Raw genomic sequence first — 115,343 nt, 5'->3', positions numbered from 1 at the left:
CCGATCTGTGAAATAATTTCCTGGGATACATTCTCTCCCAATAAAAACTGTAATATATAGTTTATAATTTCAGACATGCTTATTTTAATTTCTTTTTCTTCTCGTGCGATAAAGTTACTATCACAGCAACAACGACTCCCATCAGAAGATCTTTATTCGTGAGTATGCCAAAATAATCTGCGTCCGTTGATTGGTGTTTTGTTACTATTTTCAATATTACTGATAATGTAGCAAATATCACAAACACGACTACGCCATATATTATAGGTTGTAATTTTGGAGGTATAGACATTATATACAAGCTTGATTTATTTCTTTAGGTAGATCGTAAGTTCGATGAAAAAAGGAATTAATACTCATTTATTAACTGCAATTTTATTGCGTTCAATTTCAATCTCTCTTTTTATCACAACATTTGCCTGATTTCTATTGAATTATAAATTTGGGGCATTTGTTTTACTCAGATACGAATGCCAAAAGTACTCAATAAATTCAAATTGGGAGTTCATTAAACTAAAAAATATATCTATTGTGTATAAAAATTGAGATTTCAGTTTGGCAACGAGTCTTTACTCTTCCTTTTGTCTTTTTTCGGATACTAAATGAGTTTGTAGAGTTCTATCATTCTACTATTATCCTGCTTTTTCACTGTCATTCGTGAGGTTCTATGGGATTTTCCGCCCAATTTGGGACTGCAATCAGACCTTATTTTGAGAAAACAATAAATTATTTTGCGACAGGAACGAGTTTTTTATCAGGCGTTTAAGGTGATTAGTATGTTTTACAGCAGAAATAAAAGGTAAAATGATTTGGATTGTATGTATAAAGTGACTACTTTTGCACCCGCTTTGAGAGAGAAGCACGGTAGTTAGGTAATGAAAAGAGGTGTCAAATAAATAAAGAAATTATTTTTCTCAAAAAGTTTGGTAGTTTAAAAATAAGCATTACCTTTGCAGCCGCTTTGAGAGAGAAGCTTTGGGTTTAAAAATGGTTTAATAACTGACTGATTAAAAAACAGTTAAGTTGGATAAAATTAAGTTTTCCCGACAAATTTTCTTGAAAATAAAAATCAAAACTTTTCTAATAAAGTTTGGTATATTGAGAAAAAGCAGTATCTTTGCAGCCCGTTTGTCTCACAAAATTTGAGGGTAGAACGAAAGCAAAACAAGTTATAAAATAGGGAGCTATTTTGTAGTAACATTAGAAGTCTTGATAAACAACTGCACTGCGAAGTGCAACTTCCAAATTCCCCTTTAGGGGTTAGGGGTATCAAGCATCGATCTTTGAGAATACATGAACAACAAATAATGTAGTATAAGGAAAGGGAACATTTTTTATAAATGGGAGTATCTGTCAAAGGATACAAAGATTTTTTATACCACGTCAATTTTCTACAATAAATTTAGGAATAGATAGCATCCGAGCAAATAAAAAAAGATACAACGAAGAGTTTGATCCTGGCTCAGGATGAACGCTAGCGACAGGCCTAACACATGCAAGTCGAGGGGCAGCATAAAGGTAGCAATACTTTGGTGGCGACCGGCGCACGGGTGAGTAACACGTATGCAACCTACCTGTAAGAGGGGAATAACCCGGAGAAATTCGGACTAATACCGCATAATACCACTGAACTGCATGGTTTAGTGGTTAAACATTTATGGCTTACAGATGGGCATGCGTATGATTAGCTAGTTGGTGAGGTAACGGCTCACCAAGGCAACGATCATTAGGGGTTCTGAGAGGAAGGTCCCCCACACTGGTACTGAGACACGGACCAGACTCCTACGGGAGGCAGCAGTGAGGAATATTGGTCAATGGGCGAGAGCCTGAACCAGCCAAGTCGCGTGAAGGAAGAAGGTTCTATGGATTGTAAACTTCTTTTGTAAGGGAATAAAAAAGAGTACGTGTACTCTATTGTATGTACTTTACGAATAAGGATCGGCTAACTCCGTGCCAGCAGCCGCGGTAATACGGAGGATCCGAGCGTTATCCGGATTTATTGGGTTTAAAGGGTGCGTAGGCGGACCCTTAAGTCAGTGGTGAAAGTTTGCGGCTCAACCGTAAAATTGCCATTGAAACTGAGGGTCTTGAGTGTAAATGAGGTAGGCGGAATGTGTTGTGTAGCGGTGAAATGCTTAGATATAACACAGAACACCAATTGCGAAGGCAGCTTACTGGGATACAACTGACGCTGAGGCACGAAAGCGTGGGGATCAAACAGGATTAGATACCCTGGTAGTCCACGCAGTAAACGATGAATACTAGCTGTATGCGATATACTGTATGTGGCAAAGCGAAAGCGTTAAGTATTCCACCTGGGGAGTACGTTCGCAAGAATGAAACTCAAAGGAATTGACGGGGGCCCGCACAAGCGGAGGAACATGTGGTTTAATTCGATGATACGCGAGGAACCTTACCCGGGCTTGAAATGCATCTGACCGACTTGGAAACAGGTCTTCTAGCAATAGCAGATGTGTAGGTGCTGCATGGTTGTCGTCAGCTCGTGCCGTGAGGTGTCGGCTTAAGTGCCATAACGAGCGCAACCCCTATTGATAGTTACTAACAGGTTAAGCTGAGGACTCTATTGAGACTGCCACCGTAAGGTGTGAGGAAGGTGGGGATGACGTCAAATCAGCACGGCCCTTACGTCCGGGGCGACACACGTGTTACAATGGGGGGTACAGAGGGTTGCTACTTGGTGACAAGATGCTAATCTCTTAAAGCCTCTCTCAGTTCGGATCGGAGTCTGCAACTCGACTCCGTGAAGCTGGATTCGCTAGTAATCGCGCATCAGCCATGGCGCGGTGAATACGTTCCCGGGCCTTGTACACACCGCCCGTCAAGCCATGGAAGCTGGGGGGACCTGAAGTACGTAACCGCAAGGAGCGTCCTAGGGTAAAACTAGTAACTGGGGCTAAGTCGTAACAAGGTAGCCGTACCGGAAGGTGCGGCTGGAACACCTCCTTTCTGGAGCGATGTTATCGAAACTTAGTAGAAAAGTGGTATACAAGGAAAGTGCAAACTTTTTGAGTACTACATTATGTTGTTTATGATATAAATACAGTCAGCAGTGAACAGTAAACAGTGAACAGTCAGCGGTAATGCAAGTTACAGAGAATGCTGATAACTGATACCTGATGACTGATAACTGAAAACGGTAGTTACACAAGAGAAGTTGATAACTGAAAGCTGATGACTGATAACTGAAATTCAGTCCTATAGCTCAGTTGGTTAGAGCGCTACACTGATAATGTAGAGGTCGGCAGTTCAACTCTGCCTGGGACTACAACAACAGTTCACAGTGAGCAGTGAACAGTGAACAGTTGAAGAACTGATAACTGATAAGTGTTCCCTGATAACTGAAAATACTCGGGGGATTAGCTCAGTTGGCTTAGAGCACCTGCCTTGCACGCAGGGGGTCATCGGTTCGAGCCCGATATTCTCCACAAAAATCGACCAGCGGGTTGTTTTTTTTTGAAGAATAGCAAAAAAGTAATACAGATTATTAGTATTGAACCACTAACAATCAACACATTAAATGAATAATTGTCGTGAGACAAAATAATTATTAATTATCAATTATTAATTATTCATTCAATAGCGATCTTTGATATATTGAAAGAAAGAGAGAAAAAGTAGTAAAGCAATGCTTTGCGATAGAGTAATCTAAAGTTAAGCATTGAGTATTTGTAGAGACGCATGTAAATGCGTCTGATAACTATGGATACGAGCAAACAAGAAATAAAAAAAGCAAATAAGAGCGAACGGTGGATGCCTTGGCTCTGGGAGGCGATGAAGGACGTGATAAGCTGCGATAAGCTCGGGGGTGGTGCAAATAACCTATGATCCCGAGATTTCCGAATGGGGCAACCCAACATAGTGAAGCTATGTTATCCCGCTATGCGGGAGGCGAACGAGGGGAACTGAAACATCTAAGTACCCTTAGGAGAAGAAAACAAAAGTGATTCCGCAAGTAGTGGCGAGCGAACGCGGAGAAGCCCAAACCAATGATGTAGTAATGCATTGTTGGGGTTATAGGACTGCGATATTTGGAATAAAAACGAACTGGAACGATTTGGAAAGATCGATCATAGAGGGTGATAATCCCGTACAGGTAAAGTTTTATTTTGATAGCAGTATCCTGAGTAGTGCGGGACACGAGAAATCCTGTATGAATTTGCCGGGACCATCCGGTAAGGCTAAATACTCCCCAGAGACCGATAGTGAACCAGTACCGTGAGGGAAAGGTGAAAAGTACTTCGAATAGAAGAGTGAAATAGATCCTGAAACCGTTCGCTTACAAGCGGTTGGAGCACCTTCGTGGTGTGACAGCGTGCCTTTTGCATAATGATCCTACGAGTTACTTTCACTGGCAAGGTTAAGTATTTCAGGTACGCAGCCGAAGCGAAAGCGAGTCTTAACAGGGCGCCATAGTCAGTGGGAGTAGACGCGAAACCAAGTGATCTACCCATGAGCAAGTTGAAGTTTCGGTAACACGAAATGGAGGACTGAACCGGTATACGTTGAAAAGTGTTCGGATGACTTGTGGGTAGGGGTGAAAGGCTAATCAAACTTGGAGATAGCTCGTACTCCCCGAAATGCATTTAGGTGCAGCGTTGCAATAGTTTATATGAGGTAGAGCGACTGATTGGATGCGAGGGCTTCACCGCCTATCAAGTCCTGATAAACTCCGAATGCATATAAATGTTTTGCAGCAGTGAGGGCATGGGTGCTAAGGTCCATGTCCGAGAGGAAAAGAATCCAGACCATCAGCTAAGGTCCCCAAATATATGCTAAGTTGAATTAACGAAGTCGAACTGCAGTGACAGCTAGGATGTTGGCTTGGAAGCAGCCATTCATTCAAAGAGTGCGTAACAGCTCACTAGTCGAGCGGTTTGGCGTGGATAATAATCGGGCATAAGCATATTACCGAAGCTATGGAATTATACATTGTATAATTGGTAGGGGAGCATTCCAGTACAGCGTTGAAGGCGTAAGGACAACTTACTCTGGAGCGGCTGGAAAAGCAAATGTAGGAATAAGTAACGATAAGGGAGGCGAGAAACCTCCCCGCCGGAAGACTAAGGTTTCCTGATCAACGCTAATCGGATCAGGGTTAGTCGGGGCCTAAGGTATAGCCGATAGGCGAAGCCGATGGAAGAACTGGTTAATATTCCAGTACTACTTATAAGAGTGAAGTGGGGACGGAGCAGTGAAAGTCCTGCGGCCTGACGGAATAGGTCGTTAAAGGGTGTAGATATTGACGGGGGTAGGCAAATCCGCTCCTAGAGTCGAACCTGATAGTACCGAGCGCACTTGTGCAATCGGATATGGATGTAATCAGACTCCCAAGAAAATCCGCTAAACGTTAATCTTATAAGTACTCGTACCACAAACGGACACACGTGGTCAAGTATAGCGTACTAAGGCGCTCGAGTGATTCACAGCTAAGGAACTAGGCAAAATAGCCCCGTAACTTCGGGAGAAGGGGCGCTTCCTCATGTTGAATGAGAAGCCGCAGAGAAATGGCCCAGGCGACTGTTTAACAAAAACATAGGGCTATGCAAAATCGAAAGATGAAGTATATGGCCTGACACCTGCCCGGTGCTGGAAGGTTAAGAGGAGATGTTATCGCAAGAGACGCATTGAATTGAAGCCCCAGTAAACGGCGGCCGTAACTATAACGGTCCTAAGGTAGCGAAATTCCTTGTCGGGTAAGTTCCGACCTGCACGAATGGTGTAACGATCTGGGCACTGTCTCAGCTGTGAGCTCGGTGAAATTGTAGTATCGGTGAAGATGCCGATTACCCGCAACGGGACGGAAAGACCCCGTGAACCTTTACTGCAACTTTACATTGAATTTGGGTAATTAATGTGTAGGATAGGCCGGAGACTGCGAAGCGGGCACGCTAGTGTTTGTGGAGTCACCCTTGAAATACGGCCCTTTGATTATTTGAGTTCTAACTCCCTTGTAGGGAGGACACTGTATGGTGGGTAGTTTGACTGGGGTGGTCGCCTCCAAAAGTGTAACGGAGGCTTCCAAAGGTGCGCTCAGGCCGATTGGTAACCGGTCGTAGAGTATAATGGTATAAGCGCGCTTGACTGAGAGACCGACAAGTCGATCAGGTAGGAAACTAGGGCATAGTGATCCGGTGGTTCCGTATGGAAGGGCCATCGCTCAAAGGATAAAAGGTACTCCGGGGATAACAGGCTGATCATTCCCAAGAGCTCATATCGACGGAATGGTTTGGCACCTCGATGTCGGCTCGTCACATCCTGGGGCTGGAGAAGGTCCCAAGGGTTGGGCTGTTCGCCCATTAAAGTGGCACGCGAGCTGGGTTCAGAACGTCGTGAGACAGTTCGGTCCCTATCTGTTGTGGGCGCAGGAAATTTGCGAAGGTCTGACACTAGTACGAGAGGACCGTGTTGGACGAACCTCTGGTCGATGGGTTGTTCCGCCAGGAGCACTGCCCAGTAGCTACGTTCGGTTTGGATAAGTGCTGAAAGCATCTAAGCACGAAGCCATCTTCAAGATTAGATTTCCATTGAGGGTCGTGGAAGACTACCACGTTGATAGGTCACAGGTGTATAACAGAAATGTAGAGCCGAGTGATACTAATTGCCCGATAGCTTTTTTAGAACCCCTAATCTACCCCTAACCCCTAAAGGGGAATAATAAAGGTAGAGATAAAGGAAACAAACCCGCTCTTTGCGTATTTTTCTCTCTTCTTTTTCAATTATCTATTATAACAAGTTAATTGAGTAATTAAGTGTAATAAGTAATTGGTTTAATACCAATCATAACTAACCAACTAATTAACCAATAATCTGTCAACTAAATAAACCGTATTTAGGTGGTTATAGCGACAGGGTTCCACCTCTTCCCATTCCGAACAGAGAAGTTAAGCCTGTCCACGTCGATGGTACTGCTGCAAAGTGGGAGAGTAGATAGCCGCCGTTTTTAAAGCCTCATACAAGAAATTGTGTGAGGCTTTTTTTTATGCCCGTAAGTCAAATACAGGCAAAAAATACGATTTGATTTACGAAATGCAGCTAACTTTGATTAGAATTATTTAGATTGCAGCGTTTTTATTTCGTATAATCATGCATCGTAGAAATTGCAATATTGCGTTGTATATATATACTGTATGTATACAATTTCTATCTATTTATTCATTCTTTTTATTCAATGATGAAATAATAAATATATATGGTTTCTGAAATTTTCGCAATGGAATGATACAGCCCAAAAAGTAGAATTTTTTAATGAAAATGTATTGAAAAAAGGTGCAGGTTTATGCTTATAAATTGTTTTTTTTTATATATTTGAATGCTGAATTTATAATGCAATTTAATACAAAAAAATGTGTATTTTGCCTCTGTACTTAAGTGTGTAGTTGTCTGTAAAATAGCGTATTCTCGGTAATCGGAGGAATAAATCATATGAATTTTTGACTGAAAAAATTTAGTTTTTAATCATACTAATCATTCTATTGTATTTTCGAATGCGATTAGATGAATAGTAAAAAATAGCTGGGAAATGCCAGATATTTATAAGAGGACTAATCAAAGAATGATTTTCGAACAATAAGTTAAGTTAGTTATTTCTGTCATAAAACTGTATTATAAATCTCACATTATTTACAGTATTTTATATGAAAAACAACGTTCTGTATGTTATATTTCTGTGAAATTCAGGCGTCTGCAAAAAAATACAATTAAAAATTGTAAAAAGCATCAACTTTAATGATTTTGTTGCTATTTTTGTGCTCGTTATAAATAATACCTGAATAAATATACTTGATTGAATGTCTCTCTAGTTGAATGTTTAAAATTCTAGGAATTGTATTGTAAGTCTTTCATATTTCTGTGATTATATTAAATTCTATAAAATAATATCTATAAATATTTTTGAAAACAATTATAAAAAATAATACTAATAAAAAAAACGTTATGGCAAAGAATCAAAAACAACCAAAAAAAGGTAAACAATTCACCGGTATTAAATCATCAGGTCTTGTTATTGCTGCATGTTTCGTACTTGCAATTGCAATTTTTCACTATGTGTTCGGTAACCCGGCAAACTTTGTAAATGGAGATCCTAATAATCACCCACTTGATGGTAATTTACTTGGTACAGTTTATAAAGGAGGTTTCATTGTTCCGATCATTCAAACATTATTACTTACAGTATTGGCTTTAAGTGTAGAAAGATTTTTTGCTATAAAATCAGCACAAGGTAAAGGTAATCTGGCTAAATTTGTTCAGGAAATCAAAACAGCATTGACCAAAGGTGATATCGCAGGTGCAACAGCAATTTGCGATAAACAAAAAGGATCAGTTGGTAATGTAGTAACATCTGCTTTGGTAAAATATGCAGAGGTAGAAGAAGATAAAACATTATCAAAAGAACAACAAATTCTGGCTATTCAAAAAGAGGTTGAAGAAGCTACTGCTTTGGAATTACCAATGTTAAGCCAAAATCTACCTGTTATTGCTACTATCACAACATTAGGTACGTTGATGGGGCTGTTAGGAACGGTAATCGGTATGATTCGTTCGTTTGCTTCATTAGCAGGTGCTGGTGGTACAGATTCTATGGCACTTTCTCAAGGTATTTCTGAGGCTTTGATTAATACTGCTTTCGGTATCGCAACAGGTGCTTTAGCTGTTATTTCGTATAACTATTTCACAAGTAAAATTGACTCACTTACTTTCTCTATTGACGAAGTAGGTTTCTCTATCGTACAAACATTTGCTGCATCTCACAAGTAATCAACCTAAAATAAAGCGAAATTATGTCTAAAGTAAAAGTAGCAAGGAAGAGTACCCGTATCGATATGACCGCGATGAGCGACGTTACAGTGCTTCTGCTTACTTTTTTCATGTTAACTTCTACGTTCGTGAAAAAAGAGCCAGTACAAGTAACAACTCCGGGGTCTGTTTCTGAGATCAAAATACCCGAAACGAATGTTCTGTCAATTTTGATAGATCCTAAAGGAAAGGTATTCATGAGCATGGATAAACAAGCCGATATGGTAAATACCTTGGATAGTGTGGGTAGTCATTATGGAGTGACATTTACTGAACAAGAAAAGAAAAAGTTCAAAATTGCACAGACATTTGGAATACCCATAAAAAGTATGAAAGCTTTTTTAGCCTTAAAGGGAGAGGAACAAGATAAAGTACTTGGTAATTATGGTATACCAACTGATAGTCTTGACAATCAGTTTAAAGTATGGATACAAAAAGCTAAAGCGGTTAATCCTGCATTTAGGATAGCTATTAAGGCTGACCAGAAAACGCCCTATAAAGTAATTAAAAATGTAATGAATTCTCTTTTGGATTTGAGAGAAAACAGGTACAATCTGATTACGTCACTTAAGAATGAAACTGCTAATAAAAAATAAACAAAATTATGGCTGAAATACAAAGTAACGAAGGCGGAGGAAAAAAGAAGAAAGGTGGCAGTAAACAGAAAAAAATTAGCGTTCACGTCGATTTTACACCTATGGTGGATATGAACATGTTGCTGATTACTTTCTTTATGTTATGTACATCGTTGAGTAAACCTCAAACGATGGAAATAAGCATGCCGACTAATGATAATAAAATTACGGAAAAAGATAAAGATGCTGTAAAGGCTTCGGAGGCAGTAACATTGCTTTTGACAGGTGGTGATTCAGTATTTTATTATACTGGCCAGGCAGATGTTAAGGATTATAATTCTTTAAAACTAAGTTCTTATAAAGCTGATGGTTTGAGAGCATTTTTATTGAAACGCAACACAGTGGCAGTAAATAAGATCAATGACTTGAAAGAACAAAAAGTTCAGTTGAAAATTAGTCAAGAAGAATTTAAAAAACAGGTTTCCGAGATAAAAGGCGGAAAGGGTACACCGACTGTAATTATAAAAGCATCTGATAGAGCAACCTATAAGAATTTGATTGATGCACTTGATGAAATGCAAATTTGTAATATTGGAAAGTATGTTATTGACAAGATAACACCTGGAGATTATTTTTTAATTAGGAATTTGCGAAACAAAGGTACACTAAGTCAAGGATCCTCTAAATAGTTAAATGACCAAAATATTAACAAGATGGCAAAAATAGATTTAACTTCCTTGGAATGGCGTGAACTTGTTTTTCAAGGTAAGAACAAGCAATACGGCGCGTATCAATTACGTGGCGAATCTAACAAAAGACATAATACTGCGATGATAATTATTACAGTTGTAGCTATTGTTGGATTTAGCTTACCAAAATTGATTGAAATGGTTAAACCAAAAGAAAGAGAAGTAGTGACCGAAGTTACAACATTATCAAAATTGGAAAAACCTGAAGTAAAGAATGATATAAAGAAGCCTAAGGCGGTTGAACCTCCACCAGCTTTAAAAAGTTCGATTAAATTTACTGCTCCGGTCATTAAAAAGGACGAAGAAGTAAAAGAAGAGTTCAAAAGTCAGGAAATGCTTAATAATACAAAAACTGCTATTTCAATCGCTGACGTAAAAGGAAACGATGAAACAGGAGGTAAGGATATTGCTGACGTAAAGCAAGCAGTTACTCAGGAAGTGGAAGAAAAAGTATATACTGTTATTGAACAGATGCCTGTTTTTCCTGGTGGCGATGTTGAATTATTAAAGTATATTAGAGACCACTTAAATTACCCTCCTATAGCTGCCGAAAATGGAGTACAGGGAAAAGTAACTTTACGTTTTGTGGTTTCGAAATCAGGTACAGTAGATAAGGTTGAAGTAGTAAGATCTTTAGATACTGCATGTGATAAAGAAGCTGTGAGAGTTGTAAAATCACTTCCTAAGTTTATACCTGGAAAACAAAATGGTGTAAATGTTTCAGTTTGGTATACATTGCCAATAACATTCAAATTGAATTAATAAACATGATTAGATTCAAATTACTTTCTTTTTTCTTCATATTATTTTTGGTCTCATGTCAGCCCAAGGTTAAGGACAAATTTACAGATACATATACAGAGGGAGTTATTCCAATTGCAGTAGATGAAAATTTCAAACCAATTATTCAAGAAGAAGTAGATGTATTTGAAGCTATGTATCCTAAAGCAGGCATCGTACCTCATTATACAAATGAGGTAGATGCTATAAATCTTCTATTGAAGGATAGCGTACGATTTGTTATTGCAACTCGTCCGCTATCTTCCAATGAAGAGTTGTCATTTAAAAGCAGAAAATTTTCACCGCGTTCCTATAAGTTGGCTACAGACGGAATTGCACTGATAATAAACAATCACAATCCTGATTCATTAATCTCTGTAGATCAGATTAAAAGCATTCTAACAGGGAAGGTTACCAACTGGAAAGATATATATCCAAAATCAAAACTAGGAAAATTTCAGATCGTATTTGACAATAAAAATTCAAGTACTGTAAGATATGCAATAGATTCTATCTGTAGAGGACAAAAACTGGCATCATCTTTGTCTGCACAAAATACAAATCCTGAAGTAATTGATTATGTTTCAAAAACACCAAATGCAATTGGAGTAATTGGAGTAAATTGGTTGGGGAATGAAAAAGACACAACAAACCTATCTTTTAAAAATGAAATACGAGTAATGTCTGTTAGTTCTGAAGAAGAAGCAACGACATCAAATAGTTATAAACCTTTTCAAGCCTATTTGTTTTACGGATATTATCCATTTACAAGAACTATTTATGTTATTGTAAATGACCCAAGAGGATCTATGCCATCAAGTCTTACATCTTTTATGACAGGAGATAGAGGGCAAAGAATTATATTAAAATCCGGATTGGTTCCGGCAACACAACCTATACGGATTGTGAACATTAAAGACGAATAATCATAAACTATTTTATACTACAAGCTACATGAAACGTATCTTTTTATCTCTCATTTTAATTTTATTGGTTGCAAGCTTTACTGTACAAGCCAGAGGTGGACAGGGAATATCGTATTATAAAGCTGGGTTTCCCGACGTAGCAAAGCCATTGTTGTTAAGTGAGCTTACTACAGATCCAACAACCAGTTCAGAAACATGCTACTATTTAGGTAAAATATATTTTGGCGAAAATAAGACAGATTCTTCAACATATTATTTTAATAAAGGACTGACAGGCGAAGGTGCCAACGCACTGAATTCAATAGGACTGGCTATGCTTAAGATTAAATCTAATCCTAAGGCTGCAGAACAAGAAATTCAAAGTACCCTGAAACTGCCTGTTGCAAAGAAGAATCCTGATTTTTATATTGCTGCTGCTGAATCTTATTTAGCAAATGGACAATTTGATGACGCAATAAACTACAGAGAAAAAGCTAAAAACATTAAGGTAAAATATGCACCTTTAGCTGTTTTATCTGGTGATATTGAATTAGCCAAAAAAGATGTTGGTGCAGCATGTAGTAATTACGAAATGGCTATACTTTATGATGCTAATTGTAAAGAGGCTTATATTAAGTATGCTAGAGCTTATAGAGGGGTTAATTCACCTTTAGCAATCTCAAAACTTAACGAATTAAAAGCTAAGGAGCCATCTTTCTTGCTTGCTGACAGAGAACTTGGTGATTTGTATTACTCTAACAACGAGTTTAAGCAAGCTACAGAGTATTATGATAATTATTTGAAATCTGGTAACACAAGCGTAGCAGACTTTACAAAATATGCTTCGTCTGTTTTTTATAGTGGTGATTTTAATAAATCGTTGGAAGTAGCTCAATTAGGACTGCAAAAATCTCCAAGAAATCCTGTATTTAATCGTCTAGCAATGTATAACTGCGTATCATTACAGAAATATGATGATGCACTTAAGTATGCAGATGCTTTTTTTAATAAATCTGACAACCCTGAAATATCGTATTACGATTATACATATTATGGAAATGCATTGCGTGCTAAAAAACAATATGATTTGGCCATTGAGCAATTCAAAAAGGCTTATGATCTAGATAACAAACAGATCGGATTTATCAAGGATATATCAGATATGTATGCTGAGAAGTTAGATTACAATAATGCTATTATAACATATAATAAGTATGTTAGTCTTTTGACTGAAGATAAAATCAATGCTGATGTATATTTGGATTTAGGTAAATTGTATTATAACTATGCAAATGCTGAAAAAATTGATGCAACTTTAAAAAGGAACAACCTGTTAAAAGCTGATACGCTTTTCGCTAAAGTAGTTACCCTAGAACCTACGGTATATAGAGGAAGTCGTTGGAGGGCATTAGCGAATTTTGGGCTTGAGACTGAAACTAATTTTGGATTAGCTAAACCTTATTACGAACAAACTCTTGCTATTGTTGAACCTAAGGCCGATGTTAGATACAATTCAATCATAATTGAATGCTCAAGATATTTGGGTTACTATTATTTTCAAAAAAAGGACTACGTTCAATCAAAAGTATATTGGAATAAGATATTAGCTATTAATCCAGCGGACGAAGTTGCTTTGCGAGCTATTGATGGATTAGATAAATCCATAAAAGGGAAGAAATAGTATAGAGTTAAAATTGACAATCAAAAAAAGAAGTAGAATAAATAATTCTACTTCTTTTTTTTGTGAAATTGTTATTTGATTGGCTTGTAGTTTTTGTAATGATCGTCAATACTTATTTAGTTTTCTGTAATAAAAGTATCTTTGGCTATATTTTATTTTTTTTAGGTTATAGTTCTTTATTTATTTAGTAATTTTGTCATGTTTATTATGCCATAATTACAGTGTAAATTCCTAGAATATATGCAACAATCAGAAATACAAGCTGTCAAACAGCGCTTTGGTATTATTGGTACATCTGAAATACTAAACAGAGCAATTGATATTGCTGTACAAGTAGCCCCAACTGATTTGTCTGTATTAATAACAGGTGAAAGTGGTGTGGGTAAGGAGAATTTTCCCCAGATTATACATTATTATAGCCACAGGAAACATGGACCTTATATTGCTGTAAATTGTGGAGCTATACCTGAGGGTACAATAGATTCAGAACTCTTCGGTCACGAAAAAGGATCGTTTACTGGAGCAACAGCTGATAGAAAAGGCTATTTTGAAGTTGCTGATGGAGGTACAATATTTCTTGATGAGGTAGGAGAATTACCTTTATCAACGCAAGTGAGATTGTTGCGTGTGCTTGAAACAGGTGAATTCATTAAAGTCGGGTCTTCTAAAACGCAAAAAACAAATGTTAGGGTAGTAGCTGCTACAAATTTGAATATGACTCAAGCTACCCGAGATGGAAAATTCAGGGAAGATTTATTCTACCGACTTAATACTGTGCCTATTTCGGTACCAGCTTTAAGAGAAAGGAAGGAAGATATTGTCTTGTTGTTTAGAAAATTTGCATCCGATTTTGCAGAAAAATACCGCATGCCGGCTGTAAGGCTGACAGAAGATGCGAGACAACTTTTATCGAACTATTATTGGAATGGAAATGTTAGACAACTTAAAAATATTACAGAACAAATATCAGTCATTGAGCAGCAAAGAGAAATAACAGCTCAAATATTAAGAGCTTATTTACCTAAAGATGACGTGGAGAGGCTACCGGCTTTATTCTCATCATCAACAAATGATGCTAAAACCTTTAATAGTGAACGAGAAATTTTGTATCAAGTACTTTTTGATATGAAAAAAGATATGACAGATCTAAAGAAAATTGTTCACGAAATCATAAGCACCCAAAATATTGATATAAAACATGATGATATAAATTATTCCACAGCTTTTTTAAATAGGAAAGATACAATAATTTCAGCATCAAATTCACCTGTTGAATATCAAAACGAGAAGGTTGTAAGAGACGCGAAACCTTTCGAAAATCATTATGATGAGGCTGAGCCGATACAGGATGCAGAAGAGTATCACGAGGTCGAATCAATGCAGAAACCTCTAACTCTAGCTGGTATGGAAAGAGAGATGATCAAAATGACGCTTGATAAATACAAAGGGAAGCGAAAATTGGCGGCTGACGAGCTTGATATCTCTGAACGAACTTTATACCGGAAAATTAAAGAATACGGAATTGAATAATAATAGATATATGAACTTATTAAATCGCACATGGCTTAAGAAACTGAATGGGACTTTATTCTTAATAGGGATAATGTTGTTGCTTTCATCTTGCTCAATATCCTACAAGTTTAATGGTTCTAATATTGACTATACAAAAATTAAAACAATTTCAATTTCCGATTTTCCCAATAATGCCGAACTGGTTTATCCACCCCTGTCGCAGGAGTTTTCAGAGGCGTTGAGAGATGCGTATAGTAAGCAAACCCGCTTACAAGCAGTAAAGAAAGGAGGAGATTTGCATTTGGAAGGCGAAATTGTGGGATATCAGTTAACGCCGATGGCAATTACGGCCGATTCTTATGCTTCCAAAACTAAAATCACATTGACACTTAAGGTTCGGTTTACCAATAATAAAAATTCGGAAGATGATTTTGATAAATCATACACGGCTTTCCAATCTTTTGATAGTACTCTGATGTTGAATGATGTACAGGATCAATTGATTAAACAAATGATAAGTGATATAGTGGATAATATATATAACGACACGGTGGCTAAATGGTAAATTCGTTTAGAGTTGAGTATTAGTCTGATTTGTTGTTGTTTTATTTTAGTCTCAAAATGTTTTTATTAGAATGACACACGAGGAATTCATATCAGTCGTTGATAAGCCGGAGTTGGTTACGAATAATCACGTGTCCGACTTAAAGGAGTTGGTTGATTCGTATCCATATTTTGCTTCAGCCAGAATTTTCCATACCAAGGCTTTGAAACAATCGAATAGTATTCAGTTTGCTACTGGCCTCAGAACTGCATCGCTTTATTGTTCTAGTCGACGTTGGTTGTATTATTATCTTTACCCGGAGAAATTGATAGTGTCGGAGCCCTATCGTCGCAGTTTGTCAAACAAAACTAAATCGGCGGGCGATTATTTTGATATGATTGACTTAGTCGAATCGGAGGGAGGGGATACGAAGCTATCATTAAAGAATTTGGCAGAACGCCTGAAAATGGCTCGATCTATTGTAGCTTCTCCTACGAATCATCGAACTCCGGAAATTCATAAAGAAAATCAAAAGCAAGCCGTTGTTGATCTCGCTGAAGAAACTGTAGAGAGGAAATTAATTGACACTAAAAGTGAAGTGACGGAAGAAATAGCTAAAAAGCTTATTGCTGAGAGAAAATACGCGGAAGCAATTGAAATATTGAGGGCTTTAAATTTGAATAATCCGAAAAAAAGTATTTACTTTGCAGACCAAATTCGATTTTTAGAAAAGATTATCACAAACTCAAAAAAATAAACAATATTATGTACATTGCTATTATCATTTTAATCGTTGTTCTGTCTATATTACTAACCTTATTTGTTTTGGTGCAAAACTCGAAAGGTGGTGGATTATCTGCCGGTTTTTCGTCTTCAAATCAAATCATGGGTGTAAGAAAAACAACTGATTTTGTTGAAAAAATGACTTGGGGATTGGTAATTGGCGTTGTTCTATTATCAATTATATCTGTAGGTGTTCATAAGCATCAAGCTGTTTCAGCAGCTAACGATTCTGAAATAAAAGAACAAGTACAACAGGCTAAACAAAGCGAACCCGGAGTAGTGACTCCAGATTTTGGAGAAAAAACTGAAGCTGCCAAAACTCAGGCGAAACCAACAGCTGCACCTGAAAAGAAATAATTGGTATCAAAAAATATAATTGGAGCGTATCAAATTTTTTGATGCGCTTTCTTTTTTGTTATAATTAAAGAGAGAATGTCTAAACAGGTATAAATTGAGATGAATTTTATCAATTTAATAGATTATGCAGGAACTTTTGCTTTTGCAATAAGTGGAATTAGATTGGCCTCAGCAAAAAAGTTCGATTGGTTTGGTGCCTATGTGGTTGGTCTTGTAACGGCAATCGGAGGTGGAACCACCCGGGATTTGTTGTTGAATGTAACTCCGTTCTGGATGCTTCAATCTTCTTATTTGATTGTTACCGGACTTGCCTTACTTTCAGTTATCTTGTTTGGGAAATATCTTATTCGGTTGAATAACACATTTTTTATTTTTGATGCGATTGGGTTGGGCCTATTTGTTGTTGTAGGTATTGAACGTTCACTCGATGCTGGATTCCCTTTCTGGGTGGCGATTGTGATGGGTATGATTACTGGGTCTGTCGGAGGTATTACAAGAGATATGTTAATTAATGAGTTGCCATTAATATTCAGAAAAGACATATATGCCTTGGCTTGTGTAATTGGGGGATTGGTGTTTTGGGGATGTAGTAGAATGGATATGTCTCCAACGTTTACACAGCTTTTCTCGGCTCTGTCAGTTATTATTACAAGAGTTTTGGCAGTTAAGTATCATATTAGCTTGCCGGTATTGAAAGGTCATGACGACCAATAAATAGATTTTATCTTATAATTTTGTTCTCTAAAAAACGGAAAAATGTTGCAAATTGATGATACTATAATAAGTCTGGAGTTGTTGGAAGAACGCTTTGTGTGCGATTTAAATTCTTGTAAAGGAATTTGTTGCATTGAAGGCGATGATGGGGCACCTTTGGAAGAGGCAGAAGTAAAAATAATAGAGGATTTGCTCCCGGTGATTTGGGATGATTTATCTGAAGCTTCTAAGTCGGTTATCAACAAACAAGGTGTTTCCTATATCGATCAGGATGGAGAGCCCGTGACTTCGATAGTGAACGGTGCGGAATGTGTATTTACGTACACAGATGAGTCAGGCGTTTGTAAATGTGCAATTGAAAAAGCGTTTCGTGAGGGTAAGACCAATTTTTATAAACCTATTTCCTGTCATTTATATCCGGTTCGTCTTCAAAAATATGATGAATTTACAGCTGTTAATTACCACCGTTGGAGTGTGTGTGGTTATGCCCGTAAGCTTGGTGGTAAATTAGGTGTTCCAGTATATCAGTTTTTAAAAGAGCCATTAATTCGCAGATTTGGAACTGAATGGTTTGAACAACTTGAAATAGCGGATAAAGAATTTAAAAAGAATAAATAGCATGAATACAGATAGGGTTAAGGTCGAAATTATCACTATTGGCGATGAAATTCTGATTGGTCAGATTGTTGATACAAATTCAGCATGGATGGCGACTGAGTTGAATAAATGTGGATTCGAACTAGCGCAAATAACATCGATTCATGACGATGAAAGACATATTATTGAGTCTTTGGATCTAGCCTTGGGTAGAGCTGATATAGTTCTGTTTACAGGAGGGATTGGTCCAACAAACGATGATATAACCAAGCAAACGCTGGCTAAGTATTTTGATACCAGACTTGTATTTGATGAATCGGTGTTGGATAACATTAAGCAATTGTTTTCGAATCGGCCAAACTATGGTCTGAATGATCTTAACCGTTCTCAGGCTATGGTGCCGGAGAATTGTACCGTAATACAGAATAAGGTTGGAACAGCGCCGATAACATGGTTTGAGAAGGATGGAAAGGTGATCGTGTCCATGCCGGGAGTGCCGTATGAAATGAAGCAGGTTATGACAAGCGAGATAATTCCCCGATTACAGAACCACTACAGTGCACCCGTGTTAATCCATAAAACAGTGCAGGTTTATGGATATCCCGAATCTGCGCTAGCTATAAAAATTGCTGATTGGGAAAAAGAATTGCCAGCATATATTCATCTTGCTTATTTGCCTAATTCAGGGGTGGTGAAGCTGCGTTTAAGCGGACAGCTTGATGATGTGTTAGCTTTACAGTTTAGTATCAATCAGCAGGTGGATAAACTTTCACAACTACTTGGAAAAGCAATTGTCGCTTATGAAGATGTTTCCATATCAAATTTGGTAGGTGATTTACTTAAGTCTAAAGGTTTGATGGTTGCAACTGCAGAAAGTTGCACCGGAGGTAATATTGCTCATGAGTTAACGCTAATACCCGGGAGCTCTGAGTTTTTTAAAGGCTCGGTTGTAGCTTATTCCAATGATATAAAAACAGGAGTACTGCAAGTGTCTTCTACTGATTTAGAAAACGATGGGGCGGTAAGTAAGTCCGTTGTTGAGCAGATGGCAGAAGGTGCTAGAAAGCTGCTGCGAAGTGATGTTTCTATTGCAACATCGGGTATTGCAGGTCCTTCGGGAGGAACCGCAGAGAAACCTGTTGGAACAGTTTGGATTGCAGTAAGTTCGGAAGATAAAACTATCAGCCGGGAATTTAAATTTGGTTCTTTACGTGAGCAAAATATAATACGGGCAACTCAGGCTGCTTTATTAATGTTGAAAGAAATTTTGTAGTGTAAGTGCTATATTTACAGTGTTTTATCTTGCTGTTTGGCTTAAAGAGCAGAAATGTTGAGATTTAAAGAGCGAAAAGTTTGTATATCTGGAAAAAATACTATACTTTTGCACACTGTTTTTGAGAAAAAATGTAAACAATAAAAAGATATAGAAATGTCAAAAATTTGTCAGATTACCGGTAAAAAAGCAATGGTAGGAAACAACGTATCACACTCAAAACGTCGTACCAAAAGAACATTTGATGTGAACTTGTTTACAAAGAAATTCTATTGGGTAGAACAAGATACTTGGGTTAGCTTGAATGTTTCAGCTAATGGATTACGTACCATCAACAAAATTGGATTAGATGCTGCCATTAAAAAAGCGTCAGAAAAGGGCTATTTATACGCATAATTTTTAGGAGAATTACACAATGGCAAAAAAATCGAAAGAAGCAAGAGTCCAAGTTATTTTGGAATGCACAGAGCATAAAGAAAGTGGTCTGCCCGGAACATCACGTTATATAACTGTGAAAAACAGAAAAAACACACCGGCACGTTTGGAGTTGAAAAAATACAACCCAATTTTGAAGAAAGTAACTTTACACAAAGAAATTAAATAATATCTGAATCATGGCAAAGAAAGCGGTTGCATCTCTACAAAGTGGAGAAGGACGTTCATTCGCAAAGGTTATCAAGATGGTGAAATCGCCTAAAACCGGTGCTTATTCGTTCCAGGAAGAAATTGTACACAACGATAAAGTGAAAGATTATTTCGCAAAATAAGATCGTTCTAAAATAATTAAAGAGATCCCTTCATTTACATTAATGAGGGGATTTTTTTTATAGTTGTGTTTTTGATAAGTGGGTTTAAAATTATTTTGCTGACGCTTTACATGTCGATTTTATGAGGTTTATGATGGATGAAATGCTAGGTGGAAGTGTGGAGGAGTAAAGCTACTTCTGTTTAAAAGAGATAAAAGCAATTGGAATTATAGCATAAAAATACTCTGTTTCTCAAAATGAGTAGATTTTCTTTGCAATTAGCTCAGAAAAAAGGTTTAATTTTGTAAGCTTATTCTCAATGAACTAATGATAATTCAGTATCTTAGCAGGAGTGAAATCTGAGTTTGAGGGTTTAAAAAAAGAAAAACAATTAAAATGGGTTTATTTAATATTTTTAGTAAAGAAAAGAAAGAAACGCTTGATCAGGGACTTTCGAAAACAAAAGAGAGTGTTTTCTCAAAACTTACACGTGCAGTTGCCGGAAAATCGAAAGTAGATGATGAAGTGCTCGATAACCTGGAAGAGGTGCTTATAACTTCTGATGTAGGTGTAGAGACTACGTTGCGCATAATAGAACGTATAGAAAAGCGTGTTGCCCAAGATAAGTATGTAAATACATCTGAGTTAAACGGAATTTTAAAACAAGAAATTGCCGGTTTGCTGGCTGAGAATAACTCAGATACACCTATAGATTTTGATGCGGAACTACCTACTACACCTTATGTTATTATGGTTGTAGGAGTTAATGGAGTGGGTAAGACTACTACTATCGGCAAGTTGGCGCATCAGTTCACAAAAGCGGGGAAGAAGGTGTATCTTGGTGCTGCCGATACATTTAGAGCAGCTGCAGTAGATCAGTTGGTTATTTGGGGTGAGCGGGCAGGTGTACCTGTTATCAAACAAAAGATGGGTGCAGATCCCGCATCTGTTGCTTATGATACGATAGCGTCTGCTAAGGCAAATAATGCAGATGTGGTTATTATAGATACTGCTGGACGATTGCATAACAAGATTAATCTGATGAACGAGTTGACAAAAATTAAAAACGTCATGCAAAAAGTTGTACCTAGTGCACCGAACGAAGTGTTGCTAGTGCTGGATGGATCAACCGGTCAGAATGCATTCGAGCAAGCCAAGCAATTTACCAAAGCGACTGATGTAACTGCCTTAGCTATAACAAAACTTGATGGGACGGCCAAAGGGGGTGTTGTGATTGGCATTTCGGATCAATTCAAAATCCCAGTGAAATATATCGGGTTGGGTGAAGGAATGGAGCATTTACAGGTTTTTGATAAAGACCGTTTTGTTGAAACGCTCTTTGAATAGTTTATATAATAAATAATAAGGAAGTTGAGAAGTTCTAGTAAAAGAGGAATTGTTGATGTTGTTACGCTGGGTTGTTCAAAGAATCTGGTAGATTCGGAACAATTGATGCGTCAGTTTGATGCTCTTGGTTATCAGGTAAGGCATGATGCCGAAAAACCCGATGGAGAAATAGTTATTGTTAATACCTGTGGATTTATTGGCGATGCAAAAGAGGAAAGTATTAATACTATCCTTCAATTTGCCGATTTGCGCAAGCAGAATAAGATAGGAAAGCTCTTTGTAATGGGCTGTTTGTCTGAAAGATATTTGAATGAATTGAGTCTTGAGATACCTGAAGTTGATAAGTTCTATGGAAAATTCAACTACACGGATATTTTGAAGGAGATAGGACAGGAGTATCGTGCAGATTTACGTTTGGAAAGAAAACTTACAACCCCCAATCATTACGCATATATCAAAATATCAGAAGGTTGTAATCGCACTTGTTCATATTGTGCTATCCCAATAATAACAGGTCGTCATCGTTCACGTTTTATCGAAGATATTGAAAATGAGGTAAAAGGATTGGTTGCATCAGGCGTGAAGGAATTCCAACTGATAGCTCAGGATTTATCATATTACGGACAAGATCGATATAAGTCATTGAAGTTGGCCGAACTGACTGAGAGATTGTCGGATATACAGGGAGTGGAGTGGCTTCGATTGCATTATGCTTATCCAACCCAATTTCCGTATGATATCCTGAAAGTGATGCGCGAACGGGATAATGTGTGTAATTATTTGGATATTGCCTTGCAGCACGTGAGTGATAATATGTTGGGTAAGATGCGGCGCAATATTACTTCTGCTCAGACTTATGAGCTGATCGATAAAATTCGACAAGAAGTTCCGGATATTCATCTTCGAACAACTTTGTTGCTCGGACATCCGGGAGAAACGGAAGAGGATGTTGAAGAATTGAAGAATTTTGTTCAGAAAGTCCGGTTTGAACGTTTAGGAGCATTTGCTTTTTCGAATGAAGAAGGGACTTATGCTTATAAAACATATGAAGATAATATACCGGATGAGGTTAAACAAAACCGGGTTAATGAAATAATGTCTCTTCAACAAACTATTTCTGCTGAAATAAATCAGACAAAAATTGGGAAAACTCTGAAAGTGATGATTGACAGGGTTGAAGATGAGTATTTTGTAGGAAGAACAGAATATGATTCACCGGAAGTTGATCCGGAGGTGTTGATTCCTACTTCGACGGAAGGTGTGCGGCAGGGAGAGTTTTTCAATGCCCGAATTTTTGATGCAACAGACTTTGATCTTTACGGAAACTAGGAAATCGCTTATAGCAACTAGTATGGTGGTTTGATGCAATGTTTGTATCTATAACTTGTAACTGATTTTTCAAATTATAAATTATGAATCACAAAGAACTGATAGCCAGTATGGCTGCTAAACTAAATGCACCAAAGTCGGTTGTTGCTGACTTGTTGGATACAACAGTTACAACTTGTACTGAATTATTGGTTGAAAACAAAACAATTGGGTTTCAAAGTTTTGGTAATTTTGAGATTCGTAAAAAAGAAGAACGTCTGTCTGTTCATCCCTCCACCCAGGTTCGTACGCTTATCCCCCCAAAATTGGTGGTGAACTTTAAGCAGAGTAATATTTTGAAAGAAAAACTTAAAGACTTGCCACATCATGATTAAGGATAAGATATCATCGCAGGAAGTTATCGACCTTGTTTCATCAAAAGCACAGGTAAGTAAACGCGTATCCGAAGATTTTTTGAAGGTAATGATTTCTACTATTGAGGAATCTTTACTCTCGGGTGATGTGGTAAAAATCAAGAATTTCGGCACTTTTAAGCTTCAATGGAATGAGCCTCGTAAGAGTGTGAATGTTCATTCGGGTGAAGATATTTTGCTAGCCGGTTATTACAAAGTGACATTTACTCCTGATGTTGTATTAAAGGATTTGGTAAACGAACCGTTTGCTCATTTAACGCCTGTAGAACTGGATTCAGAAAATCCAGAACCACAACAGGAAAAGACTGATGTTGCGCTTGATCCGTTGCGTATATTTAATGATCAGGCATCGGAGATAAAAGATTTGTTGTCTGAGATTCAATCATTGTCTCCAAAGCAGGATGTTGCTGTTGAAAGCCCAAAACCCGTTACGGATAGCGTTGAATCTATACATGACGGAGCTGAATATGCAGATTATCTATTACAGGGTTCACCAGTTGATGATTCGGTAGAAGAAGTAAATCAGAAAGAAACTTTGCCTGTAGAAGAGGACGTTCCTGAGCCGGTGTATGAAAGGGAAGTTGTAGAAAATTTAGCTCAGGATAAAGATGATGAAGTGATAGTTCATGAGCAGCTTAATGAACCTTCGCGAGTAGTAGAAAATAGTGATTACAGAAACGAGGAAGTTGTGTCGATATCATCTTCTCATATCGTTGAAGATGTTCGGCAGTTTGATTTGGAAGATTCTGCAAATAAGGATTATTTAGCTGGACTATCGCAACCGGAAGAAGAAAATTCAGAAGTGCAATTCGATTCATCAGAGTTTTTGAAAGAGATTCATCCCGGAAAGCTGCGTAGATTCTGGGTAAGAGCCTTGATTGTATTTGTATTGATTCTTGTTACTTTCTCCGGGTTTTATTTGTTCTATGCTCCTGTTAGAAATTTCACAAATTCAACTGCTGCTGATGCAAAGAGTAGTATATTAAAAACTTCGGAGAAAGTCTCTATGACTGAAATGTTTAATACGGTTTCAAACTGGTTTACACCAAAGCAAAAACCGGCTCCGATACCTGTAAGAAAAGTAGTGATTGCTCCTAAAGATACTACAACCCATGACTCTGTCGTGGCTAAAGTGCCGGTAGATAGCTTGCAGTTAATGTTTGACAGAACAAGAGTTTATAAAGCTTTTATTGCAACAGAAACAGTTAAGCCAAACGGACGATTAACCATAATGGCAAAAAGATATTATGGAAGTAAAGACTTCTGGGTTTATATTTATGAAGCTAATAAAGACAGAATCCCAGATCCTGACAGAATATCAGAAGGTACCCAGATTCGTATACCGAAATTGGATCATCGATTGATTGACCCTGCTAATCCCCGCTGTATAAAAAAAGCAAAGGAACTGCATGATTTGTATGTAAAGAAAGAGGATTAGGTTAGCGATGTTGATTTTTAGTGTTATGATTTATTGAGGATATTTTATTAGAGAAGTTCTGCATTTGTTTACACTATGCAGAACTTTTTTAATTCAAAGAATTGAAAAATAATGCAGAATTTCACCATAAAAAAGCCTCTGTACTTAATAATCTAAATTGTGGTTAATAGATATTAAATCAATGCTTTAACGCTTCAATTTACACTATATTTGTTCAACAAATAAAACAACATTACAAACATAAAATAATATGATTCAATCTGTTGATATTAGGGAACTTAATGAACGCATAGAAAAACAAAGTTCATTTGTTGATGCATTAACCATGGGGATGGATAAAGTAATTGTCGGTCAAAAACACTTGGTAGAGTCGTTATTGATTGGTTTACTTTCAGATGGACACATTTTACTCGAGGGTGTACCCGGATTGGCAAAAACTCTGGCCATCAAAACATTGTCAGATTTGATAAAAGGTAATTATAGTAGAATCCAGTTTACTCCGGATTTACTGCCTGCTGATGTTATCGGAACAATGATTTATAGCCAAAAGAAAGAAGAATTCAGCATTAGAAAAGGGCCTATTTTTGCGAACCTTGTTTTAGCTGATGAAATAAACCGTGCTCCGGCCAAAGTTCAGAGTGCTTTGCTTGAAGCGATGCAGGAACGTCAGGTGACTATCGGTGATCAGACTTACAAGCTGGAAGAGCCATTTTTGGTAATGGCCACTCAGAACCCGATAGAGCAGGAGGGAACTTATCCTTTACCAGAAGCTCAGGTAGACCGTTTTATGTTGAAAGTGATAATTAATTATCCTAAGAAAGAAGAAGAAAAATTGATTATCCGCCAGAACTTGTTGAAGGATAAACCAACCGTACTTCCAATTCTGACTCCAAAAGATATTATCGAAGCCCGTGATATTGTTCGTCAGGTTTATATTGACGAAAAAATTGAACGTTACATTGTAGATATTGTTTTTGCAACCCGTTTTCCACAGGATTATGGTTTGGATTCTTTAAAAGAAATGATATCATTTGGTGCTTCACCTCGTGCCTCAATTAATTTGGCATTGGCAGCGCGCGCTTATGCATTCATTAAACGAAGAGGTTACGTGATTCCGGAAGATATACGTGCAGTTTGTTATGATGTATTGCGTCACCGTATTGGGTTAAGTTATGAAGCTGAAGCTAACAATATGACTTCCGACGAAATTATAACTGAAATTTTGAATACAGTTGAAGTGCCATAATGAACTATTCACATGTTGTTTGTTGTGATTGAAAATTGGTATTGATAATAAACAAATTGAATACGTGGAAACCAGTGAATTATTAAAGAAGGTACGGAAGATAGAGATTAAGACACGTGGTTTGTCGAAGAATATTTTCGCAGGAGAATACCATTCAGCTTTCAAGGGTCGTGGAATGACCTTTGCCGAAGTGCGTGAATATCAGTACGGCGATGATATCAGGTCGATTGATTGGAATGTGACTGCGCGTTTTGGGCATCCGTATATAAAGGTTTTTGAAGAAGAACGTGAATTGACAGTGGTACTGTTAATTGATGTATCTGGTAGTCGTGAGTTTGGTACCGTATCACAGTTAAAGAAGGATATTTTTACCGAAGTGGCTGCTACACTTGCTTTTTCAACCATTCAGAATAACGATAAAATCGGAGTGATATTCTTTTCCGATAAAATAGAGAAATTTATTCCTCCTAAAAAAGGGAAAAAACATGTTCTCCAAATTATCAGGGAATTAATTGATTTCGAGCCGGAGAGTAACAAAACTGATATTGCCGGAGCATTACGCTACCTTACAAACGCAATTAAGAAAAGTTCAACAGCATTTATTATTTCCGATTTTATTGATACCAATTTTGAAAGAGATTTGACCATTGCAAGCAGAAAGCATGATGTGGTTGCTATGCAGGTTTATGATATTCGTGAAACCGAACTGCCGAATGTAGGTTTAATAAAACTGAAAGATGCAGAATCGGGTGAACGGGTTTGGGTAGATACTTCCGATAAAAGGCTTCGAACAACGTTTAAACACGCTTGGGGAGAAGGGCAGTTGGCTCTGCAGAAAGCCTTTACGAAATCCGGTGTTGATTTGGTCTCTATGAGTACTTCCGACGATTACGTTCGAGCTTTGATGAAGTTATTCAAGATGAGAGCATAAAGAATGATTGACAATTTAAAATTTGTATGAGAAAATCTCTTTTTTTAGCAATAATAATCTTCGTTTTTGGGTGTGTACAAGTGCATGCTCAGAAAATAACGGTTAGTGCTCGTTTAGACTCAGCTGTTATCTGGATTGGAAATCAAACGAATCTGACTTTTGTAGTTTCTCAACAGCCAAAACAGCACGTGATAATGCCGCTTTTTTCCGACACTATTGTTGGTGGACTGGAAACAGTAGAACCTGTGAAAGCTGATACTGCAAAATCTCCTGATGGACAACTTCTTGTTTCTCATCGTTATACGGTTACATCGTTTAAAGATTCGCTAATTTACATACCTCCGTTCCCTTTTGTACTGAATGGAGATACTGTTTGGTCAAAGTCTCTTTCTCTCAAGGTTGTTCAGCCATTTAAAATTGATACAGCTTCGCATAAAATTGCTGATATCAAACCTGTTTTTAATTCAAAGTTTAATTGGGGCAGTTTCTTTTTAAGAGTGCTGCTTGGGTTTATAATTCTTGGATTACTGGTTGCTTTATATATCATTTATGAAAAGTTTATCAAGAAAAAGCCTGTTTTGAGTGATAAAGAGATAAAATTACTTTTACCGGCTCATGTTGTGGCTCTTAATCAGTTAGATAAGATTAAACAGGAAAAGTCGTGGCAGCAAGGAAGGTATAAAGAGTATCACACTGAGTTGACCGACGTAATCCGCGAGTATATTGAAAGAATCTTTGATGTCAACAGCATGGAAATGACCTCGGAAGAAATTTTAGATCATTTACGTTGGCTTAAGTTGGAAAAGAAATCGGCATATCTTAATTTGCAACAGATTTTGAATCTGGCTGATTTAGTGAAATTTGCCAAGTGGAATGCTTTGCCTGAAGAACATGAGTTGAGTCTTCAGAATGCATACTTGTTCATCAGCCAGACAAAAGTGGAGGATGTAAAACCGGTCGAAGAAATTAAAAACGAAAAATCAACTGATGTAATCAATTGATTTTAGCTTTCATTTTTTATAATTTAAATATAACAATGACATTCCATAACCCTGAATATTTGTTTTTACTGCTACTGCTTATTCCAATAGTATTTTGGTACGTATGGGAGCTGCACAAGTCAGATGCCAGCTTACAGATTTCAGCGCATCGCAACTTAAAGCAGTTTCCACAAAGCAAAAAAATTAAGCTGAGGCATATTCCGTTTGTTCTCAGAATATTGGTAATTGCATGCCTTATTATAGCATTGGCAAGGCCTCAGGCTTCGAATAGCTGGCGTACGCAAAATACTGAAGGAATTGATATTATGATGGCTCTGGATATTTCCAGTACCATGTTGGCCGGAGATATCAAGCCTACCAGACTGGAAGCTGCCAAATCTGTTGCTACAGAGTTTATACTATCACGTCCTAATGACAACATCGGTTTAGTTATCTTTGCACGCGAAAGTTTTACTCAATGTCCGTTAACAACAGATCATGCCGTGTTGGTTAATCTCTTCAATGGTGTAAACAATGGTATGATTGAAGATGGAACTGCTATCGGACTTGGATTGGCTAATGCCGTAAACAGAATTAAAGATGGAAAATCAAAATCTAAGGTTATTATCCTTCTTACTGATGGATCTAACAATAGTGGAGATATAGCCCCTATCACAGCAGCAGAGATAGCAAAAACTTTTGGTATCAGAATTTACACTATCGGTGTAGGAACTCATGGTGTAATAAATATACCTGTTTCAACTCCAATGGGAATCCAATATCAGCGAGTTCAATCGGAATTTGATGCCAAATCTTTAGAAAATATTGCAAATCTTACAGGAGGTAAGTACTTTGGTGCAACAGATAACTCTAAACTGCGTAATATATACCAGGAAATAGATAAGTTGGAGAAAACCAGAATCAAGATTCAACAATATAGCAAGAAAGATGAGCAATTTTACCTGTTCAGCATATTTGCATTTGTATTCCTGATTTTAGAAATTCTTCTCAGAAATACCGTTTTCAGAAAAATACCTTAATTGTTGCACAATAAGGTATTATATCATTGTTAAACTATTCAAACTACATAAAACATAATGTTTAGATTTGCTCATCCTGAATATTTATTTTTACTCCTTTTAATCCCGTTATTAATAGGTGTATTTATTTATACCAGCATTCAAAAGCGCAGGAATATCGCTAAGTTTGGAAATCCGGATATTTTGGCTCAATTGATGCCAAACGTATCTAAAGTCAGGCCACAGCTAAAGTTTTATTTTCAACTGGTGGTAGTTTTTCTATTGACCATAGTTTTGGCGCAACCTCAGTTCGGATTAAAACAGGAAAAAGAAAAACGTAAAGGAATTGAGGTTATGATTGCATTAGATGTCTCAAACTCCATGTTAGCACAGGATGTGTTGCCAAGCAGGCTCGAAAATGCCAAGCAGATTTTGTCAAAGCTGGTTGATGATATGAATGATGATAAAGTCGGTCTGGTGGTTTTTGCAGGAGATGCTTACACACAGCTACCTATCACTGTCGATTACGTTTCAGCAAAGATGTTTTTATCAAATATCTCGCCGGAGTTAGTACCTCGTCAGGGAACAGCTATTGGCAGTGCGCTTGATTTAGCCATCAAGTCGTTTGGAGCTAAAAGTGAGGCGGGGAAAGCAATAATTTTAATTACTGATGGTGAAAATCATGAGGATGATGCTATAGGTGCTGCTAAACTGGCTGCTGAGAATAATATAATTGTAAACGTAATAGGTATGGGGAAAACTGATGGTGCTCCTATTCCTGTTCCGGGTACCATGAGCTTTCGGAAGGATAAAGATGGAAATGTTGTGGTCTCGAAGCTGAACGAACAAATGTGTAAAGAGATTGCGTTGGCCGGTAAGGGAGTTTACGTTCATGCAGATAATACAAATGGAGCTTATAAGGTAATAAACAAGGAACTGGATAAGCTTGCAAAATCCGATTTGAAATCAACTTCTTATTCGGAATACAACGAACAATTTCAGTCGTTTGCTTTGTTGGCTCTGTTGATATTAGTGATAGATTTTTTCATTTTTGATAGAAAAAACAAAAGACTCAGCAAAATTAAAATTTTTGATTTAAAAGATAAGGTCACGAAATAATGACATTTTTTTAAAATGCATTCAATGAAAAAGATAATATACATATTGTTTATGAGTTTAGTAGTCGTTCCGGTTGCAGCTCAAAAAGAAAGCGATGATGTCAGGGCAGGAAATAAATTGTATAAATCATCGAAGTTCACTGATGCCGAAATAGCTTACAGAAAAGGATTATTGAAAAATCCAAGATCATTTGAGGCCAACTACAATTTGGGTAATGCTTTGTTCAGACAAAAGAAATATTCTGAAGCGCTGGAAAGGTACAATAATGCGATATCCATCAAGCCGGATGAAAAAGAAAAAATTGCGGCAGCCTTTCATAATACCGGAAATTCTTTATTGCTCGATAACAAAATAGAGGAGAGTATAAAGGCTTATGAGATGGCATTGAAGAAAAATCCTAAAGATAACGAAACCCGTTATAATTTGGCTTATGCGCAAGCACTATTGAAGAAGCAAAACAAAGATAAGAACAAGGATAAAAAACAAGATCAGCAAAAGCAAGATCCAAAACCTCAACCACAGCCTCAGCAACCTCAGCCTAAGCCTCAACCTCAGCAGCAGCAAATGTCTAAGGATAATGCTCAACAGATACTTGATGCATTACAGCAGGACGAGAAGAACGCACAAGACAAAGCTAAAAAGCAACAGCCGAGGACAAACAAGAAAGCTGAAAAAGATTGGTAATTATAAATTAGAAAGAAAAGCTTGATTTGAAATAAAATAGTATGAAACGCAGAATTATATTTATATCGCTAACGTTTTTTTTGCTAAACGCCGTTATAGTAAAAGCTGATGAGCCTGTGCGTTTTTCAGCATCGGCTCCATCTACAGTTGTTTTGAATACGCCATTTCAATTGGTTTACACCATTAATGCAGCAGGAAGAGATTTACGCGTACCGGAGATAACAAATTTCGATGTGTTGGCCGGTCCTTTTCAGTCGCACAGCTCAAGTATTCAGATAATTAATGGACGACAATCATCCACAGAATCCACTTCTTATACTTATACGCTCCAGGCTCAAAAAACAGGAACTTTTGCTATTTCATCCGCTAGTATAATTGTTGGAGGACAGAAATACACCTCTAATGGAGTGTCTATAAAGGTTCTGCCTGCAGATGCGCAACCAAAGTCACAGGGAGGAAGAGGCGGAAATGCAGGATCAGGTGCTCAGACCTCTATCACCAATGATAATCTTTTTATACGAGCTGATGTATCTAAGACCAATGTGTATGAGCAGGAAGCTATTTTGGTAACTTACAAGCTATATACTTTGGTAGATGTGGTTCAATGTAGTCCCAAGAAAATGATTGATTTCACAGGCTTTATGAAGCAAGACATTGATCAGCCTACTAACAAACAATTTGCGCTTGAGAATTATAAAGGAAGAAATTATACATCGGTTGTTCTATATAAATTTTTACTTTATCCACAGCATTCGGGTGTTTTGCAACTTGATAAATGGAACTTTGAAGCAGTGGTTCAGGTGAAGAATCGGACAGCAGTACGAAGTATATTCGATGATTTTTTCGACTCGTATACCAATGTTTCCAAAATTATCACTGCGCCGGCTGTGAAAATTAATGTGAACGCGCTTCCGGCTGGAAAACCGGCTACATTTAGCGGTACAGTAGGTCGTTTTAATATGAATTCCACTATCTCAGCAACTCAGGTTAAAACCAACGATGCTGTAACTATCAAAGTTTCTATAGAAGGTGGTGGAAATATGAAACTGATTAAGAATCCGGTTTTAAAGTTCCCTGATGGTTTTGAGACGTACGATCCAAAAGTTGTAAACAACTTCAAAAATTCATCAGTTGGGTTATCAGGAAGTAAGGTCATTGAATATATGTTTATTCCCCGTCATTCAGGTAAGTTTGAAATACCGTCTGCCGAATTTTCCTATTTTGATATTCAGTCAAAAACATATAAAACATTGCGAACTCCTGTTTATAATCTACAGGTTGAGAAAGGTGCAGGAGGTGAAAGCCCAACCGTGGTTAGTAGCTATGTAGATAAGCAGGATGTAAAGCAAATTAGCAAGGATATTAGATTTATTCAAACGAATAAATTTAAACTTTCAAAAGAGGAAGAGCCTGTTTTTGGGACTTATATTAGTTGGCTGTTATACCTTATTCCGCTTTTAATTTCTCTGTTACTATTCTTCATTTTCCGTAAACAGGCAAAAGAGAATGCTGATATCAGTTTAGTGAAAAACAAGAAAGCAAATAAATTAGCCCAGAAGCGATTGAAGCTAGCCCAGAAATTGCTGAAAGAGGGAAATAAAGATAAATTCTACGAAGAAGTGATGAAGGCAACATGGACTTATTTGAGTGATAAGTTATCCATTCCGGTATCTTCGCTTACAAAAGATAATGTAGAAACTGAGTTGCTCAATCATCAGGTAGAACAGACACATATAAATAAATTCATTGATATTCTGAATACCTGTGAGTTTGCACGCTTTGCTCCGAATTCGGGTCAGCAAGAAATGGGTGATTTATATGCCGAAACAATTCAGGCTATTAGTAATCTTGAAGAAATTTTCAAAAAATAGTAAACGTATAATTTATATGAAACGTATCATTCTGTTTATATCCATCTTAACTGCTTTTAGCTCATTGACAATGGCTCAATCTGATGCTGTGAGTCAGGCTAACAATTTGTACACAAAAGGCGATTATACTTCTGCTGCTAAGCAATACGAAACGATATTAAGCAATCAAGGTGTTGCTCCGGAACTGTATTTTAATCTTGGCAATGCGTACTATAAATCAAATGAAATTGGACGTTCTATTCTGAATTATGAACGGGCTTTAAGATTGTCTCCATCGTACGATGATGCCAGATTTAATCTGGAACTTGCTCAAACAAAGGTGGTTGATAATTCGATGCAGTCTTCTACTTTTTTCTTAAGTCGTTGGATTCAGAATTTTATTAAGATGCTTACCTCAAACCAATGGTTAGGAATTAGCGTCGCGTTATTTGTTGTTACTCTTATACTAATCTTTCTTTTTATTTTCGGGTCAACGCATTTCATACGCAAGCTGTCTTTTCAGGTAGCAGTATCTTTACTGTTGGTTTGTTTTGCTACTTTCATATTCTCGGGAATACGTAAAGATCAGTTAGTGAATCATAGAGAAGCAATTGTTATGGTGGGAGTAGTGACGGTTAAGAGTTCACCGGATAAAAGCGGAACAGATTTATTCCAGTTGCACGAAGGAACTAAGGTGAAAGTAAAGAGCACGTTAGGCAATTGGACTGAAATTAAACTGGGAAACGGAAACGTAGGCTGGGTTGAGCAAGCAAATATTGAAAAGATCTAATAAATCAATTAGTTCTTTCATGTCATTAAATCACAAACTAATCATATAATAATCAGATTATGAATCTAATCGAAGTGATAAAACAGTTAGATCTAAATCTGTTTTTATTGATTAATGGGCTTCATTCTCCATTTTTTGACCAATTCATGTACGCTGTAAGCTATAAGATGACTTGGGTGCCTTTGTACATTGCCGTTTTGTTTGTTTTGGTAAAGCATTGGAAGCGAGAATCTATTTGGCTTGTTTTGGCTCTGGTTATATGTATTGTTATTTCCGATCAGGTCGCGTCCGGTTTGTTGAAAAACCTTGTTAAGCGGCTTCGTCCATCTCATGTTGATGAGCTTAAAGATATAATACACTTAGTGAAAGGTTATGCTGGTGGTATGTATGGATTCGCCTCATCTCATGCTTCAAATGCAGTAGGTTTTGCATTGCTCTCATCGTTGCTTTTAAAACAGAAAGCTTATAGTTTTTCAATATTTGCATGGGCTATTATCACAGCCTATTCCAGAATTTATCTCGGTGTGCATTATCCGTTAGACATTTTGGGTGGAGCAGTTATAGGTGCTCTGGCTGCTTCTATTTGTTATGGGTTTATATACAAGTATCGTCCGAGCTTGCTAAAGCACGAAGCATATACTGAAATAGAAAGACCAGTGGCTTTAGTCCCGGTTTCAGTGCTGGGCTTAAGTTTTTTGGGAATAATTGTGTATAGTTTCGTCAGCTAAAGACTAAATTCTAACTTCAACACCTTTTTCTTTCAGAAACATTTTTAATTCGGGAATGCCAATCTCTTTGTAGTGAAATATGCTTGCTGCCAGTGCTGCATCAGCCTTTCCTGCATCAAATACTTCTACAAAGTGTTCCATAGTTCCTGCACCGCCACTGGCAATGACCGGCACATTTACAGCTTCGGAAACGGCACACGTAATGTCTAAGGCAAATCCGTCTTTGGTGCCGTCGTTATTCATCGATGTCAACAATATTTCTCCGGCTCCAAGTGCAACCGCTTGTTTTGCCCACTCGACTGTCTTAATGTCCGTAGGAATTCTACCGCCATTGAGGAATACAAACCATTCTCCATCAATGTATTTGGTATCAATTGCCAGTACTACGCATTGACTTCCAAACTGAGATGCTAAATCGCTTATTAACTGTGGATTGCGAACGGCTGATGTGTTTACGGAAATTTTATCAGCGCCACATGCAAGTAACACCGATACATCTTCCACGCTTGAAATACCTCCACCTACAGTGAATGGAATATTAATATGTTTGGCAATGCGTGTAACGAGTTCCGATAAAGTTTTACGTTTCTCGTTGGTTGCAGTGATATCCAGAAACACCAATTCATCGGCACCCATTTGGGCATATAGAGCTCCTAGCTCTACCGGATCACCAACATCGGTAATGTTCTCGAAATTAATGCCTTTCACTGTTTGTCCATTTTTGATATCCAGACAGGGGATGATACGTTTTGCTAACATATTATTTGATTCACAATTAAAAATTCTTAATTTATCTCTGATTCAGTTGGACTATTAAACTCCAATTAATGCCGACTTATCGTCGTTCCATTCTCCAAGAGTTACGATTTGAATGGTGTTAACCAGTTTTTTGTCATACTGTCGTTCGACCTTTACGTAATTACTGCTGAAACCAACCATAAATTCTCCGTTGTGTCGGCTTTCCCACAATACAGGGTAGGTATTGCCTACTTGATTTTGGTAGAAAGCTTTTGTCTTTTTCTCGGATAAAGAATGGAGTACATTGCTACGGCGTTTGCGTTCGTTAAGTGATACTGTATATTCTATGTCGAGCATTTTCGTTCCGGCACGTTCCGAATAGGTGAATACGTGCAATTGCGATATATCCAGTGAGTCAATAAACCGACAGGATTGCTCAAAAAGTTCGTCTGTTTCACCACGAACACCCACAATGACATCAACCCCGATAAATGCATGAGGTAAAAGGCTTTTGATAAGCTCTACCTTGTGTGCAAACAGTTCCCTGTTATATTTCCGCTTCATCAGTTGAAGTACCTCGTTAGTTCCCGATTGCAACGGGATATGAAAATGAGGCATAAAACGGTGGCTTGTAGAAATGTAGGTAATTATCTCGTCTGTAAGTAAATTAGGCTCGATAGATGATATTCTGAACCGTACATCGGCTGGAATTGTGTCAAGGGCTTTTACGAGGTCAAAAAATGATTCGCCGGTGCTTTTGCCAAAATCACCTATATTCACGCCCGACAGTACAATTTCTTTAGCTCCGGCTTCGACAGCTTGCATAGCCATGGCTACAGTTTCGGGGATAGTTGCATTCCGGCTACGTCCACGTGCATAAGGAATGGTGCAATAGGTACAGAAGTAATCGCATCCGTCCTGTACCTTTAGAAAGTAGCGTGTACGGTCGTCGCGAGAGCAGGACGGTTTAAACTCCCGCACTCTTTTTATTTCCGAACGATGAATCTCACTTTTTTCAGTTCCGTCCAGCTTTTGTATATATTCAAGGACATTGAACTTCTCATTAGCCCCGAGAACTAGATCAACCCCATCAATGGCGGCTACTTCTTCTGGTTTTAGTTGTGCATAACATCCGGTTACAATCATAATTGCATCAGGATGTTGTCTGTTTAAACGATTGATGGCCTGACGGCATTTATGGTCGGCCGTGTCGGTTACAGAGCAGGTATTTATGATGCAAATATCGGCCTGTTCTCCGGTTTTTACTTTTGCAAATCCTTCGTCGGTAAGTTGCTTGCCAATAGCCGATGTCTCGGCAAAATTGAGCTTACAGCCTAAGGTGTGAAATGCTACTTTTTTATCGTTAAATATAGTGTTGTCGATCATTTTAATATACAAGTTTTCGGGTGCAAAGGTAACAAAAAACAATAGATTGTAAATGCCATGCTCTAATGTAGGTATTTATCAAATACGTAAGTTAAAATAAACAGCACTAATCTGTTGGTTTTGGGTTTTTGATTACTATGAGAACTGTTTAAAATCTGTATTTATTAGTAATACACATTAAAAAAATACTACTTTTGCATTATAATAAATTACTGAGCTAAAACAATGTAGTTGTCTGATAAAAAGTATTGTACCTTTTTTGTCGACTTAATTTTATTGCTAAAGATTAATTTTAAATGGAATTTAACACAATTATAAAGCCACAAAATAAGCTTTTAGAAGTCGATTTTAAAGAAATCTGGCAGTATCGTGATTTGTTTTCCATGTTTGTAAAGCGCGATATTATTACGCAATACAAGCAAACAATCCTTGGGCCTGCCTGGTTCTTCATTCAACCAGCTTTAACGACTGTGATGTATATGATTGTCTTCGGTGGTATTGCAGGTATATCGACCGATGGCTTGCCGCAGCCCATGTTCTATCTGGCGGGTATAGTTTGCTGGCAGTATTTTTCCGATTGTTTGAATAAAACGTCTTCAACCTTCACGGCCAATCAGGGAATATTTGGAAAAGTTTATTTTCCGAGGATGATTGTGCCGCTTTCTACTGTGGCCTCTAATTTGGTACGGATGGGTATTCAGTTTTTGCTTTTTGTAGTGGTTTATATTTATTATCTGATTATGGGGGTGCATGTTGCTCCCAATATATATATTCTGCTTCTACCGTTGGTAATTATTATGTTGGCTGGTTTGTCATTGGGCTTTGGAATTATTATTTCATCCATGACTACCAAATACAGGGATTTGACGATACTGTTTACTTTTATTGTTCAACTCTGGATGTATGCCACTCCGATCATTTATCCGTTGAGCACGATGTCGCCAAAACGTCAATGGATTATGGCTTTAAATCCGGTAACATCGCTGGTGGAAACCTTTAAATATGGCACCATGGGAGTCGGAACATTTAGTTGGGCTCAATTGGGCTACAGTTTTGGCTTTATGGTTGTTCTTTTGGCTATTGGCATAGTTGTATTTAATAAAGTGCAACGCTCATTTATGGATACTGTTTGATTTTATTGATATGATAGCAAAAAAATTGAGTGGGGTGAAAGCTGCCTATCAAAAGCAATTAAACTCTTAATTTTACTTTACACTTTACACATTCCACCTCACAATAAACACATTTATGCGTTACCTATATATATTTGCAACACTTTTTTTTACCGTTTACGGACAAATGATCCTCAAGTGGAGAATTCTGAAATTGAACTGGACCATGCCTCACACAGGTATTTGGGATATGGTGGTTTCATACACCAAATTTTTGCTTGATCCATTTATTTTTTCCGGTTTTCTCTCGGCTTTTATAGCTTCGGTTTGTTGGTCTATGGCTATGACTAAGTTCCAAATCACCGAAGCTTATCCGTTTATGAGTCTGGCTCCTGCAATCGTTTTTTTGCTGGGTGTGTGGCTATTAGGCGAAACATTTACGATCGGGAAAGTGGTAGGTCTGGGACTAATCATTATAGGATTGATAGTTACCGTTAGATTTTGATATGAAGAAATTAGCTATTATTGGAGCAAGCTATTTGCAGTTACCCCTTGTGCAAAAGGCTGCTGAAATGGGTATTGAAACACATTGCTTCGCCTGGGAAGATGGTGCAGTATGTAAAGATGTTGCCAATTATTTTTATCCTATTTCCATTCTTGACAAAGAAGAAATACTTAAAGTTTGCCAACAAGTACATATCAATGGAATTACCACCATTGCTTCTGACGCTGCCGTGCCGACGGTTTGTTTTGTTGCGCGCGAAATGGGATTAATTGCGAATGATTTTGAAGATGCATTAGCTGCAACCGATAAATATATGATGCGTCGTCGGTTTGCCGATTTTTCGGTTTCATCACCACGCTTTGTTATTGCGGATGAAAATTATACGGTAGAAAACTTTCGTTACCCTTTAATCGTTAAACCAACAGATCGTTCGGGTAGCCGTGGTGTAAAAAAGATTGAAGACCCGGCAGATTTACCCGAAGCTATAAAACGAGCTCAAAAGGAATCGTTTACACATCACGCAATTGTAGAAGAATATGTTTCAGGATCGGAGGTGAGTGTCGAAAGTATTTCGTGGGAAGGGAAACATTATATCCTGGCTATTACCGATAAGGTGACAACCGAAGAACCGTATTTTGTAGAGTTGGAGCATCATCAACCCAGTTTGTTGAGTCCGGAGATACAAAAAAAAATAAAGTCGGAAACACTCAAAGCACTGGCTGCTCTGAAAATAAATTATGGTGCCAGTCATGCTGAATTTAAAATAACCAGTGCCGGTGAGGTTTTTGCCATTGAAGTAGGAGCCAGGATGGGCGGTGATTTTATCGGGTCGCATTTAGTAAAACTGTCTACCGGATATGACTTTGTACAAGGAGTCATTGATATTGCGTTGGGAGAGTTTGAAGAGCCTCATTTGCATAATCAGCAAGCAGCGGGAGTTTATTTCCTTTGTAAGGAAACCGAGCATCTATTGCCCGTAATTCAGCATCCGGAGAAATACAAAGAAATTATCGAATCAGAAATAACAGATACGACGCTTCATGCCATTCAGTGTAGTGCCGACCGAAGTGGATATTTTATTTATCAAGCCGAAAAACGTTTTAGAATATGAGCAAACCACAGTTATCAATTGTAACTACATTATATAGATCGGAGCGCTTTCTAGATACTTTTGTAGCGCAATGTGAAGAGGCAATGGCCTCAATTGAATGTAGCAGTTACGAAATAGTATTTGTAAACGATGGGTCTCCCGATAAATCGTTGGATAAGGTTTTAAAGCTAAAGGAGAAAAACAACAGTATAGTAGCTGTTGACTTGTCGCGCAACTTCGGACATCATTATGCTATTATGGCCGGTTTGACATATTCTACAGGTGATTATGTTTTTTTGATCGACTGCGATCTGGAAGTTCCACCAACGCATATACCTACTTTTTATCACAAAATGCAGGAAGAGCAGGGCTGTGATGTGATTTATGGTGTTCAGGAAACGCGCAAAGGTTCTTTTATTGAAAGAACAATCGGCGGGTTGTTTTATGGGTTCTTTAATCGTTTGACCGATACTCGCATTCCGGAGAATCTGCTTACCGAACGGTTAATGAGTCGCCGTTATGTGGAGGAGTTGATTAAGATGGGCGATAAAAATATTTTTATGGCTGGTATGATGCAATGGATTGGATACAAGCAAATACCGATAACCATAAAAAAGGGACAACGGGAAGGACAAAGTACCTACACGCTGGGCAAACGTATAGCATTGAGTATGGAAGCTATTACTTCATTCTCGTCTTATCCGCTTATCGTGTTATTTAAATTCGGCTTTTTTATCTCTGCTCTGAGTGTTTTCACCGGGATTTTCTTTGTGGTAAAAAAACTGATTAACCCGGAAATTGTACTTTCAGGATTTACCTTTTTGATTGTTGCGTTGCTTTTCTCCGTAGGAGTGATCGTAAGCTCATTAGGGGTTCTTGGCATTTATATTGATAAGCTCTTTAATCAAACAAAAAACAGACAAACTTTCATTGTAAGAGATATTTACAAATAGTTGATAGTTTTTAGTAAGCAGTAAGCAATGCGTTTATTCGATGAAAAAGGATTATAAAAAGATTATTATTTTTGGTGTCAGCGATTTTGCCAGTCAGGTAAGCTTTTATCTGAAGAATGATTCGGACTTTGAAATTGTAGCCTATACGGTTAACGCAGAATATAATAAAACAAAGACTTTTTTAAATCTTCCGGTGGTTGATTTTGAAAAAGTGGATGAAGTTTATCCGCCAAGTGAGTACGCTATGTTTATTGCCATTGGGTATCATAAACTAAACTCCACACGCGAACTGAAATTCAGAGAGGCTAAAGAAAAAGGTTACCATTTGATTAGCTATCTTTGTTCGCGAAACTCATACTGGAATGATTTGCAGGTAGGTGAAAACAGCTTTATTATGGAAGGCAACATTTTTATGCAAAACGTAAAAATTGGCGATAACGTTATAGTTAATGTGGGAAATAGAATCGGGCATGATTCTGTAATTGAAGAGAACTGCTTTCTGACATCGAATGTTATGATAGGAGGTTTTTGCACAATCAAGAGAAACACTTTTATTGGCATGAGTGCGGTGATAAAAGATAAAACTACTATAGGAGAGCAAAATATACTGGGCGCCGGATCTGTTTTGCTAAAAAACACCAAAAACGGAAGTTCTTTTCTGACAAAATCGACCCCGCTTACACCTGATCCGAATAATCTGATTCAGGATTTTATTTGATAAAACATATACAACAAACTATATTTAAACGAACATAAAATGGACGCTAACGAATTTATAAAAAACTTTGCCGCACAATTTGATGATACAGATGCTTCTGAATTCACACTCGAAACCCGTTTCAGAGAATTAGATGAATGGTCGTCGTTGAATGCTTTGGCCATTTTGAATATGATTGGGAAAAAGTACTCGGTAGTGCTAAAACCGGAGGAAATGAAACCAACCAATACCGTTCAGGAATTATTTGATCTGGTACAATCCAAACTTAGCTAAGATGAATCCGTTTTCATTAGCAGGCAAAACTATTTTAGTAACCGGTGCATCGTCGGGTATAGGAAGAGCCATCGCTGTTGTTTGTTCGCAAATGGGAGCGACTCTTATTGTTACAGGGCGTAACGAATCCCGTTTGTCGGAAACGGTTTCCATGCTTGAAGGAGATGGACATCTGCAAATTGCTGCCGACCTGACTAATCTTCCGGAAATGGAAAAGCTGGTGGAATCGTTGCCCAAGATTGATGGATTGGTAAACAATGCCGGTATTGCAAACCCCCTGGTACTTCAGTTGACCGAAGAAAACGATGTAAATGATATTTTTCAAACCAACACATTGGTTCCTGTTCATTTAACGCGTTTGGTATTGCAGCATAAGAAGCTAAACAAAGGTGCTTCGTTGGTGTATATTTCGTCCATAAATGGTAATAATTGTGCTTATATCGGCAGTTCCATCTATGCAGCTTCGAAGAGTTCATTGACCGGCTTTATGAAAGCTGTGGCATTGGAACTATCTCCACGAGGTATTCGTGCCAACTGTATTAATCCCGGTATGATAGAAACCGATTTATTGAAAGCGGGAAGTATTGGCGAAGAAGAACTGGAGAAAGACAGATTGAAATATCCGCTAAAACGTTACGGTAAGCCCGAAGAAGTGGCTTATGCAGCTACATATCTATTGTCGGACGCAACCCAATGGATGACTGGTACCAGCTTACTCATTGATGGAGGTTATACGTTGCAATAGACCCCAAACCCCTGAAGGGGCTTCATGATGCAGTTTTGGTACAGTAAAATTTGCGTGTAAATTCAGAATGAAACGAACCTATTCTCCCTTTATGGGGCTAGGGGTTGTTTAAACAATTAAATAATGAAATCATATATAAAAGCCATATCCTACTTTTTACCCGAGAAAGTAGTTACAAATGAAGATTTGGTAAAGGAATTTCCCGAATGGACGGTAGAAAAAGTAGCAGGAAAAGTAGGAGTACATGAACGACACATTGCTTCGGATAATGAAACAGCTTCCGACATGGCAACTCAGGCAGCCGAAAAGCTTTTTGCCGAGCATGCCATTGACCGTTCAACGATTGACTTTATTCTTCTTTGCACGCAAAGTCCTGATTATTACTTGCCAACTTCTGCCTGTCTGATTCAAAATCGGTTGGGCTTGTCAACTTCGTGTGGTGCGTTGGACTTTAATCTGGGTTGTTCGGGTTTTGTTTACGGACTATCGTTGGCCAAGGGTCTGATAGCCGGTGGAATTGCCAAGAATGTATTGTTGCTCACTGCAGAGACTTATTCAAAACATATTCACCCAAGTGATAAAGGAAACCGAACTATTTTTGGCGATGCTTCGGCTGCAACGTTGATTTCAACCGATGGTTTTGCATCTATTGAAAACTTCAGCCTTGGTACCGATGGCCGTGGAGCCGAGAACCTGATAGTCAAAAATGGAGGATTACGCCATGCAAAAGATTTAAATGAAATGACCTTTGACGAAGCAGGAAATCCGAGTTCGTCGGATTATTTGTATATGAATGGCGGGGAGATATTTAATTTTACCTCCGAAGCCGTTCCTGTTTTGGTAGATGAAGTGCTGGCTAAAAATCAACTATCGAAAGACGACATAAACTTATTTGTTTTTCATCAGGCTAATAAGTATATGATGAATTACTTGCGAAAACTAATTGAGATAGAGCCGGATAAATTCTTTTTCTTCCTCGAAACGGTTGGTAATACGGTTTCTTCTACTATTCCTATTGCTCTGTGTGAAGCTCAAAAGGAAGGCAAATTAAAAGGAAATATACTGATTGCCGGTTTTGGAGTCGGATATTCGTGGGGTGCAACGGTTTTGAAAGCAGTAAGTAGTAAACAGTAAGTAGTGAGTAGTGAGTAGTAGGAAGTAAGTGGTTGATAGATAGTAAGTAGGATAATAATTATCACATTACCATATCATCACATCATTCATCATCACATTACCACATCATTCATCATCACATCGCGTTAGAATGAACATCTTCAAGAAGTCTGAAATTTATAAACTGAATAAGACTCATTTGTCATTAAGTTTATTGTTGATTGCTTCACCGTGGATAATCTTGTTTATTACGACTAATGTCATTGTCCGCCATTCGGTATTTAATTCAATACCTTGTTGGTCAGATGAATTGTCTTATTGGCATGAAATCCTTTCTTTTTCTCAGAAAGGACTGAATTTTGGTTATTACACCATAAATGAATCTTTGCCCAAGTACCTTTCGTTTGGTTCTCATGGATTTGGAGCAGTTTCAGTCTATGCTTTATTTGGCAAAATCTTCGGTTGGAAAACGTATTCAATTGTCATAGCCAATGCATTTTTTATGTCGTTTGCTTTTTTGTTTCTGACTATTGCTGTCAAAATATCTTCTAAAAGTTTACTTTATATTCTTTTGTTTAGCTTCAGTTATACGCCGTTGATTCTGTTTTCTTCTACTTCCATGACCGAGTTGCTGAATTATTCAGCACTAATCGTATATTTTAGTGCACTTTATATTTACTTCAAAGGCGGAAGTAGGAAAATGCTTATATCGTTATTGTTGTTTTGTACGGCAATCTCATTTATTCGCATTATCTATATTGTACTATTTTTGCCGTTACTTTTTAAAAGAAAAACGGAATTTCAATTTGATCTTAAATTTCTGATTTCTATTGTTCTGTGGATTGTGTTTAGTGCATTGCTGTTTGTGCTAAATAATCTCTTTGTTTCGCCTTATCCCGATTCTTTCCTCAATGAATGGCTTTCCAGCAAGGGTTTTTCTGAATTTGTTAGTAATTTTGCAGAACATTTTTCTCAGAATGCATGGAATATGATCAATCCGGTTTCGGAGGATATTATTCAAGTGTTGAGTCGGTATTTTATCATTTTTATTTGCTTGGTTTGTTTAGTTAAGTCAAAGGCTATTCAAACTCGATTTAAAAAGATTGAAATTGAATATTTTATAGTATTTTTGATTTTGTTTTTATTTCTGTTGATTAATATTGCTGCGTATGATGTGTTTGATTGGCGTGACTATAGAGTGATTGCTCCTGTTTTGTTTGGCAGCGTTTTGTTTTTGATATTGAATAGTAAACGTTTTATCATCTATTTTTCACTCGCTGCAAACTTGTTAGGAATTCTCTTTCTATTGATTTCGCCTCAAGTGTTAGACTCATTTAATAATGGTCGATATGCAAATCCTAAAGGAAATAAGATGTTGAATCATATTGTTTATACTAAATTTCCAAATTCTCGTTTTACAAATACAATTGTTGTCCATCAGTTTAGTTCAGATGTCGTTTTGAATATTCCTGCAGGAATTGGAATTACGTATTCTGATACTTTGACTGACAAACTCAACTCAAAATATATATATTCTAATAATAAGTTACACTTATCAACTTATAATATCATTGCTTCCAACGAAACAGGGTATTTATATCAAAAAAGAAACTACTAACTACCTACTAAAATGATTCCTTTCAATAAACCATATCTCACTGGTAAAGAAGCTCATTACATGTATGAAGCCGTTTTTACCGGTAAACTTTCAGGCAATGGGATGTTCACACAACGTTGTCAGGCCTATTTCGAAAAACGCTACGGCTTCCAGAAGTGTCTTCTGACAACTTCATGTACCGATGCATTGGAAATGGCTGCCATTCTATGTGATGTAAAACCGGGCGACGAAGTGATTATTCCTAGTTATACTTTTGTTTCAACTGCTTTAGCTTTTGTTCGTCAGGGAGCTACTATCGTTTTTGCAGATAGTCAATCAGAACATCCGAACATCGATGCAGATAAAATTGAAGCATTGATAACGCCCAGAACTAAAGTGATTGTCCCTGTTCATTATGCCGGTATGGCGTGTGATATGACTAAAATCATGGCTCTGGCCGACAAATATAATTTATTGGTGGTGGAAGATGCTGCACAAGCGGTGGATTCATTTTATTCAGAGGTAAGTGGCAAGAGGCAAGAGGTAAGAGCGTTGGGAAGTGTTGGACATTTAGCTGCTTTTTCGTTTCACGAAACAAAAAATATCATTTCCGGTGAGGGAGGAATGCTTGCCATCAATGATGAACGATTTATTCATCGTGCCGAGATTATTTGGGAAAAAGGAACAAATCGCGCCGAATTCTTTCGAGGCGAAGTAAATAAGTACGGATGGGTGGATATAGGTTCTTCTTTTTTACCTTCCGAAGTGATTGCAGCTTTCCTCTGGGCTCAGATTGAACATCTGGATGAGATACAAAATAAGCGTAAAGAACATTGGAACAGGTATTCTGAAGCATTAAAACCATTGGCCGACAAAGGATATTTTAAATTACCTCAGATCCCTGACTATGCGACAAATAATGCACATATGTTTTATTTGGTTTGTCCTTCGTTGGAAGAAAGAACCGAACTTATAAATGCATTAAAGCAAAATGAAATATTAGCAGTGTTCCATTATCTGAGTTTGCATAGCAGCCCGTATTACGCAGAAAAACATGATGGGAGAGTATTAGCTAATTGTGATAGGTTTGCCGATTGTTTGGTGCGTTTACCGTTGTTCTATGAACTAAGTCTTGAAGATCAGAATAAGATAATTGCTACTATAAAATCGGTTTATAGCAAGTAGTCGGTAGTTAATAGCAAGTAGTTTGTAGAAAGAGAGTATAGCTAAATTATGAATAATGTAAATCAAGGCTTTAAAGATTTAATGGCATATCAGAAAGCTTTTCAACAAGCTTGTCAGATATTTGATATTACGCTTAAATTTCCAAAAGAGGAAAGATATTCATTAACGGATCAGATTAGACGCTCTTCACGTTCAGTTTGTGCAAACTTAGCAGAGGCATATCGAAAAAGAAACTATTACAAACACTATCTGCTTAAATTATCTGATTGTCTGGGGGAGAATAGTGAAACTCTCGTCTGGCTCAACTTCTCTTTACATTGCCATTATTTTACTGAAGAAGATTATATACAATTGATAAAATTGAATGAAGAAGTTGGACGGTTATTATCGTTTATGGTTAATAATCCTGATAAATTTGGTGTTAGTCCAATAAACTAACTACCGACTAATAACTACCAACTACCAACTAATTTCTCTATGAATAAAAATAAGTTTATTATTCCCCTTTTGTTTTTGCTTTTGTTTGCTGCATATTATGGCATTTTAAAAGTAATCCCTGCCGATTATAACGATATGCATGATCATGCAGCTTTTGCACGAAAGATGTGTACAGGTGAGATTCCGTATACCGGAAACTTTCTGGTTTATCTGCTGGTCAATGTGTTTTCGTTTTTCAGCGCGCATGTAACAGCCACGGAACTTAGCTTGTGTGGTTTATTAGCTTTTGCAGGGGTGTTTCGGTATTATTTATCTCAAAAAATGATTTTAGAAGTAGTTAAGAGCCGTACCAGAAATACATCGAATTACACTTCAACAGCATTTTATGCACTATGTATGTTGTTTGTTTTTGCTATTCCTATTCCGAGTTATTTCTCTGATGATTACTTTATGTATATTGGTAACTATGTTCCTAATGTGTGGCATAACTCTACCATCCTCTTTTTGTTCCCGTTTGCAATGTTGCTTTTCTATCAATCATATAAGCAGTTACAAGATTATGACGCAAAACGCAACCTGTGGATTTTCTTATTAATATTGCTGAATTTATTTATCAAGCCAAGCTATTTCTTTGTATTCCTTTGTGTTTATCCTTTGATGCTATTATTCAAATACAAGTTTAAGAAAGAATTTTGGTATAGCATCCTTCCTCTTATTATAGGTTTTTTCTTTTTGATACTGGAATACTGGATTATCTATAAAACCACTACACCAACTAATAAAGAAGCTTCATCGGTGATTTTCTTACCTTTTTATCGTAATCCGGAGTTTGAAGAATTCAATTTAATACCTGTTGCGATGTTGTTTTCTGTGCTTTTCCCGCTTCTTTATAGTTTCCTCAATATTCCAAAAGTAATTAAGAGTCAGGTTTTTTGGTACACTTTGCTTTCATTTGTAGTATCGGTGTTGATTTTCTTTTTTATATCAGAATCCGGTCCACGGGCTTCTCATGGAAATTTCTATTGGCAAATCGTTATAACTACATGGTTATCTTTCTTTGTAGCCTTGTTAGCTTTGCTTAAAGATATGAAAATGGAAGGCAAAACTTTTAAAAATATTTTATTACTTTCAGTATTTTCAATTCATGTTTTAATGGGACTGATTTATTTTGTTCGGCTTTTAATTACAGGATATTATTATTAGAAAGCTAATTGCACGAATTTAAAGCGAATTACACTAATTAAAGCGAATTATACAGATTTTTTTATAATTTTACGACTGAAAGATACTAATAGGATAATAAGTTCAAGAATTAAATCAAATTACACGAATTAGGGAATGGCAGATTTACTCATAAGTAATTTGTCTAATTAAAGAAAATTCGTGAAATTAAAAAAATATGAGCACAGCGATAAAATTCGAAAATATTTCTAAACAATACCGCCTTGGACTCGTCTCCACTCAAACGCTGAGTCATGACCTAAACCGATGGTGGAAAATGAATATTCAGGGTAAAGAAGACCCATACCTAAAGATAGGCGAGGTAAATGATCGTGCGCATAAAGGTGAAAGCGATTATGTATGGGCATTGAAAGACATTAACTTTGAGGTACAACAAGGCGATGTGCTGGGGATAATAGGAAAAAACGGTGCCGGTAAATCTACCTTACTGAAGATTCTTTCCAAAGTTACAGCACCTACCACCGGAACCATTAAAGCTGCGGGACGTATAGCTTCTTTATTGGAAGTAGGTACCGGTTTTCACCCTGAAATGACAGGACGTGAGAATATCTATATGAATGGTGTTATCATGGGCATGACTAAAGCCGAAATAACCCGTAAGTTAGATGAAATTGTAGATTTCTCAGGTGTAGAACGTTATCTGGATACTCCTGTGAAACGTTATTCAAGTGGTATGACTGTACGTCTTGGTTTTGCAATTGCAGCCCATCTGGAACCTGAGATACTGGTAGTAGACGAAGTCCTTGCAGTAGGCGATGCCGAATTCCAAAAGAAAGCCATTGGCAAAATGCAGGATGTTTCAAAAGGAGAGGGGAGAACGGTATTGTTTGTAAGTCATAATCTCCATGCTGTTGCAAATCTTTGTCAAACAGGAATAGTTTTAAAAAACGGTTACATATATTATAATGGAAGTGCGAGTGATGCGATTTCAGTATATAATTCAGATAAAGAAAATTTGATGTCGAAGAAACTCAAAGTATATAAAGAGGGTAAAAAGGTTTGGTTTGTAAATCTAGATATTACTAATAAAACAGACAAAGTATTACAAACTTATTCTTCCGCTTTATTTAGTGTTGAAATAGAATCATTGGAAGACATTAATGATGTTTATTTGGGTATAGGGATTAATAATATAAATGATATTCGTGTATTTACGTTATTTAGCAAGTTTTTAAACAAAAAATACAATCTAAAGAAAGGCATTAATAAAATTGTTTGTTCCGTTGATTCGTTACAATTAAAACCTGGCGAGTATCTCATAGAGCTTTTTATAGGAACAGAATACATTACTTTGGATTATTATAAAGATCCATTGTTTTTTGAAATTTTAATGCCTGCAAATATCAATGTAATTTTGCCTGATCAAAGTCAAGGCGATTTTCTCATTCAGCAAAACTGGTTATAATATGATTACAATTGAAGACATGAATAAACTGTCGGAAGAGAATTTCTGCCTAAAATTTGAGTTGAATGCTCTAGCTGATTTGTTCATTCGAAATGAAAGTGAAAGGATGGTCTCTGGTTTTTCACTAGAGGTTGTTGAGCATGATCATCTTGAGAGATATAAATTAGTCCTTGAGTATTCAAACAATAAATCGGTTTTAGAAGTAGCTTGCGGAACAGGCTATGGTTCATACTTGATAGCAACAAAAGGAAGTGCTCAGCATGTTTTTGCTTGTGATATTAGTGAACAAGCAATAAGATATGCAAGTCATAGATTCAAAAATGAAAAGATAAACTTTTTGGTTCAAAATGCAGAAAAGTTAATATTTGATAGGGAGTTTGATTTGGTAATTAGTTTTGAAACAATCGAGCATTTGACTGATTATGATGGTTTTTTGCAGAATATTAGACGCTGTTTAAAGATTAATGGTCTTTTTATAATCTCGACACCTATTGCTGATAAAGACATAATAGACAACCCGAGCAATCCATATCATACTCGAGAATGGGGTTTCAAATATTTTCAAGAAATGATTTCGAAATTCTTTCTAATAGAAAAAATTTATACTCAAATATATCAAAATGAGTTAATAAATGATGAAATTTTGAAATCTTTTAAAGAATCAAATGATAGGAGTGTTAAAACGAGAATCGTAAGAAAACTAAGAAAACTAATAAATGGCAAAGCATACGAGTTCCCTGTACTGTTAACTGATTGGAAAGCGAGACAAAATTATTCTAAAATTGAAGAATTTCATAATCAATTCGCTGTTTCGGATTTAGGGAAAAAATATACAGGGTATCAGATATTAGTTTGTCGAAAAAATGAGAAATAATTTGGCAATTATTATTCCAGCTTACAAAGAAGTATTTTTAGAAAAAGTACTTATTTCATTGGAGAATCAAACCAATAAGAACTTTAATGTTTATGTGGGTGATGATAATAGTCCATATGATTTAGAAAGTATTTGTAAAAGACATGAAAGCAAATTAAATCTTCAATATATTAAATTTATCAACAATATTGGGGCTAAGAATTTAGTAGATCAATGGATTCGTTGTATTGAATTGAGTAAAGTTGAGGATTGGATTTGGGTATTTTCAGATGATGATTTAATTGACTCAAACTGTGTTGAAGTATTTTATTTTACAATTAATTCTGATAAGTGTAAATATGATGTTTATAGGTTTGACACTAGGGTGATTGATGACACAGATTTAGTGCTTTCAGAGTCGACTGAAAGTCCTTTTGTTGATACTTCTGAAAATATGGCCTATTGTATACTAATGTTTGAAAGAGGTCATTCGATGCCTGATCATATTTTTTCAAGATCCATTTATGATAAATATGGCTTTGTTAAGACAGACTATGCTCAAGCTGCTGATTGGGCTACTTTTATTCGATTATCGAAGGATAAAGGGATTTGTACAATGAAGGAAGCTAAGATTAGTTGGAGGCTTGGTTGTTATAACATATCAGGTAATGTAAAAAGAAATGTTGCAAAAACAATTAAAGGCCATTTTCAGTTTCTTAATTGGATTATTGATTTTTTTAAATACATGAAAATAGAAAATAATGATGATAGAGTCTCGTATGAAGATATTTTAAGAGCTACAGAATTTAATCTTGAAGCTGTTATCAAACATCACTATTTAAAACTCCCATTGGTTAATTTGCTGGATGTTTTTAGATTTTATAATGAGAAGGAAGCGAAAATTATTATTTCAGTTACTAAATCGATAAAGCTCTATTATAAGGTTTATTTCAAATGGTCTCTTTAAGGGTTCTTGAATTAATTCATTAAGAAATGAAACATGTTAAATTCTCTATAATAATACCCACGTTTAATAGTGATTCAACATTGCCTCAATGTATTAACAGTGTTATCTTACAATCCTTTATGGACTTTGAAATATTGATTCTTGATGGTGTCTCAACAGATGACACTCTGAATATTGCTTTGAGGTTTAATGATGAACGAATTAAAATAATATCGGAACCTGATAATGGTATTTATGATGCAATGAATAAAGGCATTAAATTAGCTCAAGGTGAATGGTTATTTTTTCTAGGAAGCGATGATGAGTTATATGATGAGTTTGTTCTAGCAAAAATAAATATTGAGATAGCGCAAACTAACCGAAAAATTATTTACGGGAATGTGAAAATTGTTGGAAATGCTGGTTGGGCAACAGATGGGCAAATATATGATGGTGTCTTTAATCTAAATAAACTTTTGGAATATAATATTTGTCACCAAGCTATATTCTACCATTCTTCAGTATTCAAAAAAAATGGACTATATAATGAAAATTATAAAATATGTGCTGATTATGATTTTAATATCAGGTGTTGGGCAAATTTTCATTTTCATTATATAGATCTTATTATTTCTCTATTTAATGGTGGTGGTGCTAGTAATTTTTTAATTGATGATAATTTTCATGATGATTATTGGGCAAATTTAGTTCTGTATTATAAGTGGAAGTTATTTAATCCGTTATTTCGACACCATATAATTCAAATTTCTGGTGAAAATAAGAATGTGTATTTAAAGATATTAATATGCTATCATTCTATAATTCAGGCAATATCAGGACTACTACGTAAGTATAAAGCATTTTCAAAATAACATGATTAAACCTATAGCTATATATCTCCCACAGTACCACACAATCCCAGAAAATGACGCTGCATGGGGTAAGGGGTTTACTGAGTGGATTAATGTAAAAAAAGCAGAGCCTTTATTTGAGGCTCATTATCAGCCTCATGTACCAAATGAAAGTGTAGGGTACTATGATTTATCAGAACCTGAAGTGTTGATACGCCAAGCAGCAATGGCGAAGGAATATGGTATTTATGGTTTTGCATATTATCATTATTGGTTTAATGGAAAAAGATTATTAGAAACACCACTAGATAATATGCTTCAATCAGGTAAACCTGATTTTCCATTTTTATATATTTGGGCAAATGAGAACTGGACAAAGCGCTGGGATGGTTTAGATCAAGAAATTATTATAAAACAAGATTATTCGTTAGAAGATGATAAATCTCATATCGATTTTTTATGTAAAAATGTGTTCTCGGATCAGCGATACATAAAAATAGATGAAAAGCCTGTTTTTATAATTTATCGTACCGAATTGTTTCCTGATATAAAGGAAACAGTAAAAATGTGGAGGAAAGTGGCAAAAAATAATGGATATAAAGGTCTATATTTAGTTAGAGTTGAAAGTTTTGTAGGTAAAGTAAATCCAAAAACTATTGGATTTGATGCTGCAATGGAATTTGCTCCTGATTGGTCGTGTTGTAACCCAAGTAATAAGTTTTATCCGCTGAATTGTATTGATTATCCAACGTCAGTGTTCAATATGATATTGAAAAACTACAACTACCCTGTGTTTCGATGTGTATTTCCTTCGTGGGATAATACGGCTAGGAAAAATTCTAAAGGAACAATTTTTATAAATAATGATATTGATGTTTTTAAGTATTATCTGCAGAGAATAGTAGAATTTACTCAACAAAGCACTAACAAAGAAAAGTATATATTTATAAACGCCTGGAATGAATGGGGTGAAGGTTGTCATATTGAGCCTGATTGTAGAACAAATTTTAAGTACCTTGAAGTGATAAAGCAGACATTGAAAGGAAATATGACTAATTCAAATTTTATGAATTATATTTATATAAGTAATATTGTTGTGTTTTTGAGGAGTTTTAAAATAATACGTTTATTAATGTCTGTACTTAAAGTTTCTCCATCAAAAAAAAATGCCTAAAATTTCTGTTATAGTTCCCAATTACAATCATGCACTTTATTTGAGACAACGCATTGGTAGTATATTAAATCAAACCTATGAGGATTTTGAGTTGATATTGCTGGATGATTGTTCGACGGATAATAGCGTGGAAGTATTACTTTCGTATAAAGATCATCCTAAAGTTTCACACTTGGTTTTTAATAAGCAAAACAGTGGTGGTACATTTAAACAATGGGAGAAGGGTATTGAACTTGCTAAAGGGAAATATATCTGGATAGCGGAAAGTGATGATTGGGCGGACACAACTTTTCTGGAGAAAATAATAAACGGAATCGGAACAAGTAATACTATTGGGCTGGCTTATACTACTTCAAAGTTAATTAATTCAGGAGGTGAAGTTACATTTGAAAATGAAGAACAAAACTCAAATGAACTAATAGAACATAAGGGAATCCAATTTATATCAGAAAAGTTGCTTACTTCAAATGCCATTTGGAATGCCAGCATGATGGTTTTTAAAAAAGACTTGTTTTATAAATTGAATGATACTTCATTTAAACATATGAAGTATTGTGGTGATTGGTTCTTATATGTGCAACTTTGTCAACATACCGATGTGTTGGAAATAAAACAGACCTTGAATAACTATCGCATACACAGTAATAATGTTTCATCAGAAGCCAAAAAATTGGGAATGTATTTTACCGAAGGATTCCGTGTTTTTGAATATGTTTCTCGCATTGAAGGTATTTCAATTCCGATAAGATGTTTATATGATTGGGCTAAAATGTACCAAAAGGCTGATAGAGAATATCATTTTCCAAAGGAACTTAGACATTACGTATTAAAAATGTTTTTTAATTATAATCCCTTGATTAATGTTTTTGTTTATTTCCGTATAATCCTGTCTAATCTGAAAAACGTATGAATAGAGTTACTGTTCTTTTACCGGTATACAATGGTGCCGAATTCTTAACGGAAACAATTGACTCGGTTTTAAATCAAACTTACCCCGACTTTGATTTTCTGATCATCAATGATGCCTCTACAGATAACAGTGAAGAGATAATTCTTTCATATACCGATATCCGGATTAAATATCTATTAAACGAACAAAATTTAGGTTCTATCGGTTCGCCACAAAAGGGGATGGATTTAATTCAAACAGAATATATTGCACGTATTGATCAGGATGATCTTTGGTTGCCTGACAAGCTAAAAAAACAGATAGAGTTATTAGATTCAAACCCGGGAATAGGGCTTTGTGGAACTTCTATAGAGTTGATTGGTGATAGAACGGGAGTGCGTATGTTTCCAGTAAGCAATGAACTTTTAAAGGTAGGATTTTTGTTTGGATGTTTAATGAGTCATCCCAGTGTTGTTTTTCGTAAGTCTTTTTTAATTGAGTCTGGATTACGATATTCACCTGATTATTATTTGGCGGATGACTATAAAATGTGGATTGATTGTCTAAATCATACCCAAATATATAATATCCCCGAAGTGCTTGTTTCGTACCGACAACATCAATCACAGATATGCTCTGTCCATGCACCTGCACAACTTAAAGTGAAGAATAGAGTAAGATTAGAGATGTTGGAGCGTATCTATCCCCACCCAACAGAAGAGGAAAAAGAGTTTCATTTAAAGACTTTTGCTGAACAAAAGATTGAGTCGGTGAATGACTATAAAAAGTGTATTGCATGGAAAGAAACATTGCAATTTCAAAATAAATTAAACGGTTTTTATATTCAGGCACGTGTGCTGGATAAAGAGCTGAATAAATATATGCAAGCAGGGTATAAAAAATATGTTTTAAACCGGTATTTTAAAAAAAAATCGATAATCAATGGTTTACGATATGCTTGTTCATTTGACTGGCGATATCTGAGTTTAAGAAGAAATTTGTCGTTGTTTTATAAATGTATTTTATAGATGTTAACTCTCTTTTTTAAAATAAAGCGAAAACTCTATAAGTTATTTCATCCTGTCTGGGGTGATATTCTTATGCTACATCGCGTTGTGCAAAAGCAAAGTCAACTTGAAGCTAATAGACAGATGGAAATTACGCCTGAGTTTTTAGAAAAAACGATATTGGATTATCAGGCCAGAGGCTATCTGTTTGTTTCGTTGGACGAAGTGCATGAAATAGTGAGTAAACAGAAAAGATTAAGGCAGAAATTTGTCTGTTTTACGTTCGACGATGGATATGCCGATAATTACGAGTTGGCTTATCCTATTTTTAAAAAGTACAATTGTCCTTTTGCAATCTATGTCACAACCGATTTCCCTGATGGAAAGGCCTTGCTTTGGTGGTATGTGTTGGAAGATATACTTATGAATTCTGATGAATTAATATTAGGAGATGGAAGCAGGTCTGACTGCTCAACCATAGATAAGAAGAATGAAACCTTTGTTCTGGTGAAACAAAAAATATTTGATTCACAATCACCACAAATAGAACAGACATTAAATCAGTTGTTTACTAATTATAATTATTCATTCAAGGATAAGAATAAATCTTTAGCTTTGAGTTGGGAGCAAATAAGGATATTGTCAACAGATAACCTTTGTACAATTGCTTCACATACGTTATCACATGGTGTGCTCACTAATATGAGTGATGATCGAGTGAAAACAGAGCTGAACGAGTCAAAATTAAAGCTGGAAAGACAAATAGGTAAAAAAGTTTTCCATTTTGCTTATCCCTATGGAGCCTGGAATGATTCTGTGCTCATACAAGTAGCAGATGCAGGATATAGTACAGCAGTACTGGCAAATGGGGGAAAAGTAAGACGAGATAATTCTCAGTTTAAATTACAACGAATATGACTGATTGTGAATTTTATGCAATTATATAAAAATATTTTAGATAAAATTAATGATTGTTTATTAATGGAATAGTTGTATATTTGCGTGGTTTTATATGTAAATAAGAATGAGTAAAAATCTTAAATATTCACAATACAAGCAGGATAAGTTTGTAGATATATATTTTAAAAAGAAGGATAATGGTTTTTTCCTAGATATCGGTGCTTATGATGGTGTCTCATTTTCTAACTCTTATTTTTTAGAAAAAGAAAGGGGCTGGGCTGGTATTTGCATTGAACCTAATCCGGTTGTTTTTGTTCAGTTGAAAATAAACAGACTGAGCCAGAATTATAATGTGTGTATTTCAGATACTGAAGGTAGTGTTGTTTTCAGAAAAGTCGTTGGTTATTCCGAAATGCTGAGTGGTATTTTGGAGTTTATGGACCAGAAACATATAGATAGAATAAATGACGAATGTGCTAAATATAATAGTAATTTTGAGGATATTAGGGTTGAGAGCAAAAACTTAAACGCTATCCTGAAATCTAATAATATTAGACACATTGATTATTTAAGTATCGATACAGAGGGTGCGGAATCGACAATTATAAAGTCTATTGATCTAAATGAAATTAATATTGAATTTCTTACAATCGAAAATAACGATTCGTCCGATGAACTCCGATTTTATCTCAAGGATAAAGGCTATAAATGTATAAAATCAGTTACCGACGATTTTTTTATCAAGACAAGCCGGTCATTATTGTATTTTCGGTTACAAGTGTTTTTGTTTGTTTTGGCATACACTTGGCGGAAAAAATTTCCTCTTATTTCAAAGACAGAAAAAAGAATTAAATCAATGATCAAAAAACTCTGATATATAAATAGTTTTATACTAAATATGAATATTTCTGATAGCTTGAAGCTGTTTAATTTTTTTTTTAACAGGTATTCGGATGATACAAGGTTAAACAAGAATGGTCAGATTCGTTTTTATAACTTTTGGGATACTCAACTACCACATGAAATGTGGTTTACACGTTTTATACAGCATCATAAACTAAATAGCAATTATTCAGCTAAAATAAATTTTTATTCAGTATTAGGTCCGGCAGAAACATTAAAATATAGACGGAAAGGTTTGAATATCTTCTTTTCCGGCGAAAATATGCATGACGAACGCTTCGATGAGTATAGGTTGGCTTGCGAAAAGAAGCCGTTTGACTTATCTATAGGGTTTGATGGTGATAATTTTGGATCCAACATACGATTTCCATTGTGGATACTGTATTTATTTGAACCGGAATCGACTTATGAAGATATTAAAGTAAAAGTTGGCAGATTATCTAAAAAGTCAGCTGATAACAGAGTTCGTTTTTGTTCATTAGTTGCCAGTCATGATTGGAATGGGATACGTACAGAAATAATGGATTCACTTCAGTCTATTGATATAGTTAGCTCCGGAGGTAAATTCAGACAAAATACGAACGAGTTGTATACAACTTATAATGATAATAAACATGAGTTTTTAAAACAGTTTAAGTTCAATATCTGTCCCGAAAATTCTAATGCCGAAGGATATATAACTGAAAAAATATTTCAGTCGATTGAAGCTGGTTGTATTCCCGTTTATTGGGGTGCAAATAATAGGCCTGAACCTGAAATTCTGAATCAGGATGCTATTTTCTGCTGGAATCAGGGAAAAGATAATACAAACTTACTAAATGTGATTAACGATTTGACCATGGACGAAAATAAGTATATTGATTTTGCTTCGCAGCAGCGCTTTTTGCCGCATGCAGCCGAGGTGATTTGGAGCTATTTTGAAACCTTAGAACAAAAAATGAGATATTTGACAACTCAATAAACAATGTTCGTTTCCATCATCATCCCCGTCTACAACGTAGAGCAATACCTACGGGATTGTCTTATTTCGGTTGTTGCACAAACTTATCCTGATTACGAGGTGATTTGTGTGAATGATGGGTCAACGGATGGAAGTTTGGTTATCTTGGAGGAGTTTCGGAAGAAATATAATAAGATATCAGTCATCTCCCAGCAAAACAAAGGATTAAGCGTTGCACGCAATGCCGGTATACAGGCTGCTAAAGGTGATTATTTGTTTTTCCTGGATAGCGATGACTGGATAGAACCAAAAACGTTGGAGATACTGGTGCAGAAACAATGTGGAGAAGATTTAGTGTGTTTTAATGGTTGCAGGGTATTTGAAGATGGAAGGACTGAAGAACCGGACAGTGGAATAGAAGAAGCGCTTTTGACCGGTTGGGAGTATTACTGCAAATATGCTCTGGTTCGTCGGAAGTTTCATTTTGTCTGTTCTGTGTTGCGGTTGTATCGTCGGGAATACTTGTTGGAACACAAGTTGTTTTTTGAAGAAGGTATTTACCACGAAGATAATCTCTTTACACCTCTTGCTTGTTATTATGCACAAACTGTAAAAGTAATACCAGATTGCCTATATGTTTATCGTATTCGCCAAGGTAGTATAACCCAATCTGTCAATTTGCAACGGCTTTATGATATGATTACTGTAGCTAATAAACTGTCAGCTTTCTTTATTTTAATTAACAGTATAGATAAAAGTCAACTTTATAGGGAAATTGCCGGTGAGTATTTCGGAGCTTTTACAAGTAATAATGCTAAGTTATTCGGCAACAAGGATGCTGAGATAAAAAGACGTATTAATTGGCAAAGTTTTAAGAAAGTAAGTGTTTATCATCGGCATAGGCGAATTTATATTTTATTAACTTTTCATCCTTTGTTATTTAGAATGTATATGGGCTTAGAATCACTTTTAAAGTATTTAATAAGGCTCTTCTAAATTTATTTTTAGAAGATGAATGCCTACAATTTGATAGTCAACCCGGATTATCGCCCAGTTCAGAAATGTAATATGCGAGTATTTCGAAATGCTTCAGCATGGGTTGTGCGTAAATTAATGTTAATCGTTATGTCTATATATGCTAATCGTATGGAAGAACCAAAAACTCTAAACAAGAAAGCCCCAAATAAACGAAATAACTTTTTAGATTTTATAAAAGGTATTGCTATTATTTTAGTTGTTTTAGGGCACTCAATTCAATATGGAAACGGTGCATATTATTTTAGGAATTCCTTATTCTATGAAAATGTCCTTTTTAAAGTAATATATAGTTTTCATATGCCCGTATTTATGATGATAAGTGGTTATCTATTTTATTATACAATGCAAAATCATTCAAATAAAGAAGTATTATTAAGTAGAATAACTAGGTTTTTGATCCCAATATTTAGCTGGAACGGGTTGTTTTTGATATTTCACTTTGCAACACATTTTATTCATCATAATATTATTCTACATGATTTTATTGGTGTTAATTTAAAGACAGAAATGTCGAATTATTTTCGTTCAAGTTTTCAGACAATTTGGTTTTTGTGGGCAATTCTATGGTGCTCGCTAATAGTAATGATATCTAATAGATTATTTAAAGATAGTATAATCATATACATATTAGTTTTTCTGTTGACGTTTATTATCCCTGACTCATTTAATATCTCTCTGTATAAGTATATGTATCCATTTTTTATAATTGGTTACTTTTATTGTAAAAATAAGGAAGCTGTTTATAAAATACTACAGAAGATAAATAGTATTTATCTTCTGTTAGTTGGATGTCTGATTTATTTATTTTTAATGCAGTTTTATAACAATAGTTCATATATATATACTAGTGGATATACAATTATAGGAAGAAATGCACTAACTCAAATTGCTATTGATATTTATCGATTGATTGTTGGTTTGTTTGGAGGCATTTCTCTGATTGTTATTGTCAATAAACTATTTAAGTTTGAAACTTTTTCTAAAGAAGATATTATAACAAAACTTGGTATTAATTCTTTGGGTATTTATATCGTTTCATGTTATCTTTTTATATTTGTACAAAAGTTGACTACAAACTTATCAATAAATTATATTGTTTCTCTGTTTGAAACAATAGTTGTTTTGATTGTTTCATATCTAATTATTTATTTTTTGAAGAAGAATCGAATTGCAAATATTCTTCTTCTTGGTAAACGATAAAAATAAATATTAATAAATTCAATAAGCTTATTTCTATTGCCCGATAAAATATATATATATTTAAATTCTTGATAAATTAAAGATTTAATAAAATTCTCATTTATCTATTCCCAGATACAATGTAGAAAATGAAAATTGTTTTTTGTAAAAGAGCGAATCCATAAAGTGTTGATGAAGAAAAATGACTAGCTTAGATAACTGTTTTGACATTATATCTTTGAAATATGGAAACTAAGTCACTACGAAGAGCTATTATATGTAAAGAAAACTTCTAAGCAAGTTTCTCCAAAGGTTATTGTTTCAGTCATAAGTTGCATTTATATGGCTACAAAATCTCTATTGAAAAAAACAAGAAAATGTATTGAGACACTCTTTTCTCAACTTTGTGATCAGTGTATAATTCGTCGAAAATACGCTAAGTCTTTTACGGATATAAAAACAGAGTTCTATCTAAAATAACTTCACTAACGGTTATTCAAATGATAAACAAATTATTAAATATAAATATCGACAATATAAAATCACTTGTAGTTTAAATGCACGACGAGTTATAAAAAGTATATATGTGTTCAAATATCAAAAAGAAATATAGATTATATAGAAATTATTTTAGAGACTATAAAGAATCTAACAAGTATCAGGTAAGGTGCTTTAATACTCTAATTTATGACATGAATACATACTTGAGTCGAAAACATACTCCAAATCATTGGCTGTACAGATTCATCGTGGATAGAGTAGGTATTCATAAATACACAAAAAAGAAACTAAGTATATTTGGCGCTAATGGATATAGAGAAGCTATAACTCTGAATAAAGATAAATTTAAATTATTTTATACTGCAGAGAATATTCATGATGAAGGCTCCTGGTGGACTCAATATGAAGATTTGCTGATTCAGGAACAATCTGTTTCCTTATCTTTGGGATTTGACTATATTACCAACCCTCAGTATTTACGTTTCCCTTTTTGGATGATGGTACATTTTGATCCGGAAGATAATTACGAAATAATAAAACAAAAATGTCAAGCTTTGTCATATCATAGAGACATAGATGTAAAAGACAAATTTTGCTCTTTTATTTGCAGAAATGATTATAATGGAGATAGAAAGTTCTTTTATGATTTGATTAATTCTATTGATAAAGTAGATTGTCCAAGTACTTTTATGCACAATGATGAAAATTTATTATTAAAGTACAATAACGATAAAAGAGCGTATTTGAAGAAATATAAATTCAATCTCTGTCCAGAAAACTCAAATTTTGAAGGACTTGTCACAGAAAAGATTTTTGATGCAATCTACTCCGGTTGTATCCCAATCTACTGGGGTGCAGAAAATAATCCGGAACCAGATATTTTAAACTCCGATGCTATTATTTTTCTTAAGAAAGGCGATAATTCTTCGGTTTTAAATGATATTGAGTATTTGTATAAAAATAAAAATGAGTTTATAAGGTTTACGTCTCAAGCTCGCTTAAAAGCCGAAGCTCCAGAAATAATATATAACAGTTTTCAACAGTTAGAAAGAAAAATCATTCAGATTATTTCATAATAAATTTCTCTACAGCCACGTAGCACTTCTCTTTCGCCGCACGGCGGTTCTAAATAGACGTATGGCTTTTCCATTCCGCCGCATGTCAGTTTCAAATAGCTGTATGGCTTTTCTCTTCCGCTATATGTCCATTTCAAAAGGCCGTGTGGCTTCTTTGTTTCGCCGCACGGCTTTTCTTTTTTGCCGCACTGCTTTTTACTTTCGCCATTGAACTATTTCTGTCCAATAGCTTGATATCAAGTTTAAAATAGAGTCTTTCGCAAATGTATTAGGGAGATAAGTCTATTCTAATGGAATAAATAATAACTAAATATACAAAATGCAAATATAATGTAGTAATGTAAAAAATGGTAAGTGAAAATAATAGGGAAATAAATAATTAACGTTATATTTGTAGCGTCATTTTAACTGTGATTTGTGGTTTTAATTATTTATTTGTTTGTTTTATGAGTGATTTTCAGGGACTGAATATAGTTGTTCAGAAACAGTTATATTCATTTATTGCTTTATTGAAAGAAAAACGACTACAGCTTCTTATTGCGACTACAGCCATTGTAGTCATAACTTTTTTCCTGTACGATGCCGAACCTTATAATATATCACTCTGGCAGGATCGGTACAAAATCTTTAAACTTTCAGGCTTTGGATTCATTTACGTAGTCACAATCTGTCTATGTCTGTTGTTTACTCCCCAAAACATCATTTATCCGGTAGTGTTGAGCATAATCTCAGTATTTAGATTGGGAGTCTTGTTTGTTCTGGTTGTGCTATGTGCCGGCGTATTTAGTTGGCTCTATACTGTTTATATTTACGAGGAATATCCGGCTGACGCTTTTTCATTATTCAAATCGATCAAACATGTATTTAGCTTCAGTTTGTTTTTTCTCTTGTATTATATTGGGTATTTGCTGTGGTGTGATAAAAAGTATAGATTGAAACAGCATAGAAAAATGGACACAATTACTCTTGATAAATTTACTGTCATTCCTACGGATATTTTGCTTATAAAATCAGACGAAAATTATATTTTTCTACACTATATGCTCGAAAATTCTCCTAAAAAGATTCATCTGCGCTATAAAATATCGGATGCTGAAAAACAATTGTCGGCATACAATCAGTTTGTGCGTGTTCAAAAATCTTATTTGGTGAATATGATGTATGTCAACAGAGAGGATTTAGATAGAAATCCGAAACTTTTAAAAATAGATGGAATAGATGAAAGAATAGTCATCGGAAAAACATTTAAACGAAATTTAAAGAAATGGCAGGAATTAGTAATTAACGTGAGTTCGATATAAGATTCTTTTGAATTTCACTATTTTACAAGTCCGAAGGCTTCGGCGTGAGCTCAGTCGAACGGACTTGAATATGAATAACCGCGGGTGTAACCCGTGGAAAAGACAGAACCTGAATGCGAACCCTGAATGGGGTTCAATATATAAATATGTGATATTGAACCCCCATTCGGGGTTCTGATTGTTTTGTACAAATACCACGGGTTACACCCGCGGTTATTCACATTGAATCCTTTTCAGGATTCTAAATCCACTTATAATTGATTTTTAGCTGTTTGCTTATATCGAACTCACGTTAATTAATACTATCCATTGATTATCCTCCTTCAACTTTCGTCACTATTCATATACCGTTTGTCACAGCCTCTTTTTGTTTGTCACAATTCAGTTGGCATTTGTCACAAAGTAACTGGTGTGTATTTTGTTTTGAAAATCAACAATCTATATTTGCTGCGGTTTCTCTCCTGATTGGTTTAGGTAGAACCGAATTTATTCACCCTTAAATATAGAATGATATGCCAAATTCAAGAGTACCCCAAGCAATTGTTGATTTTAATTTGTATGTAAATAATGCGTTAGACTATTTAAACGCCGGAACACCAAAGAATAGCGAACGCTTAACTATTACAGACGATGAACTTACTTTATTGACCGGAATTGTTACCCGCTGGAATCCTTTGTATGTTTTATACAGCGACAAAGAAAAGACTCGTACAACTGTTGTAATAGCCCAGTTACAGGATTTGATAACCGAGTTTAATGATTTAAACCAGTCGAAACATTTATTGAACCGAATAGCCGCTTCGGCTAATGTAACTGTAGTGGATTTAAAAACCTTTAATATCAAAAGTGGATCAACCAAACGTTCTGTTGCAGTACAACCTATTCAGGTAGGAGTTGATGTATCTATTCAGTTATTAGGTGGTGGATCGGTAACGATTAAATGTCGCGAAGACGGAAGCTCGAGTGCCTCTATTATTGATGAAGCAGACTGTGTACAATATGCTTACATGGTAGGAAAAACTCCGCCCGAATCGGCCGATGCTGTAGGTCTTAATCGGAATATCAGTACAAGGGCTACTTTTACGCTTTCTCTGGGCTCGGGAGTTTCTGCACAATCCCTATACATTTACTTACGTTGGTATAATACCAAACATCCCGAACTTGCAGGACCCTGGACACGTTTAGTAAGTACTGTTATTGTTTAAAATAATAAATCAGGGGTTACAAGTAAAAAGAAAGAGAATGTCTGTAAGGCATTCTCTTTTTGAATTTAAGTAATAGGCAATAACTATTAGTATAAGATTCGATTAAGAACCACTTGATACAAAATGGTTCAATTCAATTCTTATCATTCTTATCTCATAAATAGAAATGGTTGGAATAACTAATCTGAGATTTGTTCGGATTTATTCTACTATGCCTAAAAAACGAGGAAAAAAATATTATCTTTGCTTATTAAATATTTTGACAATAAATTAAGTAGTTACGAGTATTTAAGTAGGACGAACAATTAAATGTCGTATATTGATTCGTGACAATTCATATTTCCACAAATTATTTCTCGAATTAATTTGTGGAAATTCGTGCAATTTGTGGTTTTAAATAATCATTAAACCACTAACCAACTGTCAGTGAAGCTAATTACACAAATTTACACGAAAGTAGGAGAATTAAGAAATGTGACATTATATAGTTTCAATTACTTAGTTACGGGTTACAAGTCTTATTCACTGAATGTTATTTTGGAATAATATATCAGTAATTATTTTTTATCATTTAAATCCCGAGAGGTGTTTTTAACTAAATGTAAAATCCGAACTTTTTGTAGAAACTTTATCCGAGTATTCACAGAGGCTTTTTCCAATCATATATGGATCTTGTTTTTGAAAAGGAATAATTTGTTAATCATTTATCGCTAACCGCAAATCTTTAAAGAAATTGTTTTCAGTAATAATTCCTCTTTATAATAAAGCCCCGTATGTGGAAAAAGCCATAAACTCGGTGCTCTCTCAAACTTATAGGGAGTTTGAACTGATTGTTGTGAATGATGGTTCAACGGATGATTCTCTGAATGTTGTACAAACTTTTTTTAAGTCCCCTTTAGGAAATTTAGGGGCTTTTTCTCCCTCTTTAGGGGGATGGGGGGTTTTAACTCAAAGCAATTTGGGCGTTTCCATTGCCCGAAACAATGGAGTAAAAGTAGCACAATACGATTATATCGCTTTTCTGGATGCCGACGATTGGTGGGAACCAACCTATTTGGAAGAAATGAAGCTATTGATTGAAGAATTTCCTCAGGCCGGAATATATGGTAGTGGATATTTTCTGATAAAAAATGGAGTAAAGCGTATTGCTCCGGTAGGAGTAGAGAGGACATTTAAAAAAGGAGAGATAAATTACTGCAGAACTTACTCCAATACACTTTGTATGCCGCTATGGACAGGGTCAACGATTATCAGAAAAACAATTTTTGAATCGGAACATGGATTTAAACCGACATTGAAGCTCGGTGAAGATTTTGATTTGTGGATTCGGGTAGTTCAAAAATATCCTGTGGTGATTTTAAACAAACCGTTGTCGAACTATAATCAGGATGTGGAACTGGCAAATAGAGCCATTGGTGAAAAGTTATATGAACCATACGAGCACATGCTTTTTACCGATTATGGAGCATTACAAAGTAATCCGGAATTTCGATATTTATATGAACAACTGGCATTGTATGGTTTGTTGCCATATTATCTGACAGGAAAAAATGAGAAAGAAGTAAAACTGATTTTATCCGGAATTAATTGGAAAGATCATGCTTTCAAGTATAGATTGTATTATAAGATATTGCCAATAGTAATCGTGCAGTTTTGGATGCATTTTTTGAAGATTGGATCAATTGTGAAACAAAAAATGCTTACTTAAAAAAACTCATTAATTAGACTAATTCACATTATAATGAAGATATGCCAAATAGGACCTTTCCCTTTAAACGCTTCTTGTATTCAGGGGGGTGTTGAAGCTTCTGTATATGGCCTTTCAATGGAACTTGCTAAGACAAATCAAGTGTTTGTGATTGATATACCAAGATATGAAATTAAAAGCGATTTTATCGAAAAAAATGATCAAATAACCAGTTATCGGTTTTCAGCTCCAAGTCAACGGAATTTCACAACGATTTTTAGATTAAAGAAAATAGTATCAATAATCCGTGTGCAACAACCTGATCTTTGTCATATTCATACTACCAGTTTATTTTCATTAATATGTTACATTTCTTTGAAGTTATTGCATTTTCCATGTATAGTTACTGTTCATGGTTTAGCACATATAGAAAAGAGAAATGTTTGGCATAAAAGGCATAGTTTAAGAAACCTATTGAAATATTGGGGTCAAAGTATAACCGAATTTTTATATTTGAGTATTTGTCCAATATTGATTGCAGATACAGAGTATGTTGCTAATACCATTAAACACTATAAGAATCAGAGGAAAATTTTTAAAATGCCAATTTGTAAAGTTATTCCGCAAGGGGTGAATTCTGATTTTTTTCAATTGAAGAAATCAATCGAAAGAAATCATTTATTAGCAGTTGGAGCAATAAACAGGCGCAAAGGTCATCTTAATCTGATTGAAGCAATGAAAAAAGTAAAACTTCAGATTCCTGATTTTTTCCTTTCTATAGTGGGAGTCGTATCCGATGGTGATTATTATAAGTTGATTCAGAGCACTATACTTGAATATGATCTTGAAAATAATATTAAAATTTATCCTAATGCTTCATTCGTTGAGATTCAGGTTTTATTTAAAAAGTCAGAATTATTTGTATTGCATAGTGAAGAGGAATCGCAAGGTATAGTTTTCTGTGAAGCAATGGCTGCCGGAATACCAATAGTTGCAACTAATGTTGGAGGTATTCCCTGGATTGTTGAAAATAATGTGAATGGATTATTATCTGATTTTGGTGATATCAATACTTTTGCTGATAATGTAATTAAATTGTTGAAAAATGGTTTAATTAGAAGTGAAATTGCCAAAAGAAATAGATTAGAGTCATTCAAATACGATTGGTACTTTATATCAAATGAAATAATGAATTTGTATAAAACGATGATTTAATATTATCTTTGAACATTAATAAAGACTACTGAATATAATATGCTTAATTTCATACCTAAATACTTTACTGAAAAGGCTATTCTACTTTATTTAGGAGCGTTACTGGTTATAAGTTTAGTTTTCTTCTCGCGTGCACTTCCGTTAATGTTTATGACTTTTGGTTTTGTTGAAGTGGCGGCATTCTTTTATTTTGCCAACACATTAACTAAAAAATGGTCATCTTTTTCTCAAAAAAGGTTCAGATTAAATCTTTTTTACACAGCCTTACTCATTCGATTAGGCTGGTTTATATTTAGTTACTTTTTTTATACAGCCAGGTATGGTATTCCATTTGAATTCGAAGCTCGTGATTCACGTGGTTATGATGAATCTGCTGTTTGGATTAATAATCTTATTGTAGCGAATCAGGGATTTAAACCTTTCCTAGACAGTTTAAAAGGTGGATATTCGGATGCAGGATATGCAATTTACTTAGGGATACAGTACTACTTTACCGATAATTCTATAATAATTGCCCGATTACTTAAGGTGCTGTACGGAGCTTTAACCTGTGTGTTGATTTATAAATTTGCAGTACGTAACTTTGGTGAAGAAGTAGGACGAATGGCAGGGATTTTCTGTATGCTTATGCCTAACATGATTTATTATTGTGGGCTGCATTTAAAGGAAACAGAAATGATTTTACTTACTGTCTGGTTTATGGAACGAGCCGATGCTATGTTGCGTAACAAAAATTTTAATTTTGCAGAAATAGCTCCACCTTTACTTTTAGCAGGTTTACTATTCTTTTTCCGAACTGTATTGGGTGGTGCTGCGCTTTTTGCTTTATTTACTGCGTTAATGTTTTCATCCTCGCAAGTTGTGGGTTGGGGAAAGAGGTTGGTAATAACTGTTTGGGTAATTGGAACAGTTTTTTATTTTGTTGGTGGGCAAATATCTACCGAGGTAGAACAGGCATGGAAAGACAAAGATGAAAATCAAGCAACATCCATGGAGTATCGTGCCAAGCAAGAAAATGGAAATTCGTTTGCTAAATATGCTTCAACAGCCGTATTTGCTCCTATTATTTTTGTTATGCCATTCCCAACCATGGTCTATACAGATGGACAAGAAAATTCCCAATTGTTGCATGGAGGATATTATGTAAAGAACTTTATGGCTTTCTTTGTTCTGCTGGCTTTTATCTGGGTAATTAAGAATAAAAAATGGAGGGATTACACATTGATAGGTTCATTTACTATAGGATACTTAGGCGTTATAGCAATGAGTTCATTTGCTCAGGCAGAGCGTTTTCACTTACCTGCATTACCATTTCTGTTGATTATGGCTGCTTTTGGCTTAAGCAAGATGACAAATAGTGATAAGAAATATTTCAAATTGTATATGATATTTGTTTTTATTGCACTAATCGCATGGAATTATGTGAAACTTGCAGGAAGAGGATTGGCGTAGAGGATTGGTAGTTGGTAGTAAGTAGTAAGTAGTGAATATGAGAGTAATAATCGTTTGTAGCCGTAATTCAGGGAAGATTGTTCCTTTTATTCAAGAGCAAGGTGATGCTTTGTCTCAGTTAGGAGTGGAGGTTGCTTACTTTTCGATAGAAGGAAAGGGACTCTGTGGTTACCTGAAAAACAAAAAACGATTGTTATCGAAGATAAATGAGTTTATGCCTGATTTGATTCATGCTCATTATGGATTGTCGGGTTTATTGGCAAATCTCCAGCGTAAAATACCCGTAATTACTACGTATCATGGCAGTGATATTAATAATACTAAGATATTTCCACTGTCCAGATTGAATATGATTTTGTCGGTTCATAATATCTTTGTTTCAGAGAAAAATAGATTGAAATCAAATCAAACCCGTAATCAATCATTGATTCCATGTGGCGTTGATATTAGTCTATTTCAACCAACGAATAAGCTTGAAGCTCGTCAGCAGTTAAGTTTGAATGCAGATAAAAAGTATATTTTGTTTGCAGGAGCCTTCACAAATTCTGTAAAGAACCCGGATTTAGCTAAATCAGCCCTATTATTCTTTCAAGATGTGGAACTTTTAGAACTCAAAGGCTATTCACGGCCTGAAGTTGCTTTACTTTTAAATGCAGTAGATTTATTGTTGCTAACCAGCTTTTCTGAGGGGTCTCCTCAAATCATCAAAGAAGCAATGGCCTGCAATTGTCCGATAGTTTCCGTATCGGTTGGTGATGTAGAAGATGTAGTTTCAGGTATAAATGGCTGTTATATTTCGTCTTATCAGCCGACTGATATTGTTGCTAAAATTAAGCAGGCACTTGCTTTTGGAGGGCGAATTCAGGGACGAAATCGAATAATAGAAATGGGCTTAGATAGTGATTCTATCTCAACTAAAATACTGAATGTCTATAATAAAGTACTTTCGTAAGGAAAACAATGAAGCTATCCTTTTTTATTAAGTTTCTACATGATTAGAATTCACACAGCTTTTTCAGATATAGATTTAAAGCAATGGGAAGAACTTGTTTCTAGTTCTGACGTTGCATCTTTTTTCCAAACATTGGAATGTTACGAGTTTTATGCAACTCTGACATTTTTAAAGCCATTTGTTTATGCTGTATCCGAAAATGAAAAATTGACGGGTTTGGTTTGCGGCTATGTGATTTCTGAAGGAAATTTCATTAAGAGATTCTTTAGTCGTCGGGCTATTGTTCCGGGAGGGCTATTACTTGATAATGAAATATCTACTGATGCGCTACAGTTTTTATTGAATCACCTTAAGCAAGAACTTAATAAGCAAAGTATTTATATAGAAATACGAAATTTCAACGATTATTCGCTTTTTCGTACTGGTTTTGAATTAGCGAATTTTGTTTACCAGCCTCACTTGAACTTTCATGTGGCTACTCAGGATGTCGATTCGGCTAATATGCAACTTAACCGCACCAAACGAAGAGATATAAAACTTTCGCGCAAAGAAGGTGCAGAATGGCTAGAAACTACAGAACGGGAGGATGTAAAGTCCTATTATAAATTATTACAGCATTTATATAAAACTAAAATAAAAACACCTCTGTTTCCACTTGAGTTTTTTGAAAAGATAGTCTTGTCCCAATATGGAAAACTTTTTGTAGTAAAGCATCAAGGGAGTATAATAGGAGGGAGCATTTGTGTGATGATGGGAAACAGAACTGTTTACGAATGGTTTGTCTGCGGATTAGATGGACAAATAAAAAATATTTATCCATCTACAGTAGCAACCTGGGCAGGCATTGAATACGCAGCATTAGATGGCTATGAGAAATTCGACATGATGGGTGCCGGTAAACCGGATGAAGGATATGGTGTAAGAGAATTTAAATCTAAATTTGGTGGCGAACTTGTTGAACACGGTCGCTTTTTGTATATTTTCAACTCCCGATTATACTCGCTTGGAAAATATATTATTGGAAAATTAAAAGCCCAAAGGAAATAGTTTGTCATTATTTATCACTTATCATTAATAACTAACCATTATCACGGATGAATATACTAATGGATATTGCTCATCCAGCTCATGTGCATCTACTTAGGAGTACGTATTATGAGTTGACAAAGCGAGGACACAAAGTTTTTGTAACAGTTAAGGATATACCGGCAGCAATTAAACTGTTAGATATTTATCAGATTCCCTACACATATTTAGGAGGCAAGAAAGATAGTTTGATAGGTAAAGCTCTTTTACAATTGAAGTATGATTTTAAAATATGGAGATTGGTAATTTCTAATAAAATCGAAATTGGATTTAGTTCGTCACTCACCATTACACATATTTCCCGAATAACGGGAATGAAATCAATATTTTTGGATGACGATGATGATGTTGTTGAACCTCTTGTTGTAAAATATGCTCATCCTTATGCCGACGTAGTGCTTAGTCCGGAGTGCGCTCAAAGAGCCACTTCAAAGCGAGTTGCTTACAGGGGTTATCACGAGTTAGCTTATTTACAACCAAGTCGATTTACTCCTGATTCATCCGTATTGAAAGAAATTGGTTTAAAAGAAGGTGATACTTACTTTGTGTTACGTTTTAATGCTTTTAAGGCACATCATGATGTTGGTGTGATGGGTTTGTCTATTGAGAATAAGCGTAAGCTGATAGAATATCTGGAGCAGAAAGGAAAAGTGTTCATAACAACGGAACGAAGCATAGACGATGAGTTTAAGAAGTACCAATTGCTTCTATCTCCTGAAAAAGTGCATTCGCTAATTTATTATGCCACTATGTTGATAGGCGATAGCCAGACCATGACATCCGAAGCAGCTGTACTCGGAACACCGGCTATACGAAGCAACAGTTTTGTCGGGCAAATCTCATATCTGGAGGAGGAAGAACATAAATATGGTTTGACTTATGGTTTTTTGCCGGGCAAGTTTGATGCCATGCAACTAAAGATTGAAGAGTTACTGTCGTTGACTAATTTAAAGGAAATATGGCAGGAACGACGAATGAAAATGTTGAAAGATAAAATTGATGTGACAGCATTTTATGTATGGTTTATTGAAAAATATCCCGATAGCAAACAAATTATGAAAGAAAATCCGAATTTTCAAGATTGCTTCAGGTGAAATAATGTTACATATGCATTTTTATTGTACTTTTGAAACAAATTTGATTTATAGTTAAAATGTACTGAAAAAAGTAAGACTCCAAAATCTTATCTAATCTCTGGTAATACAAGTTCTTTTACTTTAGATGGAGATAAATGCTCAAATGAAAATACTCGTATATTTAGGTCATCCTGCCCATTTTCATATTTATAGAAACTCAATAATTAGTTGGGTGGAGGGAGGTCATCAAATATTTATCCTCATAAAGAAAAAAGATGTATTAGAAGACTTACTTATAGCGTCTAATATGTCCTTTTTTAATATTTTGGAAGAAGGAAGAGTAGATTCTACCTGGGGAATATTTGTAGGAATGCTTAAGCGTGCTATCAGGTTGTTTAAATTTTGTATCCGACATAAGCCTGATATTCTGACCGGAACAAGTGTAGAGAATTCTTTTGTGGGTAAAGTGTTGGGCATTCCCGTCGTAAACGTAAACGAAGATGATGCCGATGTTGTGCCACTCTATGCAAAGTTGAGCTATCCGTTAGCTTCTTCCATCTTAAATCCATGCGTTTGTAATAGTGGGCGTTGGGATAAAAAAGCTATTAAATATCATTCGTATCACGAACTAGCCTATTTGCACCCAAATCATTTTACTCCGGACAAAACGATAGTTGAGAGATATTTTTCACCCGATAAACCTTATTTTCTGATTCGTTTAGCAAAACTTACGGCTTATCATGACTCAGGAATCAAAGGTATTGAAGCCGAAATAACACAAAACATAATAAACCGACTGAAACCTTACGGAACAGTTTACATAAGCTCGGAGCGTGAATTGGAGCCGGAGTTTGAAAAATACCGTATTGTTTTAAATCCTTTGGATATCCACCATGTGATGGCTTTTGCACAGTTATACATTGGTGATAGTCAGACTATGGCTGCCGAAGCAGGAGTATTAGGAGTGCCTTTTATCAGGTATAATGATTTTGTAGGAAGGATAGGTTATCTCAATGAGCTGGAAAATGAGTTTGAACTTGGATACGGAATCAAAACAAATGAGGTGGAACGTTTGTATAGCACTATTGAAAAATTGGTAGCTTTGCCGAATAGATCTCAAATATTTCAGGAAAGAAGAAAAACTATGCTTTCTAAGAAAATTGATTTTGCCAAGGTGCTTACCTGGTTTATTGAAGACTATCCCAATAGTGCCAGAACGATGAAATTAAATCCCGAATATCAAAACAATTTTAAATAGTTTATAGTAAGTAGAAAGTAGTAAAAGTAAGTAGAAAGGGATAAATAGCAATATACTAATTCCAAACTGCTAATTAAGAACTACCAACTACTGACTTCTAACTACCAACTATATTTATAATGAAAAAACTTATTCTTGTTGCCGGTGCACGACCAAATTTTATGAAAATTGCTCCACTGATGCATGCTTTAAAGAATCATAAGAGCATAAAACCAATTTTGGTACATACCGGTCAGCATTATGATGTAAAAATGTCGGGTCAGTTTTTTGATGAGCTTAATATACCTACACCAGATATAAATCTCGAAGTAGGTTCGGCCAGTCATGCCGTTCAGACAGCACGTATTATGGAGGGTTTTGAGAAAGTTTGCATCAGTGAGCAACCAGATTTTGTATTAGTGGTTGGAGATGTTAACAGTACTGCCGCTTGTACATTGGTTGCTTCCAAAATGGGAATTAAAACCATTCATTACGAGGCAGGTTTACGCAGTAATGACCGAACTATGCCCGAAGAGATTAACCGTCTTGTAACTGATGCTATCAGCGATGTGTTTATCACAACCAGCGTTGATGCCGATGATAATTTGTTACGCGAAGGAGTAGCGGCGGATAAGATTCATATGCTTGGAAATTTGATGATCGACTCATTGGTTGAACAATTGCCTAAAGCTCAGCAAACAGAATTGGTTTTCAAATTGTTGAATCACGACAGAGAGATTAGATTAGGCTCCGATTTTAAAGCAGGAGAATACGGGGCATTGACTTTTCATCGCCCCGGCAATGTAGATGATAAGGATACACTCACATTGCTGGTCAATTTGTGGGGAGAAATATCGCAACGAATCCCCTTGGTTTTTCCGGTACATCCGCGAACCTATAAAAACATACAACAATTCGGTTTGCAACATGATATAGATAAATATCCGAATCTATATTTTATTGAACCTTTGGGTTATCTTCAGTTTATTCATTTAGTAAGCCGGTCAGCTTTTGCTTTGACAGATTCCGGTGGGATTCAGGAGGAGACTACTTTTTTGAATATTCCCTGCCTAACGGTTCGTCCCAATACGGAACGCCCTGTTACGGTGTGGGAGGGAAGTAACAAACTGATAAAAGTACATGATATAGTAGCAGAAGTCAGCTCTATCATTGATGGAGAAGGTAAGCACGGGACTGTTCCGAAGTATTGGGATGGACATGCTGCAGAAAGAATTATTCATCTCATTGATGAGTTATAGTCAGATTTTTAAAATAAATAATATAATCTTCGTGTATTTAATTTTTTAATCCAATATGCCAAAAGATTTTACTCTTTCAGCTTATCGCCAATTGATACTTGCTTTAATACAAGCAGGATACTCAATTTTTACATTTGAGGATTGGTGTGATGGTAAAGCTCAGGGTCGTTTTGTGATTTTACGACACGACGTTGACCTGATGGCGAATAATTCACTGAGTACTGCTCAGATAGAGGCAGAGATGGGGGTAAGGGCTTCTTATTACTTCAGGGTAGTTCCGCAAAGTAATATACCAGAGGTTATAACTCAAATTGCTGCTTTGGGTCATGAAATTGGTTATCATTACGAAGACTTATCACTGTTTAAAGGAGATAAAGAGAAAGCGATTAAACATTTTGAACAACAACTGAATTATTTCCGGCAGTTTTATCCTGTTCGTACTATTTGTATGCACGGAAGTCCGGCTTCTAAATGGGACAACAGAGATCTTTGGAGAGAATTCAATTATCGTGATTTCGGTGTTGCGGGTGAGCCTTATTTCGATTTGTTGAACAATGAATCCAATACTACCGAAGATATTGTTTATTTTACTGATACAGCCAGAATGTGGGACGGCGATAAATACAATGTCAGAGATAAGTTGCTGGGTACAAAGCGCGGCGATGGTAATGCTTCAAAAACCGAGAGTATTTACGAAACTTCCGACATGAAGATTCACACAACTTTTGATGTTATTCATTGGTTGGAAAATAATAAGTTACCGGGTGCAATTATGATTACCACACATCCGCAGCGATGGACAGATAATATGTTTGACTGGTACCTGGAGTTTGCAAAGCAAAAAATCAAAAACGTTATAAAGAAATATATAGTATTAAACCGAACAGATTATTAATGAACCCAAAATTTGAGTGTAAACACTTCCTGTTATTATTGTAGCAGTTTTTCTATGTAATTTCTGTATAAATTTGTATTATATTTGCAAAATCTTTTTTTTGAAAAATGAGAGTACTCTACAAACCTGCATATTTTTACCTGATTATCGACATTCTGATACTAATTCTTACATTGTATGTGGTATTGGATTGGTTTCCACTTACAACCAATTCTCCTTTCAGTAAATATTCACTTCCTTCGATTTTTTATATCCTCCAATGGGTTCTCATTTCGTATCTGATACAAAGATATAAGCCTTTAAGAAGACAACAGTTCTATCAGATAACGCTTCGTTTGTTTTATGTTTCGCTATTGAATGCGCTGATTTTTATGGGCTTGATTCACTATTACTTTAAACCCTACTCAGGATTCGTATTGCTGGCTACTACTGTTCTTACTTTTCTGGTGAATTATATTTTCCTTTCTTTCTATTACGCTTACAAGCTGGCTGTAGATTATAACGAGGTAAACCTGAAGCCTAGCAAAGAGAGAATTAACGCAAATGTTATTCCTGAAAGCGACATCGATGAAGCAAGTTATGCTCAGCTACAATCCACCATACGTGCACATTCTACAAGTGGTGTACTTAAATTTCTGGAAAATAACCTGAACCTGAGAAGCGGTAATACATTGGTATATGTGAATAATGATGTTGAAAATCTTCGCATGTATCCCAATTATCGTTACTCTACGATTATTCAGTTAGAGAGATTGAATAATGTGAGAAACATCAACAAGAAACTTACCATAATCAATGAGAAGCTGCCGGACGATGGCCTGTTTGTCTGTTGTTTTGAATCTAAAAGCACCCGTAAAAAGACTATTCTAAGGAAGTACCCCAATGTAATAAATCGTATAGTTTACATCTTTTATTATCTGTTTAAGCGGGTAATGCCTAAAGTTTTTCTCACAAGAAATCTTTATTATTTTCTTTCGAAAGGCAACGACAGGGTGTTTTCAAAAGCTGAAGTGTTGGGACGGTTATATTGTTCGGGGTTTATGGTGGTGATGGAGAAAAAAGTATGTCATCTTACCTACGTGCTAGCCAAGCGTGTCAAAAATCCTGAAACAACACAAAAACGGATCTACGGGCCATTAATCCGCCTCAGACGATACGGTAAAGATGCCGAGATGATTCAGGTGTATAAACTCAGAACCATGCACCCTTTTTCGGAGTACCTACAGAGCTATATATACGAGCGTAATTATTTAAAAGACGATGGCAAATTCAATAAAGATATCCGCATTACCACTGTTGGACGCATAATGAGGAGATACTGGATAGATGAACTGCCTATGTTCTTTAATTTGTTTAATGGTGAGATGAAACTGGTGGGTGTGCGTCCGCTGAGCAAGCAGTATTTCGGCTTATATAATGAAGAACTGCAAAAGAAACGTGTAAAATTCAAACCCGGTTTATTACCTCCTTTCTATGCCGATCTTCCCCGCACACTGGATGAGATTCAGAAATCGGAAATGGATTATCTTACAGCCTGCGAAACCGATGGCACGATGATAACCGATATGAGATACCTGATTCAGATTCTTAAGAATATATTAATCAAGAGAGCGCGTAGTGCATAGATAGTTGATGTTTCTTATTGTTTTTATACCTACCAAATTATTTTTTTGTAGTTCCTATGACGTTATCCCACGAAGACAAACTTATTCTTTCTTCAATAAAAATTAATCCTTCTGTTTCGGAATTAGAGCAAATAGATAATCTGATTTTGGAAGTTAAGGATTGGGATTATCTTACCAAAACGATTATCGACAGAGGAATAGCTCCGTTGCTGTTTAAAAAGCTCCCAGCTTTAAAAAATAGTTCTCTGATACCCGACGCTGTTCAGGCAAAATTGCAACAAACTTATTATATTACCATTAGCAGAGGGACTTTGTTACTAAACTATTTCCAACAGATTGCTAAAGAGTTTTCAAATCAAGGTATTCCTGTAATTGCATTAAAAGGAGTTTATTTATCCGAGAATCTTTATCACGATATTGGATTGAGGCAATTTAGCGATATTGATTTATTGGTACATGAGGAGGATGGTGAAAGATGTTTAGACATTCTCCGGAATTTGGGATACAGGGCAGTGTCTGCATTAAAACTATCAGAATTTGTAAGCTCACAATTTGATATTGTTCATTATACGCCAATGGTGTTACACGGCGTGTCAATAGAAATTCATATAAAGCTGCACCGAAAAGGAGAAAAGTATAATTTGCTGACCTCTGAGGTTTGGAAAAATGCGATGCCCGTTACGGTCAATAAATGCAATGTTCTTGCATTAGAAAATAATGATTTACTAATTCACCTTTGTGCACATCTCGATAAACATTTTCAGGTAGGAAAGGTTCAGTTTACCTGCTTGAGCGACATAACAAATGTTTTAAATGAAAATGTAGAAGGCTTTGATTGGGGAGCTTTTACGGCATCATGCCGATTGTATAAGTCTGAAGAAGTAATATTCAAATATATCGTTTTGGTAAATAAGTATATGAATGCGCCCGTTCCCATTGATGTTATCAATAAGTATAGCTATTTATTGACAGAAGAAACAGAACAACAATTTTTCAAGTATTTGAAGGGAGTTGGTAGTTCAGGAACTATTTCATTGTCTTCACATTTTTATTATTTGAAAGAGGTTAGAACGTTTTCAAATAAAGTCAGATACCTTTTGGGTGTGTTGTTTCCTCCTAAAGATTTCATGATTGAACGGTATAAGGTTAAGTATTCTTCTTTGGTCGTTTTCTATTATCCATTAAGATGGACGGAAGGCATAAGAGGTGTTGTATTCCACTTGAAAAAATCATGGAATAAATGAATCACTCAATAGATTGATTATTATTTGTATGAAATAACGAGTAGTATTTTCCTCCCAGTTGCAGAAGTTCTTGATGATTGCCGGATTCCACAACTTCACCATCATTAAATACATAAATAATATCTGCCCACTGCACGGTGCTAAGACGGTGACTGATAATTACGGCTGTTTTATCGTGCGATAGTTTTTTTAATCCATTGATAATCTGTAATTCCGATTCTGCATCCAGTGCACTTGAAGGTTCGTCCAGAAGCACTAACGAAGAATCTCGATAAAAAGCTCTTGCTATGGCCATTTTCTGCCATTGGCCAATACTAAGTTCTTCTCCACAGCTAAATAAATTACCTAGCAAGGTGTTGTAACCATTCGGAAGATGTTCCAAAATATCATTAATGCCTGCCGCTTTTGCTGCTTTTACAGCTTTATCAAAATCAAGGGTTTCCCGGGTGTTTCCTAAACCGATATTATTGATAGCACTAATGTTATACAAGGCAAAATCCTGAAAAACGGCTGTTATGTTTTCGCAAATCTTTTGTTGGCCAATTTCAGTAGCATCAATGCCGTCAAAAAGAATGCGCCCTGAATCCGGTTGGTAAAATCCACAAAGCAGTTTTATTAAAGTTGTTTTACCTGAACCATTTGCACCGACGAAAGCCACCGTCTTTCCTGCAGGAATAGTTATGTTCACCAATTTTAGTGCATCACGTTTACTTGATTTATAGCGGAATCTGACATTTTCAATTCGAATTTCCTTGCTTAATGAGAAGGAATGATCGCTCTGCAAACTGTTAGAGCTTGTCGGCATGTTTAGAAAAGCTATGAAATCATTCAAAAATGTATTGTCTTCCAAAATTTGAGTGGCCGACATGAAAAGCTCATTCAGAACTCCATATCCTCGCTGAAAAGCAAAGAAAAACAAAGCAACAGTTCCAATGGAAATTTCTCCTTTTATTTTCAAATAGGAAACAAATCCTAATGATAAAAATATCAATGATACAGAGAAGATTTGGGCGAATATATTCAGCCATAATTCCGATTTTCGAAGCTTAATCTGTTGTTCAAACAGCATGTTCTGAACGTTCGAAAAATGTTGTTTGAAGAAATCGAAAAAGCCAAACAGTTTCATTTCTTTTGCAAACGGAAGACCTGTCAGAATCCGGTTGAAATAGTACATCTCACGCTCTTTTGTGCTTTGCGCTTCTTTTTGCTTGTACAGTTTTCGGGAAGATTTTAATCGGAAATAAACGCCCGGAATGATGGCAATTATCAGGATTACAATTAAATGCCATTTGATAGTTATAAACAGACCAACCAGAAATAAAGCAGCTGCTACAGATTTAATTCCGATTAGCATTTCGCTTACGATTTTAATAGGGCGAAAGGAAGCTTCTTGAACAGCCCGATGAATTTTGTCCTGTTCTGCTGGGCTTTCGTAGCGCGATAAATCCAGTGAGGCGTGTTTCCAATGCAGTTTTTGGTAGATTTGGTGCGTGATGGACTGCGATAATTTTAGGGAGAAATAAGTCTTGAGTTCCGATAAAACTCCGCTTGCCAGGAAAACAAGTGCGGTTATAATCAGGATTACAGTAAAATATAAACGTTGGCTTTCGTTCTGAGTGGATATGCTTGTAAGCTGGTCAATCAGAGTCTTTATGCAGACGATAATGATAAATGGTAAAACACCCTGAAGTATGGAGATTATAATGTTGACAAACAGAATTTTCTCCGACTCTTTCGAAACAATCGATATATTGTTTTTAATTGATTTAAGCTCCGACCAAAGTAAGTTGAATCTTTTTCCTGCTTGAAGTCTAAAATTGTAAAAAGGAATTATTGGTGTAGAAAAATGCAGAGCAACAAATTTATTTAATTTCATTTTCGTACTGTCAATTTTCTTTTTTTTGTTTCCTCGTTGAAACGAATACACCTTTCCTATAAGTGATTCAATCGTAATCGGGTTGTCTGTATATGAATTCTTATCCCCTTTAGCAATGATGAACTGAATGTCATCCCGAGTGAACATGCCAATTAGTCTGTGCGCAACCAGCCTGCCATTTTGATTGAAAACAATTATATCGCCTTTGTTTAAATCTTTTTCGTCACATTTTTGAACGAATCCGATATCACCGGCTTTAAGTGCAGGATACATGCTGTTTCCGCTCATTCTAAAACTCAACTGATGATTTTCATCCAAAAGAGTTTCTGCAAAATCGAGCAATTGCTTATTTAATTCCTGCTGTTTCATTTTCCAGAACGAAATTTACAACACTACTATTGGGAACAAATCCGAGCTCGTAAACCGGAACATGCGCACTTAATTCGGATAGGAAATTCAACTTGTTTTGAATGAAATTAGGATCAAAATTATTTTGAATACAAAATGCCAATACCTTTGAAACTGCCGATGCACCCGATAACTTCTTTAGGTTATTCTCCGGCGAATGACGAATTAAAAATATGGAGTCTAAAATCGTCTTTTTAGGAATATCTATATAATACATGGGTGTGTTATAGACATAGTAATTCTCATTTAACTTGCGAATAATCAAGCGATCATCATTTACGATAGTATTGCCTGCGTCTGCCCATATTTTAGACATTGTGCTTTTACCCGCTCCTGAAAAACCTGTAAAAATCCGGCCTTTTTGCTTTTCTACAACGCACGATGCGTGTATCATTACTGCTTCAGATTTCACGGTTATGTAATGCATGATAATCGGTCCCATTGGATATTTTAGCGGTATGATGTCTCCATTATCCAGTGGAGTCGAATAAATTTTCCAGTTAGACAAATCTTCATTCAACACAGCCAATTGCTGTACCTCGTTTTTGTTTTGTTGGTTGTAAATAACAAAGACAAAACCTAAGGTTGAAAGATAAATGGAATAGAATTTTTGATCGTTGTTTTCTGCTTCAAAAATTAATTCATAATCAGATAAAGGTAGGACCGGGATATGCTGAAAACATTCTATGGTTAAATCTACTGTGTTATTTTCTGTTGTTTGAACGAAAGGAAGATATCCTTCTTCAAGTACAATTCTATGTTCAGCATGTAGCTTTATCAAAAAGTCAGCAATAGCGATTTGAATAGTAGTAGGCATCTTTGTTTAAGTCTGTTGGGCTGAGTTTATTGTCCGAATATAGTTGCCAGCTTATTCAAAAACAGGTCAATGTCTCTTTTGGCTGTTATATTGTCAACACTAAAGGTCTCAATCATCGAGTTTTCTAAATCCAGAACGGTAGTATTTTCTTTGATGTTTTCCCAAATAAACTTTCCTGTTTCGTTCAACGTAAACAACTCATTCATTTTTGCTACATTTGCTGTAATCGGAACTAAGATTAACTCGCTTCCAATACTGAGCGTAGCGAATCTTGATTTTAATTTATAAAGTGTTTCTATATCCATATTCCTGATAAAAAAGCAGTGTTTTTAATTATGCAAAGATAAAGAATTTTTTGAATCTTGTTTTTGTACCAATCACAGGTTAATAAGATATTACGGGGTTATTTACTCTCTCCATGTTTGCAAACGAGGAGAATATATTACTAACTCCTCCGCTACGCTCGTCCCCTTATCATAAGGGGACAAATGAGAAGTGCGGGACTTTCTACAAAATAGAACTTCTCCGGTTGCATAATGCTGCACACTCCCTTTAATGCTCAAACCTCTGCACCCAACAATCTCCCCTTGTCAAAGGGGAGTACCCGAAAGGGAGGGGTTTTATCAGTTATCAGTGTCGGAGAATTGTTTATTCATCTTACTGTTCTTGAACTTTCAAATAGAAGCTCGGACTTGAACCGACTTTCCATAACCATTTCGATTCACTACCCCATCTTATGTAAATACTTCCTTGTTTTTGCTTCATATTAAAAAGTATGCAGTATTCATCTCTCCCTTGTACTCTAATAAACTTCATTTTATCAGTCGTATTCACCTTTACCCATTCAATTGTTAGAGCAATGTCATCTTTAAATACTAAGTTGTACTTAGTCAAATCAATATCCACCCAGCCTGACTTTTTAGTTATTGGTATCATGATATTCTCAGTAAGCTGTTCTTCAAAAGGCAAATTGTTGACAATGTTTCGAATGTGCAAGCGAAACAGACTATATTCAAACGATTGATTGTGCATGCAAATATGCAAACTTCTTAATGATACAGGTTTAGAACCAAGTTCTAATTTAGTCCCTATCTCATAACCTTTGCCTTTTTGAGCACCTCCAATGCCACAATATTCTCCATGCCATGTAGAGCTTGTTGTACCCACTTTCTTCAATTTCCCTGAAAAAGGTTTTACATTTACTTCGGCTAACTGAATCGGTTCGTTTATTAGTTTTATCAGGTTTTCTTTGTTCGTAAGTTCTGCGATGGGAAAAGTCTGCGGTTTATAACCAATCATCGAAATCCGAACGATTGCTTTTGGCGATTGACCTTTGATGTCTAAACTAAATTCTCCATTTTCATTGGTAGATATGCCTAAAGGAGTGTCAATAACTCCCAGATTCACGTATTCCAGTGGTTTTTCACTCGAGGAATCAATCACCTTTCCGGTAATTAATTGAGCTTGCAGCTGTACAGTCAGGAAGAATAGAAAGATTGTCGATAGTAGTTTCATACAATTTGTTTGTTGGTTATATGTCGTTTTTTTGTGTCTACTCTTCCCCTCGTTTAAATCCGGGAACTCTATTTTGTCAATTTCAATAGTCCCTTATTTGTTCCAAACCATAAGTTACCATTGGAGTCTTGGGCTATTGCGTTTACCGCACCGATAACAGTGTTGTTCGCCATGGTGTATGTTGTCCAGTTTAATCCATCAAATTCCGAAATACCCATGCCATTAGAGCCAAACCATTTATGTCCTTTCGCATCGATAGCCGCAGATAAAACAGGAGAACCTGACTTAAGCCAGTCTGTTTGAGTTTTAAAGTTTGTCCAGTTTAGCCCGTTCAGTTTAGATAAACCACCAAATGTAGCAAACCATTGGTTTCCCTGATTGTCAATGACAATGCCCATCACTCCGTTTCCAGCCAGTCCTTCACCGTTATCCTTATAGTATGTGTAGGTAGTCCAGCTGACATCATCAAACCTCGAAACTCCACCATTGGTTCCAAACCATTTGATGCCCGATTTTTCAATAGCAATACTATAAACATGATTTTCAATTAATCCGTCGCCAACTTTATAGTTTACCCAGTTTTGTCCATCAAATTTACACACTCCGTTCTCTGTCCCTATCCATTTGTTACCTTTAGCATCTATTGCGATTGAGTACACGAAGTTGCTCGAAATGCTATTCGATGACAGTGGATCATTTTGATAATAAGTCCAGTTACCGTTTTTGTATTTGACCAGTCCTGCGCCATTTGTTCCAAACCAGATATTGTTGTCGGCATCGGTTGCTATTGCTTTTACCTGACTGTTATTCCCAAAACTGTCATAATTGATCCAGCTTTTTCCGTCAAACTTATAGGCTCCGTTATCGGTGCCAACCCAGATGTTTTTAGACGAATCGCAGGAAATAGCATAGATTCGGTTCGTTAATCCGGTGGTTGTAACCTCAGTCCATTTTACAGTACTTACATCCTCTGTGTTATCTTTTTGGCACGAAGGAAAAACTGTAATCAACATACAGAATAAGATAAATTTTAAAGTTTTCATAATTCCCATTTTTTAGTTTTGTTTCATTACCCTATCCGGGTAGGATAGGTCTTTTTTTAGTTCTGCAAAGTTACGGATAAGAAGCAAGGCAGAGCCTTGTTTCTAATTAAATTTCTTTTAAATATGGAACCTGAAACTTTCCTTTTAGCGCTGCATGGTCTGGAGATTGCGCCGGACATTTATACGCAACGCTAAACAAGCTAACCTATTTTACAGAGCAATCTTAACGCTAAGGACGGGCTGCACTTTGGTTGTAAATCCGTATCCCTGAGGAACAAAAACCTGCTGACTACCCAGTGATAGAGTTGCTGCCTTTTTCAGTTCATTTCCTTTCTTTTTATAATGATGCGAAACTATAAAAAGAGGGATACTGGAAAGGGTAAGGGTGGCTCCGGCGCCCATAAGCACAACACCTAGACCACCATTGCTAGACCCATCAATACTTCCAATGGCCATTCCTAAACCATAAACCAGCACCGGAACTCCTACAAACGACGTCCACCCTGCAATTTTCAATGTTTTAGCAGTTTTTAAATAGTGCTTATAGTCTTGTTGTTGCGCTATATGCTGTAAAAGACACCGGTTGCACATAGCTGTTTAAACTTATGTACGCTATACTATCGGTTGGCATTGAAGCGTTTGTTTGTGCCTGCGTATTTAAACCGATGAATAAAATTAATAGGATTACTCTATATTGCTTTTTCATTTTTGATAAATTAGAGTTTGTAAATTACACAACTCACAGCCGATTATACATCGCAAATAGAATTACTTTTGACCACCAACCACTTTATGAAATGTATTTACCTCCGCATACCACTCTTGTTTCCCCTTCAGGGGCTAGGGGTCGTTTTTGTATTCCTATTTTACAGAGCAATCTTAACGCTAAGGACGGGCTGCACTTTGGTTGTAAATCCGTATCCCTGAGGAACAAAAACCTGCTGACTACCCAGTGATAGAGTTGCTGCCTTTTTCAGTTTATTTCCTTTCTTTTTATAATGATGTGAGACTATAAAAAGAGGAATGCTGGAAAGGGTAAGTGCAGCTCCGGAAGCGAAGACTAGAGCACCAATATTGGTTGTATTAGGACCTTCACTGTTTTCAGCATATGAGATTCCAAAACCAAACCACATTGCTGGAATCCCTACCCCCAACGATACCCAACCTAAAATCTTCAAGGTTTTAGCAGTTCTTAAATAGTGCTTATAGTCTTGTTGTTGAGCTATATTATCTGCTGTAAAAGATGCCGGTTGCACATAGCTGTTTAAACTTATGTACGCTATACTATCGGTTGGCATTGAAGCGTTTGTTTGTGCCTGCATTTTTAAGCCCACAAACACAACCAACAGAATTACTAAAGATTGTTTTTTCATTTTTTTTAATTAGAGTTTAATGTCTCCACTCCCTCTTGTTGCAAACCGAAATCCGAACTACAGACATCAACGTTTTCTCGGTCTATAAGCGTATCCTACGCTAGCGTAGTGTGTCCTGTGCTTCTTCTTATTTTGTTTGTCGAGTAACTTTACTGAGTATTTGTTCTAGTCGATTCGATAAAGTACCTCTGACTTCGATTACATCAACTCCAAAATCCCCAATCCAATCCGCCATTATTTCATTTACATCCTCTCTGAGTTCTTGAAAATCTGATGTATCACCCGGTATTAAATCAGGTTCTTCTATCGGTACAAATACAAGCAAGTCCAATTCCGATATTATGCTCTCTACTTTGTTGAAGATGGACTGTATATTGCCCGATCCATCAATTGCCTGAATGTACGCTAAAAAATCAATCGGGCATCTGTCATAAATCACATTCCGATCACTCGTCGAAATTTGGGTTATTGAATAATCCAGTTGTTCTAAAAAGTCAGATACAGTAGGTTGCTCTGAAAATTCATATCCTAATTCCGTCAACTCGTGATAAGGTTCCATTCTGAATTCGTAATCAACCAGATGTTCCTGAAGTTTTTCTGCCAGAGTTGTTTTTCCAACCCTGTGTGCTCCTGTTATTGCTATTTTCATTTAAAGATCTTCATTTAATTACAGACGGTTTATTATCTACTCCACTTCTTCCTGCGCTTCCTTTCATTTTGTTTATCACGGGTCACAGACCCGCGGCAGCGAGGAAAGCTCTTGCTTTCCACATTCAATTTTTGATATGCAAGGCAAGAGCCTTGCTTTTAGCACGACGTAGTCTGGAGACTACGCCGAACATTTATACACTACGCTGAACTGAGGGGGTATCTAACATTTTTCAGAACAACATTTTTTATATTTCTTTCCACTTCCACAAAAACAAAAGTCATTTCTTCCAATATCTTTTATATAAGTTGAAAATTCTTTCTGAAATTTTAGAGTAAGTGGTACATAATAATCATAATCAAATCTTTGGGCAAAATCATTATCCAATATTTCTATATCTGCGTTTGATGATTTAATCAAACCAGATTTAATGTATTTCGAAAAAAAAGATAATTCAGTTTCTGCAATAAAGTATTTGGAAAACTCTTCTCTCTTTTTTATATAATCGAAGAGCATATCAAAATCCTTGATGTACTCGATTAGAAGTTCTAGATCAAAAATACTCATTGTTACTGGAGTTTTTTCCTCATCGAAAAAAAACATTCTAGTATGTGTTGTGATTGCAGGATAACTATCTAAGACAATACAAGCCGTATGTATTTCGTCTATTTTTTCACAATCAATATTTTCTCCAGATAACATTGATTTTAGTTTACATGAATTTGAAATTATTAATTCTATTGGTTTTGTTGCTTGATCATTTGCATCTTGAATAGCTAGTTTGAAATCTTTATGAAATCCTTCAATGTCACCTTTTTTGGACAACTGAGTCAACCTTTTAGATTTCACTTGGAAAATCAACATTTTATTTCCATTTATAACACAAACATCCAAATCAGTAAGTGTTTCGTTTTTTGTCACATTTACATTTACCTCAAGAAATATATTTTCATTTGGGATCTTTCTTTCAAGTATAGATTTTACGATATTTTCAGCAGATTTTCCTCTATTTTTAGCTGCTGTACTTAGATATTTTTCATCATCATTCATCCAATAAAATGGGCCATCATAAATAGATTCTGATAATAAGTTAGGTAATGGAATTATAAATTTTGAATCAGTATTAATTACAGGACGGAATTTAAAATGATTTAAATCTCCAATATCGTTAAATTCTTCATTTAAACTTTCATCCATCTTAAATGAAAGCAGGTTTAATAAAAAAATAAACGAAGGATTCTTTTTAAAAATGTAATTGTCTTTTCTTATTGTATATAATTCAATTACATTATCGTTGAATTTTTTAGAATTTAGTTTGTATATAAACGTCGATTTTATGTATATAAATAGTTTTTGAGCTTCTTTTATTATAAACCCTTTATTCTGTTTCAACCATTCTTTATCTAAGTTATATTTGTCATCCAAAAAAGTAATCAATTGATAATCATAGGCTCCTGTGCCAGAGTAAAATATACTTTCTTTTATCATGTCAGGATTGTTTCTAGCTATTTCATTAAAAGTCTTAGTCGTATTAAAGATACTAATATCAGGTATGTAAGTCTGATGATATTCGTTCATTAATTCATGAACTCTTTTCGATATCTCTTGCTTGTCAACAAACCCCTCTGTATTTTTATTTTTATTCTTTGCCCACAAACCAAAAAGAAATACTATTTCATTCTCATTTAGGATACTTTTTACATCTCTTGTTGCCAATTTATTAGCAGTACAATTCAAATGTGTATTGCTTAATATTAAAAGGATTTCTAAAAAATCTCGAGATGATGAAAGTCTATTTAATTCAATCAATATTTCTTCTCTATTTTTCATTTCTTCATTGTTATTGTTTATATAACCACTTCCAAATACTATTTCTTTTTTCAAATGAATATAGTAGTAAATAAGTTTTGATAATCAGGTTTAGTTGTGCACAAATCAATTTTTCCATTGTTCTTTCCATAATTCTTCGTTTTGCCTAGTCTCCAGTCTAGGTCGTGTTAGAAACAAGGTTCTGCTTTGTAAATCATATAAAAAAAACTTTCCCCATCCGGTATTTCCCGGATGGAGAAAGTTCCTGTTTTCATTAGGCTTTGGCCTCGGGTTTTGTGTCGGTTTTTTTAGCGGCGCGGCGGTATATCACGTTAGCGGCTGTTTTGTACTTGTTGTAAAACTCGGGTGCTTTGCGTTGGAACTGTGGTGCGAGGCGGTCGAGGGTGTTTCTCTTAAGGTCGACGGCTTTGGTGATCAGTCCGCCAATGCGGCGCGTGATGTCTTTTTGGTCTATCCCTGCTGTTTGGCGTGTGTTGCTGTAGCCTTTCAGCCGCGTAATCAGTTCGTCGAAATGATTAAGTTCCTCGTAGCTGATACCTTCGTCTGCCAGTTCGTTGGGTGCTATCTTGCGTGCTTCGTTGAGCACGTTGACGCACGCGTCGATAATTTCGTGGCGGTCCAGATGTTCTACTTTTGCAGGTTTGAAGTTAACCTGCGCTTGCAGGGTCTTGTTGCCCAGCCGTTCGGCGTAGGAGTGAATGGCTCCCGAAATATCGATCAGATAGTCGGAGGTTTCGTCCAGTACATCGTTTTTGTCATCGGTAATACCGGTGAGGTTCTGGCTTTGCTGCACTGTCAACTCGTCGATTTCGGCGTTGATACTTTTTAATTGTTCTATTCCTCTGGCAAAAGATGGAATAAGGCCCGTTGCGGACTGATTGTTTTCGGCCACGATTACGATTTCTTTGTTAGAGCTGTGCCTGGCTTTTTGGTAATTGTTCATTGTAAATAAAAATAATTTTTAGATGGTAATTAGTTTGGTTTTTATGTAAATCGAGCAGCAAATATAAATAGAACAAATTAAATAAGCAAATTTAATGCTGTTTAATTATAACAAAGTATACTTTTTTTTTCGACAGCAGCACGCTTAGGTTGTGTGGTTTATCAATTATCAACTATCAATTGTCAATTCCAGGTTGTCGAGCTGCCTCAACGCTATCAGCGGCTATAAGCCGCTTGTAGCGTAGATCTTTGAGCCCTTCTGCTTTTCAACCGGCAAGCGTCTGAAGCCGCTGCCCGGTACGGTATTAGCTTATACGTTTGTCGAGATGCTTTCGCGGTTGTAAAGATGACTTATACGTTTGTCGAGATGGCTTCGCGGTTGTAAAGATGGCTTATGCGTTTGTCGAGATGGTTTCGCGTTTGTCGAGATGGCTTATACGGTTGTCGAGATGGTTTCGCGGTTGTCGAGATGGCTTATACGGTTGTCGAGATGGTTTCGCGGTTGTTGAGATGCCTTATACGGTTTTCGAGACGGTTTCGCGGTTGTAAAGATGGCTTATACGATTGTCGAGATGCTTTCGCGGTTGTCGAGACGGCTTATACATTTGTCGAGATGCTTTCGCGGTTGTTGAGATGGCTTATACATTTGTCGAGATGCTTTTGCGGTTGTAAAGATGGCTTATACGATTGTCGAGATGCTTTCGTGGTTGTCGAGACGGCTCAACGCTATCAGCGGCTATATGCCGCTTGTAGCGTAGATCTTTGAGCATTCTGCTTTTCAACCGGCAAGCGTCTAAAGCCGCTGCTCGGTACGGTATCAGATTATACGGTTGTCGAGCTGGCTTTTTTTGTCCCCAAAGAACAATTAAAAGGCTAATTTTTCTAATTCCAAAATCTTTTTACTCACTTTTTTGTTTTGATAACAATGATTTCGAATAAAAAAAAGATTATTGTTATGAAACAAGTTAACTATTTATTTTTTAAAGTGCTATTTGCTGCTTCGCTCTTTCTGTTTGTTGGTTCAGCCCGCCTATCCGCTCAACAACAGGAGTCAGGATCTACTGTAGATAAGTTTAAATTACAACAAAAAGGACGATTCTACGTCACCTGGGGTTATAACCGTTCGTGGTACGAAAAAAGCGACATTCATTTCAACGGTCAGGGACATGAGTTTACGTTATACGACGTAAAAGCGACCGACCGCCCCACCAAGCTAAGTACAAAGTATATTTCGCTGGCCAACTGGTCAGTTCCGCAGTTTAATTTTCGGGTGGGGTATTTCCTGTCCGATAAATATAGCGTCTCTATTGGCTGGGATCACATGAAATATGTTGCTACAGATTATCAGGCATTAAGAATGACCGGTCGCCTCGACCCAACTCAGGTTCAGGATGCATTGATGAAAACAAATATGGAGAATATGAATGCTCTGTATGCTCCCAATGGAGTTTATAATAACACGCAGGTAATTATGGAGCCAAACAACTTCCTGCGCTATGAGCACACCGATGGGTTTAACTTTGCAACCGTAGACTTGGAACGACACGACAAACTTTGGCAATACTCTAAATACGATAGATTGGGTGTTTCTTTGGTCAGTGGATTGGGTACGGGTGTCATTGTACCCCGAACGGATGCGCACCTGTTCGGGAGTGGTGCTAACCACTATTGGAATGTCGCAGGATGGGGTGTTGATGCCAAAGTTGCGGCACAGGTCAGTCTGTCGAAACATTTCTTCCTTGAGTCAAATCTGAAGACCGGTTATGTCAGGATGCTTAATGTGCATACCACCAACTATTACAATACAGATAAAGCCAAACAAAATGTGGTTTTTTACGAGAATAACTGGCTGATCGGTTATCGGTTTTAAATATTTCTATCCCGTATTTACAAGAAAAGAGGTGTGATTTAACGTTGATTCGATATAAACGTTAGTCCGTTAGGACTTAAATGTCAATAGAAATATAGTTCAGAGTGGATTAATTCCCCGTTAGGGGATTTAGCTATTTATCCCCTAACGGGGAATCTGATGCCAGAAACGAACATGTTCTATGGATATTAATTCCCCCTGGGAATTAATAAATGAATTTCAACTAGTTTATATGAATTATATCGAACTCACGTTAATTTATATACTACGTCGCTAAACAGAGGTTGGTTTATACTATCGTAAAGTTGTTTTCGCGGTTATGAACCTGACCTGAATTATTCAGATCAGTCTTTATAATAATTATGCATTTTGAGCTTTTCTGCTTTTCAACCGGCAAGCGTCTGGAGCCGCTGCTCGGTAGCGGTTGTGAACCTACATTATTTTTTGCGAAAAAGGCTGACCTGAATAATTCAGATCAGCCTTTCTATATTAATTGTCAACTATCAACTGTCAACTATCAATTTATTTATATCCGTCTTCGTGAACCGTTTTTACCGAACGTCCCGAAGGATCATTCAGGTTTTTGAACGCTTCATCCCATTCGAGCGCGATAGGAGTAGAGCAAGCTACCGAAGGTACCGAAGGCACACATTTCGACGCTGCATCCGATGGGAAGAAATCGGTGAAGATAGTACGATAGTAGTATTCTTCCTTATTCATTGGCGGATTGATAGGGTAGGTTTCGTTTACCTTAGTCATTTGCTCGTCGGTAACCAGTTCGGTAGTCATGGCACGCAGCGTGTCAATCCAGTTGTAACCCACACCATCCGAGAATTGTTCTTTCTGACGCCATGCAACACTTTCGGGCAGATAGCTTTCAAATGCTTTGCGCAAAATCCATTTCTCCATTTTTTCTTTGCCGCACATCTTGTCTTTTGGATTCAGGCGCATGGCAATATCCATAAATTCTTTGTCCAGAAACGGCACACGACCCTCAACACCCCACGATGCCAATGATTTGTTGGCGCGTAAGCAGTCGTACAGGTGAAGTTTGTCTATTTTGCGTACAGTTTCTTTGTGGAATTCTTCAGCACTTGGTGCCTTGTGGAAATACAGGTAACCGCCGAATATCTCATCAGCACCTTCGCCCGAAAGTACCATTTTTACGCCCATCGATTTGATAACGCGAGCCAACAGGTACATAGGGGTACTTGCGCGGATGGTTGTTACATCGTATGTTTCGATATGGTATATTACGTCGCGGATAGCGTCGAGTCCTTCTTGTACGGTGAAATGAATTTCGTGGTGTTTTGTTCCGATAAATTCAGCTACTTTGCGGGCAGCAGCCAGGTCAGGCGATCCCTGCAATCCTACAGCAAAAGAGTGTAGTTGATTTCCCCATGCAGCGCCGGTACTTGCCGATTGTTTAGCGGCAATTTTCATGGCTACAGCCGAAATGATGGACGAATCCAATCCTCCCGAAAGCAACACACCGTAAGGTACGTCGGCCATCAACTGGCGTTCTACAGCAGCTTCCAATGCATCGTGCAGTTGTTCTATACTTGTTTCGTTATCTTTTACCGCATCAAAGTTCATCCAGTCGCGGGTGTACCATTGTGTCGGTTTTCCATCCGGACTGTAATAGTATTGACCGGGAAGGAATTCTTCTATTTTAGAGCAATAGCCTTCTAGTGCTTTTAGCTCCGAAGCTACGTAGTACGTTCCTTCGGCATCCCAACCCTGATACAACGGAATGATACCGATGTGATCGCGTCCTACCATGAAGATATCTTTTTCAATATCGTAAAGCGCGAAAGCGAAAATACCGTTCAGGTCTTCCATAAAGGTGGGACCTTTTTCGCGGTACAATGCCAAAATCACTTCACAGTCGGATTTGGTCAGAAATTCATATTTGCCTTCAAATTGTTTGCGTATTTCCTGATGATTGTATATTTCACCGTTTACAGCCAGTACCAACTTACCATCTTTACTGAATAGCGGTTGTTTTCCTGATTCCGGATCTACAATTGAAAGTCGTTCGTGTGCTAAAATAGCTTTATCATCGGAATAAACTCCCGACCAGTCCGGCCCACGATGCCGTATACGTTTCGACATTCTCAAAACTTGTGGTCGCAGAGCCTGAGCCTGCTGTTTTATATCAAATGCACATACAATTCCACACATAGTATTTATTTTGTTTACGAGTTACAAGTTATCTGCAAAGATAAGTCATTAACTTGTCTTTACCGATAACTTGTAAGTAGTTTTCTTATATTTTTTAGTTTTTTGAGCAGTAAAGTGGTAGTTCTGTTATTAAATCCATCGGAAAACGAGCTTTTGTGTATTGATGCTCTTCCCGAAAATTCTTAATTGAAACTGTACTACTGCTCTTTTTAGGATCCCGATTACAATGAACTGTGTATGTCTTCAGCCACTTTACGTCCCGAAGCTATAGCACGAACCACCAAACTGGCACCCATAGCCGCGTCACCTGTTGCAAAAACCTTCTTCACATTGCTCTGGCTTGTTTTGTCTATGGCCACGTTGCCGCGTCCGTCAAATTCTACGCCAAGTTCAGTCAGCAATCCTTCATGAACAGGGTGAATAAAACCAAGAGCAAGGAATACCAAATCAGCTTTGATAACATCGGTTTTGCCGGTCAGTTTCATATTCCAGCGTCCGGTTTCATCTTTAGTCCATTCTACTTCTTCTACCAGTACTTCGGTCAGTTGTCCGTTTTTGCCGACAAATTTGTTGGTGTTCAGACTCCATTTGCGTTCGCAGCCTTCCTGATGCGAGCTCGAAGTTTTCAGAATGTTTGGATAAAATGGCCATGGAGTATCCGGGTTTTTATCTGCCGGAGGCATAGGCATAATCTCTATCTGCGTTACCTTCACAGCTCCCTGACGTATCGATGTTCCTACACAATCGGAGCCGGTATCACCACCACCGATTACCAGAACGTGTTTGTCCTTTGCCGAGATTAAAGTACTTTCATCAACATTTTCGCCCATGATCACCTGGTTTTGCTGGCTCAGAAACTCCATAGCGAAATGAATTCCTTTCAAATCACGTCCTTCGGGCGTAATATCGCGTGGATGACCTGCGCCGATAGCGATACAAACCGCGTCAAAGTTTTTCATGATTTCGCTTCCTGAAATGTCTTTTCCTACTTCGGTATTCGGTTTGAAGATAATACCTTCTTCGGACAATTGCTCCAAACGACGATCGATGATGTTTTTGTTCAGCTTAAAGTTTGGAATACCGTAACGCATCAAGCCACCGAGTCCGTTATCTTTTTCGAAGATAGTAACAAGATGGCCTTTACGGTTTAGCTGTTGTGCTGCTGCCAGACCTGCAGGTCCCGAACCTATCACGGCTACTTTTTTACCACTGCGTGTTTTAGGAGGACATGCTTTAATCATTCCTTCGATAAATGCCACTTCGGTAACCGCTGCTTCGTTTTCGCGGATAGTCACCGGTGCGTCGTGCAACGCCAGGACGCATGATTTTTCACAAGGAGCAGGGCAAATACGTCCTGTAAAATCAGGAAAGTTATTTGTTTCGTGAAGTATTTCGATACCTTCTTTCCAGTGTCCTTTGTAAATCAAATCTTGCCATTCAGGCATTTTATTGCCAAGAGGACATGCCCAGTGACAAAAAGGAATACCACAATCCATACAACGCGAAGCCTGAAGTTTTCTGTCTTCGCGGTTCAATGTCTGTTCTACTTCCCCGAAATCGTATATCCGTTCATTTATTGGACGGTAACCGGCGTTTTTGCGGGGTATATTTATAAATGCTTTAGGATTTCCCATGATGTTTTATTGTTAGAACTTGTCCGGAAGATTATATTCCGGACAAGTTTTAAAATTTATTTTTATGTTTACTCGTCAACTTGTCAACTTTCTGACGGTTTAATAATCGCGTTCTACCTGAGCAATCTTTTTGTTGATAGCTTCCATTTTTTCTTCCTGCAATACTTTCTTGTATTCTATCGGAACAATTTTTTTGAATTTATCAACATAGAAGCTCCAGTTGTCCAGAATTTGTTTAGCACGTTTACTGTTGGTGTATTTGTAGTGGTTAGAGATTAATCCCTGCACTTCTTTACTGTCCATGCTATCTTCTATAAGCGATAGTTCAACCATTTCCATGTTACAGAAAAAGTCGAAATTACCAACTTCGTCGAGTACGTAAGCAACACCACCACTCATACCGGCAGCAAAGTTACGTCCTGTTTGTCCGAGCACCACGGTACGTCCACCTGTCATATATTCGCAGCAGTGATCACCTGCTCCTTCAACTACAGCTATAGCTCCGGAGTTACGAACGCAGAAACGCTCGCCAACCACACCGTTGATATACACTTCGCCTGATGTAGCTCCATACAGAATGGTATTACCGGCAATGATGTTTTCTTCTGGGCTGAAAGTACTTTCTTTAGGTGCTTTCACCACAATTTTACCACCCGAAAGTCCTTTACCTACATAGTCATTGGCTTCACCGTTCAATTCGAAGTAAGTTCCTTTGCTGAGGAATGCTCCGAAACTCTGACCGGCCGATCCTGTAAAGTAAGCTTTAATGGTATCTTCAGGTAGTCCTGCTTGTCCGTAACGTTTGGCTATTTCGCCCGAAAGCATTGCACCCACAGTACGGTCGGTATTTTTAATTTTCGATTTGATCTGAACAGGCATGCAGAGATCCAGTGCAGGAAGTGATTTTTTGATTAACTCACGATCCAACACATTATCCAGTTTGTGATCCTGTGTTTTTACCTGACGAATGGCATTGCTGTTATTCGTAGGGTAGAACATGATTTTTTTCAAATCTACTTTTTCAATCTTAGGAGTGGCTCCTTCAATTTTCTTGCGAACCAGCAAGTCTGCACGTCCAATTATTTCGTCCATGCTGCGGAATCCCATTTGCGCCAAATGTTCACGAACATCCTGAGCGATAAAACGGAAGAAGTTTACAAGATATTCATGTTTACCGGTAAAATGTTTACGTAGCACTTCATCCTGCGTAGCAACACCTACCGGACAAGTATTTAAGTGACATTTACGCATCATTACACAACCCAGAATCAACAATGCACTGGTAGCAAATCCGTATTCTTCGGCACCCATAAGCGCAGTAAGAATAATATCGCGACCTGTTTTGAGCTGTCCGTCGGTTTGTAAGCGTATTTGTCCGCGCAGGTTGTTTAATACAAGTGTTTGTTGTGTTTCCGCCAAACCAATTTCTACCGGAAGTCCGGCATGTTTGATAGAACTTGAAGGACTTGCACCAGTACCACCTTCAGCACCACTGATAAGAATTAAGTCGGCCTTTGCTTTTGCCACACCGGCAGCAATGGTTCCAACTCCTGTTTCCGATACAAGTTTTACACTTATGATGGCTGTAGGGTTGATATTTTTCAAATCGTAGATCAGCTGAGCCAAATCCTCAATAGAGTAAATATCGTGGTGGGGTGGAGGTGAAATCAATGAAATGCCCGGAATAGAGTGACGGGTTTTTGCAATGATTTTATCTACTTTATGACCCGGTAGCTGTCCGCCTTCACCCGGTTTAGCTCCCTGAGCAATTTTTATCTGTATTTCATCTGCATTTACAAGATATTCGGCAGTTACACCAAAACGTCCTGAAGCAACCTGCTTAATAGCACTACGGGTACTCAAACCGTCTTCACGCTTTTTGTAACGTTCAGGATCTTCTCCACCTTCACCGGTATTACTGCGTCCACCCAAAATGTTCATGGCCATAGCCATCGCCTCGTGAGCTTCGCGGCTGATTGAACCGTACGACATAGCACCTGTAACGAAACGTTTGGTGATGCTTTCAATAGGTTCTACTTCATCAATGCTGATAGGATTACGTTTGTAGTCCATCAAGTCGCGGATAAATATTGGCGTTGGTTTGCCGTCAACAGCTTCTACGTATTCGCGGTACTTTTTATAATCGTTTGTTTTAGATGCTATTTGTAAGCGTGCTATCGTTTCAGGATTCCAGGCGTGTTGTTCTCCATCACGACGGTAAGCATAATTACCAAGATTTTTCAAGTGAGTGGTATCAACTCCTTCGGCAGGGAAGAAAGCATCATAGTGAGGTTTAATAACCTCAGCAGCCACATCTTCAATATCAATACCCTGAATGGCAGAGGTAATGCCGGTAAAGTACTTGTCGAGCAGTTTGGATGAGATTCCAATAGCTTCGAAAATATGCGCTCCACGATAGCTACGCAGTGTAGAGTTACCCATTTTTGATAATACTTTGAGCAAACCTTTATTTACAGCTTTGATATAATGTTTCTTGGCTGTATCCATATCCATCTGAATTTCGCCTGCTTTAATGCTGTCATTAATTATGGCAAAAACCATATACGGATTGATAGCATTAGCACCGAATCCAAATAATAATGCAAAGTGCATTACTTCACGTGGTTCGGCTGATTCTACCACAATGTCTATCTGCATACGTTTACGTTTCTGTACCAGATATAGGTGAACAGCAGAAACGGCGAGCAACGATGGTATTGGAGCATGAGTGGCGTCTACACCACGGTCGCTCAATACAATGTAGTTTTTACCATCATCTACCGCTTTTTCTACAGAAAGACAAAGCTCCTGAATGGCTTTCTCAAGACCTGCAGCTCCGCCCTTAGGGTCGAAAAGCATAGGCAATGAAATGGTGTAGAATCCTTTATAGTTCAGATTCATCAATATGTCGAACTGAGAGTTGGTCAATACAGGGCTCTTCAGTTTTACCATTTTACAGATATCGTGCGCAGGTTCCAACAGATTCTGGTGAACAGAACCAATATATCCGGTCAATGACATAACCAATTCTTCACGAATCGGGTCAATTGGCGGATTGGTTACCTGAGCAAACTGTTGACGGAAATAGTTGAACAAGCGTTGTTGTTTGTCAGAAAAAACTGACAAGGCAACATCGTTACCCATCGACGAAGTTGGTTCATAACCATCATTGGCCATAGGAAGAATCAATCTTTCGATATCTTCTTTCGAATAACCGAACGCGTTGAGTATTGTTTTATAGTTGTTCAGTTCGCTTTTTACACTACGACCGGACGAAATATCATCAATATTTACACAATTTTGGTTCAACCAGTCTCTGTATGGGAATGCTTTTGCTAAACCTTCTTTTAATTCGTTATCATAGAAAATTTGTCCCAGCTCAGTATCAACCATAACCATTTTACCTGGTTTCAGACGACCTTTTGCTTTTATATTGGCAGGATCAAATTCTAAAGTTCCGGTTTCGGATGCGATTACCATTATATCATCGTGCGTTACAAGGTAGCGGGCAGGGCGCAATCCGTTACGATCCAACATACCTCCGGCATAGCGTCCATCACTGAACAGTAAACATGCAGGACCATCCCATGGTTCCATAAAGGTACTGTGGTATTCGTAAAACGCTCTCAGGTTATCGGAAATCGGATTTTTTTTGTTCCAGCTTTCAGGCACAAGCATAGCCATAGCGTGTGGTAAGCTTTTACCTGACATAACAAGGAATTCGAGTGCATTATCAAGCGTTGCACTATCGCTCATGCCAGGTTGGCAAATAGGATATAATTCCTGAAGATTTCCAAGTTGATCGGATTTAAGAACACTTTCACGAGATTCCATCCATTGGCGATTACCACGGATGGTATTAATTTCTCCGTTGTGTCCCAACATACGGAATGGCTGAGCCAAATCCCAGGTTGGGAATGTATTGGTACTGAAACGAGAGTGAACAAGAGCAATAGCACTTGTGAAATTTTTATCGGATAAATCAGGGTAGTATTCACGTAGTTGTTCAGACGTCAACATACCCTTGTAAATCATTTGTTTAGTAGAAAGACTAACAATGTAGAAACTGCGATCTTTAGCAATCGCCGTTTTGTACATCGCATTTTCTATTTTCTTGCGAAGTACGTAAAGTTTTAATTCCAGTTCTTGTTGAGAATTGCAGCCTGTTACAAATATCTGTTTAGTAGCCGGTTCGTTTGAGGCAGATATTTCGCCGAGTATATGACTATTTACAGGTACATCACGGATAGCTAACAGTGATAAACCTTCTTTTTCAATGTGTTCTTTAATCACGTTGATACAAAGTTCTTGTTTTTTTGCATCCTTTGGAAGAAAAACAAGCCCGGTTCCGTACTTACCTTTGGCTGGAACAGGGATACCTTGTAATAATATAAACTCGTGTGGAATTTGCAACAGAATACCTGCACCATCACCTGTCTTGTTGTCGGCACTTTCAGCTCCACGGTGAACCATGTTTTCCAGAACCTGTAGTCCATTGGCAACAATGTCATGCGATTTTTCGCCGTGAATATTTAATACCAAGCCAACACCACAAGCATCGTGCTCATTCTGGGGTGAATAGAGCGATTGCTGCTCATATTCGTCGGATAGAAATGGATTTGAACTAGTCATTGTCTTTTATTTAGTCTTTTTTGATACACTTATAAACACATGTATACGGCTTATAGTTCGTGTTTTTTGTTTTATTGTATATGTCGCAAAATAGTGGGAAACCCTTAGTTTAAAAAGGTTTTCCCACTATTCTTAATTTGATCAAGAGGGTTATTAACCTTCGTTACTTATCGAATGAAAAGCAATTCTCTATACTTAGGTAATGTCCATATTTCATCGTCAACAATTAATTCAAGTTTATCGATATTGTAACGAATAACATCAAAATATGGTAATACTACATCGTGATAAGCATTGGCTTTCTTGTCTTCATGTTCAATAGCATTAGCAGCTTTACGAGCTTCAATCATTGCATCAACATTTTCTTTGATAATAGCTGTTCTTTCTGCAATTTCTTCAATAAGAGCCAAGTCTTTAGCGGAAATTTTAGCTGCTTTTTCAGCATCAAATACAGCTTTTATTTTGAATACATTATCCAATAAAAGTGATTGATAGCGGGTAGCTACAGGGATAATATGATTAATAGCCAAGTCGCCCAATACGCGAGATTCAATTTGGATTTTCTTAGTATAAGTTTCCCATTTCACCTCGTTACGAGATTCAAGCTCTTTTTCAGTTAATACACCTGTTTTGGTGAAAAGCTCAATACTTGATTTGCTGGTGTAAGCTTCAACAATTTTAGGAGCACTTGTTTCGCAATCCAAACCACGTTTTGCTGCTTCAACTTTCCACTCATCGCTATAACCGTTACCGTCGAAACGAATCGCTTTAGACTCTTTGATGTAAGTTTTGATAACATCAAAGATGGCTTTTTCTTTGCTTGAGCCTGCTGCAATTTTAGCATCAACTTCTGCTTTAAACTCAACCAATTGAGCTGCCACAGCAGTATTCAAAGCTGTCATTGCTGAAGAACAGTTAGCTGAAGAACCAACTGCACGGAACTCGAAACGGTTTCCGGTGAAAGCAAATGGTGAAGTACGGTTACGATCTGTATTATCAAGGAATACTTCAGGGATATGTGGAATATCTAATTTCAGTTTTTTCTTGTCATCAATCAGGATAGCTTCTTCGCTTGTGCTGTTTTCCAATTTGTCCAGAATAGCAGTCAATTGTGAACCAAGGAATGCAGAAATGATTGCAGGAGGAGCTTCGTTAGCACCCAAACGGTGAGCATTTTGAGCTGTCATGATAGAAGCTTTCAACAATGCATTGTGTTTGTGTACTGCTTTCAGTGTTGTTACAATGAAAGTGATGAATTGAAGATTTTCTTCTGCAGTTTTTCCCGGAGCATAAAGAATAACACCGGTGTCAGTGCTCAATGACCAGTTATTGTGTTTACCGGAACCGTTGATACCTGCAAATGGTTTTTCGTGCAACAACAAACGGAATCCATGACGACGGGCAACTTTCTTCATGATTGACATAACCAATAGGTTTTGGTCAACTGCCAGATTACATTCGCCAAAGATAGGAGCCAACTCAAATTGGTTAGGAGCTACCTCGTTGTGACGGGTTTTTAATGGAATACCATATTTGTAACCTTCAAATTCAAGATCTTTCATGTAAGCAGCCACACGACTTGGAACTGCACCGAAATAGTGATCTTCCAATTGTTGATTCTTAGCTGATTCGTGTCCCATCAAAGTGCGACCTGTCAATACTAAGTCAGGGCGTGTTGCGTACAAACCTTCATCAATAAGGAAGTACTCTTGTTCCCAACCCAGGTTGGCATTTACTTTTTTTACATTAGTGTCGAACAATTGACATACTTCTACAGCAGCTTTATCAACAGCAGCAAGAGCTTTCAATAATGGAGCTTTTAAGTCTAAAGATTCACCAGTGTAAGAGAAGAAAATAGTAGGAATAACCAATGTGTCATCTACTACGAAAGCAGGAGAAGATGGATCCCATGCAGTATAGCCGCGAGCTTCGAAAGTGCTGCGGATACCACCGTTAGGGAAAGAAGAAGCGTCAGGTTCTTGTTGAGCCAATAATTTTCCTGAGAAATCTTCAATAATATCTTCACCCGGAGCTCCTGCATAATCAATAAATGAATCGTGCTTTTCGGCAGTTCCATCAGTTAATGGTTGGAACCAGTGTGTATAGTGTGTTGCGCCTAATTCAGTAGCCCAAAGTTTCATCCCTGCAGCAATTTGATTTGCCAGAGCAATATCCAATGTTGCACCTTTGTTAATAACGTTGTTTAATGCTTTCAGCGTGTCCTTTGAAAGATATTTCGCTTTCGCTGCGCTGTTGAAAACATACTTTCCGTAATAGTCGGATGTAAATTTTGAAGGTGCTGTAACTTCAAGTGCTTTTTTCTTAAAAGCTTCTTCTACTGCATTAAATCTTAATGATGACATAATTTTATTTTTTGTGGGTTAAATTTTATGGATTTATTTTTTTTATATACTCTTATCTGACGTAATGTAATAAAATCTATGCAAAAATAATAAAAATGATAGTTTTTGCATCGTTTTCTATTTCATATAATAAAAAAAAGATTATCGATAATCAAATCATTATTTTTCTCCTGTTTATTTGAGTTGATTGAAAGTTTAAGAGTGAATTAAATATCAATTTATTATTTTTATTGAAACTAATATTTCTTATGGCATGTAAAGTTTCAGAGTCTTCAAATGGTTGGAAGCGTAATGACACTTGCGTTGATTTTAGTTGTTTTTGTGACAATGCAAGCGTGATTAATGTGAATTATAATGATTGATTAATGTGATAATTATGTTTAACAGGCTATTCTTTCAACAGAATAGCCTGTCGATTAATTTTGAAACTTATAGTCTGCTCTTAATCAAAATTGGTGTAAGCAGTTTCTCCATGTTGAGTTTCATCCAGTCCGATTGCTTCATGCTTGTCGGAAGCGCGCAAACCTACGGTTTTATCAACAATCTTGAAGAGGATAAACGTTCCAATTCCAGAAAATATGATTGTGGCACCAATAGCGATTAGTTGTACCCAAAGTTGGTGTAGGTTGCCATACGCTGCTCCGCTATACGCTGCCTGAATTGCAGGGGTAGCTAGAATGCCTGTCGATACAGCTCCAATCATACCTCCAACACCGTGAACACCAAATGCATCTAATGAATCGTCGTATCCTAACTTAGGTTTTACGTATGCTACCATGCAGAAGCAAATTAATGATACTACAACTCCGATAATTAATGCACCGGTAACACCAACAAATCCTGCTGCCGGAGTGATAGCTACTAAACCACCTACTGCTCCTGTGCTTATACCAACTACGGTTGGGCGTTTGTCAATAATCCAGTCTAATAATGCCCATGTCAAAGCTGCGGCTGCGGCTGCTATATGTGTAACCATTAATGCGTTGGCTGCAAGTCCATCGGCGGCCAATCCGCTACCTGCGTTAAATCCGAACCAGCCTACCCAAAGCAGGCCTGCACCTATAACCACATAGGTAATGTTGTGAGCTGGTATAGCATGACCTTTGTAATCTCTGCGTTTGCCAAGCATGATTGCAGTTACTATGGCTGCAACACCGGCATTGATGTGAACAACGGTACCTCCTGCAAAATCAAGTGCTCCCAGTTTAAACAACCAACCATCGCCTGACCATACCCAGTGCGCAACCGGATTGTAGATAATAATTGACCAAAGTACTGAGAAGATCAAGAATCCTTTAAAATTGATACGTTCAGCAAAAGCACCGATGATAAGTGCCGGTGTAATAACCGCAAACATACATTGGAACATGATAAATACAATGTGAGGAATGGTTCCTACGGCTGATCCATCTGCGGCTGTCTGTGAATGAGAAATAAAATACGGACTTAAGTCATTTATTCCGATGTTATTTAAAAATGCCCAGTCAAATCCCCCTATGTACGGTTTAAGAGCTTCTATAGGATTAGAGCTGAATGCATTGCTATAACCAATTATTACCCATTCGACGCTGATAACAGCAACCAGGATAAAAACTTGCATGAATACATTTAAAACGTTTTTGCGACGTACTAATCCGCCGTAAAAAAGCGCTAGCCCGGGAATCGACATCAATAATACAAAAGCAGTTGCAACAATCATCCATGCGGTATCTCCGCTGTCGATTTTTGGTGCTGTCACTGCTGGAGTTTGAGCTACAAGTGTTGAGCTAAATAAAGTTAATAATGCTATAAGTGATAAAATATATTTCTTCATTTTCTTCGTTTTTTAGTTTTTTGTCGATTCGTCTTTGTTGTACAATGCTTCCGGTCCTGATTCTTTGGTACGGATACGATATGTGTCCTCTATATCGTAAACGAATAATTTACCGTCTCCTGTTTCTCCTGTCCAGGCAGAATCAAGAATAGCGTTGATTGTTTTCTCTAAATTAACGTCGCGTACTACAATGGATACCATGCGTCGTTGAATGTAGCCTGACTTGAAAACCTGACCTCGTACAACCTGTTCTTCTGTTGATTTTCCAAGTCCTGTAATGTCCCAGTAGGAAAACCATTCGATGCCGGCGTCGTAAAGCGCCCGTTTTACATCTTCAAATTTTGATTTGCGGATAATTGCTTCAATTTTCTTCATTTCTATTTGTGTTTGTTAGTTTTTTGTATGTTTCGAATGAATCTTAAATTCTACATTAATGTAGTGTTTTGTAATCATCTAGCCTTCAAAATGGTTATTTTTTACTTATTTATGTGCCATATTGTAAATCACATTGCAAAAGTATGTCATTATTTTCAATTACCAAAGCAATTTGACAAGTTTCCGGTCTAAAAATAACATTTATGTAAGATTTTTCGTCGTAAAGCTACGTTTATGTATTAAATATTACGCAAATGATATCATATATTTAAATTTATGGTGGTTTTGATTATAGATTTTGAGTAAAACGAAACAAAAAAAGACCTTTCGTAATGAAAGGTCTTTTGAAATGTTCCGAAGATAGGGATTATATGAAAATCAGTTGTACTAAAATGTAGATAGGTAGTAAAACTATGAGTGAGAACCTGAACATGTAGGAGAAGAAACTGGGCATTTTGATACCGCTTTCTTCGGCAATAGATTTGACCATGAAATTCGGTCCGTTGCCAATGTAGGTCATGGAGCCAAAGAATACGGCTCCAACGCAAATAGCTTTCAGTAGTATTTCCGGAATTCCTGCCGTCATGACTGAGGCCGAAAGTGATGCTGGTAAGCCGCTTGTAACCAGTCCGCGTGCCAAATCGTAAAACGCTACAGCTGTCGGAGTGTTATCAAGGAAGGAGCTTAAAGCTCCTGATGCATACATAAATTGCCAGGGTTCTGTAACTCCAAAGCTTGCGGCATTTTTGGCGAGCCAAAGTAGGGTGGGAGCCATAGTAATAAAAATACCCAGAAAAAGATAAGCCACTTCTACGATGGGTTCCCAGGAGAATTTATTGCTTTTACGTACTTCCGATTTAGTGAAGTATAACGATGCTCCAGCAAGCAGCAGTAAGACTATTTCGCGAAGATATTTTAATCCGATAGAGGCGTTTTCTTCTCCCATTTGGTGGATGGTACCTTTATTGATAAGTGCCACAGCGATAACTACACCGACAAGAAATAAAAAATTGATATTGCCGGTGACGCGGATAGGTTTTATTTGAATATAATCTTCGGCAATATTAGTCCAGTCTTCCTTTTTATAATAGTATCTGTCTACAAAATAATAAATGAGCAACAGCAGAGTGCCTGTAAATAGCCATTCGGGAAAAAGATTTAAAAACCAGGAAAATTCAGCACCACGTAGGTAAATCATAAACAACGGAGGATCACCAAGTGGCGTTAGAAGCCCTCCGCAGTTAGCCACTGCAGCTATGAAAAAAAGAATGGTGTGTGTTGTGAATCTGCGTTCTGAATTGGTGGCAATTACAGGCCGGATAAGAAGCATGGCAGCTCCGGTGGTGCCCATGATGGATGCCAAAACATAGCCAATACCTAAAAAAAGAGTGTTGTTTAATGGAGTGGCTTTAATATCGCCTGATATATGTATGCCGCCTGTGATTATAAACAACGAACCCAGTAATATCATAAACGGTACATAGTCGTAAATGACGGTGTCAAGTAAATTTTCAGAAAGTCCGTTTGCCAGCATGTAGATTGTTACCGGAATACCTAGAAATAATGAAACAAGTAGTTTGTTTTTGTTTTTGCCCCACCAATTTTCGGCAATAAGTGGACCTATGGCAATGGCCAAAAGCATTACAACGAAGGGAATTGAACACCATAAAGGGATACTGAAAACATCTTTCATGCTGATAATTTAAATTTTTGGAGGTGATGTAATTTTGATTGTTGGATTAAAGTCGTGTAAAAATACAAATAATTTCAGGATAGATGTCTGTCTATTCATAAATTATTGTTGGCATTATTGGCCTTTAAAGAAAGCAGACCATTTCTCACGAAATAGTCTGCCAGAAACAATAAAACTAAAAAACACACGATTAGTTGTAAGCAGTTTCACCGTGTTTGGGGATTTTTCTATAAATATTATAGTGTGAGAAACGATGGCGGTACCATTACTAGTTCTCACAGTTTATTATTTATATAGATAGACAAAGAATACCATAAAGCCTGTATTCTAAATGATTACAGCTTTATTTATTATGGTATCTCACTCTATTTTATTCTTTCATTGATAACGTCCAATAAGTATTGAGGTTTGACATCTAGGTTGTCAACACAAAATTCTACCGGAGTACCTTTTTTTAAGTATAGTTTGAAATTTATGGTTCTAAATCTTAGTCTTTTTGTTGAGAATGCCATAACTTTCTCTATTTCCTTATAGGGGTAAAATTGTTTGTTGTCCAATTGGACTCCTGTCTCTGTTAATGAAATTACGGGTTCTTTTGGTGCTTCCTGAGTCAGTGTTTTCGCGATGAATAGTCCACATAATCCAATCCATATATAAAATGCAACAGATGCGACAGGTATTATAAAGGCGCCTGCTATACCTACAGCCAAAACTACATAAGCAATCCATTTGGGAAATAATTTCATGTAGCAATTCAATGTGTTATCTTCTTTAGTCATGTTGTTTCAGTTTTAATGTTGTTTGAATAATTAATTATATCAAAGAGATCTTGATGAAACAAGAATCTCTTTGATATAATAATTGTGATTTATCTTGAAAGTGGAGTTTCACTGTTTTTGTCCATTTTGATACCTGAGTAAGCTTCTACACCCATTTCAGGAAGATCAAGACCTTTTAGTTCATCTTCGGCAGAAACACGATTTCCAACAACCAGATCAATTAATTTGAATACTACCCAGCCAATTAAGCCAATATATACAATGTTTGCTGCAACTCCAATGGTTTGAGCGGCTAACTGACCTCCATCACCATAAAATAAACCGGTTACACCTCCTTTGATTCCGTTGAGGCCATCACCGTAAGTTCCGTCTGCAAATAATCCAAGAGCTATACAGCCGAATGCACCATTCACACCGTGTACGGCTACTGCGCCAACAGGGTCATCAACTTTAAGTTTAAGTTCTACAAAGAATGCTGCTTCTATTACCAAAATACCTGAAATTAATCCAATTATAGCAGCAGAGCCTACAGTTACGAAAGCACATGGAGCAGTAATCGCAACCAATCCGGCAAGTAGACCGTTTATCATCATGGTTGGGTCTGGCTTTTTAGTTTTGAAGAACCACATATAAAGTGTTGAAGCCAATGCGCCTGTTGCAGAAGCAATCATTGTATTTACAGCAATAATTGATATTCTAAGATCGCCACCGGCTAATGAAGATCCGGCGTTGAATGAGAACCAGCAGAATGCAAGTACGAAAGCACCAAGGATTGCAATTGGAATATTGTGTCCGGGAATTGCATTAGCTGAACCGTTTTTATTGTATTTTCCAAGACGTGGTCCAAGTAATTTTGCTCCAACGAATGCCAATACACCACCGCTTAAGTGAACTACAGATGAACCTGCGTAGTCAACATGACCGTGACCCAAACCAAACATATTACCTAGTTGTGACAACCAGCCACCTCCCCATACCCAGTTTCCGTAGATTGGGTAGATAATAGATCCTACTAAAAGACCATAAATAAAGAATGAAGAATACTTCCATCTTTCAGCCATAGCTCCTGTAGGAATGGTAGCTGTTGTATCCATAAATACCATTTGGAACAAGAATAAGGCAAAAACAGATACGTCGTATGCGCCATTAAGGAAGAATCCTTTGGTTCCTATCAAGCCAAATGCATGACCAAATAGGTTAATGGTAAATTCTTGATTTAAACCGTCATAGCCACCCAGAGTTCCCAGCGCACCTACTCCGCCAAACATAAAGGCAAATCCGCATATAAAGAACCCTAACATGCCTAAGGGATAAATCAGAAAGTTCATGGCAAAGGTGTGCGACGCATTTTTTGCACGGGTCATACCCCCTTCTACGGCAGCAAAACCAAACTGCATAAACATTACAATAAATCCTGTAATCAAAACCCACACCATGTTAATGGCTATTTTGTTATGACCTGCTTGTGCAGCTACTTCATCGAGTGTTGGTTTGCCTGCTGTTACGGCGGTAACATCGGCTGCGGTACCGGTCGTAGCTCCTGTCGAGTCTGGTGCCTTTTCAGCATATATATAGCTGGAGGCAGCAGCTGTGACCAGCATTAATAACATCATTAATAAATACTTTTTCATATATTTTTCTCCTATTTTTTATGAATTACACTTTTTTCTATTCTGCTTTGTTGTATAAAGAGGTGTCTCCCTTTTCAGCGTTTCTAATACGGTACGATTCATCAATGGTAGATACGAAAATCTTTCCATCGCCGATTTCACCTGTTTTTGCCGATTTCAAAACTGCTTCAACTGTTTTTTCTACATTTATATCGCGTACAACTATAGTAAGTAATTGACGAGAGATATAACTTGTGTCATAAACAGTACCTCTGTACGAATGACCTCCTTTTTCAACTTCGTTTCCTACGCCTGTTACATCAACGTAAGTAAAGAAATCGATGCCAGCTTCACGCAAAGCTTCTTGTACTTCACCAAATTTAGAAGTGCGAATAATTGCTTCAATTTTTTTCATTTGCTTATTTTTAAACGATTAGTGTTTTTTAGATCTGCGTTCTAAAATAATAACTTGCTTATAAAGATACTCCTGCTACAAAGAATGTGCTTTTAGCGTAAGGATTTGCTCCAACAATTGCATATACCGGAAGACTGAATTTGTCGGTAATAGCAATTGATTTGCTTACTTTAATGCCCAGGTTAGTGATACCGAAGCCGGTAGTTCCATAAGTAGCGCTCTCAGCTAATGAACCTCCAAGGAAGATTTTAGCTACCGGAGCAATTTGATATCCTAATTCTACATAGGTTGAAAGTGCCTGTTTTGATGGGTCGGAGGCTTTTTTATCTAATCCTGCAAACATAGTGTTGATTGATGCACTGAAAGCCGATCCTGTATAGGCAAGTGTTCCTTCAAATACGTGACCGGTTCCGCCACTATATTTGAAATAGTTTGGTTTTGTTGCGAAATTGTAATAGTAATCTGTAAGTGTTATAGCAAATTTGCTCGAAATAGCGTAAGTAGCATACAAATCTACTTCTTTAACGGCTCCCGAAAAACTTCCTGATCCCCATGAACCCAATGTTAATGCACCTGTTGTGAAAGTAGCGTAAGGTTGAATATTAGGAGTACCTCCGTTAGAACCTTCTTGTGGAATACCACGCCATACATATGAGCTTACAATGTCGGCACCTGTTGCAAACTGAGCTTTAACACTCATTGTCGAAAACAATGCAATCGCGCAGATTGCTAATAATTTAATTTTTCTCATACCAGAAAATTTAATTGATGATTATTGATTAAAAAATGTTTGTTTAGTTTTATATGTTGTCAATTATATAGTGTCTAATCTTGACATATAGTAATTCTAAATGCTAATGATGTGTCATATTGATTTGAATACACTGCAAAAATAATCAAAATGTCATTACAAACAATACTTTACTTTAAAAATAATGGAAAATAAAAACATACTATATCAAATTGAAGCTATTATTGCTATATATGTAACATAATAATACTATTTGTTGTGTTATTGTGACAAATTGTTATTTTTGAATGAAAAGTTATTCCGGTTGTGTAGTTGTAAAAATAATAGAATTTGCCACATTTATGTAATATTTTGATATGTGTGTCCTGAAAATTCAGCCAAAATGTACTTTTTTGAGGACTTTCGGCTACTTTTTTGTAATTTTTACAAGCTAGTTGCCCGAAACTTGGATTTTACTAACGTTAGAGTGTTGTTTGCTTTCGGTTTTGTAAAGAGGTAGGTAGATAGTGAGAATTGTTAGTTGAAACAAACAAAAAAAACGCCCGGAAAATCTTCCGGGCGTATAAGTATTATTGTGAATAAATGTACAAATATATTCTCGCTAAATCATTGCTTAAATGTTCTTTACTAGCTCTACGTTAAGTACCGCCAATTCGCCGTTTGTAATAGCTATTGTCGTTACCACATCGGCATAACCATTTTTGCTCACAGTGGCCGAGTATGTACCCTCCGGTAGCGATTTAATATTAAACCCACCCTTATCCGCTGTCTTTTTCTTTACGCTTTCGCCGCCGCTTGCTTTGGCCTTAAGCAGTCCATTGCTGTTATTATTTAGTTCAAAACTAACGGTTGCACCTTTAAGTCCTTCTCCCGTACCGGCATCAGTCACAAAGCCTTTTAACTGAAGTGAGCCGGCTGCTGTGTCTATTATTTTTCGTGCCGATTTATAACCGCTATAAAACTCTGGTTGCGAAATTCTCACTATTTCCACCAATGCATCAATATTATCCAATGCTTTATCTGTTGCGGTAAAAGATTTTGTAAGTTGTTCTGTACTTAGTTTAGTCCCGATTGCACCGTTTCGGGGCGTAGGCATAGCTGCTCTAAAGTCGGTAAGTGCTCTCATAAGATCATTCTGAGTCTCATTGGTTACACCATATTGCGCCAAATTCCCAAGCTGCTTTTGTGCTGTATCGTAGGTACTCTGAGCAAAAGTTTCAAGGTCGCTATCCGAGGCATTTTTAAAGTCACTTTCAGTAAACTTCGCTTCATTAAGCAGAATCTGATTATTTTCAATTTTTGCGTATGACTGAATTTTGCGCGAAGTGTCAGCGCCTAGTTTTACTAGCAACTTCCGGAGTTGTTTTTTGTTACTTGCTATCCCGGACTTGTCAATACTTTGTTGTTCGTTCGACGATCGGATTTGAGAAATGCCATTCTGAAATGTACCATAGAACTCCTGATACCTCGGTAGAAGCATTGTAATTGAGTTGTTTGCGTTCAGGAACTCAACAGTTGTCAAATACATGTTGTACTTGCTTTGTTGTTTTGCATTCATGATAGATAAATTTTGATTAATGAATAAATTAGTTGATTGATTACATTATTTACAGGTTTATTTGAAACAATGTAAATGCAAATTTATAAAAATATACATAAGTAAATTTCGATAAAATGAAAAATAATCTTAATAATATTTAACTCAAGCACATTAAATTGATAGATGTTATTTTGTAATAACTAGCCAAAACCAGCCAATCACCCATCAACGCTCATCAATCACCCGTCATCGCTCATCAATCACCCATCAGTGCTCATCAATCACCCATCAGTCCTCATCAATCATCCGTCATCGCTCATCAATCACCCGACAGCGTTCAACAATCACTCGTCAGCGCTCATCAATCACCCATCAGTGCTCATCAATTATCCGTCATCGCTCATCAATCACCCGACAGCGTTCATCAATCACCCGACAGCGTTCATCAATCACCCGTCAGCGCTCATCAATCACCCATCAGTGCTCATCAATCATCCGTCAGCGCTCATCAATCACCTGACAGAGCTCATCAATCACTAGTCATCGCTCATCAATCACCCATCATCTCTCATCAATCATGCGACAGATAACTACCAACAACAAAAAACGCCCGGAAAATCTTCCGGGCGTCATTAATCATTAAATATTGACCATTATTTTTCCAATCGCTTCATAGCTTCAATGGTGTTTTCTCTGCTACCGAATGCCGAGAATCGAACGTAGCCTTCTCCACTGGCTCCAAAGCCGGCTCCCGGAGTAGTCACAATGTTCTTCTCTTTCAACAGAAAGTCAAAATACTCCCAGCTTCCCATTCCCACAGGGGCTTTAGCCCAGACGTAAGGTGCATTCACTCCTCCGAAAATGGTATATCCGGCTTTGGTTAGTCCTTCGCGAATGATGCGGGCGTTCTCTGTATAAAAGTCGATCAGAGCCTTTACTTGTTTTTTTCCTTCTGGTGAGTAGGTTGCCTCGGCAGCACGTTGCACGATATAAGATGTTCCGTTGAATTTTGTGCATTGGCGACGATTCCATAGTTTATTAAGTGATACTTTTTCACCGTTAGCTGTGTTGCCCATCAGTTGTTTAGGTACTACGGTGTATCCGCAACGAGTTCCGGTAAAGCCGGCTGTTTTAGAAAAACTGCGAAATTCTATTGCCACGTCTTTAGCGCCTTCTATTTCGTAAATACTGTGAGGCACATCCTCTTCGGTAATAAATGCTTCGTAAGCAGCATCAAAGAGTAGAATAACGTTGTTTGCTTTGGCATATTCCACCCAAACAGTCAGTTGTTCTTTGGTCAGTGTAGTTCCGGTTGGATTGTTCGGATAGCAAAGATATACCAGGTCAACTTTTTCAGTTGGAAGTGCAGGCACAAAGTTGTTTTCAGAGTTGCATTGCAGATAAACCAGGTTAGTCCATTCGCCGGTAGCTGTTGGTTCGCCTGCGCGACCTGCCATAGCGTTAGTGTCTACATATACCGGATAACTCGGATCAGTGATCGCAACACGATTATTCACATCAAAAATATCGCCGATATTTCCTGTGTCACTTTTAGCGCCATCGCTGACGAAAATTTCATCTTCAGCAATATCAATGCCCCGGTTTGTAAAATCATTAATTACAATTGCTTCGCGCAAAAAAGCATAACCTTGTTCAGGTCCGTATCCTCTGAATGTTTCGGCACTACGTTGCTCGTCAGCGGCTTTAATCATGGCGTCCACCGATGCGTCGGGTAGGGGCAGGCTTACATCGCCAATTCCCATGCGGATAATAGGTGCCGTTGGATTTTCTTCCTTGTGTTGAGCTACGCGTTTAGCTATTTCAGAAAATAAATAAGTTGCCGGAATTTTTATAAAATTCTCGTTAATTTGTGCCATAATAGTCAGTAAGTAGTTTCTAGATTGTAGTTTGTATATGGTAGCTCAAGTCTTTTCATTGGCAGAATTATTCTTATTCTACCAGCTACTTACTTTTTACTACCAACTTAATTAAATTGTTCCTTCAAACACTGTTGTAGCTCCGCCGGTCAGGTACACGCGGTTGTCGGATTCTTTCCATTCAATGGTGAGTTCGCCGCCTAGTAGTTCTACGGTAGTTTTTCTTCCGGTGTGTCCGTTTAATACGGCAGCCACTACCGAAGCGCAGGCACCCGTTCCGCAAGCCATCGTTTCGCCGGAGCCACGTTCCCAAACGCGCATTTTGATTCTGTCGGTTGACAGCACTTCGATAAATTCTGTGTTGGTACGACGTGGAAAAATGGCTGCATTCTCAGTAACCGGTCCAATTTTATTCAGGTCAAGTTTGTCTATGCCTGTTGTGAATATTACTGCATGCGGATTACCCATCGAAACACAAGTGATGTTATACTTTATTTCCGAATTGAATGTAACAGGTTCGTTTATAATGCTGGGTTTGTTAATTGTTGTTGGAATAAGACCCGATTCAAAAATAGGTTCGCCCATATCTACCGTTACAGTCTCAACCAATTTGTCTTCGCCTAAAAAAAGTTTCAGCTTTTTTACCCCGGCCAAAGTTTCCAGAGTCAACTCCGTTTTGTCGGTTAAACCTTTATCGTAAACAAATTTGCCTATGCAGCGCGAAGCGTTTCCGCACATTTCCGATTCGGAACCGTCGGCATTGAACATTCTCATTTTAAAATCGCAGTCGTCTGAAGGCAGGATAATAACCAATCCATCCGAACCAATGCCTTTGTGGCGGTCGCTGTAACAAATGGCAAAAGAAACCGGATCGTCAATAGTTTCCTCAAACCCGTTGACATATATATAATCGTTTCCGATTCCGTGCATTTTGGTGAATTTCATATTGTTGAGTGTATATGATTTTGTTATGTTTGAATTTTATGGACTACAAAATTACAACCTTGCTGAGTATATTTAGCAGGTGTATTCTCAAACGTTTTTGTTTTTTATAGTTTGATTGCAAATTGAATATTATAAATGCATTTATATTTCGATTAAGTTTTTTGACTGCGATTTTAGTATTAAAATGAAACTTTCATTGCCACTGAACATCTCTTGATTCTGATTGTAAATTAGTGCCGAAGGATTTATATGCTTGAATAATAGTTTAAAAGCTTAAATAATGGTTGCTTACGTTTTCTATAATTGATTGTTGACTTATATTGCTGTTGTTTGATGTTGAGCTATGCAGGAAGCAAAGCAGAGGTAGTCTGATGCAAAAAGCACACGTAAACCGAATTACGTGTGCTTTTGTAATGATAAGTTGGCGAAAGATTATTTGCCCTGATTTTGAGCGTCATTAATCATTTTTTCGCTGGCATACATGTAAACCTCTACACGACGATTTGCAGCTCTTCCGGCAGCAGTTTTATTGTCGGCAACAGGCTCAGCAAAGTTTTTTCCAATAATTTCTTTAAACTGAGTTGCAGTTACACTTTGAGTCTGTAGGAAGTTAGCTACCGATTGAGCACGTTCCTGAGAAAGTTTTTGATTTACATCAAGCGATCCCTGATTGTCGGTATGTCCCATGATGGTGATATCCATTGTTGGGTTTGCAACCAAAATTTTGGCAAATTTGGTGAGGGCATCTTTTGAAGCTGTATTCAAAGCGCTTTTGTTTGTTTGGAATAAAATTCCCGAGTCAAAAGTAACCTTGATTGCTTTCAGGTTGTTAGCATCTCTGATACTGTCAACTCTTGCACCTTCGATAGCCGCTGCCTGAGCTGCTGCTTTGTCCATTTTTTTACCAATAATGACACCGGTAGTTGCACCAACCACAGTTCCGATTCCAGCTCCAATAGCAGCGCTTTTTGTGCTTTTACCGATTAATGCACCTACTCCTGCTCCAATAGCAGCTCCTGCTCCACCACCAAATAAACCACCTTTAGTTGTATTACTCATAGTACTACACCCGGCAAGTACAATTGATGCACTTAAAATAATAGCCACTAAACCATTTTTTCTTTTCATGTTACAAGTTCTTTTTAATTGTTTGATATTTAAGTTGTAATTATGTATAGTGTTGTACGTTAGTCAGTGTTGTAACTCTTCGGGGTCAGTCACTGATTGAGTACGTTCAATACCGATTTGAAAACGTTGCAAATATAATAATTAAATTAAAAACATTATCATAAATATATAATTACATTTTTCAAATGTTTAAATTTAAACTGGCTTGGAAAAAAGCCAATACGTAGATTTATGAAGAAAGTAATTTTTAATAAGCATATCGTCAATGTAATGCATTTTTAGTTTAAAAAAATAAGAGACTGCAGTAATTCAATGTTTATTTGTTCTTGTTTGCTTTTCAGTCGTTATATGTAAAATTGCTTTTTTTCATTGAATTCGTTCGACTTTTTTATATTTTGCCTTAGGGCATTCAACTCCGCATTCAACCTTCCGTTTTCAATAGCTAGTTTCTCGTATCTCTCTAAAAGATAGTTGAATGATATTTCATCAATCTGTTTGTTGTCTTCTTGAGCCGGTACATTGTTGTTTTTTTCCATGTTTCCTTCCCCTAAAAGAAGCCAATTCATATCTATTGATTCAAACTTGTTTGCGATATCGCATAAAATTTCATAAGAAGGATTGGTGTTTTCTTTCTTCAATCTATTGATTTTTTCTGATGAATTGTATTCTAAGTAATCAATAGCAAATGAATTTACACTTTTAATGTCGTATAAATCAATAATTTGACAAATTCTTTCAAATAAGTTTGTATTTTTTTTCATAATCCATTGTATTATTCAAAAAAGTTTGTGATATTTGCATTGTATTTCATTTGTGAAAATGTGACAGTGACTGCAAAGGAATACAATATCTTGTTCAAATAGCTTTCATTCATTTGCTTGATATCATACAAGTCCTATTTGCGTTAAAGATCAATCATAATAACTGAGCCATTGGTTTTTTATCTTGTCAAAAATGTAGAATTCAATTATTGAATTCAGAATCTGTGACTACAAAATCTATCTGATGTGTTTTCGAAGTTACATTTGTTTGAATATGTTCAGCAGTTTTATTTTGTCTTGTAAATATAGGAAATAAGTAGATATACTTTTCTTATTTAAGCAATTAATTTAATTCTATAAAACGAAAATCTTTATTTGAAATTATCTAAGTATCCGACTATTATTTAGATGATAGAAAAGTTTACAAATAAAAGTTCGAATAAGTCAAAATCATTTGTCGCTTAATATACATCAAGTTATAATGAGTTACGAGTGTCTTTTGTTCTATTAGTTTTGTTTAGAATACAAATTTATATAAAAAAGGACATATTATCGTCATTGAACGTGTTAATAAATTGAAAAGTGTCCTATTTATTATGACGTAATAAGTATGCGGTCTGTAGATATATCGCAAGCTTTATTATTTGAAAGAGCTATTAAGACTCTGTTTTTTATTGATCTTAATTGTCGGTATTAAGTGGAAATAAATAAAGTCGGCTATTTAATGTTCAAGGGTAAGAACAAAAGTAAAATAAATATATTGTCTGTTTGCCTGAAAAACTTTAATATTTAGATACTCTCAAGCTTTAGCCATAAAATCTTTTTATTTGATGACTAAGTTCGAAAAACCGGTATTTGCATTTGTTTGTCTCTTTTTGTCTTATATTATCATTTAGCCCTTTTAAATAAAGGTGAATATTGAAGATTATATGAATATGAAGTTTTATTCATATTTGTAAAATGAAATTAAAACAGTGATAGTGATTTTGTGTGTCAAAGGGTATCCATGATTAAATATGGATTAACTATAATTATTTTAAATGATCATACTTGCGGTACCTCTTTGTAAATGATAAAATTGATATAAGAGCATTTTTTCTTATGATCGATTAATAACAAAAGATGATATGTTTAATTTTATTCTATCAGGTTTAAGAATGTTTGTTTTTACGCCGGTTATGTTTGTATTAGCTGTTTTAGGAATTTTGATTTGCATATTTCAAGATGTAGTATTATTTATTGCTAAAACCATTTGGAATCTGATAAAAGCAAAACAGAAAAAAGATAATTCTAATAAGGCAGTGCACTTAACGTAGCAGTCAATGAAGATTGATACTTTTTAGAGTGATTTATTTACAAATGAATATTTTGGTTTTATTAATTATTCCAACGGTTCTTTGGACTGTCTCTATAATCTTTACATTTCAATTTTTGGGAGATTATTTCTATTTGCTAATTGAAAAAGTGAAACAACAATTCCATTGAATTTAATTCATATTCAACTTATGAATATTGATGAATATAATATTTATAATGTTTTACGCTGATTATTATTTTGTCGACAAGGTAAAGTTAATATTAAAATTCTAGTATATGTACAAATATCTTCCAATAGCTCAGAATGT

General features: G+C 36.6%; 99 protein-coding genes, 2 tRNA genes, 3 rRNA genes and 1 pseudogene (2 of these 105 running past the window's edge). 76 read left to right on the top strand and 29 right to left on the bottom strand.

Annotated features, from left to right (window positions below; all coding sequences use genetic code 11):
• Positions 1 to 77, bottom strand: partial view of a UDP-2,3-diacetamido-2,3-dideoxy-alpha-D-glucuronate deacetylase VimE gene (gene vimE / locus PALPR_RS05945; RefSeq protein WP_013444706.1) — the 5' portion only. 1,237 nt of this gene lie to the left of the window's left edge; the window shows 77 of its 1,314 coding nt (coding positions 1-77); the start codon lies at positions 75 to 77; the stop codon falls past the left edge of the window.
• 1,362 nt (positions 78 to 1,439) lie between these two features.
• Between vimE and PALPR_RS05935 the strand changes: the two genes are divergently transcribed.
• From PALPR_RS05935 to PALPR_RS05775, 34 genes are all read left to right on the top strand, one after another.
• Positions 1,440 to 2,967: ribosomal RNA gene (locus PALPR_RS05935) — 16S ribosomal RNA — on the top strand.
• Positions 2,968 to 3,212: 245 nt separating this feature from the next.
• A tRNA-Ile gene (locus PALPR_RS05930) sits at positions 3,213 to 3,286 on the top strand.
• Between the two features lie 85 nt (positions 3,287 to 3,371).
• Positions 3,372 to 3,446: transfer RNA gene (locus PALPR_RS05925), tRNA-Ala, on the top strand.
• Positions 3,447 to 3,744: 298 nt separating this feature from the next.
• Positions 3,745 to 6,639 (top strand): 23S ribosomal RNA (locus tag PALPR_RS05920).
• 211 nt (positions 6,640 to 6,850) lie between these two features.
• Positions 6,851 to 6,961: ribosomal RNA gene (gene rrf / locus PALPR_RS05915) — 5S ribosomal RNA — on the top strand.
• The 16S, 23S and 5S rRNA genes sit together here with 2 tRNA genes alongside, the layout of an rRNA operon.
• A gap of 992 nt (positions 6,962 to 7,953) precedes the next feature.
• On the top strand, positions 7,954 to 8,775 hold the full coding sequence (locus PALPR_RS05910) for a MotA/TolQ/ExbB proton channel family protein (RefSeq protein ID WP_013444704.1): 822 nt from the start codon (positions 7,954 to 7,956) through the stop codon (positions 8,773 to 8,775).
• 23 nt (positions 8,776 to 8,798) lie between these two features.
• Positions 8,799 to 9,410: an ExbD/TolR family protein gene (locus PALPR_RS05905; RefSeq protein ID WP_013444703.1), complete on the top strand. Its 612-nt coding sequence runs from the start codon at positions 8,799 to 8,801 to the stop codon at positions 9,408 to 9,410.
• Between the two features lie 8 nt (positions 9,411 to 9,418).
• Entirely contained in the window at positions 9,419 to 10,078 is a 660-nt protein-coding gene (locus PALPR_RS05900; RefSeq protein WP_013444702.1) for an ExbD/TolR family protein, read from the top strand.
• Positions 10,079 to 10,102: 24 nt separating this feature from the next.
• Positions 10,103 to 10,900 carry an energy transducer TonB gene (locus PALPR_RS05895; RefSeq protein ID WP_013444701.1) on the top strand — a complete coding sequence of 266 codons (798 nt, stop codon included), beginning with the start codon at positions 10,103 to 10,105 and terminating at the stop codon, positions 10,898 to 10,900.
• Positions 10,901 to 10,905: 5 nt separating this feature from the next.
• Entirely contained in the window at positions 10,906 to 11,844 is a 939-nt protein-coding gene (locus tag PALPR_RS05890) for a PstS family phosphate ABC transporter substrate-binding protein (protein WP_013444700.1), read from the top strand.
• Between the two features lie 28 nt (positions 11,845 to 11,872).
• Positions 11,873 to 13,504, top strand: a complete 1,632-nt coding sequence (locus PALPR_RS15910; protein WP_013444699.1) for a tetratricopeptide repeat protein — start codon at positions 11,873 to 11,875, stop codon at positions 13,502 to 13,504.
• A gap of 240 nt (positions 13,505 to 13,744) precedes the next feature.
• Positions 13,745 to 15,034 carry a sigma-54 interaction domain-containing protein gene (locus PALPR_RS05880; RefSeq protein WP_013444698.1) on the top strand — a complete coding sequence of 430 codons (1,290 nt, stop codon included), beginning with the start codon at positions 13,745 to 13,747 and terminating at the stop codon, positions 15,032 to 15,034.
• Positions 15,035 to 15,044: 10 nt separating this feature from the next.
• Positions 15,045 to 15,581, top strand: a complete 537-nt coding sequence (locus tag PALPR_RS05875) for an LptE family protein (RefSeq protein WP_013444697.1) — start codon at positions 15,045 to 15,047, stop codon at positions 15,579 to 15,581.
• Positions 15,582 to 15,651: 70 nt separating this feature from the next.
• The gene (locus tag PALPR_RS15340; RefSeq protein ID WP_013444696.1) at positions 15,652 to 16,317 is read left to right on the top strand and encodes a hypothetical protein; all 666 of its coding nucleotides are present in this window, start codon (positions 15,652 to 15,654) and stop codon (positions 16,315 to 16,317) included.
• A gap of 8 nt (positions 16,318 to 16,325) precedes the next feature.
• Positions 16,326 to 16,700, top strand: coding sequence for a preprotein translocase subunit SecG (gene secG / locus PALPR_RS05865; protein WP_013444695.1), 375 nt, complete (start codon positions 16,326 to 16,328; stop codon positions 16,698 to 16,700).
• A gap of 99 nt (positions 16,701 to 16,799) precedes the next feature.
• Positions 16,800 to 17,414: a trimeric intracellular cation channel family protein gene (locus PALPR_RS05860; RefSeq protein WP_013444694.1), complete on the top strand. Its 615-nt coding sequence runs from the start codon at positions 16,800 to 16,802 to the stop codon at positions 17,412 to 17,414.
• A gap of 42 nt (positions 17,415 to 17,456) precedes the next feature.
• A complete protein-coding gene (locus tag PALPR_RS05855; protein WP_013444693.1) occupies positions 17,457 to 18,032 on the top strand; it encodes a DUF3109 family protein in 576 nt (191 codons plus the stop codon).
• Between the two features lies 1 nt (position 18,033).
• Positions 18,034 to 19,284: a competence/damage-inducible protein A gene (locus tag PALPR_RS05850; protein WP_013444692.1), complete on the top strand. Its 1,251-nt coding sequence runs from the start codon at positions 18,034 to 18,036 to the stop codon at positions 19,282 to 19,284.
• Between the two features lie 156 nt (positions 19,285 to 19,440).
• Positions 19,441 to 19,680 (top strand): 50S ribosomal protein L28, encoded by a 240-nt coding sequence (gene rpmB / locus PALPR_RS05845; protein ID WP_013444691.1) that lies wholly within the window; start codon positions 19,441 to 19,443, stop codon positions 19,678 to 19,680.
• Positions 19,681 to 19,699: 19 nt separating this feature from the next.
• The gene (gene rpmG, locus PALPR_RS05840; RefSeq protein ID WP_013444690.1) at positions 19,700 to 19,888 is read left to right on the top strand and encodes a 50S ribosomal protein L33; all 189 of its coding nucleotides are present in this window, start codon (positions 19,700 to 19,702) and stop codon (positions 19,886 to 19,888) included.
• A 10-nt stretch (positions 19,889 to 19,898) separates the two neighbouring features.
• Positions 19,899 to 20,051 (top strand): DUF4295 domain-containing protein, encoded by a 153-nt coding sequence (locus PALPR_RS15660; RefSeq protein WP_013444689.1) that lies wholly within the window; start codon positions 19,899 to 19,901, stop codon positions 20,049 to 20,051.
• A gap of 375 nt (positions 20,052 to 20,426) precedes the next feature.
• Positions 20,427 to 21,377, top strand: coding sequence for a signal recognition particle-docking protein FtsY (gene ftsY, locus PALPR_RS05835; protein ID WP_013444688.1), 951 nt, complete (start codon positions 20,427 to 20,429; stop codon positions 21,375 to 21,377).
• A gap of 24 nt (positions 21,378 to 21,401) precedes the next feature.
• Positions 21,402 to 22,706 carry a 30S ribosomal protein S12 methylthiotransferase RimO gene (gene rimO / locus PALPR_RS05830; protein ID WP_013444687.1) on the top strand — a complete coding sequence of 435 codons (1,305 nt, stop codon included), beginning with the start codon at positions 21,402 to 21,404 and terminating at the stop codon, positions 22,704 to 22,706.
• A gap of 83 nt (positions 22,707 to 22,789) precedes the next feature.
• The gene (locus PALPR_RS05825; RefSeq protein ID WP_013444686.1) at positions 22,790 to 23,080 is read left to right on the top strand and encodes an HU family DNA-binding protein; all 291 of its coding nucleotides are present in this window, start codon (positions 22,790 to 22,792) and stop codon (positions 23,078 to 23,080) included.
• Positions 23,073 to 24,557 carry an HU family DNA-binding protein gene (locus PALPR_RS05820; RefSeq protein WP_013444685.1) on the top strand — a complete coding sequence of 495 codons (1,485 nt, stop codon included), beginning with the start codon at positions 23,073 to 23,075 and terminating at the stop codon, positions 24,555 to 24,557. Before PALPR_RS05825 ends, PALPR_RS05820 begins: the two co-directional genes overlap by 8 nt.
• Positions 24,558 to 24,807: 250 nt before the next feature.
• Positions 24,808 to 25,803, top strand: a complete 996-nt coding sequence (locus PALPR_RS05815; RefSeq protein WP_013444684.1) for an AAA family ATPase — start codon at positions 24,808 to 24,810, stop codon at positions 25,801 to 25,803.
• 64 nt (positions 25,804 to 25,867) lie between these two features.
• Positions 25,868 to 26,734, top strand: a complete 867-nt coding sequence (locus tag PALPR_RS05810) for a DUF58 domain-containing protein (RefSeq protein ID WP_013444683.1) — start codon at positions 25,868 to 25,870, stop codon at positions 26,732 to 26,734.
• 26 nt (positions 26,735 to 26,760) lie between these two features.
• Positions 26,761 to 27,735: a hypothetical protein gene (locus PALPR_RS05805; protein ID WP_013444682.1), complete on the top strand. Its 975-nt coding sequence runs from the start codon at positions 26,761 to 26,763 to the stop codon at positions 27,733 to 27,735.
• Positions 27,736 to 27,770: 35 nt separating this feature from the next.
• Complete coding sequence (locus tag PALPR_RS05800; RefSeq protein ID WP_013444681.1) at positions 27,771 to 28,754, top strand: vWA domain-containing protein; 984 nt, start codon at positions 27,771 to 27,773, stop codon at positions 28,752 to 28,754.
• Between the two features lie 57 nt (positions 28,755 to 28,811).
• Complete coding sequence (locus PALPR_RS05795; RefSeq protein ID WP_013444680.1) at positions 28,812 to 29,852, top strand: VWA domain-containing protein; 1,041 nt, start codon at positions 28,812 to 28,814, stop codon at positions 29,850 to 29,852.
• 24 nt (positions 29,853 to 29,876) lie between these two features.
• Positions 29,877 to 30,536, top strand: a complete 660-nt coding sequence (locus PALPR_RS05790; protein WP_013444679.1) for a tetratricopeptide repeat protein — start codon at positions 29,877 to 29,879, stop codon at positions 30,534 to 30,536.
• A 41-nt stretch (positions 30,537 to 30,577) separates the two neighbouring features.
• A complete protein-coding gene (locus PALPR_RS05785; RefSeq protein WP_013444678.1) occupies positions 30,578 to 32,407 on the top strand; it encodes a BatD family protein in 1,830 nt (609 codons plus the stop codon).
• 16 nt (positions 32,408 to 32,423) lie between these two features.
• On the top strand, positions 32,424 to 33,176 hold the full coding sequence (locus PALPR_RS05780; RefSeq protein ID WP_013444677.1) for a tetratricopeptide repeat protein: 753 nt from the start codon (positions 32,424 to 32,426) through the stop codon (positions 33,174 to 33,176).
• Between the two features lie 59 nt (positions 33,177 to 33,235).
• The gene (locus tag PALPR_RS05775) at positions 33,236 to 33,904 is read left to right on the top strand and encodes a phosphatase PAP2 family protein (protein ID WP_013444676.1); all 669 of its coding nucleotides are present in this window, start codon (positions 33,236 to 33,238) and stop codon (positions 33,902 to 33,904) included.
• 3 nt (positions 33,905 to 33,907) lie between these two features.
• On the opposite strand, the gene hisF is transcribed toward PALPR_RS05775, so the two are convergent.
• The gene (gene hisF / locus PALPR_RS05770) at positions 33,908 to 34,663 is read right to left on the bottom strand and encodes an imidazole glycerol phosphate synthase subunit HisF (RefSeq protein WP_013444675.1); all 756 of its coding nucleotides are present in this window, start codon (positions 34,661 to 34,663) and stop codon (positions 33,908 to 33,910) included.
• Positions 34,664 to 34,717: 54 nt separating this feature from the next.
• Complete coding sequence (gene mtaB, locus PALPR_RS05765; protein ID WP_013444674.1) at positions 34,718 to 36,028, bottom strand: tRNA (N(6)-L-threonylcarbamoyladenosine(37)-C(2))-methylthiotransferase MtaB; 1,311 nt, start codon at positions 36,026 to 36,028, stop codon at positions 34,718 to 34,720.
• A 296-nt stretch (positions 36,029 to 36,324) separates the two neighbouring features.
• On the opposite strand from mtaB, the gene PALPR_RS05760 reads away from it, so the two are divergent.
• The 39 genes and pseudogenes from PALPR_RS05760 to PALPR_RS05575 all read left to right on the top strand — a co-directional run bounded on the left by PALPR_RS05760 (position 36,325) and on the right by PALPR_RS05575 (position 76,895).
• A complete protein-coding gene (locus PALPR_RS05760; protein WP_013444673.1) occupies positions 36,325 to 37,161 on the top strand; it encodes an ABC transporter permease in 837 nt (278 codons plus the stop codon).
• A gap of 115 nt (positions 37,162 to 37,276) precedes the next feature.
• On the top strand, positions 37,277 to 37,645 hold the full coding sequence (locus tag PALPR_RS05755; protein WP_013444672.1) for an EamA family transporter: 369 nt from the start codon (positions 37,277 to 37,279) through the stop codon (positions 37,643 to 37,645).
• A 1-nt stretch (position 37,646) separates the two neighbouring features.
• Positions 37,647 to 38,756 (top strand): ATP-grasp domain-containing protein, encoded by a 1,110-nt coding sequence (locus tag PALPR_RS05750; RefSeq protein WP_013444671.1) that lies wholly within the window; start codon positions 37,647 to 37,649, stop codon positions 38,754 to 38,756.
• A complete protein-coding gene (locus PALPR_RS05745; RefSeq protein WP_013444670.1) occupies positions 38,753 to 39,688 on the top strand; it encodes a glycosyltransferase family 2 protein in 936 nt (311 codons plus the stop codon). Before PALPR_RS05750 ends, PALPR_RS05745 begins: the two co-directional genes overlap by 4 nt.
• A gap of 40 nt (positions 39,689 to 39,728) precedes the next feature.
• On the top strand, positions 39,729 to 40,406 hold the full coding sequence (locus PALPR_RS05740) for an acetyltransferase (RefSeq protein ID WP_013444669.1): 678 nt from the start codon (positions 39,729 to 39,731) through the stop codon (positions 40,404 to 40,406).
• A 39-nt stretch (positions 40,407 to 40,445) separates the two neighbouring features.
• Entirely contained in the window at positions 40,446 to 40,679 is a 234-nt protein-coding gene (locus PALPR_RS05735; protein ID WP_013444668.1) for an acyl carrier protein, read from the top strand.
• 1 nt (position 40,680) lies between these two features.
• On the top strand, positions 40,681 to 41,424 hold the full coding sequence (locus PALPR_RS05730) for an SDR family NAD(P)-dependent oxidoreductase (protein ID WP_013444667.1): 744 nt from the start codon (positions 40,681 to 40,683) through the stop codon (positions 41,422 to 41,424).
• A 123-nt stretch (positions 41,425 to 41,547) separates the two neighbouring features.
• On the top strand, positions 41,548 to 42,558 hold the full coding sequence (locus tag PALPR_RS05725; protein WP_013444666.1) for a ketoacyl-ACP synthase III: 1,011 nt from the start codon (positions 41,548 to 41,550) through the stop codon (positions 42,556 to 42,558).
• A gap of 130 nt (positions 42,559 to 42,688) precedes the next feature.
• Positions 42,689 to 44,155, top strand: a complete 1,467-nt coding sequence (locus tag PALPR_RS05720) for a hypothetical protein (protein WP_013444665.1) — start codon at positions 42,689 to 42,691, stop codon at positions 44,153 to 44,155.
• A 12-nt stretch (positions 44,156 to 44,167) separates the two neighbouring features.
• Positions 44,168 to 45,319 carry a dTDP-4-amino-4,6-dideoxygalactose transaminase gene (gene rffA, locus PALPR_RS05715; protein ID WP_013444664.1) on the top strand — a complete coding sequence of 384 codons (1,152 nt, stop codon included), beginning with the start codon at positions 44,168 to 44,170 and terminating at the stop codon, positions 45,317 to 45,319.
• Between the two features lie 48 nt (positions 45,320 to 45,367).
• Positions 45,368 to 45,757, top strand: a complete 390-nt coding sequence (locus PALPR_RS05710) for a four helix bundle protein (protein WP_013444663.1) — start codon at positions 45,368 to 45,370, stop codon at positions 45,755 to 45,757.
• A gap of 39 nt (positions 45,758 to 45,796) precedes the next feature.
• Positions 45,797 to 46,960 carry a hypothetical protein gene (locus tag PALPR_RS05705; RefSeq protein WP_013444662.1) on the top strand — a complete coding sequence of 388 codons (1,164 nt, stop codon included), beginning with the start codon at positions 45,797 to 45,799 and terminating at the stop codon, positions 46,958 to 46,960.
• Between the two features lie 196 nt (positions 46,961 to 47,156).
• Positions 47,157 to 48,404: an ABC transporter ATP-binding protein gene (locus PALPR_RS05700; RefSeq protein ID WP_013444661.1), complete on the top strand. Its 1,248-nt coding sequence runs from the start codon at positions 47,157 to 47,159 to the stop codon at positions 48,402 to 48,404.
• Position 48,405: 1 nt separating this feature from the next.
• Positions 48,406 to 49,278: a class I SAM-dependent methyltransferase gene (locus tag PALPR_RS05695; RefSeq protein ID WP_013444660.1), complete on the top strand. Its 873-nt coding sequence runs from the start codon at positions 48,406 to 48,408 to the stop codon at positions 49,276 to 49,278.
• On the top strand, positions 49,268 to 50,224 hold the full coding sequence (locus PALPR_RS05690) for a glycosyltransferase family 2 protein (RefSeq protein ID WP_013444659.1): 957 nt from the start codon (positions 49,268 to 49,270) through the stop codon (positions 50,222 to 50,224). The genes PALPR_RS05695 and PALPR_RS05690 overlap by 11 nt, the downstream gene beginning before the upstream one ends.
• 26 nt (positions 50,225 to 50,250) lie before the next feature.
• Positions 50,251 to 51,075, top strand: coding sequence for a glycosyltransferase family 2 protein (locus tag PALPR_RS05685; protein ID WP_013444658.1), 825 nt, complete (start codon positions 50,251 to 50,253; stop codon positions 51,073 to 51,075).
• A 1-nt stretch (position 51,076) separates the two neighbouring features.
• Positions 51,077 to 52,228 carry a glycoside hydrolase family 99-like domain-containing protein gene (locus PALPR_RS05680; protein WP_013444657.1) on the top strand — a complete coding sequence of 384 codons (1,152 nt, stop codon included), beginning with the start codon at positions 51,077 to 51,079 and terminating at the stop codon, positions 52,226 to 52,228.
• Positions 52,221 to 53,138 carry a glycosyltransferase family 2 protein gene (locus PALPR_RS05675; protein WP_013444656.1) on the top strand — a complete coding sequence of 306 codons (918 nt, stop codon included), beginning with the start codon at positions 52,221 to 52,223 and terminating at the stop codon, positions 53,136 to 53,138. The genes PALPR_RS05680 and PALPR_RS05675 overlap by 8 nt, the downstream gene beginning before the upstream one ends.
• A complete protein-coding gene (locus tag PALPR_RS05670) occupies positions 53,135 to 54,145 on the top strand; it encodes a glycosyltransferase family 2 protein (protein WP_013444655.1) in 1,011 nt (336 codons plus the stop codon). The genes PALPR_RS05675 and PALPR_RS05670 overlap by 4 nt, the downstream gene beginning before the upstream one ends.
• A 123-nt stretch (positions 54,146 to 54,268) precedes the next feature.
• Positions 54,269 to 55,042: a polysaccharide deacetylase family protein gene (locus PALPR_RS05665; RefSeq protein WP_216086316.1), complete on the top strand. Its 774-nt coding sequence runs from the start codon at positions 54,269 to 54,271 to the stop codon at positions 55,040 to 55,042.
• Between the two features lie 106 nt (positions 55,043 to 55,148).
• Entirely contained in the window at positions 55,149 to 55,898 is a 750-nt protein-coding gene (locus PALPR_RS05660; RefSeq protein WP_013444653.1) for an FkbM family methyltransferase, read from the top strand.
• A gap of 24 nt (positions 55,899 to 55,922) precedes the next feature.
• Entirely contained in the window at positions 55,923 to 56,888 is a 966-nt protein-coding gene (locus PALPR_RS05655; protein ID WP_013444652.1) for a glycosyltransferase family 10 domain-containing protein, read from the top strand.
• 3 nt (positions 56,889 to 56,891) lie between these two features.
• Entirely contained in the window at positions 56,892 to 57,863 is a 972-nt protein-coding gene (locus tag PALPR_RS05650) for a glycosyltransferase (RefSeq protein WP_013444651.1), read from the top strand.
• A 150-nt stretch (positions 57,864 to 58,013) separates the two neighbouring features.
• Complete coding sequence (locus PALPR_RS05645; protein WP_171805026.1) at positions 58,014 to 59,105, top strand: acyltransferase family protein; 1,092 nt, start codon at positions 58,014 to 58,016, stop codon at positions 59,103 to 59,105.
• Between the two features lie 345 nt (positions 59,106 to 59,450).
• Positions 59,451 to 59,641: pseudogene (locus tag PALPR_RS16160) on the top strand (IS982 family transposase); the annotation flags it as partial.
• 27 nt (positions 59,642 to 59,668) lie between these two features.
• A complete protein-coding gene (locus PALPR_RS05640) occupies positions 59,669 to 60,661 on the top strand; it encodes a glycosyltransferase family 10 domain-containing protein (protein WP_013444649.1) in 993 nt (330 codons plus the stop codon).
• Positions 60,662 to 61,107: 446 nt separating this feature from the next.
• Positions 61,108 to 61,962 (top strand): LytTR family DNA-binding domain-containing protein, encoded by an 855-nt coding sequence (locus PALPR_RS05635; RefSeq protein WP_013444648.1) that lies wholly within the window; start codon positions 61,108 to 61,110, stop codon positions 61,960 to 61,962.
• Between the two features lie 512 nt (positions 61,963 to 62,474).
• Positions 62,475 to 63,167: a hypothetical protein gene (locus PALPR_RS05630; RefSeq protein WP_013444647.1), complete on the top strand. Its 693-nt coding sequence runs from the start codon at positions 62,475 to 62,477 to the stop codon at positions 63,165 to 63,167.
• Positions 63,168 to 63,900: 733 nt separating this feature from the next.
• Positions 63,901 to 64,875 (top strand): glycosyltransferase family 2 protein, encoded by a 975-nt coding sequence (locus tag PALPR_RS15335; protein ID WP_013444646.1) that lies wholly within the window; start codon positions 63,901 to 63,903, stop codon positions 64,873 to 64,875.
• A 33-nt stretch (positions 64,876 to 64,908) separates the two neighbouring features.
• Entirely contained in the window at positions 64,909 to 66,069 is a 1,161-nt protein-coding gene (locus PALPR_RS05620) for a glycosyltransferase family 4 protein (RefSeq protein ID WP_013444645.1), read from the top strand.
• 39 nt (positions 66,070 to 66,108) lie between these two features.
• Complete coding sequence (locus tag PALPR_RS05615; protein WP_013444644.1) at positions 66,109 to 67,521, top strand: hypothetical protein; 1,413 nt, start codon at positions 66,109 to 66,111, stop codon at positions 67,519 to 67,521.
• A gap of 37 nt (positions 67,522 to 67,558) precedes the next feature.
• Positions 67,559 to 68,473: a glycosyltransferase gene (locus PALPR_RS05610; protein ID WP_013444643.1), complete on the top strand. Its 915-nt coding sequence runs from the start codon at positions 67,559 to 67,561 to the stop codon at positions 68,471 to 68,473.
• Between the two features lie 39 nt (positions 68,474 to 68,512).
• A complete protein-coding gene (locus PALPR_RS05605) occupies positions 68,513 to 69,520 on the top strand; it encodes a lipid II:glycine glycyltransferase FemX (RefSeq protein WP_013444642.1) in 1,008 nt (335 codons plus the stop codon).
• A 47-nt stretch (positions 69,521 to 69,567) separates the two neighbouring features.
• Positions 69,568 to 70,653, top strand: coding sequence for a DUF354 domain-containing protein (locus PALPR_RS05600; RefSeq protein WP_013444641.1), 1,086 nt, complete (start codon positions 69,568 to 69,570; stop codon positions 70,651 to 70,653).
• Positions 70,654 to 70,798: 145 nt separating this feature from the next.
• Positions 70,799 to 71,893 carry a DUF354 domain-containing protein gene (locus PALPR_RS05595; protein WP_013444640.1) on the top strand — a complete coding sequence of 365 codons (1,095 nt, stop codon included), beginning with the start codon at positions 70,799 to 70,801 and terminating at the stop codon, positions 71,891 to 71,893.
• Between the two features lie 119 nt (positions 71,894 to 72,012).
• The gene (gene wecB / locus PALPR_RS05590) at positions 72,013 to 73,131 is read left to right on the top strand and encodes a non-hydrolyzing UDP-N-acetylglucosamine 2-epimerase (RefSeq protein WP_013444639.1); all 1,119 of its coding nucleotides are present in this window, start codon (positions 72,013 to 72,015) and stop codon (positions 73,129 to 73,131) included.
• Positions 73,132 to 73,186: 55 nt separating this feature from the next.
• On the top strand, positions 73,187 to 74,026 hold the full coding sequence (locus PALPR_RS05585) for a polysaccharide deacetylase family protein (RefSeq protein ID WP_013444638.1): 840 nt from the start codon (positions 73,187 to 73,189) through the stop codon (positions 74,024 to 74,026).
• 107 nt (positions 74,027 to 74,133) lie between these two features.
• Positions 74,134 to 75,651 (top strand): sugar transferase, encoded by a 1,518-nt coding sequence (locus PALPR_RS05580; RefSeq protein WP_013444637.1) that lies wholly within the window; start codon positions 74,134 to 74,136, stop codon positions 75,649 to 75,651.
• Positions 75,652 to 75,707: 56 nt separating this feature from the next.
• Positions 75,708 to 76,895 (top strand): nucleotidyltransferase domain-containing protein, encoded by a 1,188-nt coding sequence (locus tag PALPR_RS05575; protein ID WP_013444636.1) that lies wholly within the window; start codon positions 75,708 to 75,710, stop codon positions 76,893 to 76,895.
• Position 76,896: 1 nt separating this feature from the next.
• On the opposite strand, the gene PALPR_RS05570 is transcribed toward PALPR_RS05575, so the two are convergent.
• The 10 genes from PALPR_RS05570 to PALPR_RS05525 form a co-directional block, all read right to left on the bottom strand.
• The gene (locus tag PALPR_RS05570; protein ID WP_013444635.1) at positions 76,897 to 79,140 is read right to left on the bottom strand and encodes a signal peptidase I; all 2,244 of its coding nucleotides are present in this window, start codon (positions 79,138 to 79,140) and stop codon (positions 76,897 to 76,899) included.
• On the bottom strand, positions 79,118 to 79,996 hold the full coding sequence (locus PALPR_RS05565; protein ID WP_013444634.1) for a phosphoenolpyruvate carboxykinase (ATP): 879 nt from the start codon (positions 79,994 to 79,996) through the stop codon (positions 79,118 to 79,120). The genes PALPR_RS05570 and PALPR_RS05565 overlap by 23 nt, the downstream gene beginning before the upstream one ends.
• 26 nt (positions 79,997 to 80,022) lie before the next feature.
• A complete protein-coding gene (locus PALPR_RS05560) occupies positions 80,023 to 80,301 on the bottom strand; it encodes a PqqD family protein (RefSeq protein ID WP_013444633.1) in 279 nt (92 codons plus the stop codon).
• A gap of 352 nt (positions 80,302 to 80,653) precedes the next feature.
• A complete protein-coding gene (locus PALPR_RS05555) occupies positions 80,654 to 81,511 on the bottom strand; it encodes a carboxypeptidase-like regulatory domain-containing protein (protein WP_013444632.1) in 858 nt (285 codons plus the stop codon).
• Between the two features lie 68 nt (positions 81,512 to 81,579).
• Positions 81,580 to 82,554 (bottom strand): ligand-binding sensor domain-containing protein, encoded by a 975-nt coding sequence (locus PALPR_RS05550; protein ID WP_013444631.1) that lies wholly within the window; start codon positions 82,552 to 82,554, stop codon positions 81,580 to 81,582.
• A gap of 210 nt (positions 82,555 to 82,764) precedes the next feature.
• Complete coding sequence (locus PALPR_RS05545) at positions 82,765 to 83,145, bottom strand: hypothetical protein (RefSeq protein WP_013444630.1); 381 nt, start codon at positions 83,143 to 83,145, stop codon at positions 82,765 to 82,767.
• Positions 83,146 to 83,420: 275 nt separating this feature from the next.
• A complete protein-coding gene (locus PALPR_RS05540; RefSeq protein ID WP_013444629.1) occupies positions 83,421 to 83,927 on the bottom strand; it encodes a hypothetical protein in 507 nt (168 codons plus the stop codon).
• Between the two features lie 127 nt (positions 83,928 to 84,054).
• Positions 84,055 to 84,576, bottom strand: coding sequence for an AAA family ATPase (locus PALPR_RS05535; RefSeq protein ID WP_013444628.1), 522 nt, complete (start codon positions 84,574 to 84,576; stop codon positions 84,055 to 84,057).
• A 222-nt stretch (positions 84,577 to 84,798) separates the two neighbouring features.
• Complete coding sequence (locus PALPR_RS15975) at positions 84,799 to 86,460, bottom strand: YecA family protein (RefSeq protein ID WP_041620284.1); 1,662 nt, start codon at positions 86,458 to 86,460, stop codon at positions 84,799 to 84,801.
• 199 nt (positions 86,461 to 86,659) lie between these two features.
• Positions 86,660 to 87,349, bottom strand: coding sequence for a hypothetical protein (locus tag PALPR_RS05525; RefSeq protein WP_013444626.1), 690 nt, complete (start codon positions 87,347 to 87,349; stop codon positions 86,660 to 86,662).
• 954 nt (positions 87,350 to 88,303) lie between these two features.
• Between PALPR_RS05525 and PALPR_RS05520 the strand changes: the two genes are divergently transcribed.
• Positions 88,304 to 89,218 carry a hypothetical protein gene (locus PALPR_RS05520; RefSeq protein WP_013444625.1) on the top strand — a complete coding sequence of 305 codons (915 nt, stop codon included), beginning with the start codon at positions 88,304 to 88,306 and terminating at the stop codon, positions 89,216 to 89,218.
• Positions 89,219 to 89,740: 522 nt separating this feature from the next.
• Here the strand turns inward: PALPR_RS05520 and asnB are convergent.
• The 16 genes from asnB to PALPR_RS15330 form a co-directional block, all read right to left on the bottom strand.
• Positions 89,741 to 91,402 carry an asparagine synthase B gene (gene asnB, locus PALPR_RS05515; RefSeq protein ID WP_013444624.1) on the bottom strand — a complete coding sequence of 554 codons (1,662 nt, stop codon included), beginning with the start codon at positions 91,400 to 91,402 and terminating at the stop codon, positions 89,741 to 89,743.
• Positions 91,403 to 91,623: 221 nt separating this feature from the next.
• Positions 91,624 to 93,036, bottom strand: a complete 1,413-nt coding sequence (locus PALPR_RS05510; RefSeq protein WP_013444623.1) for a glutamate synthase subunit beta — start codon at positions 93,034 to 93,036, stop codon at positions 91,624 to 91,626.
• Positions 93,037 to 93,135: 99 nt separating this feature from the next.
• A complete protein-coding gene (gene gltB / locus PALPR_RS05505; RefSeq protein ID WP_013444622.1) occupies positions 93,136 to 97,668 on the bottom strand; it encodes a glutamate synthase large subunit in 4,533 nt (1,510 codons plus the stop codon).
• Between the two features lie 167 nt (positions 97,669 to 97,835).
• Complete coding sequence (locus PALPR_RS05500) at positions 97,836 to 100,031, bottom strand: glutamine synthetase III family protein (RefSeq protein WP_013444621.1); 2,196 nt, start codon at positions 100,029 to 100,031, stop codon at positions 97,836 to 97,838.
• Positions 100,032 to 100,473: 442 nt separating this feature from the next.
• Positions 100,474 to 101,844, bottom strand: coding sequence for an ammonium transporter (locus PALPR_RS05495; protein WP_013444620.1), 1,371 nt, complete (start codon positions 101,842 to 101,844; stop codon positions 100,474 to 100,476).
• A gap of 12 nt (positions 101,845 to 101,856) precedes the next feature.
• Complete coding sequence (locus PALPR_RS05490) at positions 101,857 to 102,219, bottom strand: P-II family nitrogen regulator (protein WP_013444619.1); 363 nt, start codon at positions 102,217 to 102,219, stop codon at positions 101,857 to 101,859.
• A gap of 367 nt (positions 102,220 to 102,586) precedes the next feature.
• Positions 102,587 to 103,912: a sodium:proton antiporter gene (locus PALPR_RS05485; RefSeq protein WP_013444618.1), complete on the bottom strand. Its 1,326-nt coding sequence runs from the start codon at positions 103,910 to 103,912 to the stop codon at positions 102,587 to 102,589.
• A gap of 365 nt (positions 103,913 to 104,277) precedes the next feature.
• On the bottom strand, positions 104,278 to 104,691 hold the full coding sequence (locus PALPR_RS05480) for a hypothetical protein (protein WP_013444617.1): 414 nt from the start codon (positions 104,689 to 104,691) through the stop codon (positions 104,278 to 104,280).
• A gap of 89 nt (positions 104,692 to 104,780) precedes the next feature.
• The gene (locus tag PALPR_RS05475; RefSeq protein WP_013444616.1) at positions 104,781 to 106,322 is read right to left on the bottom strand and encodes an ammonium transporter; all 1,542 of its coding nucleotides are present in this window, start codon (positions 106,320 to 106,322) and stop codon (positions 104,781 to 104,783) included.
• A 37-nt stretch (positions 106,323 to 106,359) separates the two neighbouring features.
• Complete coding sequence (locus tag PALPR_RS05470) at positions 106,360 to 106,716, bottom strand: P-II family nitrogen regulator (RefSeq protein WP_013444615.1); 357 nt, start codon at positions 106,714 to 106,716, stop codon at positions 106,360 to 106,362.
• A gap of 58 nt (positions 106,717 to 106,774) precedes the next feature.
• On the bottom strand, positions 106,775 to 107,467 hold the full coding sequence (locus PALPR_RS05465; RefSeq protein WP_013444614.1) for a hypothetical protein: 693 nt from the start codon (positions 107,465 to 107,467) through the stop codon (positions 106,775 to 106,777).
• Between the two features lie 613 nt (positions 107,468 to 108,080).
• Positions 108,081 to 109,025, bottom strand: coding sequence for a carboxypeptidase-like regulatory domain-containing protein (locus PALPR_RS05460; RefSeq protein ID WP_013444613.1), 945 nt, complete (start codon positions 109,023 to 109,025; stop codon positions 108,081 to 108,083).
• A gap of 635 nt (positions 109,026 to 109,660) precedes the next feature.
• The gene (locus PALPR_RS05455; RefSeq protein ID WP_013444612.1) at positions 109,661 to 110,884 is read right to left on the bottom strand and encodes an LL-diaminopimelate aminotransferase; all 1,224 of its coding nucleotides are present in this window, start codon (positions 110,882 to 110,884) and stop codon (positions 109,661 to 109,663) included.
• A gap of 111 nt (positions 110,885 to 110,995) precedes the next feature.
• The gene (gene dapF / locus PALPR_RS05450; RefSeq protein WP_041620281.1) at positions 110,996 to 111,829 is read right to left on the bottom strand and encodes a diaminopimelate epimerase; all 834 of its coding nucleotides are present in this window, start codon (positions 111,827 to 111,829) and stop codon (positions 110,996 to 110,998) included.
• Positions 111,830 to 112,261: 432 nt separating this feature from the next.
• Positions 112,262 to 112,957 carry a YiaD family glycine zipper/OmpA-like lipoprotein gene (locus PALPR_RS05445; RefSeq protein ID WP_013444610.1) on the bottom strand — a complete coding sequence of 232 codons (696 nt, stop codon included), beginning with the start codon at positions 112,955 to 112,957 and terminating at the stop codon, positions 112,262 to 112,264.
• A gap of 344 nt (positions 112,958 to 113,301) precedes the next feature.
• Positions 113,302 to 113,718 carry a hypothetical protein gene (locus PALPR_RS15330; RefSeq protein ID WP_013444609.1) on the bottom strand — a complete coding sequence of 139 codons (417 nt, stop codon included), beginning with the start codon at positions 113,716 to 113,718 and terminating at the stop codon, positions 113,302 to 113,304.
• 1,127 nt (positions 113,719 to 114,845) lie between these two features.
• Between PALPR_RS15330 and PALPR_RS05435 the strand changes: the two genes are divergently transcribed.
• Complete coding sequence (locus PALPR_RS05435) at positions 114,846 to 115,034, top strand: hypothetical protein (RefSeq protein WP_013444608.1); 189 nt, start codon at positions 114,846 to 114,848, stop codon at positions 115,032 to 115,034.
• Positions 115,035 to 115,311: 277 nt separating this feature from the next.
• Positions 115,312 to 115,343: the 5' end (the start) of a hypothetical protein gene (locus PALPR_RS05430; protein WP_013444607.1), read on the top strand. Its footprint extends 505 nt past the window's final position; the window shows 32 of its 537 coding nt (coding positions 1-32); its start codon is at positions 115,312 to 115,314; its stop codon lies off the right edge, out of view.

This window comes from Paludibacter propionicigenes WB4, assembly GCF_000183135.1.
Taxonomy (GTDB): Bacteria; Bacteroidota; Bacteroidia; order Bacteroidales; family Paludibacteraceae; genus Paludibacter; species Paludibacter propionicigenes.
This window is presented reverse-complemented; position numbering and strand designations above follow the sequence as displayed.

What these genes read in the sequence shown, in the direction of transcription:
- PALPR_RS05910 (WP_013444704.1), top strand. Translation starts at nt 7,954, where the DNA reads ATGGCAAAGAATCAAAAACAACCAAAAAAAGGTAAACAATTCACCGGT.
- PALPR_RS05905 (WP_013444703.1), top strand. Translation starts at nt 8,799, where the DNA reads ATGTCTAAAGTAAAAGTAGCAAGGAAGAGTACCCGTATCGATATGACC.
- PALPR_RS05900 (WP_013444702.1), top strand. Translation starts at nt 9,419, where the DNA reads ATGGCTGAAATACAAAGTAACGAAGGCGGAGGAAAAAAGAAGAAAGGT.
- PALPR_RS05895 (WP_013444701.1), top strand. Translation starts at nt 10,103, where the DNA reads ATGGCAAAAATAGATTTAACTTCCTTGGAATGGCGTGAACTTGTTTTT.
- PALPR_RS05890 (WP_013444700.1), top strand. Translation starts at nt 10,906, where the DNA reads ATGATTAGATTCAAATTACTTTCTTTTTTCTTCATATTATTTTTGGTC.
- PALPR_RS15910 (WP_013444699.1), top strand. Translation starts at nt 11,873, where the DNA reads ATGAAACGTATCTTTTTATCTCTCATTTTAATTTTATTGGTTGCAAGC.
- PALPR_RS05880 (WP_013444698.1), top strand. Translation starts at nt 13,745, where the DNA reads ATGCAACAATCAGAAATACAAGCTGTCAAACAGCGCTTTGGTATTATT.
- PALPR_RS05875 (WP_013444697.1), top strand. Translation starts at nt 15,045, where the DNA reads ATGAACTTATTAAATCGCACATGGCTTAAGAAACTGAATGGGACTTTA.
- PALPR_RS15340 (WP_013444696.1), top strand. Translation starts at nt 15,652, where the DNA reads ATGACACACGAGGAATTCATATCAGTCGTTGATAAGCCGGAGTTGGTT.
- secG (WP_013444695.1), top strand. Translation starts at nt 16,326, where the DNA reads ATGTACATTGCTATTATCATTTTAATCGTTGTTCTGTCTATATTACTA.
- PALPR_RS05860 (WP_013444694.1), top strand. Translation starts at nt 16,800, where the DNA reads ATGAATTTTATCAATTTAATAGATTATGCAGGAACTTTTGCTTTTGCA.
- PALPR_RS05855 (WP_013444693.1), top strand. Translation starts at nt 17,457, where the DNA reads ATGTTGCAAATTGATGATACTATAATAAGTCTGGAGTTGTTGGAAGAA.
- PALPR_RS05850 (WP_013444692.1), top strand. Translation starts at nt 18,034, where the DNA reads ATGAATACAGATAGGGTTAAGGTCGAAATTATCACTATTGGCGATGAA.
- rpmB (WP_013444691.1), top strand. Translation starts at nt 19,441, where the DNA reads ATGTCAAAAATTTGTCAGATTACCGGTAAAAAAGCAATGGTAGGAAAC.
- rpmG (WP_013444690.1), top strand. Translation starts at nt 19,700, where the DNA reads ATGGCAAAAAAATCGAAAGAAGCAAGAGTCCAAGTTATTTTGGAATGC.
- PALPR_RS15660 (WP_013444689.1), top strand. Translation starts at nt 19,899, where the DNA reads ATGGCAAAGAAAGCGGTTGCATCTCTACAAAGTGGAGAAGGACGTTCA.
- ftsY (WP_013444688.1), top strand. Translation starts at nt 20,427, where the DNA reads ATGGGTTTATTTAATATTTTTAGTAAAGAAAAGAAAGAAACGCTTGAT.
- PALPR_RS05825 (WP_013444686.1), top strand. Translation starts at nt 22,790, where the DNA reads ATGAATCACAAAGAACTGATAGCCAGTATGGCTGCTAAACTAAATGCA.
- PALPR_RS05820 (WP_013444685.1), top strand. Translation starts at nt 23,073, where the DNA reads ATGATTAAGGATAAGATATCATCGCAGGAAGTTATCGACCTTGTTTCA.
- PALPR_RS05815 (WP_013444684.1), top strand. Translation starts at nt 24,808, where the DNA reads ATGATTCAATCTGTTGATATTAGGGAACTTAATGAACGCATAGAAAAA.
- PALPR_RS05805 (WP_013444682.1), top strand. Translation starts at nt 26,761, where the DNA reads ATGAGAAAATCTCTTTTTTTAGCAATAATAATCTTCGTTTTTGGGTGT.
- PALPR_RS05800 (WP_013444681.1), top strand. Translation starts at nt 27,771, where the DNA reads ATGACATTCCATAACCCTGAATATTTGTTTTTACTGCTACTGCTTATT.
- PALPR_RS05795 (WP_013444680.1), top strand. Translation starts at nt 28,812, where the DNA reads ATGTTTAGATTTGCTCATCCTGAATATTTATTTTTACTCCTTTTAATC.
- PALPR_RS05790 (WP_013444679.1), top strand. Translation starts at nt 29,877, where the DNA reads ATGAAAAAGATAATATACATATTGTTTATGAGTTTAGTAGTCGTTCCG.
- PALPR_RS05785 (WP_013444678.1), top strand. Translation starts at nt 30,578, where the DNA reads ATGAAACGCAGAATTATATTTATATCGCTAACGTTTTTTTTGCTAAAC.
- PALPR_RS05780 (WP_013444677.1), top strand. Translation starts at nt 32,424, where the DNA reads ATGAAACGTATCATTCTGTTTATATCCATCTTAACTGCTTTTAGCTCA.
- PALPR_RS05775 (WP_013444676.1), top strand. Translation starts at nt 33,236, where the DNA reads ATGAATCTAATCGAAGTGATAAAACAGTTAGATCTAAATCTGTTTTTA.
- hisF (WP_013444675.1), bottom strand. Translation starts at nt 34,663, where the DNA reads ATGTTAGCAAAACGTATCATCCCCTGTCTGGATATCAAAAATGGACAA.
- mtaB (WP_013444674.1), bottom strand. Translation starts at nt 36,028, where the DNA reads ATGATCGACAACACTATATTTAACGATAAAAAAGTAGCATTTCACACC.
- PALPR_RS05760 (WP_013444673.1), top strand. Translation starts at nt 36,325, where the DNA reads ATGGAATTTAACACAATTATAAAGCCACAAAATAAGCTTTTAGAAGTC.
- PALPR_RS05755 (WP_013444672.1), top strand. Translation starts at nt 37,277, where the DNA reads ATGCGTTACCTATATATATTTGCAACACTTTTTTTTACCGTTTACGGA.
- PALPR_RS05750 (WP_013444671.1), top strand. Translation starts at nt 37,647, where the DNA reads ATGAAGAAATTAGCTATTATTGGAGCAAGCTATTTGCAGTTACCCCTT.
- PALPR_RS05745 (WP_013444670.1), top strand. Translation starts at nt 38,753, where the DNA reads ATGAGCAAACCACAGTTATCAATTGTAACTACATTATATAGATCGGAG.
- PALPR_RS05740 (WP_013444669.1), top strand. Translation starts at nt 39,729, where the DNA reads ATGAAAAAGGATTATAAAAAGATTATTATTTTTGGTGTCAGCGATTTT.
- PALPR_RS05735 (WP_013444668.1), top strand. Translation starts at nt 40,446, where the DNA reads ATGGACGCTAACGAATTTATAAAAAACTTTGCCGCACAATTTGATGAT.
- PALPR_RS05730 (WP_013444667.1), top strand. Translation starts at nt 40,681, where the DNA reads ATGAATCCGTTTTCATTAGCAGGCAAAACTATTTTAGTAACCGGTGCA.
- PALPR_RS05725 (WP_013444666.1), top strand. Translation starts at nt 41,548, where the DNA reads ATGAAATCATATATAAAAGCCATATCCTACTTTTTACCCGAGAAAGTA.
- PALPR_RS05720 (WP_013444665.1), top strand. Translation starts at nt 42,689, where the DNA reads ATGAACATCTTCAAGAAGTCTGAAATTTATAAACTGAATAAGACTCAT.
- rffA (WP_013444664.1), top strand. Translation starts at nt 44,168, where the DNA reads ATGATTCCTTTCAATAAACCATATCTCACTGGTAAAGAAGCTCATTAC.
- PALPR_RS05710 (WP_013444663.1), top strand. Translation starts at nt 45,368, where the DNA reads ATGAATAATGTAAATCAAGGCTTTAAAGATTTAATGGCATATCAGAAA.
- PALPR_RS05705 (WP_013444662.1), top strand. Translation starts at nt 45,797, where the DNA reads ATGAATAAAAATAAGTTTATTATTCCCCTTTTGTTTTTGCTTTTGTTT.
- PALPR_RS05700 (WP_013444661.1), top strand. Translation starts at nt 47,157, where the DNA reads ATGAGCACAGCGATAAAATTCGAAAATATTTCTAAACAATACCGCCTT.
- PALPR_RS05695 (WP_013444660.1), top strand. Translation starts at nt 48,406, where the DNA reads ATGATTACAATTGAAGACATGAATAAACTGTCGGAAGAGAATTTCTGC.
- PALPR_RS05690 (WP_013444659.1), top strand. Translation starts at nt 49,268, where the DNA reads ATGAGAAATAATTTGGCAATTATTATTCCAGCTTACAAAGAAGTATTT.
- PALPR_RS05685 (WP_013444658.1), top strand. Translation starts at nt 50,251, where the DNA reads ATGAAACATGTTAAATTCTCTATAATAATACCCACGTTTAATAGTGAT.
- PALPR_RS05680 (WP_013444657.1), top strand. Translation starts at nt 51,077, where the DNA reads ATGATTAAACCTATAGCTATATATCTCCCACAGTACCACACAATCCCA.
- PALPR_RS05675 (WP_013444656.1), top strand. Translation starts at nt 52,221, where the DNA reads ATGCCTAAAATTTCTGTTATAGTTCCCAATTACAATCATGCACTTTAT.
- PALPR_RS05670 (WP_013444655.1), top strand. Translation starts at nt 53,135, where the DNA reads ATGAATAGAGTTACTGTTCTTTTACCGGTATACAATGGTGCCGAATTC.
- PALPR_RS05665 (WP_216086316.1), top strand. Translation starts at nt 54,269, where the DNA reads ATGGAAATTACGCCTGAGTTTTTAGAAAAAACGATATTGGATTATCAG.
- PALPR_RS05660 (WP_013444653.1), top strand. Translation starts at nt 55,149, where the DNA reads ATGAGTAAAAATCTTAAATATTCACAATACAAGCAGGATAAGTTTGTA.
- PALPR_RS05655 (WP_013444652.1), top strand. Translation starts at nt 55,923, where the DNA reads ATGAATATTTCTGATAGCTTGAAGCTGTTTAATTTTTTTTTTAACAGG.
- PALPR_RS05650 (WP_013444651.1), top strand. Translation starts at nt 56,892, where the DNA reads ATGTTCGTTTCCATCATCATCCCCGTCTACAACGTAGAGCAATACCTA.
- PALPR_RS05645 (WP_171805026.1), top strand. Translation starts at nt 58,014, where the DNA reads ATGGAAGAACCAAAAACTCTAAACAAGAAAGCCCCAAATAAACGAAAT.
- PALPR_RS05640 (WP_013444649.1), top strand. Translation starts at nt 59,669, where the DNA reads ATGTGTTCAAATATCAAAAAGAAATATAGATTATATAGAAATTATTTT.
- PALPR_RS05635 (WP_013444648.1), top strand. Translation starts at nt 61,108, where the DNA reads ATGAGTGATTTTCAGGGACTGAATATAGTTGTTCAGAAACAGTTATAT.
- PALPR_RS05630 (WP_013444647.1), top strand. Translation starts at nt 62,475, where the DNA reads ATGCCAAATTCAAGAGTACCCCAAGCAATTGTTGATTTTAATTTGTAT.
- PALPR_RS05620 (WP_013444645.1), top strand. Translation starts at nt 64,909, where the DNA reads ATGAAGATATGCCAAATAGGACCTTTCCCTTTAAACGCTTCTTGTATT.
- PALPR_RS05615 (WP_013444644.1), top strand. Translation starts at nt 66,109, where the DNA reads ATGCTTAATTTCATACCTAAATACTTTACTGAAAAGGCTATTCTACTT.
- PALPR_RS05610 (WP_013444643.1), top strand. Translation starts at nt 67,559, where the DNA reads ATGAGAGTAATAATCGTTTGTAGCCGTAATTCAGGGAAGATTGTTCCT.
- PALPR_RS05605 (WP_013444642.1), top strand. Translation starts at nt 68,513, where the DNA reads ATGATTAGAATTCACACAGCTTTTTCAGATATAGATTTAAAGCAATGG.
- PALPR_RS05600 (WP_013444641.1), top strand. Translation starts at nt 69,568, where the DNA reads ATGAATATACTAATGGATATTGCTCATCCAGCTCATGTGCATCTACTT.
- PALPR_RS05595 (WP_013444640.1), top strand. Translation starts at nt 70,799, where the DNA reads ATGAAAATACTCGTATATTTAGGTCATCCTGCCCATTTTCATATTTAT.
- wecB (WP_013444639.1), top strand. Translation starts at nt 72,013, where the DNA reads ATGAAAAAACTTATTCTTGTTGCCGGTGCACGACCAAATTTTATGAAA.
- PALPR_RS05585 (WP_013444638.1), top strand. Translation starts at nt 73,187, where the DNA reads ATGCCAAAAGATTTTACTCTTTCAGCTTATCGCCAATTGATACTTGCT.
- PALPR_RS05580 (WP_013444637.1), top strand. Translation starts at nt 74,134, where the DNA reads ATGAGAGTACTCTACAAACCTGCATATTTTTACCTGATTATCGACATT.
- PALPR_RS05575 (WP_013444636.1), top strand. Translation starts at nt 75,708, where the DNA reads ATGACGTTATCCCACGAAGACAAACTTATTCTTTCTTCAATAAAAATT.
- PALPR_RS05570 (WP_013444635.1), bottom strand. Translation starts at nt 79,140, where the DNA reads ATGAAACAGCAGGAATTAAATAAGCAATTGCTCGATTTTGCAGAAACT.
- PALPR_RS05565 (WP_013444634.1), bottom strand. Translation starts at nt 79,996, where the DNA reads ATGCCTACTACTATTCAAATCGCTATTGCTGACTTTTTGATAAAGCTA.
- PALPR_RS05560 (WP_013444633.1), bottom strand. Translation starts at nt 80,301, where the DNA reads ATGGATATAGAAACACTTTATAAATTAAAATCAAGATTCGCTACGCTC.
- PALPR_RS05555 (WP_013444632.1), bottom strand. Translation starts at nt 81,511, where the DNA reads ATGAAACTACTATCGACAATCTTTCTATTCTTCCTGACTGTACAGCTG.
- PALPR_RS05550 (WP_013444631.1), bottom strand. Translation starts at nt 82,554, where the DNA reads ATGAAAACTTTAAAATTTATCTTATTCTGTATGTTGATTACAGTTTTT.
- PALPR_RS05545 (WP_013444630.1), bottom strand. Translation starts at nt 83,145, where the DNA reads ATGTGCAACCGGTGTCTTTTACAGCATATAGCGCAACAACAAGACTAT.
- PALPR_RS05540 (WP_013444629.1), bottom strand. Translation starts at nt 83,927, where the DNA reads ATGAAAAAACAATCTTTAGTAATTCTGTTGGTTGTGTTTGTGGGCTTA.
- PALPR_RS05535 (WP_013444628.1), bottom strand. Translation starts at nt 84,576, where the DNA reads ATGAAAATAGCAATAACAGGAGCACACAGGGTTGGAAAAACAACTCTG.
- PALPR_RS05525 (WP_013444626.1), bottom strand. Translation starts at nt 87,349, where the DNA reads ATGAACAATTACCAAAAAGCCAGGCACAGCTCTAACAAAGAAATCGTA.
- PALPR_RS05520 (WP_013444625.1), top strand. Translation starts at nt 88,304, where the DNA reads ATGAAACAAGTTAACTATTTATTTTTTAAAGTGCTATTTGCTGCTTCG.
- asnB (WP_013444624.1), bottom strand. Translation starts at nt 91,402, where the DNA reads ATGTGTGGAATTGTATGTGCATTTGATATAAAACAGCAGGCTCAGGCT.
- PALPR_RS05510 (WP_013444623.1), bottom strand. Translation starts at nt 93,036, where the DNA reads ATGGGAAATCCTAAAGCATTTATAAATATACCCCGCAAAAACGCCGGT.
- gltB (WP_013444622.1), bottom strand. Translation starts at nt 97,668, where the DNA reads ATGACTAGTTCAAATCCATTTCTATCCGACGAATATGAGCAGCAATCG.
- PALPR_RS05500 (WP_013444621.1), bottom strand. Translation starts at nt 100,031, where the DNA reads ATGTCATCATTAAGATTTAATGCAGTAGAAGAAGCTTTTAAGAAAAAA.
- PALPR_RS05495 (WP_013444620.1), bottom strand. Translation starts at nt 101,844, where the DNA reads ATGAAGAAATATATTTTATCACTTATAGCATTATTAACTTTATTTAGC.
- PALPR_RS05490 (WP_013444619.1), bottom strand. Translation starts at nt 102,219, where the DNA reads ATGAAGAAAATTGAAGCAATTATCCGCAAATCAAAATTTGAAGATGTA.
- PALPR_RS05485 (WP_013444618.1), bottom strand. Translation starts at nt 103,912, where the DNA reads ATGAAAGATGTTTTCAGTATCCCTTTATGGTGTTCAATTCCCTTCGTT.
- PALPR_RS05480 (WP_013444617.1), bottom strand. Translation starts at nt 104,691, where the DNA reads ATGACTAAAGAAGATAACACATTGAATTGCTACATGAAATTATTTCCC.
- PALPR_RS05475 (WP_013444616.1), bottom strand. Translation starts at nt 106,322, where the DNA reads ATGAAAAAGTATTTATTAATGATGTTATTAATGCTGGTCACAGCTGCT.
- PALPR_RS05470 (WP_013444615.1), bottom strand. Translation starts at nt 106,716, where the DNA reads ATGAAAAAAATTGAAGCAATTATTCGCACTTCTAAATTTGGTGAAGTA.
- PALPR_RS05465 (WP_013444614.1), bottom strand. Translation starts at nt 107,467, where the DNA reads ATGAGAAAAATTAAATTATTAGCAATCTGCGCGATTGCATTGTTTTCG.
- PALPR_RS05460 (WP_013444613.1), bottom strand. Translation starts at nt 109,025, where the DNA reads ATGAATGCAAAACAACAAAGCAAGTACAACATGTATTTGACAACTGTT.
- PALPR_RS05455 (WP_013444612.1), bottom strand. Translation starts at nt 110,884, where the DNA reads ATGGCACAAATTAACGAGAATTTTATAAAAATTCCGGCAACTTATTTA.
- dapF (WP_041620281.1), bottom strand. Translation starts at nt 111,829, where the DNA reads ATGAAATTCACCAAAATGCACGGAATCGGAAACGATTATATATATGTC.
- PALPR_RS05445 (WP_013444610.1), bottom strand. Translation starts at nt 112,957, where the DNA reads ATGAAAAGAAAAAATGGTTTAGTGGCTATTATTTTAAGTGCATCAATT.
- PALPR_RS15330 (WP_013444609.1), bottom strand. Translation starts at nt 113,718, where the DNA reads ATGAAAAAAAATACAAACTTATTTGAAAGAATTTGTCAAATTATTGAT.
- PALPR_RS05435 (WP_013444608.1), top strand. Translation starts at nt 114,846, where the DNA reads ATGTTTAATTTTATTCTATCAGGTTTAAGAATGTTTGTTTTTACGCCG.